General features: G+C 72.1%; 86 protein-coding genes and 2 pseudogenes (2 of these 88 cut by a window edge). 31 read left to right on the forward strand and 57 right to left on the reverse strand.

The window, feature by feature from the left end; all coding sequences use genetic code 11:
- Both OG928_RS28750 and OG928_RS28755 read right to left on the reverse strand, forming a co-directional pair.
- A pseudogene (locus OG928_RS28750) lies at positions 1-675 on the reverse strand (M28 family peptidase) (its annotated part extends 255 nt beyond the left edge of the window); the annotation flags it as partial.
- Between the two features lie 227 nt (positions 676-902).
- On the reverse strand, positions 903-2309 hold the full coding sequence (locus OG928_RS28755) for a helix-turn-helix domain-containing protein (protein ID WP_406289014.1): 1407 nt from the start codon (positions 2307-2309) through the stop codon (positions 903-905).
- Positions 2310-2572: 263 nt separating this feature from the next.
- Between OG928_RS28755 and OG928_RS28760 the strand changes: the two genes are divergently transcribed.
- Positions 2573-2830 carry an SCO5918 family protein gene (locus OG928_RS28760; protein ID WP_406289016.1) on the forward strand — a complete coding sequence of 86 codons (258 nt, stop codon included), beginning with the start codon at positions 2573-2575 and terminating at the stop codon, positions 2828-2830.
- A 141-nt stretch (positions 2831-2971) separates the two neighbouring features.
- Here the strand turns inward: OG928_RS28760 and OG928_RS28765 are convergent, their stop codons facing one another.
- On the reverse strand, positions 2972-3466 hold the full coding sequence (locus tag OG928_RS28765) for a winged helix-turn-helix transcriptional regulator (protein WP_406289018.1): 495 nt from the start codon (positions 3464-3466) through the stop codon (positions 2972-2974).
- 83 nt (positions 3467-3549) lie between these two features.
- On the opposite strand from OG928_RS28765, the gene OG928_RS28770 reads away from it, so the two are divergent.
- Positions 3550-4959 (forward strand): MFS transporter, encoded by a 1410-nt coding sequence (locus tag OG928_RS28770; protein WP_406289020.1) that lies wholly within the window; start codon positions 3550-3552, stop codon positions 4957-4959.
- 6 nt (positions 4960-4965) lie between these two features.
- Here OG928_RS28770 and OG928_RS28775 read toward each other — a convergent pair whose 3' ends face one another.
- From OG928_RS28775 to OG928_RS28785, 3 genes are all read right to left on the reverse strand, one after another.
- Positions 4966-5595, reverse strand: coding sequence for an HhH-GPD-type base excision DNA repair protein (locus OG928_RS28775; protein WP_406289022.1), 630 nt, complete (start codon positions 5593-5595; stop codon positions 4966-4968).
- A gap of 143 nt (positions 5596-5738) precedes the next feature.
- The gene (locus tag OG928_RS28780) at positions 5739-6422 is read right to left on the reverse strand and encodes a response regulator (protein ID WP_406289024.1); all 684 of its coding nucleotides are present in this window, start codon (positions 6420-6422) and stop codon (positions 5739-5741) included.
- A complete protein-coding gene (locus tag OG928_RS28785) occupies positions 6419-7474 on the reverse strand; it encodes a sensor histidine kinase (RefSeq protein ID WP_406289026.1) in 1056 nt (351 codons plus the stop codon). The genes OG928_RS28780 and OG928_RS28785 overlap by 4 nt, the downstream gene beginning before the upstream one ends.
- A 165-nt stretch (positions 7475-7639) precedes the next feature.
- Here OG928_RS28785 and OG928_RS28790 point away from each other — a divergent pair, with 165 nt between their 5' ends.
- The 5 genes from OG928_RS28790 (at position 7640) to OG928_RS28810 (ending at position 13027) form a co-directional block, all read left to right on the forward strand.
- Entirely contained in the window at positions 7640-8572 is a 933-nt protein-coding gene (locus OG928_RS28790) for an ABC transporter ATP-binding protein (RefSeq protein ID WP_406289027.1), read from the forward strand.
- On the forward strand, positions 8569-10008 hold the full coding sequence (locus OG928_RS28795; RefSeq protein WP_406289029.1) for an ABC transporter permease subunit: 1440 nt from the start codon (positions 8569-8571) through the stop codon (positions 10006-10008). The genes OG928_RS28790 and OG928_RS28795 overlap by 4 nt, the downstream gene beginning before the upstream one ends.
- Positions 10005-10793, forward strand: coding sequence for an ABC transporter permease (locus OG928_RS28800; RefSeq protein WP_406289032.1), 789 nt, complete (start codon positions 10005-10007; stop codon positions 10791-10793). The genes OG928_RS28795 and OG928_RS28800 overlap by 4 nt, the downstream gene beginning before the upstream one ends.
- A 273-nt stretch (positions 10794-11066) precedes the next feature.
- The gene (locus OG928_RS28805; protein WP_406289034.1) at positions 11067-12272 is read left to right on the forward strand and encodes an amidohydrolase family protein; all 1206 of its coding nucleotides are present in this window, start codon (positions 11067-11069) and stop codon (positions 12270-12272) included.
- Between the two features lie 14 nt (positions 12273-12286).
- Positions 12287-13027, forward strand: coding sequence for a class II aldolase/adducin family protein (locus tag OG928_RS28810; protein WP_406289035.1), 741 nt, complete (start codon positions 12287-12289; stop codon positions 13025-13027).
- A gap of 12 nt (positions 13028-13039) precedes the next feature.
- Here the strand turns inward: OG928_RS28810 and OG928_RS28815 are convergent, their stop codons facing one another.
- The 4 genes from OG928_RS28815 to OG928_RS28830 form a co-directional block, all read right to left on the reverse strand.
- The gene (locus tag OG928_RS28815; protein ID WP_406289037.1) at positions 13040-13405 is read right to left on the reverse strand and encodes a hypothetical protein; all 366 of its coding nucleotides are present in this window, start codon (positions 13403-13405) and stop codon (positions 13040-13042) included.
- A 136-nt stretch (positions 13406-13541) separates the two neighbouring features.
- Entirely contained in the window at positions 13542-13682 is a 141-nt protein-coding gene (locus tag OG928_RS28820) for a hypothetical protein (protein ID WP_406289038.1), read from the reverse strand.
- A gap of 334 nt (positions 13683-14016) precedes the next feature.
- Entirely contained in the window at positions 14017-15477 is a 1461-nt protein-coding gene (locus OG928_RS28825; RefSeq protein ID WP_406289040.1) for a recombinase family protein, read from the reverse strand.
- 30 nt (positions 15478-15507) lie between these two features.
- Complete coding sequence (locus OG928_RS28830) at positions 15508-16254, reverse strand: AMP-binding protein (protein ID WP_406289043.1); 747 nt, start codon at positions 16252-16254, stop codon at positions 15508-15510.
- Positions 16255-16402: 148 nt separating this feature from the next.
- On the opposite strand from OG928_RS28830, the gene OG928_RS28835 reads away from it, so the two are divergent.
- On the forward strand, positions 16403-16867 hold the full coding sequence (locus OG928_RS28835; protein WP_406289045.1) for a response regulator transcription factor: 465 nt from the start codon (positions 16403-16405) through the stop codon (positions 16865-16867).
- A gap of 45 nt (positions 16868-16912) precedes the next feature.
- On the opposite strand, the gene ehuA is transcribed toward OG928_RS28835, so the two are convergent.
- The 4 genes from ehuA to ehuB form a co-directional block, all read right to left on the reverse strand.
- On the reverse strand, positions 16913-17692 hold the full coding sequence (gene ehuA / locus OG928_RS28840) for an ectoine/hydroxyectoine ABC transporter ATP-binding protein EhuA (RefSeq protein ID WP_406291278.1): 780 nt from the start codon (positions 17690-17692) through the stop codon (positions 16913-16915).
- A gap of 199 nt (positions 17693-17891) precedes the next feature.
- The gene (gene ehuD / locus OG928_RS28845; RefSeq protein WP_406289048.1) at positions 17892-18554 is read right to left on the reverse strand and encodes an ectoine/hydroxyectoine ABC transporter permease subunit EhuD; all 663 of its coding nucleotides are present in this window, start codon (positions 18552-18554) and stop codon (positions 17892-17894) included.
- A complete protein-coding gene (gene ehuC / locus OG928_RS28850; RefSeq protein ID WP_406289050.1) occupies positions 18551-19249 on the reverse strand; it encodes an ectoine/hydroxyectoine ABC transporter permease subunit EhuC in 699 nt (232 codons plus the stop codon). Before ehuC ends, ehuD begins: the two co-directional genes overlap by 4 nt.
- Before the next feature lie 61 nt (positions 19250-19310).
- Positions 19311-20258, reverse strand: coding sequence for an ectoine/hydroxyectoine ABC transporter substrate-binding protein EhuB (gene ehuB / locus OG928_RS28855; protein WP_406289052.1), 948 nt, complete (start codon positions 20256-20258; stop codon positions 19311-19313).
- Between the two features lie 424 nt (positions 20259-20682).
- Between ehuB and OG928_RS28860 the strand changes: the two genes are divergently transcribed.
- Together OG928_RS28860 and mtnC are read left to right on the forward strand one after the other, a co-directional pair.
- On the forward strand, positions 20683-21264 hold the full coding sequence (locus OG928_RS28860) for a 1,2-dihydroxy-3-keto-5-methylthiopentene dioxygenase (protein WP_406289054.1): 582 nt from the start codon (positions 20683-20685) through the stop codon (positions 21262-21264).
- Positions 21261-22061 carry an acireductone synthase gene (gene mtnC / locus OG928_RS28865; protein ID WP_406289057.1) on the forward strand — a complete coding sequence of 267 codons (801 nt, stop codon included), beginning with the start codon at positions 21261-21263 and terminating at the stop codon, positions 22059-22061. The genes OG928_RS28860 and mtnC overlap by 4 nt, the downstream gene beginning before the upstream one ends.
- Before the next feature lie 141 nt (positions 22062-22202).
- Here mtnC and OG928_RS28870 read toward each other — a convergent pair whose 3' ends face one another.
- The 8 genes from OG928_RS28870 to OG928_RS28905 all read right to left on the reverse strand — a co-directional run bounded on the left by OG928_RS28870 (position 22203) and on the right by OG928_RS28905 (position 30807).
- Positions 22203-22985: a ferredoxin reductase gene (locus tag OG928_RS28870; RefSeq protein ID WP_406289060.1), complete on the reverse strand. Its 783-nt coding sequence runs from the start codon at positions 22983-22985 to the stop codon at positions 22203-22205.
- Positions 22978-23592 (reverse strand): sulfite oxidase-like oxidoreductase, encoded by a 615-nt coding sequence (locus tag OG928_RS28875; protein ID WP_406289063.1) that lies wholly within the window; start codon positions 23590-23592, stop codon positions 22978-22980. The genes OG928_RS28870 and OG928_RS28875 overlap by 8 nt, the downstream gene beginning before the upstream one ends.
- Positions 23589-24917 (reverse strand): amidohydrolase family protein, encoded by a 1329-nt coding sequence (locus OG928_RS28880; RefSeq protein ID WP_406289065.1) that lies wholly within the window; start codon positions 24915-24917, stop codon positions 23589-23591. Before OG928_RS28880 ends, OG928_RS28875 begins: the two co-directional genes overlap by 4 nt.
- Positions 24914-25705, reverse strand: a complete 792-nt coding sequence (locus tag OG928_RS28885; protein WP_406289068.1) for a nucleoside phosphorylase — start codon at positions 25703-25705, stop codon at positions 24914-24916. The genes OG928_RS28880 and OG928_RS28885 overlap by 4 nt, the downstream gene beginning before the upstream one ends.
- Entirely contained in the window at positions 25702-26670 is a 969-nt protein-coding gene (locus OG928_RS28890) for an ABC transporter permease (protein ID WP_406289071.1), read from the reverse strand. Before OG928_RS28890 ends, OG928_RS28885 begins: the two co-directional genes overlap by 4 nt.
- Positions 26671-26672: 2 nt before the next feature.
- Entirely contained in the window at positions 26673-27884 is a 1212-nt protein-coding gene (locus OG928_RS28895; RefSeq protein WP_406289074.1) for an ABC transporter permease, read from the reverse strand.
- Between the two features lie 13 nt (positions 27885-27897).
- On the reverse strand, positions 27898-29589 hold the full coding sequence (locus OG928_RS28900) for an ABC transporter ATP-binding protein (protein ID WP_406289076.1): 1692 nt from the start codon (positions 29587-29589) through the stop codon (positions 27898-27900).
- Between the two features lie 147 nt (positions 29590-29736).
- A complete protein-coding gene (locus tag OG928_RS28905) occupies positions 29737-30807 on the reverse strand; it encodes a BMP family ABC transporter substrate-binding protein (RefSeq protein WP_406289079.1) in 1071 nt (356 codons plus the stop codon).
- Positions 30808-31513: 706 nt separating this feature from the next.
- Here OG928_RS28905 and mtnA point away from each other — a divergent pair.
- Positions 31514-32509 (forward strand): S-methyl-5-thioribose-1-phosphate isomerase, encoded by a 996-nt coding sequence (gene mtnA / locus OG928_RS28910; RefSeq protein WP_406289082.1) that lies wholly within the window; start codon positions 31514-31516, stop codon positions 32507-32509.
- Between the two features lie 52 nt (positions 32510-32561).
- Here mtnA and mtnB read toward each other — a convergent pair whose 3' ends face one another.
- Together mtnB and OG928_RS28920 are read right to left on the reverse strand one after the other, a co-directional pair.
- Entirely contained in the window at positions 32562-33209 is a 648-nt protein-coding gene (mtnB, locus tag OG928_RS28915) for a methylthioribulose 1-phosphate dehydratase (protein WP_406289085.1), read from the reverse strand.
- A 469-nt stretch (positions 33210-33678) separates the two neighbouring features.
- Positions 33679-34635, reverse strand: coding sequence for a LysR family transcriptional regulator (locus OG928_RS28920; RefSeq protein WP_406289088.1), 957 nt, complete (start codon positions 34633-34635; stop codon positions 33679-33681).
- Between the two features lie 228 nt (positions 34636-34863).
- Between OG928_RS28920 and snpA the strand changes: the two genes are divergently transcribed.
- The 3 genes from snpA (at position 34864) to OG928_RS28935 (ending at position 36691) form a co-directional block, all read left to right on the forward strand.
- A complete protein-coding gene (gene snpA / locus OG928_RS28925; protein WP_406289090.1) occupies positions 34864-35529 on the forward strand; it encodes a snapalysin in 666 nt (221 codons plus the stop codon).
- A gap of 129 nt (positions 35530-35658) precedes the next feature.
- On the forward strand, positions 35659-36102 hold the full coding sequence (locus OG928_RS28930) for an NTP pyrophosphohydrolase (RefSeq protein ID WP_406289092.1): 444 nt from the start codon (positions 35659-35661) through the stop codon (positions 36100-36102).
- Positions 36103-36235: 133 nt separating this feature from the next.
- Positions 36236-36691 (forward strand): hypothetical protein, encoded by a 456-nt coding sequence (locus tag OG928_RS28935; RefSeq protein ID WP_406289094.1) that lies wholly within the window; start codon positions 36236-36238, stop codon positions 36689-36691.
- 260 nt (positions 36692-36951) lie between these two features.
- Here the strand turns inward: OG928_RS28935 and OG928_RS28940 are convergent, their stop codons facing one another.
- Positions 36952-38433, reverse strand: coding sequence for a carboxylesterase/lipase family protein (locus OG928_RS28940; RefSeq protein ID WP_406289095.1), 1482 nt, complete (start codon positions 38431-38433; stop codon positions 36952-36954).
- Between the two features lie 147 nt (positions 38434-38580).
- Between OG928_RS28940 and OG928_RS28945 the strand changes: the two genes are divergently transcribed.
- Positions 38581-39924 carry an ROK family protein gene (locus tag OG928_RS28945; protein ID WP_406289097.1) on the forward strand — a complete coding sequence of 448 codons (1344 nt, stop codon included), beginning with the start codon at positions 38581-38583 and terminating at the stop codon, positions 39922-39924.
- 560 nt (positions 39925-40484) lie between these two features.
- On the opposite strand, the pseudogene OG928_RS28950 reads toward OG928_RS28945, so the two are convergent.
- The 13 genes and pseudogenes from OG928_RS28950 to OG928_RS29010 all read right to left on the reverse strand — a co-directional run.
- A pseudogene (locus OG928_RS28950) lies at positions 40485-42363 on the reverse strand (M4 family metallopeptidase); the annotation flags it as partial.
- A gap of 229 nt (positions 42364-42592) precedes the next feature.
- A complete protein-coding gene (locus OG928_RS28955) occupies positions 42593-43183 on the reverse strand; it encodes a PadR family transcriptional regulator (protein ID WP_406289098.1) in 591 nt (196 codons plus the stop codon).
- Positions 43184-43308: 125 nt separating this feature from the next.
- The gene (locus OG928_RS28960) at positions 43309-43629 is read right to left on the reverse strand and encodes a hypothetical protein (RefSeq protein WP_406289100.1); all 321 of its coding nucleotides are present in this window, start codon (positions 43627-43629) and stop codon (positions 43309-43311) included.
- A 290-nt stretch (positions 43630-43919) separates the two neighbouring features.
- A complete protein-coding gene (locus OG928_RS28965) occupies positions 43920-45527 on the reverse strand; it encodes a PucR family transcriptional regulator (RefSeq protein ID WP_406289102.1) in 1608 nt (535 codons plus the stop codon).
- Positions 45528-45558: 31 nt separating this feature from the next.
- A complete protein-coding gene (gene menC, locus OG928_RS28970) occupies positions 45559-46629 on the reverse strand; it encodes an o-succinylbenzoate synthase (protein WP_406291279.1) in 1071 nt (356 codons plus the stop codon).
- Positions 46630-46667: 38 nt separating this feature from the next.
- Complete coding sequence (locus OG928_RS28975) at positions 46668-47501, reverse strand: GNAT family N-acetyltransferase (RefSeq protein WP_406289103.1); 834 nt, start codon at positions 47499-47501, stop codon at positions 46668-46670.
- Between the two features lie 241 nt (positions 47502-47742).
- Complete coding sequence (locus OG928_RS28980) at positions 47743-48927, reverse strand: M20/M25/M40 family metallo-hydrolase (protein WP_406289106.1); 1185 nt, start codon at positions 48925-48927, stop codon at positions 47743-47745.
- Between the two features lies 1 nt (position 48928).
- Positions 48929-50893, reverse strand: a complete 1965-nt coding sequence (locus OG928_RS28985) for a S9 family peptidase (RefSeq protein ID WP_406289108.1) — start codon at positions 50891-50893, stop codon at positions 48929-48931.
- Positions 50890-51726 (reverse strand): ATP-binding cassette domain-containing protein, encoded by an 837-nt coding sequence (locus OG928_RS28990; RefSeq protein WP_406289110.1) that lies wholly within the window; start codon positions 51724-51726, stop codon positions 50890-50892. The genes OG928_RS28985 and OG928_RS28990 overlap by 4 nt, the downstream gene beginning before the upstream one ends.
- Positions 51723-53600, reverse strand: coding sequence for a dipeptide/oligopeptide/nickel ABC transporter permease/ATP-binding protein (locus tag OG928_RS28995; protein ID WP_406289112.1), 1878 nt, complete (start codon positions 53598-53600; stop codon positions 51723-51725). The genes OG928_RS28990 and OG928_RS28995 overlap by 4 nt, the downstream gene beginning before the upstream one ends.
- A gap of 2 nt (positions 53601-53602) precedes the next feature.
- Positions 53603-54592 carry an ABC transporter permease gene (locus OG928_RS29000; RefSeq protein ID WP_406289115.1) on the reverse strand — a complete coding sequence of 330 codons (990 nt, stop codon included), beginning with the start codon at positions 54590-54592 and terminating at the stop codon, positions 53603-53605.
- Positions 54589-56160, reverse strand: a complete 1572-nt coding sequence (locus tag OG928_RS29005; RefSeq protein ID WP_406289116.1) for an ABC transporter substrate-binding protein — start codon at positions 56158-56160, stop codon at positions 54589-54591. The genes OG928_RS29000 and OG928_RS29005 overlap by 4 nt, the downstream gene beginning before the upstream one ends.
- Positions 56157-57653: a serine hydrolase domain-containing protein gene (locus OG928_RS29010; RefSeq protein WP_406289119.1), complete on the reverse strand. Its 1497-nt coding sequence runs from the start codon at positions 57651-57653 to the stop codon at positions 56157-56159. The genes OG928_RS29005 and OG928_RS29010 overlap by 4 nt, the downstream gene beginning before the upstream one ends.
- A gap of 576 nt (positions 57654-58229) precedes the next feature.
- Here OG928_RS29010 and OG928_RS29015 point away from each other — a divergent pair.
- From OG928_RS29015 to OG928_RS29030, 4 genes are all read left to right on the forward strand, one after another.
- Positions 58230-59501: a beta-ketoacyl-[acyl-carrier-protein] synthase family protein gene (locus OG928_RS29015; protein WP_406289121.1), complete on the forward strand. Its 1272-nt coding sequence runs from the start codon at positions 58230-58232 to the stop codon at positions 59499-59501.
- Positions 59498-60718: a ketosynthase chain-length factor gene (locus tag OG928_RS29020; protein ID WP_406289122.1), complete on the forward strand. Its 1221-nt coding sequence runs from the start codon at positions 59498-59500 to the stop codon at positions 60716-60718. Before OG928_RS29015 ends, OG928_RS29020 begins: the two co-directional genes overlap by 4 nt.
- Before the next feature lie 106 nt (positions 60719-60824).
- Positions 60825-61091, forward strand: coding sequence for an acyl carrier protein (locus OG928_RS29025; RefSeq protein WP_406289123.1), 267 nt, complete (start codon positions 60825-60827; stop codon positions 61089-61091).
- A 98-nt stretch (positions 61092-61189) separates the two neighbouring features.
- Positions 61190-62125: an aromatase/cyclase gene (locus OG928_RS29030; protein ID WP_406291280.1), complete on the forward strand. Its 936-nt coding sequence runs from the start codon at positions 61190-61192 to the stop codon at positions 62123-62125.
- A gap of 101 nt (positions 62126-62226) precedes the next feature.
- Here OG928_RS29030 and OG928_RS29035 read toward each other — a convergent pair whose 3' ends face one another.
- The 3 genes from OG928_RS29035 to OG928_RS29045 form a co-directional block, all read right to left on the reverse strand.
- A complete protein-coding gene (locus OG928_RS29035) occupies positions 62227-63384 on the reverse strand; it encodes an acyl-CoA dehydrogenase family protein (protein WP_406289124.1) in 1158 nt (385 codons plus the stop codon).
- A gap of 2 nt (positions 63385-63386) precedes the next feature.
- Positions 63387-63809 (reverse strand): DoxX family protein, encoded by a 423-nt coding sequence (locus tag OG928_RS29040; RefSeq protein ID WP_406289127.1) that lies wholly within the window; start codon positions 63807-63809, stop codon positions 63387-63389.
- A gap of 98 nt (positions 63810-63907) precedes the next feature.
- Positions 63908-64891, reverse strand: coding sequence for a DUF6081 family protein (locus OG928_RS29045; RefSeq protein WP_406289128.1), 984 nt, complete (start codon positions 64889-64891; stop codon positions 63908-63910).
- Between the two features lie 185 nt (positions 64892-65076).
- On the opposite strand from OG928_RS29045, the gene OG928_RS29050 reads away from it, so the two are divergent.
- Positions 65077-65970, forward strand: coding sequence for an NmrA/HSCARG family protein (locus OG928_RS29050; protein WP_406289130.1), 894 nt, complete (start codon positions 65077-65079; stop codon positions 65968-65970).
- Positions 65967-67169, forward strand: a complete 1203-nt coding sequence (locus tag OG928_RS29055) for an acyltransferase family protein (RefSeq protein ID WP_406289132.1) — start codon at positions 65967-65969, stop codon at positions 67167-67169. Before OG928_RS29050 ends, OG928_RS29055 begins: the two co-directional genes overlap by 4 nt.
- Before the next feature lie 186 nt (positions 67170-67355).
- On the opposite strand, the gene OG928_RS29060 is transcribed toward OG928_RS29055, so the two are convergent.
- Positions 67356-68879 (reverse strand): MDR family MFS transporter, encoded by a 1524-nt coding sequence (locus OG928_RS29060; RefSeq protein WP_406289133.1) that lies wholly within the window; start codon positions 68877-68879, stop codon positions 67356-67358.
- A 66-nt stretch (positions 68880-68945) separates the two neighbouring features.
- Here OG928_RS29060 and OG928_RS29065 point away from each other — a divergent pair, with 66 nt between their 5' ends.
- A complete protein-coding gene (locus OG928_RS29065) occupies positions 68946-69689 on the forward strand; it encodes a TetR/AcrR family transcriptional regulator (RefSeq protein ID WP_406289136.1) in 744 nt (247 codons plus the stop codon).
- Between the two features lie 60 nt (positions 69690-69749).
- On the opposite strand, the gene OG928_RS29070 is transcribed toward OG928_RS29065, so the two are convergent.
- Positions 69750-70709 (reverse strand): TIGR03619 family F420-dependent LLM class oxidoreductase, encoded by a 960-nt coding sequence (locus tag OG928_RS29070; RefSeq protein WP_406289138.1) that lies wholly within the window; start codon positions 70707-70709, stop codon positions 69750-69752.
- Between the two features lie 176 nt (positions 70710-70885).
- Between OG928_RS29070 and OG928_RS29075 the strand changes: the two genes are divergently transcribed.
- On the forward strand, positions 70886-71737 hold the full coding sequence (locus OG928_RS29075) for an SAM-dependent methyltransferase (protein ID WP_406289139.1): 852 nt from the start codon (positions 70886-70888) through the stop codon (positions 71735-71737).
- A 3-nt stretch (positions 71738-71740) separates the two neighbouring features.
- Positions 71741-72313, forward strand: coding sequence for a hypothetical protein (locus OG928_RS29080; protein WP_406289142.1), 573 nt, complete (start codon positions 71741-71743; stop codon positions 72311-72313).
- Between the two features lie 55 nt (positions 72314-72368).
- On the opposite strand, the gene OG928_RS29085 is transcribed toward OG928_RS29080, so the two are convergent.
- Genes OG928_RS29085 through OG928_RS29095 form a run of 3 tightly spaced genes read right to left on the reverse strand, consistent with a single transcriptional unit; the run spans position 72369 to position 74983 of the window.
- The gene (locus tag OG928_RS29085) at positions 72369-73406 is read right to left on the reverse strand and encodes an LLM class flavin-dependent oxidoreductase (RefSeq protein WP_406289145.1); all 1038 of its coding nucleotides are present in this window, start codon (positions 73404-73406) and stop codon (positions 72369-72371) included.
- A 51-nt stretch (positions 73407-73457) separates the two neighbouring features.
- A complete protein-coding gene (locus OG928_RS29090) occupies positions 73458-74198 on the reverse strand; it encodes an SDR family NAD(P)-dependent oxidoreductase (RefSeq protein ID WP_406289148.1) in 741 nt (246 codons plus the stop codon).
- Positions 74198-74983, reverse strand: a complete 786-nt coding sequence (locus OG928_RS29095) for an SDR family NAD(P)-dependent oxidoreductase (protein ID WP_406289151.1) — start codon at positions 74981-74983, stop codon at positions 74198-74200. Before OG928_RS29095 ends, OG928_RS29090 begins: the two co-directional genes overlap by 1 nt.
- A gap of 259 nt (positions 74984-75242) precedes the next feature.
- Between OG928_RS29095 and OG928_RS29100 the strand changes: the two genes are divergently transcribed.
- Positions 75243-75671 (forward strand): nuclear transport factor 2 family protein, encoded by a 429-nt coding sequence (locus OG928_RS29100; protein ID WP_406289152.1) that lies wholly within the window; start codon positions 75243-75245, stop codon positions 75669-75671.
- A gap of 18 nt (positions 75672-75689) precedes the next feature.
- Here OG928_RS29100 and OG928_RS29105 read toward each other — a convergent pair whose 3' ends face one another.
- On the reverse strand, positions 75690-76502 hold the full coding sequence (locus OG928_RS29105) for a BTAD domain-containing putative transcriptional regulator (protein WP_406289154.1): 813 nt from the start codon (positions 76500-76502) through the stop codon (positions 75690-75692).
- A gap of 329 nt (positions 76503-76831) precedes the next feature.
- Here OG928_RS29105 and OG928_RS29110 point away from each other — a divergent pair, with 329 nt between their 5' ends.
- Positions 76832-77989, forward strand: a complete 1158-nt coding sequence (locus OG928_RS29110; protein ID WP_406289157.1) for a sensor histidine kinase — start codon at positions 76832-76834, stop codon at positions 77987-77989.
- Here the strand turns inward: OG928_RS29110 and OG928_RS29115 are convergent.
- A complete protein-coding gene (locus OG928_RS29115) occupies positions 77964-78599 on the reverse strand; it encodes a DNA-binding response regulator (RefSeq protein WP_406289159.1) in 636 nt (211 codons plus the stop codon). The genes OG928_RS29110 and OG928_RS29115 overlap by 26 nt on opposite strands.
- A gap of 249 nt (positions 78600-78848) precedes the next feature.
- Between OG928_RS29115 and OG928_RS29120 the strand changes: the two genes are divergently transcribed.
- Complete coding sequence (locus tag OG928_RS29120) at positions 78849-79772, forward strand: MBL fold metallo-hydrolase (protein WP_406289162.1); 924 nt, start codon at positions 78849-78851, stop codon at positions 79770-79772.
- Positions 79773-79827: 55 nt separating this feature from the next.
- On the opposite strand, the gene OG928_RS29125 is transcribed toward OG928_RS29120, so the two are convergent.
- The 4 genes from OG928_RS29125 to OG928_RS29140 form a co-directional block, all read right to left on the reverse strand.
- Positions 79828-81795 (reverse strand): hypothetical protein, encoded by a 1968-nt coding sequence (locus tag OG928_RS29125; protein ID WP_406289164.1) that lies wholly within the window; start codon positions 81793-81795, stop codon positions 79828-79830.
- 148 nt (positions 81796-81943) lie between these two features.
- Positions 81944-84097, reverse strand: a complete 2154-nt coding sequence (locus OG928_RS29130; protein WP_406289166.1) for a SpoIIE family protein phosphatase — start codon at positions 84095-84097, stop codon at positions 81944-81946.
- 66 nt (positions 84098-84163) lie between these two features.
- Complete coding sequence (locus OG928_RS29135; protein WP_406289168.1) at positions 84164-86698, reverse strand: SpoIIE family protein phosphatase; 2535 nt, start codon at positions 86696-86698, stop codon at positions 84164-84166.
- Positions 86699-87093: 395 nt separating this feature from the next.
- Entirely contained in the window at positions 87094-88053 is a 960-nt protein-coding gene (locus OG928_RS29140) for a LysR family transcriptional regulator (protein ID WP_406289170.1), read from the reverse strand.
- A 722-nt stretch (positions 88054-88775) separates the two neighbouring features.
- Here OG928_RS29140 and OG928_RS29145 point away from each other — a divergent pair.
- Complete coding sequence (locus OG928_RS29145; RefSeq protein WP_406289173.1) at positions 88776-90359, forward strand: MBL fold metallo-hydrolase; 1584 nt, start codon at positions 88776-88778, stop codon at positions 90357-90359.
- 117 nt (positions 90360-90476) lie between these two features.
- On the opposite strand, the gene OG928_RS29150 is transcribed toward OG928_RS29145, so the two are convergent.
- From OG928_RS29150 to OG928_RS29170, 5 genes are all read right to left on the reverse strand, one after another.
- Complete coding sequence (locus tag OG928_RS29150; RefSeq protein ID WP_406289176.1) at positions 90477-91517, reverse strand: ABC transporter permease subunit; 1041 nt, start codon at positions 91515-91517, stop codon at positions 90477-90479.
- A complete protein-coding gene (locus OG928_RS29155) occupies positions 91514-92428 on the reverse strand; it encodes an ABC transporter ATP-binding protein (RefSeq protein ID WP_406289179.1) in 915 nt (304 codons plus the stop codon). The genes OG928_RS29150 and OG928_RS29155 overlap by 4 nt, the downstream gene beginning before the upstream one ends.
- On the reverse strand, positions 92425-92844 hold the full coding sequence (locus OG928_RS29160; protein WP_406289182.1) for a GntR family transcriptional regulator: 420 nt from the start codon (positions 92842-92844) through the stop codon (positions 92425-92427). Before OG928_RS29160 ends, OG928_RS29155 begins: the two co-directional genes overlap by 4 nt.
- Before the next feature lie 164 nt (positions 92845-93008).
- Positions 93009-94952, reverse strand: coding sequence for an ABC transporter ATP-binding protein (locus OG928_RS29165; protein ID WP_406291281.1), 1944 nt, complete (start codon positions 94950-94952; stop codon positions 93009-93011).
- 17 nt (positions 94953-94969) lie between these two features.
- Entirely contained in the window at positions 94970-95770 is an 801-nt protein-coding gene (locus OG928_RS29170) for an alpha/beta fold hydrolase (RefSeq protein WP_406289183.1), read from the reverse strand.
- Positions 95771-96093: 323 nt separating this feature from the next.
- Between OG928_RS29170 and OG928_RS29175 the strand changes: the two genes are divergently transcribed.
- The 3 genes in view from OG928_RS29175 to OG928_RS29185 are tightly spaced (at most 47 nt apart) and all read left to right on the forward strand, a layout consistent with a single transcriptional unit that may run on beyond the window.
- Positions 96094-96306 carry an MbtH family protein gene (locus OG928_RS29175; protein ID WP_406289186.1) on the forward strand — a complete coding sequence of 71 codons (213 nt, stop codon included), beginning with the start codon at positions 96094-96096 and terminating at the stop codon, positions 96304-96306.
- A 47-nt stretch (positions 96307-96353) separates the two neighbouring features.
- Entirely contained in the window at positions 96354-105974 is a 9621-nt protein-coding gene (locus OG928_RS29180) for an amino acid adenylation domain-containing protein (protein WP_406289188.1), read from the forward strand.
- A protein-coding gene (locus OG928_RS29185) for a non-ribosomal peptide synthase/polyketide synthase (RefSeq protein WP_406289191.1) crosses the window boundary here: on the forward strand, positions 105974-115343 show its 5' portion. 16580 nt of this gene lie beyond the right edge of the window; 9370 of the gene's 25950 nt are visible here — the first part of the coding sequence; it begins with the start codon at positions 105974-105976; its stop codon lies beyond the right edge, outside the window. Before OG928_RS29180 ends, OG928_RS29185 begins: the two co-directional genes overlap by 1 nt.

Below are 115343 nucleotides of genomic sequence, written 5' to 3' on the forward strand. Positions count from 1 at the left end.
CATGACGATCTGGTCGGCGGGGCCGCCGGATTGTGTGGTGTCGATCGTCAGCGGACTCGGGCCGTTCCACTGGCTGTTCGCGCTGCCGGCGCGGACGTCGTCGTACTTGTCGAGGACCTTGCCGGTGGTCGCGTCGACGAAGACGTGGAGTCGGCTGGGCGCGGTCGCGGTACGACCCGCCACCACCGTTTCCCAGGCCAGGTTGCTGCGGCCGTCCTTGACCCGGACCACCAGGCGGTGCGACTCGACCTTGTCCACGGTGGGCAGTTGGGCCCGGGACGCGGTCTCGGCGGCGCCGGCGTCGATGGTCGCCTGGGTGGGCACGGATATTCGGGCGTCGGTGGCGGACTGGGCGGCATGTACCCGGCCCTTGCCGTCGGCCATCACCACGGCGTCCCCGCCGACGACCGGGAGGCCGCGGTAGGTGCGCTGGTAGGCGACCGAGTACAGGTCGTCGACCCACGGGGTCACGGCCAGACGTTCGTACTGCTCGTCGGGGCCCTTGGCGAGGGCGTCCAGGCCGCTCGCGGCCGCCCGGTCGGCGGCGGACACGGCAAGTGCCTGCGGATTGGCGGGGGGAGGGGACGGGTCGGCGGCGGATTGTCCGGCCGCGCCGACCACCAAACCGGCGAGCATGGCCAGGACGGTCCCGGCCGTGGTCGTTCTGCGATTCATCGAGGCTCCTTGGGTGGAAGGCAGACCTCGACCACGTCACCGGCTCGTCCCGTGTGCGCCTCGTGAGCGCCGCGGACGACCGCAGCCGCCGGGTTCGTGCCCGAGCGAGCGAAACACTCACACGGGCACGGCCATCGGGTGAAGCGATCGGCAACGGTCGGCAAAATCTGGCAAACGTCGGCCACAGCCCGGGAGTTACGGAATCGCTCCGGGCGACCGGTCGGCCCTCAGGCGGCCGGCCAGTGACCGGGCATCTGCTCCAACAGGTTGCGAACCTCGGGCAGATCGCTCCACTGTCTGGTCAGACGGCGGCGCAGGCCCAGGAGTTCCCGGGTGGCGGCCGCGGTGCCGACGGTGCCGGCCTCGTGGATCACCGGGGTGGCCGCGACGACCGCGGCATCCGGCCGACCCGCGCACGCGAAGGCGTCGGCGAGCCGCACCGTGAGCAGCACGCGCGCGGGCCGCATCGCCATCGGCAACAGGTCGAGCGCGGCCTGGACGGCCCGCACCGCCGAATGCGCCGCGGACAGGTCACCCGTGCGCGCGGCCAGATCGCGCAGCGCGCCGCCGATGTTGGCTTCCATCCGCAGCCGGCCGCTCAGCCCGGTCAGCCACGGCGCCTCGGTCCGGTCGCGTTCGTCGAACCGGGTGACGTGTCGATGCGCGAGCGAGATGTGCCGCCGGCACTCGGCGGGGTCGCCGCCGAGCGCACGGGCCCGGGCCTGGTACAGCTGGGCGAGGGTGGCCACCCAGGCCCGGCCGGTGTCCACGCCCTCCAGGGCATGGGCGTACGCGAGCGCCGCCGTCGCGTCGCCGTCCAGGCGGGCCAGCGTGCACACGTCGGCGAGCAGCGAGGCCCGGGCCCCCGAGCTCTCGCACACGTCGGCCCAGTTGAGGCCGCGGTCGAACCACGCCATGCCGATCACGCTCTGGCCCTGCTGCATCCGGAACCGGCCGGCCAGTTGCGCGTAGTCGGCGGCCAGTCGCAGCTGGGTGTGCGGCGAGCGACCGTGCGCGTTGAGCGCCTCGGCCCAGCCCACGACGCGGCGCAGTACGTACTCGACCGAGCCGATCAAGCCGGTGGAGGCGCCCTCCAAGCCGGCCCGGGTGTACCCACCGAGCAGCGCGGTCAGCACGTGGACGACGTCGGGATCCACGCTGACCGGTTCGCGCCCGCCGATGTCGGCGAGGATCTTGAGCGCGTCGGCGTAGGTGGGCACGTCGCACCCGTCGTTGCCGTGCAGCGGACAGGGCAGCCCGTGATCGGGCAGCCGGGCGGGCCACAGGCGATCCGGCAGCGGCGCGAGACCGGCGGGGGTCTCGCCGCCCGGGATCACCGAGAAGTGCGTGCGGTGCAGGACCGGTGGCGGCGCGCTCCGGCTGGTGAGCAGCGCGGACAGGTCGCCGCCGGTGTCGAGGAGGTCGTCGAGTCGGCGCGGCAGGCCGGCGGGCGGTTCGCGCAGACCGGCTTCCAGCTTGCTGATCAGGCTGTGGTGGTAGCCGACCCGTAGACCGAGCTGCTGTTGAGTCATTCCGGCGAGGCGCCGCCGGGTCCGGAGCGTGCGGCCGAACTCCGCCCACAACGGGGCCGGTGCGACCTTTGCGATGACGGTGGCGTTCGGGAGCCTGTTCACGTTCGTCCTCCCCGAGGAAACTCCGGATGGTCGACGGTTCGTCACTGCCCGGAGCAGGGTGACAGACGGCGGTGCGGGTTGTCTGCGCTGGAACGTCGGATTCCGCTTTTGCCCGACGGACGATCACACCCCTACACAGTGTGACATTTCACCCCGCAATGCACGCCTCGACCCCGGACGGCGGTCGTGGACTGTGCTTGCGGCCGGGTCTGCGCAAGACTTGCCATACCGGTAGCACTCACACCTTCCTTTGCTGAGGCAATATGCGCTGCACGATCGCTGGTCAGTCCTTCCACCTGCAGATGAACGAGGTGGAGCGCGCCATGAGCGGGGTGAAGCCCGACCCGATCACCGGCGAATCGGTTCGTATCGGGCGTCGTACCTATCCGGTCAAGCAGGTGGGCTCGGTCATCACCGGGCAGCTTCCCCGCGACTTCAGCGCGGCGGAGGTTACGCGGGCGTTGACGAAGCTCGGGTTCACATGTATTCCGGCGGCGGGTCAGGGCGAGCCGACGCTCTGATCGTTGGGTCGGTTGGTTGGCCTCAAGCGCCGGCCGGGCTGCTTGGCCTCAAGCGCCGGCCGGGCTGGGTTGGCCTCAAGCGCCGGCCGGGCTGAAGGGTGGCCTCAAGCGCCGGCCGGGCTGTTCGTAGCCCGGCCGGCGTTATGCGCTTGGGGTGTGGTTCGGGGGGAGGCCGTCGAGTAGGCCGTCTCGGGCGCCCGGGCCCGGCTTTGCGCGTAGTTCGTGCGAGGTGAGTTGTTCGCCGCATTCCGAACAGATGTGTAGGGCCGTGGTCGGCCGGCCGCATGTCGTGTGGGTGACGATCAGTGGTGGTCCGTCCGGTGCGGCCCAGGTGTCGCCCCACTGGCGCATCGCGTTGAGCACCGGCCACAGAGCGCGACCCTTTTCGGTGAGCCGGTAGTCGTAGCGCACCGGCTTGTCCTGGTACGCCTGCCGCTCCAGCACGCCGTGCTCGATCAGGTGCTCCAGGCGCTGGGTGAGCACGTTGCGCGAGATGCCGAGCCGCTCGTGGAAGTCGTCGAAGCGGGTCACGCCCAGGAAGGCGTCCCGCACGATCAGCATCGTCCACCACTCGCCGCCCACTTCCAGGAACTGGGCGACCGAGCAGTGCATCTCCTCGAAACTCTTGCGACGCATGCCCCCATCCTAGTGGGTTGCGTCATGGAACTCGCTGCCCCTAGTTTGAGTTGCGTCATAGAACTCACTGGTGGGAGATCGTCATGGGCAGTACCGATCCGGATCATCCGCCGCGCGCCCTCGCCGCGGTCCTCGTCAGCGCGGGCGTCGTCCTCGTCAACCTGGACCTGTTCATCGTCAACGTCGCGATGCCCTCGTTCGGCGAAACGTGGCGGGACGCCTCGCTCGCCGACCTGTCCTGGGTGCTGAACGCCTACACCGTCGTGTTCGCCGCGCTGCTGGTCCCCGCGGGCCGACTGTCCGACCGGATCGGGCACCGCCGGGCCTTCGTCGGCGGTATCGCCCTGTTCACGCTCGCCTCCGCGCTGTGCGCCGCCGCGCCGACCCTGGCCGTGCTCGTGGTCGCCAGGCTCGTCCAGGCCGCCGGCGCGGCGGTGCTGATGCCCGCGTCCCTCGGCCTGCTGCTCACCTCGTATCCGCCCGAGCGCCGCGGCACGGTCATCCGCGCCTGGGCCGCGATCGGCGGCGTCGCCGCGGCGCTGGGACCCGTGCTCGGCGGCCTCCTGCTCGAACCGGGGTGGCGCTGGGTCTTCCTGATCAACCTGCCGATCGGCCTGCTGACCGTCGCGTTCGGCCCGCGCCTGCTGCCCGACCCCACGCCCACCGATCGCGGTCCGCTGCCCGACCTGCTCGGCGCCGCGCTGCTGAGCCTCGCGATCGGCGCGCTGTCCCTGGGCGTGGTCCAGGCCCCGGACTGGGGATGGGTGTCCGGCCGGTCGTCGATCGTGTGGGCCGTGACGCTCGTGTTCGGCGCCGGGTTCCTGGTCCGCAACGCGCGGCACCCGCGTCCGGTCGTCGAGGGCGCGCTGCTGCGCAACCGCACCTACGCCGTCTCGGGGATCGCCAACACCCTCTTCGGCATCGCGTTCGCGGGGATGCTGATCTCCGCCACGATGTGGATGCAGACGGTCTGGGGCTGGTCCGCGCTGCGCACCGGCTTCGGCACCGTGCCCGGGCCGCTCTGTGTGCCGTTCGTGGCGATCCTGGCCGGCCGGTACGCGGTCCGCTTCGGGCCCGGCCCGCTGGTCGTGTTCGGCGGGCTGTCGTTCAGCACCGGCCTCGGGTGGTGGATCGTCCGGCTCGAACCGCACGCCGACTACGTGGTCGACTATCTGCCCGGCGCGATCCTCGGCGGCGTCGGTGTCGGCCTGATCCTGCCGACCCTGATCGCCACCGCGACCGGCGCGCTGACCCCGGACCGGTTCGCGACCGGCTCGGGGGTGATCACGATGCTGCGCCAGGTCGGTTCGGCGCTCGGCGTCGCGGTGTTCGTCGCGGCCGTGGGCGCGCCGGCGACCCTCGCGGGCTACGACCGGTCCTGGTACATCCTCGGCTCCGCGACGCTGCTGACCGCGGTGGCGGCGCTGTTCCTGCCGCGCCCGGCCCGGACCGCGCCGGCGGCGGCGCCGGTCGCGTCGGCGGTCGTGGGCTGAGTCGCCTCAGGACGCCTTCGGCTTCGCGGCCTTCGTGGGCTTCGCGGTCGTCGTGCCCTTCGCGGCCTTCGCGGCGCGCTTGGCCTCCTGCTTGTGGGCGCGGACCTTGTCCAGCGACTCGGGCCCGGTGATGTCCGCGACCGACCGGTAGGACCCGACGTCGCCGTAGGCGCCGGCGGCCTCGCGCCACCCCTTCGGGGTCACGCCGTACTGCTTGCCGAGCAGGGCGAGGAAGATCTGCGCCTTCTGCTTCCCGAACCCGGGCAGCGTGTTCAGCCGCGCCAGCAGTTCCGCGCCGGTCTCCACGTCGGCCCACACCGCGCTCGCGACGCCGTCGTAGTGCTCGACGAGGAATAGGCACAGCTGCTGGACGCGGTTGGCCATCGAGCCGGGATAGCGGTGCACGGCGGGCTTCCGCGAGAACAGCTCGGCGAAGGCCTCCGGGTCGTACGCGGCGATCTCGTGCGTGTCGAGGTCGTCGTGGCCCATCCGCTGCGCGATCGTGTACGGGCCCGCGAAGGCCCACTCCATCGGGATCTGCTGGTCGAGCAGCATCCCGACCAGCGCCGCCAACGCACTGCGCCCGAGCAACTCGTCCGCCTCGGTCTGTTGCGCGAGATGCACTGTCGTCTTCATTCCTCGATGATCCCCCGGCGGGCCCCGGACTCGCACCCGGACTCGCCGACCCGCGCCCGGACCCGGACATCCCCGGTCCGGGTCGCGGATCGGTGATTCGGCCGCGTCCGGGTCCGCGACGGCGACGCGCCTCGGCCACGGGGTCACCGGACGTCCGAGCGTGGCACGACCAGCCCCGACTCGTACGCCACAACGACCGCCTGCACGCGATCACGCAGCCCGAGTCGGCGCAGCACTCGGCTGACATGGGTCTTGACCGTCTCCTCGCCGACCACCAGGCGCGCGGCGATCTCCGCGTTCGAGAGCCCCTCGGCGACGAGCCGCAGCACGTCGGTCTCACGCGGCGTCAGCTCGGCGAGTTCGGGCGCGGGCGGGCGCGGGCGCAGCCGGGTGAACTCGCCGATCAGCCGCCGGGTGACGCTCGGCGCCAGCAGCGCCTCGCCGGCGGCGACCACGCGCACCGCGTCGAACAGCCGCTCCGCCGTCACGTCCTTGATCAGGAAGCCGCCCGCGCCCGCGACCAGCGCGTCGTAGACGTGCTCGTCGAGGTCGAACGTGGTCAGCATCAGGATCCGCGGCGCCGCGTCGGCGTCGGCACCGGCGCGGATCCGCCGGGTCGCCTCGATGCCGTCCATGGTCGGCATCCGGACGTCCATCAGGACCACGTCGGGATGCTGCTCACGGCACCGCAGCACCGCCTCGCCGCCATCCGCCGCGGTGCCCACGACGGTGAAGTCGGGTTGGGTGTCCAGAAGCGCGGCGAACCCGGCCCTGACCACCTCCTGGTCGTCGACCACCACGATCCGCACCGCCGGCCGCGCGCTCACGCGACCATCCCCGTGCCAGCGAGCCGGGTCGCGGGCAGGGCGGCCTCGACGAGGAAGCCGCCGGCCGGGGTCGCGCCGGTACGCAGCTCGCCGCCGACGCTCGCGGCCCGCTCCCGCATGCCGAGCAGGCCGTGCCCGGCCGAACCGGTGCCGGCGGTCGGCCCCGGCCCGTTGTCGCGTATGCGCAGGTGCAGGACCTCGTCGGAATAGTCCAACTCCACGTCGACGGCGGCGCCGGGGGCGTGTCGGCGGGCGTTGGTCAACGACTCCTGGACGATGCGGTAGGCCGCGAGTTCGACGCCCGGGTCGAGCACCGCGATCCGGCCGTGCACGATCAGCCGCGTACTCGCCCCCGCGAAGTCTCGCGACTCGTCGATCAGTTCGAGCAGTTGCTGGAGGCCGGGCTGTGGTTTGCGGGTGGGCTCGGCGCCGGCGTCCTCACGCAGCACGCCGAGCAGCCGGCGCATCTCGGTCAACGCCGTCCTGGCCGTGTCGCCGATCGCGCGCAGCCGCTCGGCGCCCTCCTTCGGCATCCCGGGCGTGGTCAGGCGCGCGGTCTCCGCCTGGACCGAGATCATCGAGATGTGGTGCGCCACGACGTCGTGCAACTCCCGGGCGATCCTGGCCCGTTCGCCGCGCGCGGTGAACTCCAGGAGAGTGCTCTCGATCGCGTGCCGGGAGGCGTTCCGCTCGGCCGTGCGCGCCCGCGTGCTCCGGACCCGATCGATCACCAGCGTCGACCAGACCACGACCACGCAGATCGACCCGGCGATCGGCGGCCCGTGGTAGAGCACACCGGTCGCGGTCGCCGCCGCCGCGACCGTCGCCGCGACCGCGCCGGCGTGGCCGCGCACGAACACCGCCGGCAGTGTGGCGCACAGGCCCAGCAGCATCGCCACCGGCAGCACGCCGACGTCGTCGGTCCGCAGCGCCGTCTCCACCAGCGAGATCAGGCCCGCCACGACGCCCGCCCCGAGTGGCCACCGGGATCGGTCCAACCACACTCGGCCGGTTTCGATGCCGCGGCCGGGCACCGCGTCGCTGCGCTTCATGCCGTCATTGTCGCGGGCCGGCCGCGCACTCGGCTTCCCCCGTGGCGGGGAACGTCCCTCCCCCACGCCGGGGACCCCGCCGCCGGCGTTCCCCCCGCCCGGGGAATCGAAGTTGGCTCGCCCGCGTGACGACCCGGACCCGGTCGGATTCGTAGCCTCCTCGGCATGGAAGCAACCATCGAAGTTCGGGACCTGCGCAAGCGGTACGGACCCCACACCGCCGTCGACGGACTCTCCTTCACGGTCGAACCGGGACGGATCACCGGCTTCGTCGGCCCCAACGGCTCCGGCAAGTCCACCACCATGCGGGTCATCCTGGGCCTGGACCGGCCCGACGAGGGCACCGCGCTGGTCGGCGGCCGGCACTACCGCACGCTGCGTACCCCGCTGTGCGAGGTGGGCTCGCTGCTGGACGCGGCGGCCGTACACCCCGCCCGGTCCGCGCGCGACCACCTGCTGTGGATGGCGCACTCCAACGGCCTGCCGGCCCGCCGGGTCGACGCGGTGCTCGACCTGGTCGGGCTGGCGACGGTGGCCCGGCGCTCCGCGGGCGCCTTCTCGCTGGGCATGCGTCAGCGCCTGGGCATCGCCGGCGCGCTGCTCGGGGATCCGCCGATGTTGTTGCTCGACGAACCGGTCAACGGGCTCGACCCCGAGGGCGTGATGTGGATTCGCGGGCTGCTGCGCTCGCTGGCCGCCGAGGGCCGCGCGGTGCTGGTCTCCAGCCACCTGATGAGCGAACTCGAGGACAGCGCAGACCACCTCGTGGTGATCGGCCGGGGCCGGCTGATCGCCGACACGAGCATCGCCGAGCTGCTCGCCGCCGCGTCCGGCGACCGGATCGAACTGCGGACCGCGCAGCGGCGCGAGGCGATGACCGTGCTCACCCGAGACGGCGCCACCGTGGCGGCGACCGAACGCGACTCGGTGACCGTCTCCGGGTTGCCCGCCGAGCGGATCATCGCCCTGCTCACCGAGCACGGCGTGCCGTTCTCCGGGATCGCCGAGCATCGGGCGTCGCTGGAGGAGGCCTACATGGAACTCACTCGGGACGCGGTGGACTTCCGCGCCACGGCCGGGGCGGAGGAGGGGCGATGAGCACCACGAGGACGCCCTACCGCAGCACCGTCACCGGCGGCCGGGACACGTTCCGCGGGCTCTTGCGCGCCGAGTGGACCAAACTGCGCTCGGTACCGCGTTGGCTGCTCACGCTCACCGCAGCCGTCCTGCTCATCGTGCTGGTCGGCCTGTTGCTCGCGGCGGGCTCCCGCTCCGTCGCGCACGTCGGCGGGGGCACCGGCGAACGCCCCAAGATCAAGTCGGCCGAGCACTTCGACGACGGGGGCCACTTCGTCCGGCGTGAGCTGGCGGGGGACGGCGAACTGGTCGCGCGCGTGGTGGCCCAGGAGCGCGGCGGCGGGTGGGCCAAGGCGGGCCTGATGATCCGCGCGGGCGACGGGTGGGGCGCGGCGTTCGCGGCGATCATGATCACCCCCGACCACGGCGTCCGGCTGCAGAGCGGCTACGACTCGGACACGATCGGCCGCCGCGGCACCGTGCCGCGCTGGCTGAAGCTGGTCCGCGCGGGGCATGGCGTCACCACGTACGAATCCGCCGACGGCGTGGCTTGGAATCGGGTGGGCAAGGTCGACCTCGGTGCGCTGCCCGAGGTGGCCCAGGTCGGTCTGTTCGTCGCGGTGCCCGACAAGGTCGAGGTCGAGCGCCAGTTCGGCGGCGAGGGCATCTCGGGGCAAACCGCCGACACACAGGCCACGTTCGACCACGTGAGCCTGACCCCCGCCCGCCCGCAACCGGCCGCGCCGTGGAAGGACCGACCCCGATCGAGCCCACCCGGCACCTCCACCGAGACGGCCGGCACCTTCACGCTGACCGGATCCGGCGAGATCGGGCCGTCCCGGTACGGCGACGACGACATCCGCACCATCCTCAGCGGCGTGCTGGTCGGCCTGATGGCGATCGTCGCGCTCGCCGTCCTGTCCGTCACCTCCGAGTTCCACCGGGGCATGATCCGCACGACGTTCGCCACGAGTCCGCGACGCGGACGAGTGTTGGCCGCCAAGACGGTCGTGATCGGTTCGGTCACCTTCGTCGCCGGGCTGATCGCCGCCTTCGGCGCCTTCCTGGCGACTCGGCCGCTGTTGCGCTCGGGCAACCGCATACCGGCCGGCCTCTCCGATCCGAACGTGCTGCGCGCGGTCGTCGGCACGGCCGCGCTGCTCGCGCTCATCGCGGTGTTCGCGCTGGCCGTCGGTACGATCCTGCGCCGCGGCGCCCCGGCGATCACCATCGTGCTCGTGCTGCTGCTCGCCCCGCGGATCATCGCCACGGGCCTGCCGGTGTCCACCGCGGTCTGGCTGGAGCGACTCACTCCCGCCGCCGGGTTCGCCATCCAACAGACCTTCCGGCGCTACGACACCGCGATCGGCGCCTGGCCCGGTCTCGCGGTGCTGGCCGGCTACACCGCGCTCGCGCTGGCCGTTGCGCTGTGGCGGCTGCGGAGGCGGGACGCATGAGGCACGCCGCGCACGCCGAATGGACCAAGCTGCGCACCGTGCGCTCGACCGGATGGCTGCTGCTCGCGCTGATCGCGGCCACGGTGGTGGTGGGCGCACTGACCACGTCGGCGGTGGACACCGCGCACTGCCCGACGCCGGCGGAGTGCTTCGAGGACACCACCAAACTCAGCCTGACCGGGGTTCGGGTGGGCCAGATCGCGGTGGTCCTGCTCGCGGTGCTTGCGATCGGCAACGAATACGGCACGGGCATGGTCCGCACGACGCTGACCGCGTATCCGCGCCGGGCCGAGGTCCTGGGCGCCAAGGCGGCCGTCCTCGTGGCGCTCGTGGCCGTGGCCGGCACGGTCGGCGTGCTCGGCTCGCTGTACGCCGGCCGGGTCATCCTGCCGGGCAACGGGTTCACGGCCGCCAACGGCTATCCGGAGCTGTCCCTCACGGACGGGCCGACGCTGCGGGCGGCGGTGGGCACGGTGCTCTACCTCGTGCTGATCGCGCTGCTCGCGTTCGGCGTCGGCGTCGCCGTCCGGGACACGGCCGGCTCGGTCACCACGCTGCTGACGCTGTTGTACATCGTCCCGGTGATCACCCCGCTGGTCGGCGACACCGATTGGAGCGAGCGCCTGGAGAAGCTCGCGCCCATGTCGGCGGGGTTGGCCATCCAGGCCACGAGCCGGCTCGACAGCCTCCCGATCGGGCCCTGGGCCGGGCTCGGCGTGCTGGCCTGCTACGCGGTGGTTGCGCTGCTGCTCGGCGGTGCGCGCTTCGTGGGTCGGGACGTGTAGGTCGTCTTCGGGGCTGGGCGGGCCGGGCGGGTGACCCGCGGCCGGGAGTTCGCGGCGCAGTGCGCGAACCTGCGGCGCGCCGAGGGTGTGTCCCCGAGCCGGGGATACATGACTCGGACAAGGGTCTGGAGATTTGCGGCGTTGTGGCGCATGGTGCGGTCATCGGAATCGGTGTCGGAATCGGCGCCGAAACCGGAGTCGGAGTCGGCGTCGGCATCGACACCGACACCGGCATCGACCCCGCCACCGCCGCGATCGCAGAGGAAGTGCGCCATGACCGAGCTCGACGCGCGGTTGTTCCTCCCCGAGCCCACCCCAGCCGAGGTCCGCTACACGATCATCTCCGTGGACGATCACGTCGTCGAGCCGCCGCACCTGTTCGAGACCTACCTGCCGGCCGCCCTGCGCGAGCGTGGGCCGCGGATCGTCGAGGCCGCGAACGGCGCGCAGGTCTGGGAGTTCGACGGGACCGTGTACTCCCAGGTTGGGATGAACGCGGTGGCGGGTCGGCGCCCCGAGACCGCGTCGCTGGAGCCGGCCAGGTTCGAGGACATGCGCCCGGGCTGCTACGACGTGCACGCGCGCGTTCGGGACATGGACCTCGGCGGGATCCGGGCGATGCTCAACTTCCCGTCCCAGATCACCGGATTCTGCGGTCGGGTCTTCGCGTTCGCGAGCGACCCCGAGGTCGGCAAGGCGGCCGTGCGGGCCTGGAACGACTGGCTGTACGACGAGTGGTACCTGGCCTACCCCGAGCGGATCATCCCGTGCGGCATCGTCTACCTCGCCGACCCCGTGGAGGCCGTCCGCGAGATCGAGCGCAACGCCGCACGCGGCTTCACCTCGGTCACCCTGCCCGAACGCCCGCACGCGATCGGCCTGCCCTCGCTGTGGGACCGCGACCACTGGGACCCGATCATCCGCGCCTGCGTGGCGACCGGCACGGTGATCTCGCTGCACGTGGGCAGTTCGGGCCTGCACCCCACCCCGCCGGGCGGGCCCGCGCTGCAACTGGGCGCCACGATGTTCGGCCAACTCTCGCTCGGCGCGTGCAGCGAGTGGCTGTGGTCCGGCTACCCGCTCCAGTACCCCGACCTGAAGATCGCGATGAGCGAGGGCGGGATCGGCTGGGTGCCGATGCTGATCGACCGGCTGGACAACATCGTGGACCGCTCCGGGTACGGCCTCGGCTGGTCCGAGCGCCCCGCCGACGTGCTGCGCCGCAACTTCTGGTTCTGCACGCTCGACGACCCCTCGACCATCGCGCTGCGGCACGTGATCGGCGTCGACCACATCATGCTGGAGACCGACTACCCGCACGGCGACGGCACCTGGCCGCACACCCAGGACGTGATCGCGAAGCATTGGGGCGACATCCCGCCGGCCGAACTCCGGCGGATGTGCAGCGAGAACGCCGCCGAGCTGTACCGGCACCCGCTGCCCGCCGTGGTGCTGCCCCTCGACCGCCCACACGCGTGAGGACCCTACGCACGATGGACTTCGTACCGACGCCCGACAAGCTGATCCCCGATCTGACGCCCGCTCAGGAGATCGTGCTGCTCGCCCGCACGCTGTGGCGCGAGGGCTACCGCGACCACCTCGCCGGCCACATCACGTACAACCTCGGCGACGGCACCCTGCTGTGCAACCCGTGGTTGCTGACCTGGCGCGAGATCCGCCCGCGCGACATCCTGCGGATCACCCTGGACGGCGAGGTGGTCGAGGGGCAATGGCCGGTCCCGCTGGGCATCCCGCTGCACCTGGAGCTGCACCGGGCCCGCCCCGATGTGCGGGTCGCGGTGCACAATCACCCGGATTTCGGCACCATTTGGGCCGACATGCGGGAGATGCCCCCGGTCTACGACCAGAGTTCGAGCCTGGGTGGTGGCGGGGACCTGGTGCTGATCGACGAGTACGACGGCGCCGTCAACAACACCGAATCGGCGCGCAAGGCGGTCGAAGCGCTCGGGGCCGGGGAACTGGCGCTGCTCGCCGGGCACGGCGTGTTCATCCTGGGCACGACCATACGCGCCGCCCACCAACGGGCCGTCGCGCTCGAACAGCGTTGCCGCAACGCGTGGATGGTCCGGGCGGCCGGCGGGCGGCCCGATTCGGCGCTGCCGCAGTGGTGGCTGGAGCGGATGGCGCGCAGCGACGGCAACGGGTTCCACGGCTTCTGGGAGGCCGGCGTACGGGCCGAACTCGCCGCCGAACCAGACCTGTTGGACGACTGACCGGTCCGGCGGTCAGTTCAGGGCGTTCGTCACGGCCGGGGTGATTGTTTCGACGACGGACTCCAGTTGGGCCACGCCGGTGGGCATGGACCGCTGGTTGTCGGAGAGGATCGCGATCAGCAACGGGTGGCCGGCGTGGGTGATGCGGCCGATGCTGTTGATCACCCACAGGCCGGTGGCGTCGCGGGGGAGCCAGCCGTTCTTCAGGGCCGGGTTCGTGTCGGGGTCGGCGGCGGCCGATACACCCCAGGACTGGTCGCCGGCCACGGAGGTCATCAGGGTCGTGATGTAGGCACGCGCGGGGGCGTCGAGGGGTGAGGCGTCGGTGGTCAGCGCGGTCAACAGGCGGACCTGGTCGGCGGCGGTGGTCTCGGTCAAGCCCCAGGACGCGCCGGTGGGTTCGGTCTCTTCGACAGCTTGGCCGTAGACATGACTGAGCTACGGGCCACAGTCTTGGCTTCCATTCCGGACGCCTGCCGCAGCGCCCGCAACGCAGCGCCCAGCTTTGTCTTGTTCACTCGCCGTACTTCGCCCACCAATCGGGGAACGGCTCAGCCTGCTCTAGTGCCTTATCCCGCAACGCGACGAACTCCGCCCCTCGAAAATCCGGAAGCGTCTCCCGATTCACAACGGCACCCGCATCGTCGTAGCGCATCACGACAGCCGTAGCCTCATCAAAAGCCAGAAGTCTGACACTCCCTCAAGGGGATTCGGCCGGCCGGTGATATCGAGAATATGGAACTCCTCGCCACGTAGATCGTCGGGCAGTCCTTAACGTCGCACGTGCCCACAAGCTTGGTGACCTTCACGGCCTTGCCCCCTCCTCCGGTCTGCGTTCCGCTCTATGCTCCCGACTTGGCCGTCGGCACGGCACGGACTTGCGGTTTCCGTAACGGGAAACCTTCCCCAAGCGGCGCACGCTAGCAAGCCGGGAACGACAGAACCCGGGCGTCCAATGCGGATCACCAGGGCTCTGCCTTACGTTGGCCCTACTGCTCGTTGCGAGCCTCCTCGTCGGCGGCACGGTAGTCCTCAAGGACTATCTCCGAGTGCTTCCATTCGTAGGACACGTGGTCGTCCGGGGTCATGTTCCGCGCGTGTTTTCCGTTGGCTGGCAGCAGCGTTACGACGTTGCAGAAGTTCACCCACCCACGCCGGACCGACAGGGGAGTGGTCCCCCACCCCTCGATGAGCGCCGTGATCCCGCCTTCATAGTCGAGGGGCGGGAGGCCGGTGACCCCCGTCAGCTTGGACTCGACATCCTCCACCTTCGCCCGCAGTGCTTCGCTCCCTGCCGTCATTTGCGACAGGCTGATAGCCCCGTCGGCGTAGGCGAGGGCAAGACCATCGAGCCGTTCCCGAAGGCCCTTGGCCTCGGCGTGAAGGCGTGCGGCGTCGGTGTTGCCGCTCGTTGCATTCAGGGCGAGGACGCCCGGCAGGAAGTCGGGCATCGCCATGCGGACGAGGGTCGCACTCTCTGCCCTCTTATCGGCGATGTCCCGAGGCGTACGTGTGTGGCTGTGACGACATCCGTAGACCTTCGTTCCCCGGTATCCACGGGCGCTCACGGTCTCGCCGCACACGCCGCACACAGCAATGCCAGTGAGGAGCGTCGTCGCCGTCCTGCCAGTTCTCGGACCGCCGCTGAACCTGTCGGGGTTCGACAGGATGGAGACCACTCCGTAGTGAGTTGCTTCGTCGAGGATGGCGGGCCACTCGGCATCGCCCATGACCTCACCCCGGTAGGTGCGTTGGCCGATGTACCTCGGCGAGGTCAGGACGTTCTTCACCCCGCGCAGGGTCCAGCCCTTCGCTCCCGCCGCGAGCGATCGCGGCGACAGACGACCAGCCTCATTCCACTTCCGGGCAACCGCCGACAGGGATTCGCCCGCGAGGATCATCGAGGCGCCTTCGCGTATGGCCTCGGCCTCGGCCGGAATGATCGTCACGTGATCGTCGCCGTACCCGAACGGGCGGATGCCTGCCGTGTAGGGCTTGCCCGCCTTCGCCGCTTGCACGTTGGCGAGGGCCTGGCGCTCCGCCTTCTGTTCGCCTTCGTACGTCGCCCATGCTGTGACCGTGCGGGCGACAGCTCGACCGGCCGGAGTCGACAGGTCCAGGTGTCCGGCGCGCACTGCGTGCACGTTCACACCGAGCGCGATCACGCGCTCAAGATCCTTGGTCACCCTGACGAGTCGGTCTGTGTGCCAGCAGACGATCGCCTCCGGCTGGCTGGCCAACAAAGCTTCGAACCCGGGGCGGACCTTCGCCTTCGTGGCGCTGATGTCGTTGTCTGAGAACACCTCCGCTACCTCGAACCCGAGACGTGCGCAGAGTTCCCGACACTCCTCCTCTTGCCTTGCTACGCCGAGCTCTTCGCCCGTGAGGTCCTTGGATATGCGGACGTAGATGCAGGCCCGTACCGGGCTGCCCCCCTTGAGTTTCGCCATGGAGAGGAGGTTACTCCAAATGAGTACCACTCAGAGCAGTGGTAGAAGGGCACCAGCAGAGACCCGGTCGGCCGCCGTCCAGCCCTGCGTCTCGGCGACCAGGAAGCCGTTCCCGAGGATGTTGCGGTGCGAGAGCGTCGCGCCCTTCGGGAAGCCCGTCGTGCCGGACGTGTACTGGATGTTGACCGGATCCTCGGGGGACAGCGCCGCCTCGCGGGCGCGCAGCTCCGCGACGGTCACCGCGTCGCCCTCGCCGACCAGCGCCTGCCAGTCGCCGGTGCCGATGCGCACGACGCGTTCGAGGCTCGGGCAGGCCGCGCGCACCTCGTCGACCATGGCCGGATAGTCGCTGGTCTTCATGCGCGACGCGGTGACGAGCAGCTTGGTGCCGGACCGGGTCAGCGCGTACTCGATCTCGTGCACGCGATACGCCGGATTGAGGTTGACCAGGATCGCGCCGACCCGGGCGGCGGCGTACTGGACGAGCACCCACTCGGCGCAGTTCGGCGACCAGACGCCGACCCGGTCGCCCGCCTCGATCCCGACCCCGATCAGCGCGCGGGCCAGCTCGTCGACGGCGGCGTCGAACCCGGCGTAGGTCCAGCGCCGGCCGCTCGCGCACTCGACCAGGGCATCGCGGTCCGGGTGCTCGGCGGCGATCCGGGCGAGGTTCGCGCCGATCGTCTCCACGGGCAGCGGCGGCGTGGTCTCGCCGCGCCGATACGACCGCCCGTCCGGGGTCGAGGATCGGGACGGGTTCGATGCGGGTGCGGTCATCGCGGTCACCTGCCTGGTCGGGTCCGGCCCGAGCGTGCGGGACGCGGGCTTCGATGTGGTCGCGACCGTAGGCGTGCCGCCCCGACGCGGCCAATCGAGTACCCCCGAATGGGGGTGCTGCGGTGCGGCCCGCCGCAGTACGTTGCCGGTGCCGAACCGCGGCGGGTGCGGCCGGAGGCCGGAGGACGGAGGAGCCCGGGACGCCGGACACGAGATCGCCGTCGCCCGCGAGGTCGAGCGCCGCCTCGCGCAGGCCGCCGAACTGCCGGGCTGGGCGGCCCTGGAGATCCGCCGGGCGCACGCCGACCTGCTCGCCCTGGCCACCACCGCGACCGACCCGGCGCTGGGCGAGCGGCTGCGCGACGTCTGCGCCCGCCTGGCCCACACGGCCGCGACCTCGGCCGGCGGCGGACCGACCCCGCACCTGACCCGCCGCGAGACGGACGTCCTGGCCCACGTCGCCGTCGGCCGCACCAACGCGGAGGCCGGTCAGGCGCTGGGTCTCGGCCCCGAGACGGTCAAGAGCTACCTGCGCTCGGCGATGCGCAAACTGGGCGCCCACAACCGCGTCGAAGCCGCGGTCGCCGCCCGGGCGGCGGGCCTGCTGCCCTGAGCCGGCGGACGGGCCCAGGCCCCCGGACAGGGCGTCCCGCCGCGCTTACGCCTCGTCGAGCACGGACTTCAGGAACCGGCGGGTGCGGTCGTGTTGCGGGTCGCCGAAGAGTTGCTCCGGCGGGCCCGATTCGACGATGCCGCCGTCGCAGAACATCAGGACCCGGTCGGACACGTCCCGGGCGAAGCGCATCGCGTGCGTGACACACAGCATCGTCACGTCGGTACCGCGCGCGATCTCCCGCAGCACGTCCAGCACTTCCGCGGCGATCTCCGGGTCGAGCGCCGAAGTCACCTCGTCCAGCAGCAGGATGTCCGGCTCGACCGCCAACGCCCGGGCGATCGCCACCCGTTGCTGCTGGCCACCGGACAGCTGCGAGGGGTAGGCGTCCAGCTTGTCGCGCAGCCCGACCAGGTCGAGCAGGGTCGCGGCACGCTCCTCTGCCTCGTCCTTCGCGACGCCGTGCACCCGGATCGGTGCCTCGGTGACATTGCGCAGCACCCGCATGTTCGGGAACAGGTTGAACTGCTGGAACACCATGGTGATCCGGCCGCGCATGGCGCGGATGTGCCGTTCCGACGCCGGCACCAGCCGGTCGCCGCGCCGCTCGTGGAACAGCGGCTCCCCGCCCACGCTGATCACGCCGGTGTCCGGTCGGGCCAACGTCATCAGCATCCGCAGAATGGTGGTCTTGCCGGAACCGCTGGGTCCGATCAGGGTGACCCGCTCGCCGGCGGACACGCCGAAGGACAGGTCGTCCAGCACGACGTTGGCGCCGAACCGCTTGCCGACCTTGTCGAAGCCGACGAAGTCGGCCGGCGGCACGTTGTCGCCGGGACCGCGCGCCGAGGGCGCGTCGAGCTGCGTCACGGGGTCTCCTCCTGTATCGCTGTAGCGCTGTATCGCTTGTCGCTCCGGATCACTCGGATTACTTGGATCACTTGGATCACTCGAATCATTCGGAGCCCTCGGATCGCCGCCGGTCCGGTCCCACTGCCGCACCCGCCGGTCCCACTCCCGCCGCTCACATCGACCGCACCCGCCCGAACCGGCGCTCGACCAGGCGCAGCAGCCCGGACATCACGAGCGCGACCACGAGGTAGAAGACCCCGGCGACGGTGAACGGCTCCAGCGTGCGGAACGTCTCCGAGTTGAGCTCGCGGGCGGTGGAGAACACCTCCACGACGGTGATCGCGATCAACTGCGGGGTGTCCTTGAACATCGCCAACAGGTAGTTGCCGAGCGCGGGGATCACGCGCGGTACTGCCTGCGGCAGGATCAGCGACGTCCACACCCGCCGGCGCGGCAGATTGAGCGCCGTCGCCGCCTCCCACTGCCCGACCGGCACGCCGTCGATCCCCGAGCGGTACACCTCGGAGACGTACGTCGCGTAGTGGATGCCCAGGGTCAACGCGCCGACGGTCAGCGGTTCCCAGCTGATCCCGATGCTCGGCAGCAGGTAGAACATGACGAAGAGCTGGACCAACAGCGGAGTACAGCGGATCAGTTCGGAGACCAGCGTGACCGGCACGGTGACCCAGCGGGTGGGGCTGCGCCGCAGCAGCGCCAGGCCCAGGCCGAGCACCAGCGCCAGCACGTAGCCGTACAGGGTCGCCTGGAGCGCGACGAGCATCCCGTCCCACAGGTCCGGGACGATGTCCCACGCGTAGTCCCAGTCCCAGTTCACGAGCCCGCCTCCGCCCGGCGCAGGACCCGGCGCAGTGGCCCCGGGTCGGGAGTTCGGCCCAGCGACCGCGCGGCGTGCCGCTCCAGCGCGCGCATCAGCGTGGTCAGGACCAGTGCGATCAGGGCGTAGCCGAACAGCAGGCCGGTGAACACCAGGGTGGTCTCGCCCGAGGACATCCGGATCAGTTGGCCGTTGAAGGTCAGGTCGGGGATCGACACGATCGACACCACGGCGGACATCTTGAGCAACTCGATCAGGTTGTTGCCCAGCGGCGGCAGCATCGCGACGTACGCCTGCGGCAGCACCACCCGCCGGATCCGTTGCCCGCGGGTGAAGTCGAGTGCGATCGCGGCCTCGATCTGGGCGCGCGGAACGGCCTTGATCGCACCGCGCACGACCTCCGCGGCGTAGGCGCCGATGTTCAGCCCCAGGGCCAGCATGCCGGCCCACATCTGGTGCAACTGCCAACCCAGCGGCGGGAGTACGAACACGAACCAGAACGCGAGGACCAGCGTCGGCAGGCCGCGGAAGATCTCGACGTAGCACGCCCCGACGACGCGGAGCACCCGGCTGCCGGCGGTCCGCGCCAATCCGGCGGCCAGCGCGAAGGCCAGGCCGAGGGCGCCGCCGCCGAGGGTGAGGTAGACGGTGTTGAGCGCACCGTGCAGGAGGAGGTCGAACTGCCCGGAGGTCATCCGGTCACCTCCGCTCGTGCGCGCAACGGTCGGCGGGTCGTGGGGGTGCGGGGCGGTGGCGTCATGCCGCACACACCTTTCGCGCGGTCAGGTCGGGCGCGGGTACATCCGTCTCGGAGAAGCCGAAGGGCCTTTGGATTCGCAACAGTTCGCCGCTGTCGCGGAGCTTGTGCAGCTCGCGGTTGAAAGCCGCGACGAAGTCGGTCTGATCCGGCGTCACGGCGAACCCGCCTGCGGCGGAGGTGAATTCCTTGCCGTCGATCACCGGCCGGTACGGCGCGGTGACCTCGAGATTCGCGTGCGAACGCTGCTTCAGTCCCCAGCGCAGCGAGATCGAGGTGAGCGCGACGGCGTCCACGCGACCGCCGATCATTCCGTCGAAGGCGCTCGGCTGGTCGGCGAACCGGGTGATCCGCGAGTCGGCGACACCGCTCTTGGTGGCGACCTCCAGCTCGACCGCGCCCAGGAGTACGCCCAGGCGCAGGTCCGGCGCGGCGGCGACGTCGGCCATCGTGGCCAGCTTCCGGGGATTGCCCTTCGGTACCAGGAACGCCTCGGAGGCGTCGAACTCGGGGTCGCTGAAGAGCACTTGCTCGCAGCGTCGCGGCGTGATGGACATCCCCGCGCCCACGATGTCGAAGAGCCCCGAGCGCAGGCCCGGGATCAGCGCGCCGAAGTCGGAGGGGACGGGCTCGACCTTGCGCACGCCCAGCCGCTCGAAGACGACCTTGGCGAGCTCGGCGGCCTCGCCGGTGAGATCGGCGTTCTTGTCCAGGAAGCTGTACGGCGCCTCGTTGGCGAAGCCGATTCGCACCGAGCCGCGTTCGCGCAGCCGGTGCAGCAGGGTCCCGCCGTCGGGCTCGTCGTTCAGGTCCACCCGACTGCATCCGCTCGCGGCGGCGACGCCGCCCGCGAGGGCCACCGCCAGTCCGACACCACCGGCGCCGCGCAGGAGGCCGCGCCGGGATATTCCGGCCCCGGATGGGGGTCTCTCGTCGGCGGCACGCAAACGCGGTCAGCTCCTTCCGTCGGGGACAGGACCCGCTCCGCCCACCTCGGCGGCACGAGGTGGCGACCCTAGGCCGATCAAGCGGAAGGCCACAAAGAATCGGACAAACCCTGAAAACGGGATTCGTGACCTCCCCGTTGTGGAACGGCCGAATGATCACGCATCGGTAACGCCCGGTGTCCCGAGTTGTCGGAATCGCGAGGTGGGATCCGGGCTCGCGACGCTCAGGAGCCGCTCCGGTTCGTTATTCGGACGTGACGGCCGGCCGCCGCGCCGGGCCCGCGCGCCGGCCGATCGACACCGGCTCGCCGAGTGACCCGCGCCCTCGATCGGATCGGGGCAGGACGGTAGTTTTGGGGGTGGTCCGCAACAAGACCCACCGCACGGGGCGCCCACCCCGATTCAGTACACATGGAGGGACGCCATGTCCTTGCTGACCGTCTGGCCCGAGACCGACGCCGCCGAGCCGATCCTGCGCACCCCGGACCCGGCCGCCATCGCGAGCGCCCTGGAGCCGATCGGCGTGCGCTTCGAGCGCTGGACCGCCGACGCCGTCCTGCCCACCGGCGCCACGCAGGACGAGGTCATCGCGGCCTACCGGACCGAGGTGGACCGGATCACCGCCGCCGAGGGCTACATCCTGGTCGACGTGATCCGGCTACAGCCCTCCGACGACCCCGAGTGGCCGGCGAAGGCCGCGGGCGCGCGGGCGAAGTTCCTGACCGAGCACACCCACGACGACGACGAGGTCCGCTTCTTCGTCGAGGGCGCGGGCATCTTCTACCTGCACATCGCGGGCCGCGTGCACGCGGTGCTGTGCGAGGCGGGCGACCTGCTCTCGGTCCCGAAGGGCATCACGCACTGGTTCGACATGGGCGTCGAGCCGTCGGTCGCGGCGATCCGGTTCTTCCACGACGAGGACGGCTGGGTCGGCGACTTCACCGGCGACCCGATCGCCTCCCGCTTCCCGGACTTCGACGAGATCTGGGCCGGGTACGCCGCGTGAGCCCAAGCACCGACCCGAGCATCGACCCGAGCACAGACCCCAGCACCGAGCACGGCACCACCACCGACGACGCCGCCGACGCGCCGCTCACGGTCGTCGTCGACATCGAGGGCACCACCAGCGCGACCGGCTTCATCACCGAACAGCTCTACCCCTACTCCCGCGAGCACTTCGCGCGATGGCTCGACGAGCACGGCGACCACCCGGACGTCGCCCGCGCGGCCGCCGGAGTGCGCGAGCTGATCGGCGAGCCCGACGCGGACACCAAGCGGATCGTCGAGGCGCTGAACGGCTGGCTCGACCGGGACGAGAAGGCCACCCCGCTCAAGGCCCTCCAGGGCCTGATCTGGGCCGAGGGCTTCGCGTCCGGCGAGCTGACCTCGCACTTCTACCCGGACGCGATCCCGGCCCTGCGGGCCTGGCACGCGGCGGGCCACACGCTGTACGTCTTCTCGTCGGGCTCGGTCGCCGCGCAGCGCGCGTGGTTCGGCAGCTCGCCCGAGGGTTCGCTGCTGCCGCTGTTCTCCGGTCACTTCGACACCGAGAACGCCGGCCCCAAGAAGGTCGCCGACTCCTACCGCTCGATCGCCGCGCAGATCGGCGAGCCCCGCCCCGAGCGGCTGGTCTTCCTCTCCGACCTGGTCGAGGAACTGGACGCGGCCCGCGCGGCCGGGTGGTGGACGATCGGGGTGCGCAGGCCCGGTGAGCCGTACTACGACCGCGGCGTGGGCGACCACCCGGAGACGGCCACGTTCGAGCGGCTGGACCTGACGGGCGATCGGCCGGTCCTGGACTGAGCGCGATGATCGCGAGGACACACGCGAGGACAGGCGAGGACACGCGAGCCATCGCGAGGGATCGCGAGGACACGCGAAAAGCGGCCGACGGCACGGATCTCCGTGCCGCCGGCCGCTTTTCGTCTCGCCGGACACTCGGCCTCAGCCGAAGCGCTCCACCCGGATTCGCGAGGTCGGTACACCCGCCGCGGTCAGCAACCGCCCCGCGTGTTCCGCGAATCCGGTCGAGCCGCACACGAACACCTCGTACGCCTCGTCCGCGACCGCCGCGGCCGCGTGCGGCGCGATCGTGTCCGCGCTCAGCCGCCCGACCGGATGCGGATACCCGCTCGGCGCCGACCGGCTGTACAAGACCGTGTGGCTCTCGCCTGGCAACGGCGCCAACTCCCGTGCGTACAAAAGGTCTTCGGGCGTCCGCGCGCACGCGACGAGCCGCAGCGGCACCGCCAGGCCGCGCCGCCGCCGGTGGCGCACCATCGCCATCAACGGGACCAGACCCGACCCGCCGGCGACCAACAGCACCGGCCGATCGCCGGGCCACGCGAAGAATCCGCCGAGCGGGCCGCGTACCTCCAGCACGTCACCGGGTCGGGCCACGTTGTGCAGGAATCCCGACACCTCGCCGCCCGGCATCCGGTCGACGGTGAACTCGATGTGCCCCTCGTCGTCCGGCGCCGACCCGACCGAGTAGTGCCGCTGCGCGGTGTACCCGTCGGCCGCGGTCAGCCGCAACATGTAGTGCTGGCCCGCGACATGCGCGTTCCACACCGGCAGCGCGAGCCGTACGGTCACCGCGTTCGGGGTCTCGCGCCGGACCTCGACCACCGTCCCGCGCTGCCAGTCGACCCGGCCGCGCAGGCTCGGCGCGGCCCGCCCCGGAGCCGCGAACGCGGGCAGCGCGGGGTCGTTCGTCGGATCAGTCACCGGAGTAGCGCTCCTCTGCCCACGGGTCGCCGCGATGGTGGTAGCCGTTGACCTCCCAGAAGCCCGGCTCGTCGTGGTCGAGCAGGCGCAGGCCCGCGATCCACTTGACGCTCTTCCAGAAGTACAGGTGCGGCACGAGCAGCCGGGCCGGCCCGCCGTGCGCGGGGGTCAGCGGCGCGCCCTCGAAGTCGAACGCGATCCAGGCCCGGCCGTCGGTCAGGTCGGCGAGCGCGAGGTTGGTGGTGTAGCCGGTGTGCGAGTAGGCCACCGCGTGGGTGGCGGCCGGCGACGGGCCGGCGGCGGACAGCAGCGCGTCCAGGCCGATGCCGGTGAAGTCGGTGCGCAGCTTCGACCACGACGTGACGCAGTGGATCGGCCCGTCGTACCGCTCGCGGGGGAGTTCGCGGGCCTGCTCCCAGGTCCACGTCCGCGGCCGGTCGACCAGGCCGTCGATCCGGAACGACCAGTCGGCGGCCGCCAGTTCGGGGGTGACCTCGGCGGACAGCACGGGGAAGTCGTCGCGCGCGTCGTACTGGCCGGGGGGCAACCGGGGGTCGCGCTCGGCGGCGGTGTGGCGGCCGACGAAGCCGCGGGTGGGTGAGTTCATGTCGGGACACCGATTCGGCCGGACGGTTCGGGCAGCGTGGCGGCGAGGGCGGTCAGCTCCTCGATCGCCGCGCTTTCGTCGATCGTAAGCAGCCGGCGGTCGCGCATGACGACCCGGCCGCCGATAACGGTGTCGCGGACGTCGGCGGGGCCGGCGGCGTACGCGAGCATCGACCACGGGTCGTGCCGCGGCGTCAGGTGCGGCCGGTTCAGGTCGAGCACGACGAGGTCGGCCGCCTTGCCGACTTCGAGCGAGCCGGTCAGCGCGCCGATGCCGATCGCGCGGGCACCCTCGGCGGTGGCCATCCGGACGGCGGTGCGCGCCCCGATCGCCGTGGGGTCGGTCGCGCCGCCGGGCGTGGCCCGGTGCAGAACCGCGGCGGCCCGGATCGGCGCGAACAGGTCCAGGGCGTTGGAGCTGACCGCGCCATCGGTGCCCAGGCCCACCGGCACGCCGGCGGCGAGCAGTTCGGGCAGTCGGGCCACTCCCGAGGCGAGCTTGAGGTTCGAGACCGGACAGTGCGCGACCCCCGCGCCCGACGCCGCGATCAGCGCGATCTCCGCGTCGGTCAGGCAGACCGCGTGTGCGAGCAGCGTGCCGGGGCCGAGCAGGCCCAGGTGGTGCAGGAGTTCCACCGGTCGACAACCGTAGCGGCCGCGCACCGTCTCCACCTCGACGGCGTTCTCGGCCGCGTGGATGTGCAGCAACGCGCCGTGCTCGCGCGCGAGTTCGGCGACCGCGAGCAACTGCTCGGGGTCCAGGGTGTACGCGCTGTGCGGCGTCACGCAGCGCGTCGCCGAACCGCGCAGCAGCTCGGGCGCCCGGCGCAACCGCTCGGCGAAGTCGAGCCCGTCCGGTGGCCCCGGCACGTCCATGAAGGTCGGCCCGGTCACCAGGCGGAAGCCGGCCTGGTCGGCGGCGGCGAGTCCCGCCTCCGGGAACCAGTACATGTCCATCGCCGTGGTCACGCCGGCCCGGATCGACTCGGCGAGCGCGAGCCGCACCGCCGTCTCGACCGCCTCGGCGGTCAGCACCGCGCTCTCGGCGGCGACCAGCCGGGCCAGGAACACCTGGAGGTCGACGTCGTCGGCGCGGCCCCGGAAGAGCGTCATCGCCGAGTGCGCGTGCGCGTTGACCAGACCGGGCAGGACCAGGCAGCCGCGCGCGTCCACCGTGTCCCTCGCGGGATGGCTCGCGCCCAGCTCGGCCGCCGTCCCCACCGCCACGATCCGTCCGTCGTGCACCGCCACGGCGCCGTCCGGCACGTACGTGTCCTCGGCGTCGGCGGTCAGCACGGCGCCGCCGGTGACGAGCAGGTCGATCACGCGCGGCCCGCCGCCTCGGCCGCCTCGTCCGTCGCCAGCCGGTACAGCGCGTCCAGCGCCACCACCACGCCGCGCTCGACGCCGTCGGCGACGACCCGACGGTGCGGGTCGTACGTCGAGGCGCCGGCCTCGTCCACCAGGTCGTCCGCCGCGATGCCGTCCACGACCAGCACGCCGCCGGCCCGGTACCCGCCGAGCGCCGCGAAGACCAGCAGCGCGGACAGTTCCATCTCGATCGCGAGCACACCGGCCGCCTGGTAGGGCCGCATCGGCAGTTCGAGCACGCCCGGCATGAACGCCGCGCGGGTCCACACGGTGCCGCGGTGGTGCGGCGCCGCGTGCGCGCGGGCCGCGCCCTGGAGGGCGAGCACCACCTCGGGCGTGGAGAACGCCGGGAACTCGGCCGGCACGAGCTGCTGGGTCACGCCGTCGTCGCGCACCGCCCCGGTCGCCACGACCAGGTCGCCGTCGGCGATCCCGCGCGCCATCGCGCCCGCGGTGCCGAGCCGGACGAAGGTCCGCACGCCCGCCTCGGCCAGCTCGCCGAACAGGCAGGCCGCGCCCGGGCCGCCCACGCCGTGCGAGGACACCACGACCGGTACGCCGCGCCACGTGCCCGCGTAGCTCACGTACTCGCGGTTGGCGCCGATCCGCCGCGCGTCGTCCAGGCGTTCCGCGACCAGCGCCGCCCGCGCGGGATCGCCGACGACCAGGGCGTGCGCCGGGAGGCCGCTGCTGGGGATCTTGGTGATCGGCAACACGGCGGGACAGGTGGTGGGCGTGCTCATGACTGCGACTCCGAGGTGGTGCGGGTGAGGCGGCGGGGACGGGGGATGCGGCCGGTGAGGCGGCCCGGGGGCGCGCTGCCGCGACGTGCGCGGGACCGGGTGGAGAGGAAGAGCGCGACCAGGGTCATCACGTACGGCGCCGCGTCCGCGGCCTGCTGCGGCATGCCCTCGCCCTGGAGCCGGAAGCCGACCGCCTCGACCAGACCGAACAGGATCCCGGCGAGCAGTACCCCGATCGGCAGCGCGCGCCCGAGCATCACCGCGACGACCGCGATCCAGCCGCGGCCCGCGGTCATGTTCTCGGAGAACAGCGTGACATTGCCGAGCGCGAGTTGCGCGCCGGCCAGGCCGCACAGCGCGCCCGAGGTCAGGATCGCCGCGTAGCGGTAGCGGGCGACGCTGACGCCGAGCGACTGGGCCGCCTCGGGCGCCTCGCCGACGCCGCGCAGGCGAACGCCCCACGGGTGCCGGGCGAGCAGGACCGCGATCACGACCACGGCCACCCAGGACAGGTACACCAGCGGCGAGTGTCCGGACAGCGCGCGACCGAGGAACGGCACCGATTCCAGGCCGGGGATGTCCACCGGCTGTAGGCCCTTGAGGTCCGGGTCGCCGAACGTGCCCTGCTTGCCGAAGATCGTCCGCAGCAGGAAGCCGGTCAGCCCGACGGCGAGCAGGTTCAGCGCGATGCACAGCACCACGGCGTCCGCGCCCAGGGTGACCGCGCCGATCGCAAGCAGCAGCGAGAAGACCATCGCGGCGAGCACGGCGGAGATCACGCCGACCCAGACGCTGCCGCCGAACCAGCTGCCGGTGACGGCCGCGAAGCAGCCGATCAGCATGGTGCCTTCGAGCGACACGTTGAACACGCCGGCGCGCTCGCACAGGGCCCCGCCCAGCGCGGCGAACAGGATCGGAGTGAGCGCGCGGAGCGCGGAGAAGATCAGTTCCGCGTCGAAGGACATGGTCAGTTACCTCCGTCGCTGCTCGCGGGGGCGAGCGGTCCGGTCACGCCGGTTTCGAGGTGCGGCGGTGGATGGGGCGGTGGATGCGAGCCGGCGTCGGGCGACCTGCCGAGTCGGCGCAACCACCCGCCCTTGCGGAACACGCCACCGCGGACCGCCAGGAACAGGATCACCACGGCCTGGAGCACGGCGGTGAGCTGCTGCGGCACCGCGGTCTCCTGCTCCATGCCGAAGCCGCCGATGGTCAGCGCGCCGAAGAAGAACCCGGCGGCCACGGTGCCGATCGGCGACGCGGCGGCGAGCAGCGCGGCCAGCAGGCCGGTCCAGGTGTAGCCGGGGGAGGTCAGCGCGCCGTCGACCAGGCGGTACGGGAAGCCGAGCACGCCGATCGCGCCGACCAGGCCGGCCAGCGAGCCGGACGCGAACATCAGCCGCAGGGTCAGCCGCGACCGGTCCACCCCGGCGTACGCCGCGAAGCGCGCGCCCAGGCCGGTCATCCGCACCTCGTAGCCGGCCGCCGTGCGGTGGTCGACCACGAAGTAGATCACCGCGGCGAGCACGACCAACACGATCCCGACGCTGACCCCGGTGCCCGCGCCCGATCCGGCGGCGAACTCGGGCAGCTTGACGCCCTCGGGCAGCCGCTCGGTCTGCGGGATCCCGGACCCGTTCTGGAGCAGCGGGAAGCGCACCATGTAGGACACGAACGACATCGCCGGGTAGCTCAGCAGCAGGCTGCTGACCAGCAGCGGAACCCCGCAGCGGGTCTCCAGGAGGGCGGCCAGGCCGGCCCACAGGCCGCCCGCGAGCATGCCCGCGAGCAGCGCGAGGACGACGGTGATCGCGCTGGGGAACGGCGAGTACAGGCCGACCGCCGCGGCCGCGAGCGCGCCGAGCACGAGCTGGCCGTCACCGCCGAGGTTGACCAGACCCGCGCGCAGCGGGATGGCGAGCGCCAACGCCAGGCCCACGATGGGGATGCACTCGCCGAGCGTGTCGCCGAAGCCCTCGGAGCCGAAGGCACTGGTCAGCACCGAGGTGTACGCGGTGAGCGGGTCGGCGCCGGTCGCGGCGAGGATGATCGCGCCGAGCACGAGCGCGGCCACGATCGACACGGTGACCGGCGACAGCACGACGCCGCGCACGCGCAGGGCGACGCGGCGGGCCGGGCCCGGTGGGTTCGCGGTGGCCGTACCGGCCTTGATGGCAGTCATATCTGATAACCCGTCAGGCCTGGTGGGCGGTGGTCGTTTCGGCGGGGGGCTCGGGGTCGGCGCTGTCGAGCGGGTCGCCCGGGCCGCCGGAGTCGTCGGAGTCGCCCGAGCCGCCGGAGCGGCCGGAGTCGTCCGAGCCGCCGGAGTCGTCGGCGCGTGGGCTCGGCGTGCCGCCCGCCATCGCGAGCCCGATGCCGTACGCGTCGGCGTCGGCGCGGGGGATCTCGGCGACGATCCGGCCCTCGTACATGACCAGGACCCGGTCGGCCAGGGCGAGGATCTCGCTCAGCTCGGCGGACACGAGCAGCACGCCGTGGCCGGCGTCGCGGTATTCGACCAGCCGGGCGTGGATGTTCTCGATCGAGCCGATGTCCACGCCGCGGGTGGGCTGCTCGACCAGCAGCAGTGGCGCGTCATGGGTGATCTCGCGGCCGAGGATCGCCTTCTGCTGGTTGCCGCCGGACAGCGTGCCGATGGTCACCGCGGTCGACGCGGCCTTGACGCCGAAGCGCTCGATGACGCGCGTCGCGTGCTCGCGGATGGCAGCGCGGCGCAGGAACCCGCCCCGCCCGGCGAGCGGCGGCGCGCGGTGGAAGCCCATCGCGAGGTTGTCGGCGAGCGACGCGTCGCGGGCGGCGCCGACCGTGCCGCGGTCCTCGGGCACGTAGGCCAGGCCCGCGTGCCGGCGGCGGTCCACCGGGGCGCCGCTGACGTCGTGGCCGGCCACGACGACCCGCCCGGCGGTCGCGGGGCGCAACCCGGCGAGCGCCTCGACGAGTTCGCTCTGGCCGTTGCCCGCGACCCCGGCCACGCCGACGATCTCGCCCGCGCGCACGGTCAGTGAGACGTCGTCCACGAGCGGCTTGGCGTCGCGCCCCGCGGACACCGTCAGGCCGTGCACGGCCAGGACCTCGGCGGCGGGGGAGCCCGCGGGGTGGGTGCGTTCGAGGTCGATCCGGCGGCCGGTCATCGCCAGCGCGATCTCGGCCGGGCTGGTCTCCGCGGTGGCGAGTCGGGCGGTGACCCGGCCGTCGCGCAGCACGGTGACCCGGTCGCTGACCGCCATCACCTCGCCCAGCTTGTGGGTGACCAGCAGGACCGTGCGCCCGGATCGGGCCAGGCCGCGGATCACGTCGAGGAGTCGGCCGGCCTCGGCGGGCGTGAGCACGGCGGTGGGCTCGTCGAGGATCAGCACGCGGGCGTCGCGGTAGAGCAGCTTGAGGATCTCCACGCGCTGCTGCACGCCGACCGGCAGGTCCTCCACGCGCGCGTCGGGCGGCACGTGCAGGCCGTGCGTGTCGACCAGTTCGGCCACGCGCGCGCGAGCGCTCGTGCGATCGACCAGGCCGCGCCGGGTGGGTTCGCTGCCGTACACGACGTTCTCGGTGACGGTCAGCGAGGGGAACAGCTTGAAGCCCTGGTGGACCATGCCCAGTCCGGCGCCGATGGCCTGCACGGGGGACGCGAAGGAGTGTTCGCGGCCGCGCAGCAGGATGTGGCCGGCGTCGGGGCGCTGGAGGCCGTACAGGATCGACATGAGCGTCGACTTGCCCGCGCCGTTCTCGCCCATGACCGCGTGGATCTCGCCGGTGGCGACGGTCAGGTCCACGTGGTCGTTGGCGAGGACACCCGGGAACCGCCTGACGATGCCGCGCATCTCGACCTCGGCGAAGTCACCGGGAGCGGCGGCGTGCTGATCGGTCATCGGGCGACTCTCTGTGCGGCGGTCGGGAGCGGTGCGGGTGGGGCGGCGGTCGGTGCTGCGGCTACGCGGTTCGCCGGCGCCGGGTCCGTGGACCCGGCGCCGGCGTTGGTTCCGGCTACCGCGCCGTGGCCGCCACGGCTGCGGCGACTACTTCGCGGTGGCCGGGTCGGCGACCGTGATGCCGCCGGAGACGATCTGGTCCCGCAGGCCCAGGACCGTCTTGATCACGTCGGGGTGCTGGGCGATCAGGCACTGCGAGGTCTCCACGCCGGTCTCCAGGCCGGTGAGCGTGATGCCACCCTCCTTGAGGCCGTACGAGGTCACGCCGCCGGCCTTGCCCGCGGCGATCTGCTCGATGCCCTTCTCGACCGCGATGTCGGTGCGCTTGATCACGTTGTCGACGACGGTGCCGGGCGCGGCCGAGCACTGGTTGACATCGACGCCGAACGCTTGCACGCCGGCCGCCTTCGCGGCGTTGAAGACGCCGAGGTTGCCCGCGGCGGAGGCGGCGCCCATGATCTGGTCGACGTCCTTGGCCTTGAGCGACGCGGTCTGCTCGCCGGCGCGGGCCGGGTCGTTGAACGGCTTCTGGCCGCCGACGAACAGCTGGGTGAAGGCGCTCGCCGGGTTGGTCTGCTTGGCGCCCGCGCCGAACGGGTCGGAGAACCGGCGGATCTGCGGGCTGTCCAGCGCGACGACCGCGCCGACCTTGGCGGTCTTGGTCAACAGGCCCGCCTCGGCACCGGCGAGGAAGGTGCCCTCGTGCTCGCGGAACGTCGCGCAGGTGATGTTCGGGTACGGCTTGGCGGTGCACGAGTCCACGAAGAGGAACTGCTGCTTCGGGTTGGCCTCGGCCTGCTGGGCCAGCACGTCGGAGAACTCGAAGCCGACGGCCACCACGACCGACGGCTTCTGCCGCACGGCGGCCTCGACGTTCTGCTGGATCGCGCTGGTGTCCTTGCTCTCCAGGACCGTCGCGGCGCCACCCTGCTTCTTGGCGGCGTTCTGCGCGCCCGTGGCGGCGAGCTTGAGGAAGTCGTTGACCCCGATCGGCTCGGGCGTGACGAGCACGATGTTCTTCGCGGGGTCCGCGCCCCCGCCTCCGGCGGCGGGGGTCTTGTCCTTGTCGGCGGAGGCGTTGCATGCCGTCGCGGCGAGCGCGGTGCCGACGACGACGGCGGCCACGGCGAGGCGGTGGCGGGCGGTGATGCGGTACATGAGCGTCCTTGGGAGGAGTGTCGACACCGGCGGGCGACGCGGTGTCGGCGGCTTGGGGACGGGAGCCTCGCGGTCCCGGGCTTCTCGGCGCCCGACGGCGCCTCGGTCATGGGCGGCGGTGCTGCGCGGGTCTCGATCGGTGCGGGCCGAAACGGCCCCGGTTCGATCGGGTCAGTGCCGGCGACAGCGACAGCGGCCGTTGCGGCGGACGGATACGCCGCGTTTGTCGATCGGAAGCGGCGGACGTCCACACGCCATGGAGCAGCCGCAGCACTCGATACGTACGTCACAACGCCACGTGTCGGCCACAGCCACTCCTTTCGGATCGGACCAGTCCGGTGCCGATGCGAGGATCACATTCGAGTTTCGAGTGATGATCACATCCAACTGGTTGCGGGGGAGATTAGCACCCCCACCAGGCACTTCCCGTGCTTGTTCACGATGTGGACAGTTTGTCCACGATGTGAACATTCGGTTACCGCGGCAACACGCAGCCGTCCCGGATGCGGTCGCGGCCGGGGTCGCGGCTGGGGGTCGGTACGGGCGGCGACGTAGCATCCGTAGTGCCGTGACCGGGAAGGACGTCGGTCGCGGCAGTACGCCGGGCCGGTGTTTCCGCACGCTTTCGCTTGTCTCCACACGCTTTCGCTTGTTTCCGCTCCAGCGCCCGTCGCTCGACCATCCGCCCGGAAAGGTAGGACCTCCGATGGCCACCGACATACGCTCGCTCGCCTGGCACGAGGGCGGCCTGCGCCTGCTCGACCAGACCGCGCTGCCGCAGCGGATCGTGTACCTCGACATCACCGAGGTGGACGCGTTGATCGACGCGATCCGCCGGCTCGCGGTGCGCGGCGCCCCGGCGCTCGGCGCGGCCGGCGCGTATGGCGTCGCGGTGGCGCTGCTGCAGGGCGAGCGCGAGGGCTGGGACGCGGCCCGGTTGGCCGGCGAGGTCAAGCGGATCCGGGACGCCCGGCCGACCGCGGTCAACCTGGCCGGCGGCGTGGACCGGGTGCTCCCGCTGGTGCCCGCCGGGGTCGACGCCGTACTCGCCGAGGCCGCGGCCGTCGTGCGCGAGGACGTCGAGGCCAATCACGCGATCGGCCGCAACGGCGCCGACTGGATCATGTCCCGGGTCGAGCGCCGCCCGTTGCGCGTGCTGACCCACTGCAACACCGGCTCGCTGGCCACGGCGGGGTGGGGCACCGCGCTCGGGATCATCCGCGAACTGCACGCGCGCGGCGTCCTGGAGCTCGTGTACGTCGACGAGACCCGCCCGCTTCTCCAGGGATCGCGCCTGACCGCCTGGGAGTTGGAGCAGGAGGGCATCGTGCACCTGGTCCAGCCGGACGGCGCCGCGGCGAGCACGATCCTGCGCGGCCTGGCGGACGTCGCGGTGATCGGCGCGGACCGGATAGCCGTCAACGGCGACACCGCCAACAAGATCGGCTCGGTGGGCGTCGCGCTCGCGTGCGCCGACGCCGGCATCCCGTTCGTGGTCGCGGCCCCGCTGACCACGTTCGACGACGCGACGGCGCACGGTGACGACATCACCATCGAGGAGCGCCCCGAGTCCGAGGTCCTGGAGTGGGGCGGCGTCCGGGTCGCGCCCGCCGGCTCGCGCGCGTTCAACCCGGCGTTCGACGTCACGCCGGTGCGGCTGATCAGCGCGATCGTCAACGAGACGGGCGTGCGCGAGTACTGACCCGCCGGCGGCGCGGACCCGGCTCGCCACGTGAGGGCCCGCGCCGCCCGGCTCAGCCCTCGGCGATGCGGTACTCCAGGAGCCACTCGACGATCTCGACGTGGTGGCGCGCCTGTAGCGGGTCCGCGCCCCAGACGTACAGGCCGTGCGAGGCGACCACCACGGCTGGCACGCCCGGCACCAGGGCGGCCGCCAGGCGGTCGCCGAGCTCGGTCATGTCCTGGCTGTTGGCGATCACCGGGATGGTGACCGTCTCGTCGTGCGCGGACCGGCCGATGCCCTTGAGCATCTCCAGGTCGCGCAGCTCGATCCCGCCGGGCCAGCGCTTGCCCGCGCGTACGGCCGCCAGGGTGTGCACGTGGAAGACCGCGCCCGCACCGGTCAGCGCCACCACGCGCGCGTGCAGCCCGGCCTCGGCCGACGGCCTGCGCGGGGGCGTGCTCGCCTCCTCGGGCACCGGCACGCCTGCTGCGTCGACCACGACGAGGTCGTCGTGCGCCAACTCGCCCTTGTCCAGCCCCGAGGCCGTGACCGCGAGCCGCAGCGGCTCCCGGGACAACACGACGGACAGGTTCCCGGACGTACCGCGCATCCAGCCGAGCCCCGCGAATCGCGCGGCCTCCGCCGAGAGCGTGGCCCCGGCGGCATCACGCACGGAGCCCGGAACCACGGCAGGGGTACCGGCGTCGGGGGTGCTCATGAGAATTCCTCGCTGTCTGGTCGAACCAAAGGACAGCCATCATTCCACCCCCCGACCACCCCCTCGGGATCAGGCACCGACCCCCCACCCGCAACCCCGGTCGCCCCATTCACACCCGCCCGACATTCGACCCCACCCAGCCGCACCGCCCTTCGCCCCCAAAGAGCCCGTCGGACGCTCAACCCCAAACAGCCCACCCGGCACCCAAGCCCAAACAGCCCACCCGGCACCCAACCCCAAGCAGCCCGTCGGGCGCTCAACCCCAAGCAGTCCGCCCGACGCCCAAGCCCAAGCAGTCCGTTCGGCGTTTGAGCCCAAGCAGCCCGGCCGGCGTTTGAGGCCAATGAGCCGGGCCGGCGTTTGAGGCCAGACAGCCCGGCCGGCGTTTGAGGCCAAGCCTTTCAGCCCGTCCGGCGCTTGAGGACGTCCCGGCAACCGGACGGACCCGGCCCACCACCACCGCAAACCCCTACCGCAACAACGGGCTGTCCTCCCGCAACAGCCGCTGCCGATAGCCAACCGCAAGCCAGGCCGCCTCCCGATACGCGGCCTCCAACTCCCGATAGACCGCGTCGATGAGCCCGGGCGCCGGCCCGTTCTCGGTACGGAAGGCCAAGAACAACCGCACCGCGAGCGGGTCGTCGGACAACGGCCGCACCGCCATGTCCGGCCGCGGCCGGGAAGTCGGCTGGCACGGCGTCACCACTTCGCCGATCGCGACCAGGGACGCGGCGGTGAGGTAATCCCCGTGCAGGATCCGGGGGTTGATGCCGGCATCGGACAACACCTTGCGCAGGCCCTCCCATTCGCCGTCCACGCTCGGGTCGACCATCCACTGGTCCTCGGCCAGTTCGGCGAGCTTTATTTCGGGCTCGGCGGCGGCCGGATGGTCCGGGGGCAGCGCGATGAACTGCGGTTCCCGGTCCACCAGCACGCGCCGACGGACCCCGTCCGGAACACGCAGCGGGAAGCCCTCGACCTCGTGCACGAACGCGACGTCGAGCTGCCCCGCCGCGACCATGCCGAGGAGGCTGTTGGCGGAGACGTCCACGCGTAGATAGGTGTCGGTGCCGGGGAGCCGGACGCGCAGCCGGCGCAGCCAGTCGGCTATCACCCGATTGGCGGTACCGCCGATTCGCAACTGTGGCCCGGCGGTTCGGACCGCCTCGGCCTGGGTGTCGGTGACCAGTGCGCTCATCTCGGCCATGATGGGTCGGGCCCGGTGCAGCATCGTGAGCCCGAGCGGGGTGGGTCGACTGCCGGTCCGATCGCGGACGAACAGGGGTGCGCCCAAAGCGTTTTCGATCCGTCTGAGCTGCGCGGTCAGGGACGGCTGGGTCATGCCCAACAGGCGGGCGGCGGCGTGCAGGCTGCCGGTGTCGCCGATGGCACACAGTGCGCGGAGGTGCCTCACCTCGAGCTCCATGAGCGGAGGATAGGACGCTCCACCAAGGTCCTACCAGACACCTGCGCGCGCGAGATCCGGGCACGGTGTGTGAAATTGTCGTAACACTACGCGTGAATGGAGGGTTACGGGGCTCGAAAGGGGGTGATACGACCGTGCTATCGCCGGTTGTCATCATCCGGGGCGGACCGGGCTCCCGTGAGACTCATTGCGCACCGAACAGGTTCTCCGCCCCCCAAGGAGCCCTTCATGTCCCCTGCGCGTCCCCGCGTATCCCGTAAGACCCTGCTCTCGACCGCCCTCGGCCTCGGTCTCGCCGCCGGACTCGTCGCCGCCCCCGCCGCCGCGGCCGCCCCCGCCTCGGTCGCGGCCCCGACCCGCGTCACCGCCGCGTACTCCGGCCAGGAGGACCAGGCGCAGAACCAGGCGTTCCTCGACGCCGTGATGAAGTCCGTGGCGACCAAGCGCGCCGCCGCGCCCGACTCGACCGCGGCCGTCACCGTCGTGTACTCCACGGCCAACGCGCCCAGCTTCCGCACCCAGATAGCCCGTTCCACGCAGATCTGGAACAGCTCGGTCACCAACGTGCGCCTCCAGGAAGGCAGCAACGCCGACTTCTCCTACTACGAGGGCAACTCCTCGCGGGGCTCGTACGCGAGCACCGACGGCCACGGAAACGGCTACATCTTCCTCGACTACCGGCAGAACCAGCAGTACAACTCCACTCGTGTCACCGCCCACGAGACCGGCCACGTCCTCGGCCTGCCGGACCACTACTCGGGCCCGTGCAGCGAACTGATGTCCGGCGGCGGTCCGGGCACGTCCTGCCAGAACGCGAACCCGAACGCGGCCGAGCGCAGCCGCGTGAACACCCTGTGGCGCAACGGTCTCGCGGCCATCCCGTCGGCCTCCTGACCCCGGTACGCCGTCATGCCCGGCACCCGGTCGCCGCCCACCCGGCGGCCGGGTGCCGACAGGACCCCCGAACAGGGCTGGAAAACCCACCCGCCGGCCCGACGGGTGGGTTTTCGAGACGATGGCGACATGTCCGAGCACACGCGGCAGCACGACGGGGACGAGCCGCCCCCCTTGGTGATCGTGGACGCGGCCAACGTCGTCGGGTCGGTACCCGACGGTTGGTGGAAGGACCGCAAGGCGGCGACCGAACGGCTGCGCGACGCGCTCCTGCCCCTGGCCGCACACGGCCTGCCGGCCACGAGCGACGCGCCGGCCTGGGCCCGCCGCGGCCCGCTCGACCTGGTCCTGGTCGTGGAGGGCGCGGCAGGCGGCGTCGCCGAGTCGGCCGGTCTCCGAGTGGCGCGGGCCCCGGGCAGCGGCGACGACCTGATGGTGGAGCTGGTGCGGGCCGAACACGACGGCGGCTCCCGGCGGCCCTGCCTGGTGGTGACCGCCGACCGCGAACTGCGCTCGCGCGTGAGTGCCCTCGGCGCCGAGGTGGCCGGGCCCCGAACGGTGCGCCCGCGCTGAATTCACGCCGAATTACGGCCCACCGACGACTGCGGATATCGTGAACCGTGACGGCCGGCCCACGCGGGTCCCGAACCCGAGGACCCGTTCGCGCCGTCACCGCACCCGATCGTGGGCAACCGTCGGAGGAAGCATGACCACCAACCGAGTCCGCAAGGGCGTGATCCGCGGCCGCATGGCCGCCTCGGGCGAGTCGTACGTCGTCGCCGCCCGTCGCATGATCGTCCCACCGCTCGCCAAGGCACCGGGCACCAAGACCGCCGCGGCCCTGCGCACCCGCTACTGGGAGCCCGCCGCGAGCTTCGACGAGCCCTGCCCCTGCGGCAGCACCTGCGAGCCCGGCGAGCGCTGCGATCGTTGCCACGCCACCTACCGCCACGCGGCCCGCACCCCCGGCAACCCCACCGACGTCCACGAGTGGCACGACCGCTACGACTGCACCGGCTGCGCCAACACGTACGTCCTCACGGTCACCCTGGCCGACCGCCCCTGGGGCACCACCAAGACCATTCCCCAGCGCGCCGGCAAGCCCCCCATCGTCCGCGTCACCCCCTTCGAGGGCATCGACCACCCGGACCTCCGCCGCTGACCCATCCGGACCCGGCCCGATCACGGACCAGTCCGCAGGTCGCGTGACGGCCGGCGAACTCCCCGGCCCACACCGGGAGTTCCTCGCCGCGTGACGCTCCACCCCGCTCGGGACCGTGGCGGGCCGGTGCGCCCGCGCCGCGATCCCGAACCCATTCGGTCGATTGCCCGGCCGCGCCTCGCCACACCACCGCACGACGCCGGCCCGTCACCCACGTGGGTGACGGGCCGGCGTCGTGCGGTGGTGTGGCGGGGGCCGGGTCAGGCCGTCGGGGTCCGGTGGGTGCTCCAGATCTCGCGTTCCGCGGCCAGGGGGTCGGTCGCGGTGTGGGGGGTGGTGTCCCAGATCATCGTGTCGCGGTGTTCGCGGGTGTAGCGGGGCCACTGGGCGCCCGGGTCGAGGTCGCGGATGAAGGCGACCCAGGCGCCGTGCATGGCGTCGGCGAGCTTTTGCGGGGCCCCGGGTCCGGTGGCGGTCTCCGCGCCCTCGGCGGCGAGCAGGTCGAACGCGAAGGGCAGGTCGACGCAGTGGAAGGCCTTGCCGCCGAACATCGGGGAGGCCGAGAGCCACTCGAAGGCGTACAGCCAGGTGGGCAGGCCCCGGGCCGCGCGGGCCTCGGCGATGGCCACCGACGAGGCGCGGAAGAGGGAGTCGGTGAGCGCCTGGCCCATCACCTGGGCGGGGGTCGCGCCCTCGTGCAGGGCGAGGTACGCGTCGATGCCCTCGGGGGCCAGGCCGAGCGCGCCGAGCATGCCGCGGGCGGCCTCGATCGGGGCGTCCGGCATGGTGAACTCGGCGGCGGCGTTGAACTCGTGGTGGGTCGCGCCGAGCATCAGCGGGGCGGCGGTGGCGGAGCCGTTTCGGAACGCGGCGGGGACCTGCTCGGGGATCAGCCCGCCGTCCGCGAACGGGGCGAGCAGCAGCCCCGGGAGCGCCGCAGCGCCCGGCTCGGGGGCCATCACCAGGTCCTGGAGGCGCAGGATCTCGTCGTCCGGCAGGTCGCGCAGCGCCGCAGTGGTGGCGGGGACGCCGGTACGCGCGGTGAAGAGCTCGGCCACGGCGACGCCGTCCGCGCGGCTCTGCGGTTCCATGACCGCGCCGGATACCGAGATCGCGCCGCGGAACAGGTCGTGCGCGGACGGGGTGGCCATCAGGGTCTGCACCGCGCCGCCGCCCGCCGACTGGCCGGCGATGGTGACCTTGGCCGGGTCGCCGCCGAAGGCCGCGATGTTGTCCCGGACCCAGCGCAGCGCGGCGATCCAGTCGAGGACGCCGCGGTTGTCCGGGGCGCCGTCGAGGTGCAGGAAGCCCTCGATGCCGATCCGGTAGCCGAGCGAGACCACCACGACTCCGTCGCGGTTGAACGCGGTGCCGTCGTACCAGGGGCTGGCCGCGGAGCCGGCGATGAAGCCGCCGCCGTGGATCCAGACCAGGACCGGGAGCGCGGCGTCCGGGGTCGGGTTCGGGGTGAACACGTTGACGTTGAGCACGCCCTCGCCGGGGATCGACGGCTCGGGGATGATCGTCGGCCCGTCGCCGAACGTGCGGCGCTGGGCGGTGGGGCCGTACGCGCCGGCGTCCAGCGGCTCGATCCAGGACTCGGGGGCCTCGGGGGCGGCGAAGCGCAGGTCGCCGACCGGGGGCTTGGCGTACGGGATGCCCAGGAAGCGGGCGGAGTGGTCCTGCCACGTGCCCAGGACGGGGCCGAGGGTGGTGGTGACGAGGGGCTGCTGCTGGGGCACGGGGTGGTCCTTTGCGGGGTTGCCGAGGTCCTTCTACCGGCGAGTATCCGCCCCGGTCCGTAAATATTGCAAGAGTTGAAAAAATACTATGGCCGAGGTCTCCCACGTCTCCGGGGCCCGCCTCCTCGCCAGGGCAGAATTGATCTCGTGAAGAGCCCCGCAGGCAGCCCCACCCGCAGCTCCACCGGCGGTCTCGTCGGCGATGCCGCCGGCAGCCCCGCCGGCAGCCCGTCCGGCGGTTCGACCGACCGCCACGACGGCCGGCCGACCGACACCGCCGCCGTCCGCCGCCACAACATCGCGCTCGTGCTCCGGCACATCGCCGCGCACGGGCCCTGCGCGCGCACCGAGGTCGCGGCGGCCACCGGCCTGGTGCACGCCTCGGTCACCGCCCTGGCCGCCGACCTGATCGGGCGCGGCCTGGTGCACGAGGTCGGCTCGGCGTCGTCGGGCGGGCGGGGCCGGCCGCGCCGGCTGCTGCGCCTGGTACCGGGTCGCGTGGTCGCGATCGCGGTGCAGGTGAAACTGGAGCGCGTCGAGGTGTTGGCCGCGGACCTCGCCGGCACGGTCGTGCACCGGGCCTCGGTGGTGCATCACGCGCCCTTCGGCGATCCCGCGCCGCTGGTCGCGGTGATCGCGAGCGAGATCGCCCGGGCCGCGGCGGTCGTCCGCGAGGCGCCCGCCGTCCACCTCGCGCGGGTGGTGATCGCGATGGCCGGCCCGGTGACCGGCCCCGGGCACACCGTCGCCGCCGCGATCGACTTCGGCTGGCAACGCACCGACCTGCGCGCGCTGGTGCTGGCCCACCTGCCGCACCTCGGCTGCCCGGTCGACGTGGTCAACGACGCGAACGCCGCGGCCCTCGCCGAGTACCATGCGCGGGCCGCCGCGCTCGGCGGCGAACTGCCGTACGCCGTCGCCTACATCAAGGCCGACACCGGTGTCGGCGGCGGCCTGGTGATCGACGGCCGCATCCACACCGGTACGCACGGCATGGCCGGCGAGGTGGGCCACATCCCGCTCGCCCTCGACGGCCCCGACTGCCCGTGCGGCGCCCGCGGCTGCCTGGCGATGTACGTCGGCCCCGAACCGCTGACCGCCGCCGCCGGCCTCGCCGACCCGGCCACGACCACCGGCGTCGACGCCGCCCTCGCCGAACTCGACCACCGCCTGCGGGCCGGCGACCCCCGCGCGGCCACCGCCCTCGCCGACGCGGGCCGCGCGCTCGGTGCCGCCGTCCTGGCCATCTCGGGCCTGGTCGACGTCGGCGAGGTGATCCTGGGCGGCTACCTGGCCACGTGGCACCGGTGGCTGACGCCCGGCATCGACGCCGCCCTGTCCGGCCGCCGGCTGGCCACACCACACCTCGAACCCGCCATCGTGACCGGCGTGTTGGCCCAGGAGGCCACCTTGCGTGGCGCCCTTCGAGCCGGCCGGGAAGCCACCCTCGACGACCCGACCACCGTGCCGCCCCTCACCCCGGCGACCTGACCGCCCGCCCCGGCGCCGTGACCGCCGGATCCGCCCTGCGTCGTCCTGTGCCGAATCGCACGGGCGCCCCGCTCCCGGCGTGGGGTGCCGGGAGCGGGGCGGTCATCGGGTGTGCTGGGTCAGGGGATCACGAGGTCACGAGATGCTGATGTCGTCGACCAGGAAGGTGGTCCTGAGTGACGAGTCCTCGGCTCCGGCGAATTGCACGGTGACCGTTTGTCCCTTGTAGGCGGTGAGGTCGATGGTCTTCTCCACGTAGGTGCCGGTGGCGCCGACGTTGGAGTAGGTGGCCAGGGCGGTGTTGCCGATCTTGACCTTGAGGGTGTCGTAGACCGTGGAGCCGGTCTCCTGGGTGGTGGTCTTGATCCAGACGCGGAGTTTCGGTGCGGCCGTGTTCGGGATCGTGACGGCGGTCTGGGTCAGGGTTTCGGTGGCGGTCCTGCCGTAGCCCATCATCCAGGCGTACCAGGAGCCGCCGTGCGGGGTGTTCGTGGTGCTGTTGGAGATGATGTTGGCGTTCTGCGTCCAGTTGGCGGTGCCCTGTTCGAAGCCGCCGTTCCGGAGCGCGTTGCCCCCGGGTCCACCGGTGACGGTCAAGGTGTATTGGGCGGTGTGCGTGGTGGTGCCGGTTCCGGTCACCGTGATCACGTAGGTGCCGGGTGCGGCGGTCGCCGCCGCCGTCGCGGTCAGCGTCGAGGACGCCCCCGCCTGGACGGACGTGGGGTTGAAGGTCACCGCGACGCCGGTCGGCTGACCCGAGGCGGTCAGGTTCACGGTCTGCGCGGTACCCGAGGTCACGGCGGTGCCGACGGTCGACGTGGTCGTCCCGCCCGGCGCCACGCTGCCCGAGGTCGGGCTGACGCTGATCGAGAAGTCGGGGTCGCCGGGGCCGCCGACGCAGGTCGGGTCACCCGTCTGGGCCGGCACACTGATCGCGTCCCAGGCCGCCTTGGTCTTGTTGAACAGCACACAGCTCGCGTCGAGCGCCTTGGCCGAGTTCAGGGTCGCCGTCCGGTACTTCTTGTAGGTCATGCCGCTCGTCTTGAGCAGCATGCCGCCGTAGAAGACCTTGCCCGCGCTCTGGATGCCGACGCCGGTGAGGGAAGTGTTGTTGCAGGTGGGGCTGTTGGGCTTGCCGCCACCGGGGGCGGTGCCCTCGGCGAGGAGGTAGAACCAGTGGTTCATCGGTCCCGCAGCGGCGTGTTCCTCGGTGCCGGGGATCGCCGAGCTGTAGCAGTTCGGGTCGCCGTTGGTCGAGGGGTTGTACATGTAGCGGATCGGGCCCTGGCCGACCAGGTTCACGACCTCGCCCACCGTGTAGTCCGGAGTGTCGTACGGCGACGGCTCGTTCACGTACGCCTCGGTCAGCGCGCCCATGATGTCACCGGTGGACTCGCCCAGACCCGGCTCCGTGCCGGCGCCGCCGGGGGTGAACTGGTCGATGCCGTGCCCGAATTCGTGGCCCACGACGTCCATCGACGCGATCCACTGGTTCGCCTGGTTGTGGCCGATCGCGACGGACGAGCCGTCCCAGTAGGCGTTGATGTCGTTGAGGCCGACCTTGACCGGCCAGCTGCCGCCGTTGCCGTTGTGGCCGTTGCGACCGAGCCAGTCGCGGAGCATGTTCCATTGCTTCTGCGCGGCCCACATGACGTCGACGCAGCCGGTCTCCTTGCTGGACGCCTGGCCGTTGCCCCACGAGTCGGTGGACTTGGCGAAGACCTGGCCGTTGCTGTAGTCCGCGCAGCTCAGGCCGGAACGACCGGGGTCGCGCAGCGTGTACGTGCTGCCCGACTGCGTGGTGTCGATGGTGAGCGGATTCGGGCCGTTCCACTGGCTGTTGCCGGTGCCCGCCTTCACGTCGTCGACGGTGTCGAGCACCGTGCCCGTGCTCGCGTCGACGAAGACGTGGAGTCGGCTGGGCGCGGTCGCGGTACGACCCGCCAGCACGGTCTCCCACGCGAGCGCGCTGTTGCCGTCCTTGACCCGGACGACGAGGCGATGGGACTCGACCTTGTCGACCGACGCCAACTTGGCGCGCGAAGTGCTTTCCGCCGCCGCCGCGTCCACGGTCGGCTGGGTGGTCACCGATATTCGCGCGTCGGTGGCGGCCTGGGTCGCGCGCACGCGGCCCTTGCCGTCGGCCAGGACGACGGCGTCGCCGCCGACGACCGGGAGGCCGCGGTAGGTGCGCTCATAGGCGACGGAGTACAGATCGTCGACCCACGGCGTCACCGCCTGCCGCTGGTACTGCTCGTCAGGCCCCTTCGCGAGGCTGTCGAAGCCACTTGAGACGGCTCGGTCGGCGGCGGCTACCGCCAGTGCCTGCGAGCCGGGTGTGGGCGGCGGGTCGGCCGACGCCGACTGGGCGGTCGTGGAGACCGCCAAGCCGGCGAGCACGGCCAGGACAGTACCCGCCGTCACGGTTCTGCGATTCATCGAGGCTCCTTGGGTGGAAGGTAGACCTCGACCACGAATTCGGCTTTCGCGACGAGCCCGCATGGTGAGCGAACCGCCGGCGAGCGTGGCAGCCGAGTTCGTGCCCGATCGAGAAACGCTCACACGAGGGCATGGTCCCGTCCAACCCGGCCCGAGAGACCGGCAAATATTGTCAAACTCCGCGCCCCGTCCCGCTGATGGGGTCGGCCGACACCTGATAAGGCGCGGCTCAGCGGTCGGGGTGTGCCGGCTCGTCGGTCCCGGCCTCGCTCCCGGCCTCGCTCCCGGGCCCGGTGCCCTCCAGTTGCGCCAGGCTCCGGGTGATCCACTCGATCCAGAAGGTCTCCAGGCCGATTCCCGCACGCAGCACGATCTGCCGAAGCCGGTCCGCGTCCTCGACCTGTCCCTCGGGGAAGTCGCGTGCCTCGATCTCCACGTATTCGGCCAACTGGTCCCGATGGAGTCCGAGGTGGCGTCGCAACTCGTCCACCACATCGACCGACCCCAACACCGCCGCCGCGCGCAGCCGCAGCAGCAGCGGATCGCGCACCGGCCTCGGGTCCTGGGTCTCGGCGACCCAGCCGGTCAGTTCGGCCCGGCCCGCGGGCAGCACCTCGTACTCCTTGCGCTGCCCGCGAGACGGCTGTTGCGGAACCTCGCCGATGAGGCCGACCTGGGTCAGCTTGCCCAGTTCGCGATAGATCTGCTGGTGCGTGGCGGACCAGAAGTACCCGATCGATCGGTCGAACCTCCGGGTCAGCTCAAGGCCCGACGAGGGCTTCTCGAGCAGCGCGGTGAGGATGGCGTGCGGGAGCGACATGCGGGAACGGAGCCTCTCGGGTGGGGCGTCGACGGGGGCGCGTCGCACGCATCCTACGGAGGGGTTCGGCGCCCGGGGCCGAGCCGCGCGACCCGCGATCGACGCGGGCCGCGCGGCGGTGGGGCTCAGGCCGGGGCCACCTCGACCACCTCGACCATCCGGCGGAGTCGGGCCTCCACGCGGGCCGCGTCTCGCGCGAGTACCTCCACCTCGACCGTGGCCGTGCCGAACTCGGTGGACGTGTAGGTCAGTTGCCGCACGCCGTGGTTGTTCAAGGTGGTGGCGATCCGGGCCAGCAGCCCCCGGCCGTGTCGCATACTCGCCACCAGTCGGCACGTCTCGAACTCCTGGCGGCGGGCCGGGACGGGCCCGCCCGGGTCGCCGATCGTCGGTGCGGGGCCGTCGCGTCGCGGGGCTTCGAGGACCTGGGTGCCGTCGTCGACCATGGGTCGCTGTGCTCCTGTCGGGGGGTGGGGGCGAAAGAGGCGGGGGAGCGGCGGGTGCCGAGGGGGAGGGCCAAACAAAAAGACCCCTCGCGAAGTGCGAGAGGTCTGCGTGCGGATGGTGGGCCGCAGGGAAAGTGGTCGTCCTGGTCAGCCCGGTATCGGCACGCGGTCGGTAATAATCAGCCGACGCCGCATGACATCGAAACTCCCATACCCGGCACCGGCAGTCCACTCCGTCTCATCATGCGGATGCCGATTCGAGACACGCGTGGTGGACCCGACCCGCGGCATCAGCCGGTCGGCCCGTCGACGTCGTGCAGGCGCAACTGGAACATCGCGTCGAAGCGCGCGCTCGGATCGCCCAGGTCGATCCCGCCCACCTCGGAGAGCCTGCGGAGGCGGTAGCGAAAGGTGTTCGGGTGGACGTGGACGGTCGCCGCGGCGGCGTTGACGTCGCCGAAGGTGTCCAGCCACGCGGCCAGCGTCTCGGTGAAATGGGTGTCGTGTCGGTCGTCGTAGGCGCGGAGCCGGGCGACCGGGCCCACCGGTACGTCGTCGGCCGCCGCGACCCGGTCGGCCACGTCGACGAGCAACGACGACACGTACACGTCGGACAACCGCGCGACGGTGAGCGACGAGTGCCCGCCGCGCAGGACCCGCAGGGCGCGGTCCGCGTCGGCCCGGGACAGCGGCAGGTCGACGGCCCGGGCCGCCACCCGGCCGATCCCCACGACCGCGTCGACGCGGCCACCGATCCGGCCGAGGAACTCCTCGGCGAGCCGCACCGCCCGCGCGTCGGACTCGGTGGGCAGGATCGCGTAGGTGAAGCCACCGAGCCGCGCGGTCGCCGTCCTGGGATGTACCGCGGCCAGGTGCAGGGCCAGCGCGTCGACGATCCGGTGTTCCTCGGCGCTTCGTTCGGCCGCCGCCGACCCGCCGACGACCGCGAGCGCGAGGACGCACGCGGGCTGGTGGGCGAGACCGAGTCGGGCGGCCGCGTCGACGGCCGCGGGGCCGCCTTCCAGGACGGTCGCGAGCAGGTCGGTGCGCAGTCGGCGCTCCACGTCCGCGCCGGCCCGGCGCCGCAGCAGGTGCAGCGCGACGACCTTGGCCGCCTCGACGAGCGAGCGCTCGCGCCCGGGCGAGAGCGGCTCGCGCACCACGACCCAGATTGAGCCGAGGATCTCGTCGCCCGCGCGCACCGCGATGGCCATCCGCGGGAGCGACGACTCCGAGACGGCGGCCAGGAACAGCGGCCCCTCGCTGCGGTAGAGCTGGTGGAAGGTGCCGCGTTCCTCCAGGATCCGCAGCATCGCCGCGGGCACCTGGCGATCCAGGATGGTCGCGATCCGGGGCCCGTCCGCCTCGTCCTGACGGCTGGAGAAGGCCAGCACGCGCCCGCTGCGGTCCTCGACCGTGACCGGGCCGTCCATCAGCGCGGCGATCGCGTTGACCAGCGCGAACAGGTCTCCGGCCGGGGCGCCCGCGAGCGTTTCGCCCATCTGCGAGGGGCCGACCTCGTCGACCGCGAGCAGCGCTCGGAGCAGCGTGGCGACCTGGGACCAGGAGGCGCCCGGGGTGAGGCTCAGGAGCACGACGCCGGTCTCCGCGACCGCCGCCTCGACCTCCGCGTCCACCACGACGGGGCCGCGCACCACGACGGCCGGCGCGCCCAGCCCGGCGGCGCGATGCACCAGGGACGCGATCTGCGCCGTCCCGTAGACCGCCACGCCGAGCACCATCGCGCCCGGCTGATGGGCCGGTTCGTCGTGCGGGTCGTGGATGAGGACGCCGGTGACCTCGCGATCGGGATCGGGCTTGCCGGCGGCGACCTCGAACAGGGTCGAACCGAGGTCGTCGATGATGCGTCCCAGGACGCCGTGCGGCCGTGATGTCACCGGATGTCCGCCGGCATTCGATCGAGGTCGCTCACGCGGGGATCCATTCGGTCGACACCGTCACCTCGTCGAGCGCCTCGGGGATGGGCGCGATCCCGATGCCCGGCCCCCGGGGCACCGTGAGCCGGCCGTCGGTCAGCACGAACGGTTCGGTGAGGTCGGTGCGGTAGTAGCGTCCCGAGGCCGAGGTGTCGCCGGGAAGGACGAAGCCGGGCATGGCCGCCAGCGCGACGTTGGCGGCGCGGCCGAGGCCGCTTTCCAACATGCCGCCGCACCACACCGGCACGTCGTTCGCGACGCATACGTCGTGGATCCGCCGCGACTCCAGGTAGCCGCCGACCCGGCCGGGCTTGATGTTCACGATCGAGCAGGCGCCCAGCGCGATCGCGTCGGCCGCGGCGCGTGCCGACGTGATGGACTCGTCGAGGCAGATGGGGGTACGGATGAGCCGGGCGAGGCGGGCGTGGCCACGGATGTCCTCCTCCTCCAACGGCTGCTCGATCAACAACAGACCGAAGCGGTCAAGACGCGCCAAAATCGGTGCGTCCGCGAGAGTGTATGCGGTATTGGCATCCACTTGGAGAGGTATGTCGTCGCCGAACCGTTCCCGGACCGCGCGCACGGGCTCGAGATCCCACCCCGGTCGGATCTTGAGCTTGATCCGCTGATAGCCCTCGTCCAGGTATCCCTCGACCGCGTCGAGCAGTTCGGCGATCGAGTCCATGATCCCGACGGACACCCCGGCCGGGACCCGGTCGTGGACGGCCCCGAGCCAGCCCCCGAGGGAGAGGTCGCGCTCGCGCAGCCACGCGTCGAGGACGGCGGTCTCCAGCGCCGACTTGGCCATCCGATGTCCGCGCATCGGGGCCAGCGCGGGTGCGATCAGCCACGGATCGGGGACGGGCATGGCCAGCGCGGCGGGCACCAGGAAGCGCCGCAGGACCTCGATCGCGCCGTCGGTGTACTCCGAGGAGTAGAGCGGGGCGGGTATCGTGCCGCACTCGCCGTACCCCTCGGTCTCGGTGGTCTCGGCCCGCACCAGCAGGAGGTCGCGGGTCGTTTGGACCCCGAACGAGGTCCGGAAGGGCGAGACCAGGGGCATGGCGACCCGGCGCAGTTCGAAGCCGGTCAGTTTGGTGCTCACAGCGATTCCGTTCCTCGGTCGAGTACATACCAGCCGCGCCGGCTGAAGCCGCGCACGACGCGGCCCCGTGCCATCAGTCCGCCCAGTACCTCGCGCACCGCGAGGCGCCACGCGTGCGCCGACTCCGGGTCGCTTCGGCGCAGTGCCGCGATGTCGTGCGGCACCCGGACGAGCACGACGTCGCCGTCGAAGCGGCCGACGACCGGACGACCGTCGGGCCCCGCGTCGAGTCCCACGACCACGTCGCCGGTCGCGTCCTCGCCGTCGACCCGGTGCGGCACGCCCGCGCAGGCGAGCGCGACGCGTTCGGTGGCGAGGTCCCAGCGGATCAGCAGCCGGTCGGTGGCGCCGACGTTGTGCTCGTCGGACCTCGGCCCGTAGAAGTCCGGCAGGTATTCGGGGGCGGCGGCCGCGAGTTTGGACAGGTTGAAGTAGGCGTTGCGGCTGATCAGCGGGTCGAACGTCCAGGTGACCTCGGTGATCCCGCGGGCCAGGCACCACGCGCGCTGGTGCGCCTTGAGGGCGTAGCCCACGTCGCGCTCGCGCGCGTGTGCGTCCAGGCCCACGATGTGCGAGTGCAGGCCGCTCGTGGCGAGCAGACCCACACCCGCCCCGGTCAGCCGGCCGTCCTCGTAGGAGCCGGCCACGTAGCCGCCGGCGTGGGCCAGGACGACCATCAGCTCGGACGTCATCAAGGGGGTGGTCGGGTCCGGTGCCCACACGCGCTGGATCAGTCGGCACGCTTCGACCATCTCGTCCAGGCCGTGCAGTTCGCGGATCTGCACGCCCGCCGTCGCGGCGGCGCGGTCGGCCGCGGCCGCGGCCCGCACGCGGGGGTCACCCGGATCGGCGCCGGTCGCGGCTCCGGGCCGGGCGGTCGGCCGGTTCCTCGGTCGGCTCCTCGACCGGGACTCGGCCGGCGATCTCGGTTCGGTCCCGGGCTCGGATCCGGATCCGGTCCCGGCCCGGTGACCGGTCGTCTGCGGTCGGGCACCGTCGGGGCTCATCGCGGGCACGTCCTTTCTCGGGAGGGGCGCGCGGGCCCCCGGGCGGGTGTCGGCTCGGCGGTCGTCACGGCACGAGCGCCGATTCGGTCGAGCCGGCCGCCGCGGCGCCCGTCGCGGCCGAGGGCTCCGCCCGCAGTTCCGCCACGAGCGCGGCGAGGAGGGCGGTGCGCGCCGGGATCTCCTCGACCGACACGTGCTCGTGGTCGGCGTGCGCGCCGCCGCCCACCGCGCCGAGCCCGTCGAGGGTGGGGGTGCCGACCCCGGCGGTGATGTTCCCGTCCGAACCGCCGCCGACCGCGACTCCGCGCAACTCGCCGTCGTCGAGCCCGAGTTCCGCGTACAGCCGGCGGGCCCGGGCGAACAGCGCGGCGGAGGAGTGCTCTTCCAGCGGCGGCCGGTCCAGGCCGCCGTCGATCTCGAGCACCGCGCCGGGCAGCAGCGGGACGAAGGCGCGCAGGGCGGTGTCCACGCGCTGTTGCTCGGCGAGGGTGCGCGCCCGCACGTCCACCCGGACGCTCGCCGTCGCGGGCACGGTGTTGCGGGTGCTGCCCGACGTGGCCGTGGTGGGCGTGACGGTGGTGCCCAGAACCGGGTCGGCGAGCCGCACGAGCGCGCCGATCTGGTGGGCGAGTTCGACGGTGGCGTTGATGCCGCGCTCGGGTTCGAGGCCGGCGTGCGCCGCGCGGCCCGAGACCCGCAGCTCGTAGGCCGACACACCCTTGCGCGCGGTCTTGAGGGCGCCCCCCTCGCTCGCCTCCAGGACCAGGACGGCGGCGCAGCGGCGCGCCTCCGCCTCGATCAGGGCGCGCGAGGTGGGCGAGCCGATCTCCTCGTCGCAGGTGAGCAGGACGCTCACCCCGTCCAGGTCGTCCTGGGCGGCGAGGGCGTGGAAGAGCTGGACCACCCCGACCTTCATGTCGAAGCAGCCGGGGCCGGTGAGCCGGCCCGCCGTGATGCCGAACGGGTGGGTGGCGAGCGAGCCCAGCGGCCACACCGTGTCGTAGTGGCCGACCAGAAGCACCCGATCGCCGGCACCGAATCGCCAGCGCAGATGCGGGTGTTCGGGCACACCGGCCGGGTCCTCGGGGGCGATCCCGGTGAGTCGGACGCCGAGTTCGGTGACCAGCCGGGCACAGGTCGCGATCGCGGCGGCATCCCCGGTCGGCGACTCGGTGGTCACCAGCGCCTCGATGTCGGTGAGCATCTGCGGCAGGCGCGCGCGCATCGCGGCCACGGTGTGCGGGTGCATGTCATGCCTCCAGGGATGCGGCGGCCGCGGCGCGGGCGGGGTCGGTGTACCGCTCGACCCACTCGACGAGGCGATGCGCGTAATCGGCGCGGTGCGAGGGGAGCCCGTTGAGGATGAACAGGTGGGACTCGCCCGGGTAGAGCACCATCCGCACCGGGAGTCCCCGCTCGCGCAGGGCGTGGAACCACCCCTCGGCCTGGGACGCGGGGCAGGTGTGGTCACTCGCGCCGTGCAGGATCAGGGTGGGCGCGCGGACGCCGGCCACGTGGGTGATCGGGGACAGCGGGACGAGCCGGTCGCCGCCGATGAGTTCGGAGTCGACCATGATGTGGCCGGAGTCGGAGGTGCCGGGCATCGTACGCAGGTCGGTGACGACGCCGCCGGGTACCACCGCGGCGAAGACGTCGCTGCGCGCGGAGAGCCAGGTGCTGAGGTAGCCGCCGTAGCTGTACCCGGTGAGCGCGATCCGGGCCGGGTCGGCGAGCCCCTCGGCGACCAGGGTGGCGACCGGTTCGAGCACGTCGTGCTCGTCGGCCAGGCCCCACGCGCCGAGCGCGGCGTTGTGGAACTCCTCGCCGTACCCGTCGCTGCCGCGGATGTTGAGGGTCAGGATCGTCCAGCCGCGGGCGGCGAGTTCCTGGTGGTAGGGGTGGAACGGGTCGGCGTGCGGGGACCACGCGTTGTGCGGGCCGCCGTGCAGGTCGACCAGGAGCGGGCCGCCCACCGGCGCGTCGGGGTCGCGCAGCACGAATCCGTGCACGCGGGTCCCGTCGGAGATGGTGAACTCCCTTTCCTGCGCCACCTTCAGGCGCACGTCGGGCAGCGCGTCGACGGTGTGCGTGGTGCGCCCGGAGAGGGAGTCGTCGGCGAGGTCGACGATCGCGATCTCGCCGAAGGTCTCCGTCTCGGCGAGCACGATCGCGGCCCGACCCGTGCGCGCCGAGACCGAGCAGCCCGCGACCCCGGCGCGGGGCGGAAGCGGCAACTCCCGTGCCGTGCCGCCCGGTTGGATCCGGTACAGCCGGGAGGCACCGCGATCGCGGGCGCAGAACAGGATGTCGTCGCCGACGAAGACCGGGAGGGCTCCCGGGTATCCGCTCCCGCCGGGAATCACGCCGCGGTCGAGGTCGGCGGCGAGGTCGACGGTGGCGCCGTCGCCGAGCGGGATCCGCAGCAGGCGCAGCAGCCCCGCGCGCAGCGTCACGGTGCCCACCGCCAGCAGCGCGGTGCCGTCCGGGTACCAGCCGAGCGGCCCGATGCGACCGGTGTCCGACCCCACCAGGCGCGGCTCCCCGGGGGCGTCGCCCACACGCACGACGTAGGCGGCGGAGGCGGCGGACAGGTCGGCGTCGGGGCCGATCGCGGCGGGGAAGGCGATTTCGGTGCCGTCCGGCGACCACGCGGGTGGCCCGGCGTCGAACTCGCCGTGCGTGAGCCTGGTGACGGCGCCCGTGGTGACGTCGACGACGTGCAGGTGGACCCGGATGTCGCCGCGCGGTCCCAGACCGTCGATGGTGTGGTCCGCCCGGTCGATCACGCGCGGGGCGGTGGGGTCCGGGCGACCGTTGGGCGAGACCGGCGCGGCGAACGCGATCCGGGTGCCGTCCGGGCTCCAGACCGGGACGCCCGCGCCCAGCGGCAGGTCGGTCAGCGGCTTGGCCTCCGGGTCGCCGGGGTGCGCGAGGTGGATCTGCGCGGGGCCGTCGCCGCCGCGCAGGAAGGCCAGCACACTCCCGTGGGGCGACCAGCGCGGGGCGCTGTCGGCGGGGCCCTCGGTCAGGCGGCGGGGCTCGCCCGAGGCCACGCCCACCTCCCACAGGGCGTGCGTGGCCCGGTCGTTGTCGGCGTCCTGCGTGACGAGCGTGTACACGACGCGGTCGCCGTCGGGGTGCAGTGCCGGGTCGGCCGGGAGCGCCAGGCGGTACAGGTCGTCGATGGCCAACGAGCGGGTGGGAATGTACGTCATGCGGTCGGGGTCTCCGTCTCGGGCAGCGGTTCACCTATGCGGGGCACGCCGGAGAGCAGGGTGCGCGTGTAGGCGTGAGCGGGTTGTTCCAGGACCTGTGCGGCCGGGCCGTCCTCGACGATCACGCCGCGTTCCATCACGGCGATCCGGTCGGCCAGGTAGCGCACGACGGCGAGGTTGTGCGAGATGAACAGCAGCGCGAAGCCGAGTTCGCGGTGCAGTTCGCGGACCAGGTTCAAGACCGCGCCCTGCACGGAGACGTCGAGCGCGGAGGTGATCTCGTCGGCGACCAGGACCGCGGGCCGGGCGGCCAGCGCCCGGGCCAGGGCCACCCGCTGGCGCTGACCGCCGGAGAGCGCGCGCGGCAGGCGGGTGCGCATGCCGGGGTCGATGCCGACGAGGTCGAGGTAGCGGGCCACCTCCTCGTCCCGCTGCGCCCGATGGCTGCGGGGCACGGCCTCGGCGACCGAGGCGCCGATGCTCATCCGCGGATCCAGCGACGCGAAGGGGTCCTGGAACACCATCTGGACCGGCCCGCGTCGGGGCCGTCGGCCCATGTCGACGCCGTCCACGAGCACCTGCCCGGCGGTGATCGGCACCAGGCCGACCGCGGCCCGGCCCAGCGTGGACTTGCCCGACCCGGACCCGCCGACCAGTCCGACGATGGTGCCGGCGGGCACCTCAAGGCGGGCGTCGTCGACGGCGGTCACGGCGGAGCGGCCGTGGCCGTAACGCACGGTGATGTCGCGCAGTTCGAGGGATCCGGACGTCGGAGCCGACGCGGAACGCTCGGCGGCGGGTCGCAGCGCGTCCGCGGGGTGCACGGTTGTCATCGGGCCTCCTCCAGGTCGTGGGCGGGTGCGGTGACCGGGTCCCAGCACGCGACGCGGCGGCCGGGAGCGATGAGTTCGAGGACGGGTTCCTCGGTCCGACACCGGTCGGTGGCCCGGGCGCAGCGCGGCGCGAACGGACAACCGGGGCGGTCCTCCCCGGGCTCGGGCGGGCGGCCGGGAATGGTCGCCAGCGGAGCGTCCCGATCGGTGGTCATGTCGGGGACCGCGCCCATCAGCGCGACCGTGTACGGGTGTGCGACGCCCGCGCCGAGGTCGGCCACGGGGAGCTCCTCGACGACGCGTCCGGCGTACATCACCACGACCCGGTCGCAGACCTGGGAGACCACCGCGATGTCGTGCGAGATGAACAGCAGCGCGGCGCCCGATTCGGCCCGCACGTCCCGCAGCAGGCGCAGGACCTGGCTCTGCACGGTCACGTCCAGGGCGGTGGTCGGCTCGTCGGCGATGATCAGCCGGGGCTCGCCCATGAGTCCCATGGCGATCATCACGCGCTGGCGCATGCCGCCGGAGAACTCGTGCGGGCGCTTGCCGGCCCGCTGTTCGGGGTCGGGGATGTGTACGGCGGCCAACCGCTCGACGGCGCGTGCGGCGGCCGCGGAGCGTGAGGCACGGTGGTGCACCTCGGCGACCTCGGCGAGTTGCCGGCCCACGGCCAGCGCGGGGTTGAGCGAGGACATCGGGTCCTGGAACACCATGGCGAGCGAGGTGCCCTGCGGTGCCTGGGTGCGCAGGTCCCGGTCGGCGAAGCGCAGCGTGTGCGCGCTGACCCGGCCGGGGTGCGGGACGAGTCCGGCGGTGGCGAGCGCGGTCAGGCTCTTGCCGGAGCCGGACTCGCCGACGATGCCGACCGCTTCCCCGTCGGCGATGGTCAGGCTCACGTCGCGCACGGCGGTGTAGCCGGGGAAGCGCACCCGCAGCCGCTCCACGTGGAGCAGGCCATTGTCGGCGGCTTCGTCGGCGGACTCGCCGGCGGGGGAGTCGGCCGCGAGCGGTGCGACCGGCTTCGGCTCGACCTCGGCCCGCGGGGCGGTGCGGCCGCCGGCCTTGGCGACGAGTTCGCCGATCAGGCCGAAGGTGATGCCGGTCAGCACGATGGCGGCGCCGGGGCCCACGGCGGACATCGGGTCCACCATGACGCGGTCGAGCTGCTCGTTGAGCAGGCGCCCCCAGTCGTAGTCGGGCGGCTGTACACCCAGGCCCAGGAAGGACAGGCCGGCGAAGGCGACCAGCGCGCTCGCCGCGGTCTGCGCGACGAACAGCGAGACCGGTTCGGCGATGTTGGGCAGGACGTGCCGGAGGATGATCCGGGTCCGGCCGACGCCGAGGATGCGGGCCGCGGCCACGTAGTCGGTGCCGGCGACGGACGCGGTCAGGTTCTGCACGAGTCGGGCGGTGGAGGGAGCGATGCCCAGTCCGATGGCGAAGGCCGCGGAGTAGGTGCCCACGCCGAAGATGACCGCGAGGAAGAGCACGAACAGCACACCGGGGAAGGCGACGAGCAGGTTGACGGTGCCGGTGACCAGACGCCCGGCGCGCTTGCCCAGGACGGTGGGCAGCACGCCGAGGAGCAGGCCGCTGGTGGCGCCGATGAGGGTGGCGAGCAGGGTCAGTTCGAGGGTGAGCCGGGTGGCCACCACGACCCGGGACGCGATGTCGCGGCCGAGGGCGTCGGTGCCGAACCAGTGCTCGGCGCCGCTGTGTTGTCCGATCGCGTCGGTGTCGACCCGGTCGGCGGTGTCGCCGAGCAGCATCGGCCCGAAGACGGCCGTCAGGGCCAGCAGGAGGACGGCGATCGCGGTGGTCGCCCCGAGCGGGGTGCGCAGGACGCGGAGGTATCTGTGTGTCTGGGGCATCGTCAGCTCCCGCGGATCGTGGACTTGGGATCGGCGAGGGCCACGGCGCAGTCGACGGCGAAGTTGATCAGGAGCGCGGCGGCTCCGTAGACCAGCACGACGCCCTGGACGAGCGGGTAGTCCTTCTGGATGATCGCCTGGACGATGGTCATGCCCAGGCCGGGCCAGGCGAAGACGTTCTCGACCAGGACGGTCCCGGCGAGCAGGCCGCCGAGCAGCAGGCCGCCGAGGGTGAGCGAGGAGGTCAGCAGGTTCGGCAGGGCGTGTCGCAGGTAGACCAGGCGGGCCGGCAGCCGTTTGGCACGGGCGGTACGCATGTAGTCGGCCTCGAACACGCGCAGCGCCTCGACCCGGACGATCCGCGCCAGCGAGGCGATCGGGGCGATGGAGAGCGCGAGCACGGGCAGTACGTAGGAGTCGGGTCCGTCGCGCAGGGCCACGGGGAACCAGCCCAGGGACACGGCGAACACCGACGTCAGCCCGACGGCGAGGAGGAACTCGGGGATGGCCGAGATCGCCCCGGTGGTGCCGATGAAGGCGAGTTCGCCGCGCCGGCGCCGGCCGTTGCGGGTGTACACGGCCGCGGCCATGCCCAGCGGGATGGCGACCAGCATGACCAGGACGAACGCGGCCAGGGCGATCTCCATGGTGGCCGGCAGCCGTTCGCCGATCAGGTCGGACACGGGCATCCGGGTGGTGATCGACTCGCCTAGGTCGCCGTGGAACAGGCCGGTCACGAAGTGCCGGTACTGGGACGGCAGCGAGCGGTCCAGGCCGAGCGCGTGTTCGCGGGTGGCGACCGCCTCGGGGGTGGCGGCGATGCCGAGGGCGCCGCGGACGGGGTCGCCGGGCACGAAGTGGATCATCGCGAAGGACGCGGTGACCAGGGCGGCCAGGGACACCCCGAGTCGGCCGGTGCGGCGGAGCAGGAAGGCGGTCCAGGGACCGGGGCGGGCGCCCGCGATCCGGGCGGTGAGAGTGCTCGTGCTCATCGGCCACCGGTCCGGTGCAGTGAGGAGGGCCTGACGCCGTTGCCGTCGAGCTCGAACGAGTAGCCCTTGGTGTAGTAGGTGGTGGGGATGTTCACGAAGCTGATCACGTCGACCCGCTTGATCAACTCGGCCTCCGCAGCCGTCCATTCGGCGCAGCCGGCGGTGTCGGGCTTGGCCCGCGCGAGATCCAGGAGTCGTCGGTACTCGGGGTTGTCGGTGCTGCCGAAATTGAGCCCCTTCGGGAGCGCGGGCCCGTCGAAGAAGGGGACGTTCTGGTCGGGCAGTGCGACCGAGATCGGCAACCACGCGATGTCCCATTCGCCGGAGCCCAGGGTCGGGACCACCGTGGTCGGGGTCATCGGCTTGCGGGTGACCTTGACGCCGAACGAGCTCAGCTGCTTGGCCGCCAGTTCCACGGCTGCGGTGACCTGGGCGCCCGCGGTGCTCTGGTAGGGCAGAGTGATGGACAGCCGGTGGCCGTCCTTGGACCACTTTCCGCCGGACTTCGTCCAGCCGGCCGCCTTGAGCGTCTCGGCGGCGCGATCGAGGTCGTGCGGCGGCGTGTTGCCGGTGATCGAGTCGCCGGGGCAGGGCTTCACGGACGCTATGCCCAGGGTGGTCGACGGGATGCCTCGGCCGCCGGTGGCCACCGCCCCGATCTGCCGCAGGTCGAGTGCGGCGGTCAGGGCCCAACGCACGCGCGGGTCGGCGGTGGCGTGTCCGGGCGCCTCGTTGAACAGGAGTTGGCCGTGGGGGTCGTTCTGGGTGCGGTTCTTGATTCCCGCGGCCTCGAGCCGGCCGCGGTCGGAGCCGTTGACCCTCGCGATGTCGACCTGGCCGCCCAGGAGCAGGTTGGCGGCGGTGGTCTCGTTGGGGATGATCTTGAAGGTCACCTTGTCGGGGCCGTCCTCCACGCCGTCGCCGTTCGGGCCCCACGTATAGGCGGTGCGCTTCTTGGTGTACGTGTAGTGGTCGTTCGGGACGATGTCGGTGAGCTCGTACGGGCCGGAACCCTGGGACGAACGGTCCATCGAATCGGGCGACTTGAGGCCCTTGGCGCAGGTGAGCGGGAGCATGGAGGCCATCCGCAGCAGGAACGGGGTGGGCTCGCTCGTCTTGAGCGTCACCACCTCGGTGGTGTCGTCGCCGGTGGCGGTGAGACCCTCGGGCACGCTCAGACCCAGCAGCGGCGACTGGTTGGCCGGGTCGGAGATCCAGTTGTACTGGGCCGCGACATCGGACGCGTGCAGCGGGACGCCGTCCCCGCACAGCACGCCCGGCTTGAGGGTGAAGGTGGTGGAGTCGGCGTCGGTGGTCCACGTCTGCGCGACACCGGAGACCAGTTTGCCGTCGACCGTGGTGTGCACCAGCTGGTCGTAGGCGAACCTGTTCATCATGCCCGCGCTGCTGGTCAGGCCCGTGAGTGGGTTCATGTCCCCGGGGTCGGCCGTCAGGGCGATGGTGACGGTGTCGCCGCTTCCCCCGGCGCTGTCGCCCGTGCCGGCGCAGCCGGCGGCGAGCAGTCCGAATACCAGGACGGGCGCGGCCCCGCGTGCGCCCCGTCTCATCGAGCCGGTCCGGTCTCGACGAGATCCGCGGCGGCCTGCTCGGTCCCCGTGGGCGCGCTGCGGCGGGTCGCACGCCCCGCGTGCACGTAGCGGGCCCGGTCCTGGTCGCCGATGAAGGCGTAGACCGTGTGCACCCCGCCCTGCGGGGTGGTGGCGATCAGCGTGCGCTCGTCCAGGGCCACCACCGCGGTGGTGACGGCCGTGTCGTTTCCGACCATCGCGGCCACCGCGCCCCGGGGACGCGTGGTGATGGTGAACCCGTTCTCGGTCTCGGTCTCGACGATGTCGATCATCGCCGCCTCCGAGGAGTAGCGGCCGGTGAAGAAGCGCGGGTCGACCGCCGCGGGGTCGGCGGGCGGGGTGGGCGGTCGCGGCACCTCGATGTCGGCGAGGTCGGCGAACACCTCCCGGACCAGCGCTTGCAGGGCGTACAGGTCGCCGCCGTTGGTGAGGATCGCGATGGAGAGGCCGTGCTCGGGGGCGATCCGCAACATCGCGCGCTGGCCGATGGTGCCGCCGTCGTGGCCGATGACGGGGCCGCCGGGCCAGTCGTACAGGATCCAGCCCAGTCCCCACGACTTGCCCAGGAGGCCCCGGCCGGGCACCGGGATCTGCGGCTCGCACATCGCGCGGGCGGAGGCCTCCGAGAGCAGGCGGGTGCCGTCGGGGAGCAGCCCGAGGGCGGCATGTGCGGCGGCGAACGCGAGCAGCTCCGCGGCGGTGGTGGCCAGGGTCGAGCCGGCCGGCGCGTTGGAGCGGGGCATGGCCCAGGGAGTCTTGACGTGGCCCCCCTCGGGGTCGGGCGCGTGCCCCATCGCCACGCGGTGCAGGATCGCCTCGTCGGGGCTGGTGGCGACCTGTCCGAGGTCGAGCGCCGCGACGACGCGTTCGCGCAGCGCGGCCTCCCAGGTCTGGCCGGTCAAGACCTCGACGACGCGGCCGAGTACGACGTATCCGCTGTTGGCGTAGGAGAACATCTCGCCGGGCGCGTGGATCTGGGGCGCCACGGTGGCCAGGGCGGCGACCAATCGCTCCACGGCGTCGTCGCCGGGGCCGTGGTCCTCGAACACGTCCCCCTCGAAGCCCCCGGTGTGGCACAGCAGTTGACGGATCGTCACGCTCTTCGTGGCGGCCTCGTCGACGACCCGGAACTCGGGCAGGTAGGTGCGCACCGGAGCGTCGAGCTCGATCACGCCCTCGTCGACCAGCTGCATGATCAGGGTCGCGGTCCACACCTTGGTGATGGAGCCGATCTGGAAGATCGAGTCGGTGGTCGCCGGGTACCCGGTCACCGCGTCGAGCACGCCCGTCGCGGCCGTGACGGTCTTGTCCCCCAACCGCACGGCGATGCTCGCGCCGGGGATGTTCGCCTGAGCGGCCAGCTCACCAAGCCGGGCGGTGAGGTGCTCGGAGGTCGGCAGGACGCGGGGCGGGGTCGTTGCGCGCGGGCCGGAACCGGATGGTGCGGCCGTGGTCACATTGGGTAGTCCCATGTGGCACCTCCTCGAAGGGGCGGCGGGGTGTGCCGCAGTGATCGATCACGGTAGGCAGGGCCCGACCGGCCCGAATCGTCGTCGCCGACGAAGAACCGCCACCGAAGCTGTCGGATTCACCGACGCCGTGTCGGGGCGCAGCGGGCGATGCTCTGCGGGTGCTGCGGCCGGGGAGAAGCCCCCGAGTCCTCGGCCGCAGCACCGGGGTCGCCGCGGGCCTCGTCCGGTGGCACCGCGCGGCCCCGGCACGCGAGGGCCGACGCCGACGGCGGACCGTGGGCCGATCCGGCGGCCGGGGCCCTCGCCGCCGATCCCGGCACCCCGATTCCCGCACCTGTACCCGCACTTGTACCTGCGCCCGCGCCCGCGCCTGTTTGTGCCTGGGTCCGCACCTGTTTGTGCCTGCGCCGGCACCTGTACCCGCGCCCGTATCCCGGCGCGGCCGGGGCGAGCCCCACCCGAGCGTGGCTCCAGAGCCGGTCGAGCCGGCACGTCGACTCTGTTGACGGTCCCGGGGACCGGCTCGGCCGGGAAACCCGGTCACGCCCGGGCTTGGCACAGGCGAAGGGAATCACCGTGGGAAAGCGGCGCGTAGTGATCACCGGCATCGGGGTGCGCGCCCCGGGCGGAAACGGCACGAAGGACTTCTGGGAGCTGTTGACCAACGGCCGAACGGCCACGCGCGGAATCTCGTTCTTCGACGCGTCGCCCTTTCGCTCGCGCGTGGCCGGCGAGGTCGACTTCGACGCGCGGGCCGAGGGCTTCGGTCCGCGCGAGATCCGGCGGATGGACCGGGCCACGCAGTTCGCCGTCGCCTGCGCCCGGGACGCGCTCGCCGACAGCGGCCTGCCCCGGGAAGCCCTGCCTCCGGAGCGCGTCGCGGTCGTGCTGGGCTCCGCGGTCGCCTCGGCGACCAGCCTCGAACGCGAATACCTCGTGATGTCGGACAGCGGGCGGGAGTGGCTGGTCGACCACGACCACCTGTCCCCGTACATGTTCGACTACCTCAGCCCCGGGGCGATGCCCGCCGAGGTCGCCTGGGCGGTCGGGGCGGAGGGGCCGGTCACGATGGTGTCCGACGGCTGCACCTCCGGCCTGGACGCGGTCGGGCACGCGGTCCGACTCATCCGCGAGGGCACCGTCGACGCGGCCGTCGCCGGGGCCACCGACACCCCCATCACGCCGATCGTCGTCGCGTGCTTCGACGCCATCAAGGCGACCACCCCGCGCGACGACGACCCGGCCGGGGCGTCCCGGCCCTTCGACGGATCCCGCAACGGCTTCGTGATCGCCGAGGGCGCCGCCATGTTCGTCCTGGAGGAGTACGAGGCGGCACGGGCCCGTCGGGCGCCGATCTACGCGGAGGTCGGCGGGTACGCCTCCCGCTGCAACGCCTACCACATGACCGGACTCAAGACCGACGGCCGCGAGATGGCCGAGGCGATCCGGGTCGCCCTCGACGAGGCCCGCCTGGACCGCACCGCCGTGGACTACGTCAACGCGCACGGCTCCGGCACCAAACAGAACGACCGGCACGAGACGGCCGCGTACAAGCTCAGCCTCGGCGAGCACGCGTACCGGGTCCCGGTCAGTTCGATCAAGTCGATGGTCGGGCACTCGCTCGGCGCGATCGGCTCCATCGAGATCGCGGCCTGCGCCCTGGCGATCAGGCACGGCGTCGTACCCCCCACGGCGAACCTGCACACGCCCGACCCCGAGTGCGACCTCGACTATGTGCCGTTGACCGCCCGGGAGCAGCGGGTGGACACCGTGCTGTCGGTGGGCAGCGGGTTCGGCGGCTTCCAGACCGCGATGGTCCTGCACGAGGCGGAGGTGCGCACCGGATGACCGGGACGGTGATCACCGGCATGTCGGTGGCCGCGCCCATCGGGCTCGGCACGGAGGGCTTCTGGCGGTCCGTCGTCGCCGGCCGCGCCGGCATCGACGCCTTGGACCGCTTCGACGCCTCCGGTTATCCGGCCCGCTTCGCCGGCCAGATCCGCGACTTCGACGCGGCGGAGCACCTCTCCGGCCGGTTGCTGCCGCAGACCGACGTGTCCACGCGGTACGCCCTGGCCGTGGCCGAGTGGGCCCTGGCGGACGCCGAGGTGGGCCCGGACACCCTGCCCGACTACGACATGGGCGTGGTGGTCTCCAGCGCCCAGGGCGGCTTCGACTTCACCCACCGGGAGTTCCACAAGCTCTGGAGCCAGGGCCCCGAGTACGTGAGCGTCTACGAGTCCTTCGCCTGGTTCTACGCCGTCAACACCGGCCAGATCTCGATCCGACACAAGATGCGCGGGCCCAGCGCCGCCCTGGTGGCCGAACAGGCGGGCGGCCTGGACGCGATCGGGCACGCCCGCCGGACCGTGCGCCTGGGCACCAAGCTGGTGCTCGGCGGCGGCGTCGACTCGGCGTTCGACCCGTGGGGCTGGGCCGCGCAACTGGCGGGCGGACGGGTCAGCACCGTGGCCGACCCGGCCCGCGCGTATCTGCCCTTCGACCGGGACGCCTCCGGCCATGTGCCCGGCGAGGGCGGCGCGTTGCTGGTGATCGAGGACGCCGACTCGGCGCGCGAGCGCGGTGCGCGGCGGGTGTACGGCAGCGTCGCCGGCTACGCCTCGACCTTCGACCCCAAGCCGGGCTCGGATCGGCCCGCCGGGCTGCGCCGGGCCGCCGAACTGGCGCTCGCCGACGCCGGATTGGCCGCCTCGGACATCGACGTGGTGTTCGCCGACGGCGCCGGGATCGCGGACCTCGACCGGGTCGAGGCCGAGGCCCTCCGGGACCTGTTCGGCGCCTACGGCGTACCGGTCACCGCGCCGAAGTCGCTCACCGGCCGGATGGCCGCCGGGGGTGGTCCGGTGGATCTCGTCGCCGCGTTGCTGTCCATGCGGGACGGGCTCGTTCCGCACACCGCGCACACCAGGCACGTGCCCGAGGACTACGGCCTCGACCTCGTCCTGGACGAGCCGCGCGTCGCACAGGTGCGCTCGGCGTTGGTCCTCGCGCGCGGCCGCCGCGGTTTCAACTCGGCCGTCGTGCTGACCCATCCGGACTTCTGAGATCCGGTGCGGGCCGCCGCCCGGAACCCCCGGTCTTCCGAGACGCACCCTCTCACCGACCACCCACCCACCCACCCATCGGCAACAGCAGGAGGCACGGCACACCATGGCAGCAGTGATGGACATCGACGCACTCCGCGAGATCCTCGTGGCCTGTGCGGGTGAAGACGAAGCGGTCGACCTCGACGGCGATGTGCTCGACCGCTCCTTCGAGGAGTTGGCCTACGACTCGCTCGCGCTGATCGAGTGCGCGGCCAGGATCAAGCAGCTCTACGGCGTGGAGATTCCCGACGACGCGCTGGTGGACCTCAGGACCCCGCGAGCGCTGCTCGACCTCGTCAACGGGGCGGCGGCGGCCGGCCGGCAGTCATGAGCGGACGGGAGGGCACGAGCCCCGTGAAATCAGCCCGGAAATCACCGCGAACGGCACCCCTGACAGCACCCCCGGAAGCACCCTCGGCAGCACCTCGAATACATCGCACGGAACACTCGCTCGTCGTCGCGGCGCCCGCGAGGGCCGTCTACGACCTGATCGCGAACGTGGCGGCGTGGCCGGCCGTCTTCGGCCCGTGCGTCCATGTGCGACACCTCGACCGCAACCCGCGCGCCGAGCGCTTCGAGATTTGGGCGGATGTGAACGGCCGTGTGGCGCGGTGGACTTCGCGTCGCACCCTGGACCCCGAGCGGCGCTACGTCGCCTTTCGGCAGGAGCACGGCAGCCCGCCGATCGCCTCGATGGGCGGCGGCTGGCTGCTGCGCGAGCTGCCGGGCGGGCACACCGAGGTGGTGCTGCGGCACCGCTTCACCATCGTCGACGACGAACCGGCCGCGTCGGCCGAGGTGTCGCGGGCGCTCGACCGCAACAGCGCGGCCGAACTGGGCGCCCTGGCCCGGATCGCCGAAGCCGGGCCGGCGACCGGGGGGCTGGTCCTCACCTTCAGCGACACGATCGCGCTGGCCTGCTCGGCCGAGGACGCGTACGACTTCGTGAACCGAGCGGACCTGTGGGCCGAGCGCCTGCCGCACGTGGCCAGGACCGAGCTGACCGAGACCGTCCCCGGCATCCAGGAACTGGAGATGGACACCGTCACCGCCGACGGGTCCGCGCACACCACCCGCTCGGTCCGGGTGTGCTCGCGGCCCGGGTGGATCGCGTACAAGCAGCGGACACCCCCGAAGCTGCTGCTCGGCCACAGCGGCCTGTGGACGTTCGACGACGCCGACACCGGGGCCGTGGCCTCGGCCCGGCACACCGTCGTGATCGACCCCGCGGCGGTGCCCGCGGTGCTCGGCGCCGGGGCCGGCCTCGCCGACGCGCGGACCTACATCCGCACGGCGCTCGGGGACAACAGCCGGGCCACGCTGGCCCTGGCGGCCGGCCGACGGCCCGGGACGGTACCGCGCTGAGTCCGGACGAGGACGCGCGAAAGAGGCCCGCCGGGCGGAAACCCGGCGGGCCTCGCACGTGCCCGGCCGCGACGGCGGCACGGCCGGGCCCGTCGGGCGGCTCAGCCGCCGGCCAGTACCTGCCGCGCGTAGGACTCCGCGGCGGTGTCGAAACGCAGCACGATGTGACTGGTCGCCGAGTTGACGTCCCGCCAGTAGCGCTCGAACGGGCTGCCCGAGGTCTGACCGGAGGTCCCCATCGTGCGGAACATCCGGTTGACGGCGGTCGACAGCGTCTCGGACGCCAACGAGCAGTCCCGCGCGCCGCGTGCCGTCAACAGGTCGGTGAAAACACCCTCGTCGGCCACTGCGGCGGCGCGCCGCAGCAGCAGCTCCGCCGCGTCCACCTCGCCCGCGGTCCGGGCGAGCACGTCCCGGAAGGCGACGTCGTCCGCGGCCGAACCGCGGGCGCCCGTACCGGCCTTGGCCGCGTTCCACCGGGTCCACTCGGTGAGCATGCCGCGCGCCGCCCCCAGGACGGGGGTCACGAACGACAGGCCGTTGACCGCCCGCAGCGGCACCCGATGACAGGTCGCCGGCGAGGTGGACCCGGCGCCGTCGAGGACCTGTGCACGTGCGAACGACAGGTGTTCGGGCACGTACGCCCCGTCCAGCACGAGCGTGTTGCTGCCGGTCCCGCGCATCCCCACCGAGAACCAGGTGTCCAGCACGGTGTACGTGGCACGGGGGACCGCGAAGTACCGGGCCTGGGGGGATCCGTCGCCGTTGTGCTCGTCCGCCGGAGCCATCGCGCACAGCAGCGCCCACTGGGAGAAGTCCACCGCGCTGATGTACGACCACTTCCCGGACAACCGCCACCCGCCGGACACCTTCTCGGCCCGGCCGACCGGCATCAACGCCCCGACCAGCAGGGTGTCGGGGCCGTCCGCCCACAGTTCGCGCTGCCCCTCCTCGGGCAGGTGGGCCGCCATCCGGGCCACGGTGGCGCCGAGCGAGGCCACCCAGGCGGTGGCGGTGCACGCTCGGCCGACGGTCGCGACGGCGTCGAGGAGTTCGGTGAAGCCGGCGGCGGCTCCGCCGTAGCGGGTGGGGACGAAGTGGCGGGCGAATCCCGCGTCGACGACCTCGCGTACGACGTCGGGACGCAACCGCCGCTCCCGATCGGCGTCGACGGCGTGCCGGGCCGCCGTCCGCGCGACGTCCCGGGCCCGGGCGAGCAACGGGGTGACACTGTCGAGTTCTTCCACCGTCCGCGTCATGGCTACTCCCCACCGGCCCGCGTCGCGGCCCGGCCGGACGCACCGGTGGCGAACGCGTCGGCCGCGGCGATCGCCAACCCGCCGAGCAGGCTGAGGTTCTTGAAGAACTCGTTGCGCTGGGTGATCCGGCGCGCCGGATCCTGCTGGCGCCAGAAGTCGTGCACGGTCACGGTCGTCGGCACCAGGCACACCGCCAACAGGCCGATGCTGAGCGAGGGCCGAAACCCGGCACCCAGCGCGACGCCGCCGATGAGCATGCCCGCCGCCGTACCGCGGGTCGCCACCCGCGGCAGCGGAACCCCGTGCCGCTCGGCCAACGCGGGCAGCGGCCCGGGGTCGCGCAGCACGCTGTAGCCACCGGTGACGAACCCGGTGGCCAGCAGCGGCCTGGCCAGCCTCCGTAGGGTCTTGTGCGCGGTCTCCATGGATGTCCCATCTCCTGCCCATGCCTCGATGACGGATGCTTGCTCGGTCGCGGTCGCGGTCGCGGTTGCGGTCGCGGTCCCGGTGGGAGGGCGAGGAACTAGGGCGAACCGGGCGCCGGCGCCGTCGTGACGGTGACCCGGCGGACGGTCAGTCGCACGCCCTGGCCCCACAAGCGATGTGCGCGCAGCCCGAGTTCGTCGCGGAACCGCTGCGGCGTGGGGGCTCCGCGCGCGGGATCGAAATATCGCTCGGCGGAGAGCCGGACCAGACCGCGGCCGTCCGGCCCGGCGGCGTCCAGCAGGGTGAACAGGCCGAGACCGAAGGCGAGTTGCCTCGGAACGGCCGACTGCTCGGTGCCACCGTGGTCGATCACCAGGTGTTTCCGAGGGAGCGACAGGTGTCCCAACCGGCCGACGGAGAGCACCTGTTCGCCGTCCACGCTCCAGCGGACCGTGCCCGCGTCGCGATCGAGGCCGATCTCCAGCCGCCGAACCCGGTCGGGGGTGCGGTCGGCGACCGGCACCAGGTAGGAGAACGCGGCCCACCCGGTTCCCGGCCGGGGCAGCCGCTCGTACACCGCGTGGATCCGCCGATTGCTGACGAAGAAGTCGAAGACCAGGCCGGTTTCGCGGTCCAGCGCGAGCAGCGCGCCGGCGCCGAGTCGCGGGTCGGCCTGTGGCTCGGCGACCGCGTCGCCGAAGGGATGGCGCTCCGTGCCGAACACGCGCACGGCCAGTTCCGCCGCGCCCACCAGTTCCCCGCCGCGCGGCGCGTCGAAGCCCGGCAGGCCGGACGAGGCCGTGTGCGCCACCAGGGCACACCACTTCAGGTGGTCGTCCGCGCCGCCGGGCCCGGTCGCGTAGCCGAACGCCGGCGCACCGCCGGCGGTCGTGTCCGGGGGTTCGACCACCAACCCGGAGTCGGTGGCGCGGACCGTCGCATCGCCCAGCGGCAGCGTCCCGACCGGTCTGACCTGCCAATCGGGGCGGGGCCCGGTGGTGCGGAGACCGGCGGATCCGAGCCGGTCGAACAGCGGCCGGCGGACGGCCGTGCCCTGCTCCGTGCGGTGGCTGTCGGGCATGACGGCCGAGCTCCCTTCACCGTGACGGCTGCGGGAACCGAGCGTTTCGGCCCGGGCTCGAACGCGACTCGACACCGGCTAGTGCGTGACCGGGCGTGTCTCCCGGCTTGAGCCCGGTTCCAGCGGGATTCCAGCCGGGGCCGCGACTGTGATCCGCCGGACGACCGATTCGGGAGGGACAGTCCATGACAGGCGGAGAGAACGACGCCGAGCGCTGGGTGCTGGTCATCGGAGCCACCGGCAGGCAGGGCGGTACGGCCGCCCGGCACCTGCTCGATCGCGGCTGGGCGGTGCACGCGTTCGTCCGGGACCCGGACCATCCGCAGGCTCGCGAACTGGCGGCCGAGGGCGCCGAGTTGGTCCAGGGATCGCTCGACGACGCGGACTCCGTGTACGCCGCGACGGCCGGTGCGTACGGGGTCTTCAGCGTCTTCACACCGACGCACGGCAACGGCCTCGACGGCGAGGAACGGCACGCGGCCCTGATCGCCGAGGCGGTCCGCAAGGCCGGCGTGGCGCACGTGGTGCACAGCTCGGTCGGCGGGGTGGAGAATCCCGGCGGCGTCGGCTGGCGGGAGACCAAACTGCGGGTCGAACAGACCATGCGCACGTCCGGGCGGCCGACGACCTTCCTGCGCGCGGTCTACTACATGGAGAACTTCCTTGACCTGCCGCCGGTATCGGATGGCAACGGCGGCTTGGTGCTCAGCCGCGGTCTGCTGCCCGAGACCACCCTCCAGATGATCGCGTCACAGGACATCGGCTGGTTCGTCGCCGACGCCTTCGACGACCCGGAGCACTTCATCGGCCGCGACGTGGAGATCGCCGGCGAGGAGCTGACCGGACCGGAGATCGCCGCGGCCTTCGAACGGCACACCGGGGTGCCGACCCGATTCGAGTCGGTGCCCATCGAGGAGATCGCCCGACAGAACGAGTGGATGGCCAAGACCTTCGTGTGGTTCAACGAGGTCGGCTACACCGCGGACATTCCCGCGCATCGATCCACGCACCCGGAACTGCGCACCTTCGAGGCGTTCCTGCGCGATTCGGGATGGGTTCCGCCGCAGGGTCCCGGATGAGCCCGGACGATCCGGCCGGCCGCCGGAGGGCGCTGCCCTCGCTCACCGGCATGCGCTTCCTGGCCGCCGCCATGGTGTTCTTCTCGCACGCCTTCTTCCAGTTCGTGCCCACCAGTTGGGGATCCGCGGACAAGGGCGTCTCGTTCCTGTGGAGCAAGGCCGGCTCCACCGGGGTGTCGTTCTTCTTCATCCTGAGCGGTTTCGTGCTGACCTGGTCGGCCCGACCGGGTGAGCGCGCCCGGTCCTTCTGGCGCGCCCGAGCCTGCAAGATCTACCCGAACCACCTGGTCACCGCGGCCGCAGCGATCCTGCTCGCGCTGTCCCTGAACGAGACGATGACGACTCGTCAGGTGCTGCCGAACCTCGCGCTCGCGCACACCTGGCTGCCGCGCCTGGACATCCTGAACAGCGTCAACACGGTGAGCTGGTCGCTGGGTTGCGAGGCGTTCTTCTACCTGTCGTTCCCGTTCCTGCTGCGGCTGGTGCTGCGCGTCCCCGGGCGATGGTTGTGGTGGTGGGGTGTGGGCGTCGCGGCCGCCGTGTGGTGCGTGCCGCTGGTGTCCCACGTGTTCCTGGACTCGGGCACGCCGCTCTCCACGCGGATGCCCTATTCGGTGACCCAGCTGTGGTTCGTGTACTTCTTCCCGGTGACCCGGGCGCTGGAGTTCGTCCTGGGCATGTTCGTGGCGCAGTTGGTCGCCCAGGGCAGGTGGCCGCGGATCGGCCTGCTGCCGGCGGGGGCGCTGGTGGTGGGCGCGTACTTCGGGGCGCTGTACATCCCCGGGCAGTACGGCACGGTCGCGGTGACCGTGGTCCCGCTGGCCCTGCTGATCGGGGCCGGTGCCCGGGCCGACCTCGACCGGCGGCCGTCCGCGCTGCGCGGCCCGACGATGTTGTGGCTCGGCGAGGTCTCGTTCGCGCTGTACATGGTGCACGAACTGTTCATCGACCGAGTCGCGTACGAGCTGGACATCACCGCCGCGGACAGCCTGACCCCCTGGCAGGCCGCCGGCCTGGCGCTGCCCGTCCTGGGCGGCGCGCTCGTGTTGGCCTGGCTGCTGAACTCGCTCGTCGAGCGGCCGGTCATGCGCCGGTGGAGCCGCGCCCGCAGGCCGGTACCCGCCGGCCCGCCCGATCCCGGCGTGGTGCCGGGCAAGGGCGCCGCGGTGGCCGAGGACCCGCGGCGACCGGTGCACTGACCGGCGAGCACCCGAACACCCGGCACTGCCAACACCGAACCCCCGACACCGAACCCCCAACACCGAACACCCAACACCGAACACCCGGTACCGAACACCCGGTACCGAAAACCGAGCACAGGGGAGCCGACTGCCGTCGCATGGCGGTCGGCTCCCTCTCCCGTTCGCGGCGCTCCCGCCGGTCTCCTACACGGCGGGAGCGCCGCGGCTGTGCGTATCGGGGCCCGGTGCCGGATCCGCGTCCGCCGACTCGTCGGGGGCCGGCTTCGCCCCGCGCTCCATGGCGGTCATCAACACGGCGGGCAGGATGGCAAGCGCCGATGCCGCCAGCACCCACACGAAGGTCACGCCGAAGCCGGATGCCTGCTCGGAGGCCCGCCCGCCGGCGTCGTCGAGGTGCTGTTGGAGCACCACGACGAACAGGGCCGTCCCCATCGAACCGCCGATCCGTTGCAGCATGTTGAGCTGCGGGGTGGCGTCGTTGACCTGGGATGGGGCCAACGCCCGGAACGCCGCCGTCATGGCGGGCATGCCGGCCATCCCGATCCCGAATCCGCGGGCGACCATCGCCACTCCCAGCAGCCAGTAGGAACTCCCGGCCGAGATGAGCACGAACGGCAGGGTGGCCGCGACGCAGACGACCCCGCCGATGACGGCGGTCAGGCTGCCGATCCGCTCGAAGAGGCGCCCGGCCAGGAACATGCCCACCGCGGCACCGAGCCCCTGCGGAGCCAGCAGCATGCCGGTACGGACCGCGTCCTCGTGCCGGACCACCTGGAAGTACAGCGGCATCAGGATCATGCCGCCGAAGATGGCGGTGCCCATGACGAACGTCGCGAAGGACGCCGCGCCGAACATCCGGTTCCGGTACAGCCGCAGGTCCAGCAGCGGGTGTTCGACCCGCAGCGACCGCAGTACGAACACGGTGGTCAGGGCCAGACCCACCAGGAACGGCAGCAGCACCTCGGCGGAGATCAAGGTGCCCTCCATCCCGGCCCGGGCCAGACCGTAAGTGACGCCCACCACGCCCACCGAGACCAGGAGCAGCCCGGGCACATCGAGCGGCCCGGCCGCCTCGCCCGCGTCGTCACGTGGCAGCAGCCGCACGGCGAGGTACAGCGCCAGGACGCCCACCGGCACATTGATCCAGAAGATCCACTCCCAGCCCGCGTGGTCCAGGAGCAGCCCGCCGACGGTGGGGCCGAACACCGGGGTGAGCACCATCGGTACCCCGATCGCGCTCATCACCCGGGCCAGGCCCTGCGGTCCGGCCGCCCGCACCAGGATCATCTGGCCGACGGGCATCATCAGCCCGCCGCCCACGCCCTGGAGCGTGCGGAAGAGGATCAGCGTTTCGGCCGACGACGCGAACCCGCACAGCGCCGAGGCCACCGTGAAGATCGCGAGCGCCCACGCGTACAGCCGGCGCGGGCCGAAGCGTCGGGCGGCCCACGCGGACACCGGGGTCACCGCGGCGAGGGCCAGCAGGTAGCTCGTCACCACCCACTGGACGGTGTCGAGGGACGCGTCGAAGTCCACCGAGAGATGCCGCAGGGCGACGTTGACGACGGTCGAATCCAGGAAGGCGAGGATCGCGCCCATCAGCACGACCAGCACGGCTCGCCGCGCTTCGCGGGTGAGACCGGGGCGCTGCGGCGCGGCCGGCGCGGCCTCGGCCGGCGGGTCCGCGCGGTCATCGTGTGAAGTCATGCCTTCAGCTTCTCATCCAAAGGGATGGCACTGTCAAACAACTGGATGACTAGTTAGAATGACCGGATGACGGTCAACAAGATCAACCCCGGCGCGGGCACCGGTGCCGACGACCGCGGAGCCGATGCGACGCAGGCCGGCGACGGCCACGATCGCCCGCGGCCCCGGCGGGCGCCCAGGGCCGAGGAGCGCCAACGCGACGCGGAGCGCTCCCGGCGGCTGTTGTTGGACGCGGCGCTCGACGAGTTCGCGTCCCGCGGCCCGGCCGGCGCCCGAGTGCAGGAGATCGCCGAACGGGCGGGCGTCAACAAGCAGTTGATCAACTACTACTTCGGCGGGAAGGACGGCCTCTACCGCGAACTGCACCGCGGTTGGGCGGAGAGCGAGGCGCTCTTCGCGCAGGAGGACACACCCTTGGCCGAGGTCGCGGTCCGCTACCTGGAGCGGGGGCTCGCCGACCCGAGGCCCGCCCGGCTGATGCTCTGGCGCGGGCTCTCGGACGAGGTCCCGGAGGTTCCGGAGGTGGAGGCGGCGGCGATCGACGAGGACGTGGCCGGCCTGCGACGAGCCCGCGAGCGGGGCGAGATCGCCGACGACCTGGACCCGGCCTTCCTGCGGCTGGCCGTGATGGGGATGATCATGGCGCCGATCGTGATGCCGCAGATCGCCGGGCAGGCATCGGGGCTCGATCCGCGATCCGCCGAGTTCCGGGAACGGTACGGCGAGCAGATCCGCCGGCTGGTCCGGCATCTGGGCGGGCCGGTGCCGGAGCAGGATCCCCCGGACCGGGCCGAACCCTCGGCGACGTGAACCGGTCGGCGCGGCGCGGGCGCGGCGGACCCTCGACGGGTGCCGCCCCGCCCGCCCCGACTACCAGAGCCCGTCGGTCAACTCGCGGAAGCGGGCGAGGCGGGCGATCTCGGCGTCCGCGCCACCGGCCCCCCGCCGGTTGGAGAGGGTGAGATGCGTGGCGCCCGCCTGTCGCCAGGTATCCAGGCTCGTCACCCACGCGTCCTCCGGCAGCAGTTGGAGCGCGATCCGCGCCTCCACGCCGAAGGCGTCCACGTCCCGACCGTGCTCGACCACGAGCTCGCGCAACCGTCGAACGACGTCCACTCCCGCCCGCACGTCGCGCATCAGCGGGCCGAACATCTTGTAGCCGTCGGCGATCCGGGCCATCCGGTCCAGCACCACGGGCTTCGGCACACCGCCGCCCGCGAAGTCGCCGCCGCCCATCCACACCGGCACCCGCCGCTCCGGGCGCGGGTTCAGGGCCACGTCGACCAGTTGGATCAGCTTGCCTCGATAGGTGACCGACGGCTCGGTCCACAACAGGCGCAGCACCTCGACCTGCTCCTCGACGAGTTGCCCGCGAGTGGTCGGGTCGACACCGAACGCCTGTACCTCCTCCCGGTTCCAGCCCACGCTCACGCAGAGCCGAAGCCGCCCCTCCGAGAACAGATCGATCTCGGCCGCCTGCTTGGCCGCGAGGCCGGCGGAGCGCAGCGGGAGCAGAACCGAGGGGGCGATCTCGACCCGCGAGGTGAGCGCCGCGACGAACGCGGCCTGGGTGAACGCCTCGTGCCACGGCTCACACGGGGACATGCTCGACGGCCAGTTCGGCGCCCGGGCCGGCAGCACGTGCTCGCCGAAGCCCAGATGGTCGTAGCCGAGATCCTCGAACGCCTGGACGTAGTCCCGGAGTTCGTGCCGGGTGGCGAAGTAGGGCAGGTCGCCGCCGATCCGCAACCGGCGACGCGACCCGAGCCCGGAGACATCCGGTTCGGCGAACCCGACCGGACCGACCGGGCGTTCCTGAGAGCTGGTCACGCGCGAAACCTCCGTGAGTGTGCCGACCCGATTACGCACCGTCCACCCTGGCACCACTGCCTGGAGCCCGGCTACCGCATCCCTCGAACGCCGCCCGGATTCCCGCGTTCCAGCCGGCTTCGAGCCCCCCTCCACCCCCACCCACAACCCTGATCCGCGCCACGAAAGGAGCACGAATGAGCGAGCACGAGGCCCGGACACCCGCATCGGGCGAGGGACCGCTATTGCCTTCGGGCGTCAGCCTGACGGCGGTGGGCATCGCCGCCGGGCGGGCCGCGGAGAGCGAGCGCGAGGAGCGGCTGTTCCACGACCCGTACGCACGGGCCTTCGTCGAGGCGGTCGGCGCGAGCGCGGTGGACGGGATGCGGGACTTCGCGGGTTACGTCGCCGTGCGCACCCGCTTCTTCGACGACTGCCTGGGCGGCGCGGCGGACCGCGGCTGCCGCCAGGTGGTGATCCTGGCCGCGGGCCTGGACACCAGGGCGTTCCGCCTCGACTGGCCCGCCGGGACGAGGGTGTTCGAGCTGGACCTGCCGGACCTGCTGGCCTTCAAGGAGCGCGTGCTGGCCGACCGACAGGCGGTTCCCGCGTGCGCGCGCACGGTGCTGCCGGTCGACCTGCGGGACGACTGGCCCGCGGCGCTGCTGTCCGCCGGATTCGAGCCGGGGGAGCCGACCGCCTGGCTGGTCGAGGGACTGCTGCCCTACCTGGACCGAGCCGGCAACGACGAACTGCTCGACACCGTCGGGCGGTTGTCCGCGCCCGGCAGCGCGTTCGCGATGGACCACATCGACTCGGCCACCAAGCGGCACCGGCTGGCCCGGGTCTCCGACACCCTCGACGACCTGGGGGCGACCTGGAAGTCCACCCTCGACGACCCGGCGGGGTGGCTGAGCGGCCACGGCTGGCAGGTGGCGGACGCGCCCACCGTCGCCGGCCTGGCCGGCCGCTACGGGCGGGGTGCCGCGCTTGCCGCCGAAGCCGGGGGTCGGCCCAGCGGGCTGGCCGCCGCGGTCCGGAAGGGCTGAACCGTGGGCATCCGCACCTCGACGGTCGACCGTGCGCTGGCCTTGACCTGCCGGGTGCACACCGAGCCGCACGGCGACGACCACACCATCGCCTACACCCTGCACTTCGCCGTGTCCGCGCCCCGGACGGCTCGGGTGGGACGGGAGTTCGAGATCGTCCTCGCGCCCGCGCCGATCACCTTCTCCGCCAAGCTCAGCAGCGGCATCGACGACATCGCCCTGTGCTTCCGGATCCCCACGCACGCGCGGGTCGTGCGGCACACACTGACCGGCGGCGAGGCGCTCGGCGAAGCGCCCCCGTACACCGAAGTACTCCCCGGGGGCCGTCTGGTCCTGCGTGCCCCGGGCCCGTTCCGGCCCGAAGTGCAGTTCACGCTCCCGGCCTTGAGCTGGCGCGTGCGCGCCGGCGGGAGCGGCCCGGTGGAGACCGGCCTGGCCGGGACCGACTTCGCCGACCCGGCCTGGAGCTACCGCTGGGCCCGCGCCGCCGACGCGGTGGGCGGCGACGTCACGGGCTTCCCGGACCCCGTCGTGGATCCGTCCGGCACACTCGTCCGGACGGTCCCGACGCTGTGACCGCACCTGCGCTGTGAGACCGCCCCCGGGCCGTGACCGCACCGGGCCGTGACCGTCAGCGCGCGCCGGCGGCCAGGTCGCGGGCCCGGGCCGCGGCGCGCAGGATCCGTACCCGTCCCTCCAGGTCGGTGGCCGCCGCCGAGACCATCACGCCGAGCGTGGTGACGCCCGCGTCGGCGTACGCGCGCATCCGCTCGGCGAGCCGGGGCACGGGGCCCACCAGGGCGGTGCGGTCGATGAAGTCCACCGGGAGCGCGGCCGCCGCGCCGGCCCGATCGCCCGCCGCCAACCGCCGCCGCAGCAGCGCGACCTCGCGTTCGTAGCCCAGCTCCCGGGCCATCGAGCAGTAGAAGTTCCGGGCCGGGTCGCCGATGCCGAGCAGGTACACGTACTGCTCGCGCAGCGCGTCCGCCGCGGTCGGCACGTCGTCGGCCACCGACGTGGGCAGGCTCGGCAGCACCTCGAACCCGTCCATGCCGAGCCCCGCCCGGGTCCGACCCGCCCGGATCTCGACGACGGCCTTCGCGACCGACTCCGGCGAGGTGAAGACCCCGAGCCAGCCGTCGGCGATCTCCCCGGCCAGCCGCAGCGCGTGCGGGCCGACCGCCGCCAGATACACCGGCAGGCGGGTGCGCGGCCGTTCGGTGGTCAACCGCAGCGGCGCGTCGCCGCCGGCGCCGGGAGCGGGCAGCCGAAAGTGCTCGCCCGCGTACGTGACCGACTCCCCGGCCAACGCCCGCCGAACGATGTCCACGTACTCGCGGGTGCGGCCCAGCGGCCGGTCGAACGGCACGCCGTACCAGCCCCGCGACACATCGGGATTGGACACCCCCAGGCCGAGCCGGAACCGGCCGCCGCTGAGCGCGTCCAGCGTCGCCGCGGTGAGTGCGGCCGTGCCCGGCGGCCGGGCCGGGATCTGCATCACCGCCGAGACCAGGCCGATCCGCTCGGTCGCGCCGGCCACCAGGCCGAGCACGCTCGCCGCGTCCGACCGATATCCCTCGGGCGCCAACACCACGTCGTAGTCCAGCAGTTCCGCCGCACGGGCCAACTCGCCGGCCCCCTGGTACACCAGATTCGCGCCGAGTCGCACGGCCGTCTCCTCAGGTCGGTCGAAGGATCGGTCAGGTCAGGTCAGGTCAGCTCAGATCAGGTGGGCGCCGCCGTCCACGGACAGCACGTGGCCGGTCGTGTACGCCGCATTGGCCAGGCCGAGCACCGCCTCGGCGACGTCCTCCGGCAGGCCGACCCGGCGCAGCGGCGTGCTCTGGCGGACCTTCTCGGCGATCGGCGCGAAGAAGTCGCTGTCCTGCGTCCAGGGCGTGGCGATCAGCCCGGGAGCCACCGCGTTCACGCGCACGTGCGGGCCGACCGCGCCGGCGAGCAGCACGGTCATGTGCTCGATCGCCGCCTTGCTCACCGCGTACGGGATCGAACTGCCCACCGCCCGGCGGCCGGCGACGGAGGAGATGTTGATCACCGCCCCGTCGCCCGACGCGGTGAGGTGCGGCACGGCGGCCACGGTGGTCTGCCAGGTGCCGAGCACGTTGAGCCCGAGGATCTCGTGCCACACCTCGGGGGTCACCGCCGCCAGGTCGGCGTGCGGGATCACCCGGGTGACCCCGGCGTTGTTGACCAGCAGGTCGAGTCGGCCGAAGTGCGCCACCGACGCCTCCACCAACTCCCGGGCCTGCGCCGGGACGGACACGTCCGCCCGGATGTACACCGCGTCCGGCAGGGCGGCCGCGACCTTCTCGCCGGCCTCCACCGAACGCGCGGAGTTGACCACGACCCGGAAGCCCTCGGCGCCCAGCCGGAGCGCGATCGCCGCCCCGATCCCGGAGGAGGAACCCGTCACCAGCGCCACTCGCTTCTCGGCGGACATCAGTAGTTGCCCAACCCGCCGCAGACGTTCAGCGCCTGCGCGGTCACCGCGGCGGCGTCGTCGCCGACCAGGTACTCGACCATCGCGGCCACCTCGCGGGTCTCCACGTAGCGACCCATCGGCACCCGGGTGGTGATCCGGTCGTGCGCCTCCTGCTCGGTGACGCCCCAGATGGCCGCGTAGTGCTCGCGGACGCCCTGGGCCATCGGCGTCTCGACGAAGCCGGGGCACACCGCGTTGACCGTGATCCCGGACCGGGCGAGCTCCAGGCCCAGCGCCTTGGTGAAGCCCACCACGCCGTGCTTGGACGCGGAGTACGGCGCGGCGTGCACTACGCCCTGCTTGCCGCCGGTCGAGGCGATGTTGACGATCCGGCCGCGGTCCTTGGCCAGCATCCCGCCGGTGGTCAGCACCTCCTTGGTCATCAGGAAGACGCTGTTGAGGTTGGTGTCGATGACGTCGAACCACAACTCGTCCGGGATCTCCGCGGTGGCGCCGCCGCCGCTTCGGCCCGCGTTGTTGACCAGGATGTCGACCGGGCCGAAGCGCTCGACGGCCGCGCGCACGTACTCCCTGATCTGCACCGGCCGCGCGACGTCGCACACCGAGCCGTCCGCCTCGAAGCCCGCGCTCCGCAACTCCTCCAGCGTGGCGTCCAGTTCGTCCTTGCCCCGGGCGCAGAGGTAGACCCGCGCGCCGAGCGCGGCCAGCCGGTGCGCGACCTCCTTGCCGATTCCGCTCGTGGCGCCGGTCACCAGGGCCACGGGGCTGCCTGTCTCGCTCATGGGTCTCCGTTCCCGCTGTCGTAGGGGGACACGGCGCGTCCCGCCGTCGTGGGGAGAGCGTGGGACGGGCGACTTGAGGCGAGGTGGAAGCCGGCTGGAGCGCGGGACGGCCCGCTTTCCAGCCGATTTCGAGGCGGGCCGGTCAGGCTGGCCCGCGCCGGCCGTCGGCACCGCCCGGGACACCCTCGACGCACCGAAGACACCGAAGACATCGAAGACACACCCAAGACACACCCAAGACACGCCAAAGGAGAGCCCGATGACCCAAACCCCCGTCCGCACCGACCTCTACGCGCGGGTCCAGCACTTCTACGCGCATCAGATGCAGGCCCTCGACGCCGGCCGGTTCGAGGACTACGCCGCGACCTTCACCCCGGACGGCACCTTCCAGCACTCGCCGGCCGCCGAGCCGGCCCGCACGCGGGCCGGGATCGTCGCCGAACTGGTGGAATTCCACAAGCGGTTCGACGGCGACCCGGTGCAGCGCAGGCACTGGTTCAACCACATCGCGCTGGTCCCGCGGGCCGACGGCGGCATCGCCGCCACGGTGTACGCCCTGGTGGTCACCGTCCGCCCGGGCGGCAAGCCGGAGATCGCGCCGAGCTGCGTGGTGCACGACGTTTTGGAGGTGGGGGAGGACGGGGTGTACACCCGCTCCCGTCGGATCACCCACGACCAGCTCGGCTGATCCCGCGACGGCGAACCGTCAGTACACCGGTCGCAGGGCCGGCACGGCCGCCTCCCAGCGGTCGAGTTCGGGCGCGCCGGACAGCACGGCCTGGTGCAGCCGCTGGAGCCGTGCCGACGGCTCCACGCCGAGTTCCCGATACAGGCGTTCGCGGAGTTCGCGGAACTCCTGGAGCGCGCGCCAGGGACTCCCCGAACGGCAGAGCGCGATCATCAGTTGGGCGCACATGTTCTCGTTCAGCGGATACCGGACGATGAGCGTGCGCAACTCGCCGAGAAGGGCCGCGTGGTAGCCGAGTTGCATATCGGCCTCGATGCGTTCCTCCAGCACCTGCGTACGCGTTTCCTCCATGTGGATGATCTCCAGACCCAGCACCCGCCCCACCGGGACGTCGATCAGAGCCGGCCCCCGCCACAGTGCGAGGGCCTCGGTGAGAAGCGTCGACGCCGAGCGGGGATCACCGGCCGCCAACGCGATACCGCCCTCGGCCGCGGCGCGTCGGAATTTCGACCAGTCGCAGTTTTCCGCGGGCACCGTGATTCGGTAGCCGCCGAAGGAAGTCGCCAGGAAATCCTTCGGGGAGCGTTCGGGAAAAGTTTGTAACGCCTTTGAAATTCGGCGGCGCAGTTGCATGATGTACGTCTGCAGTGTCGTGGCCGAACTGCGCGGTACGGCATCTCCCCATAATTCCTCCATCAGTGTTGCCACGGGTACGATCCGACCCGCGTGCAATGCGAGCAGTGCGAGGATCTGTCGGGGTTTTCCCGCGCTCGGCACGATGGATTGCCCGTGCTCGCGGACCAGCAGTTCTCCCAACACCTCGACATCCATGGGCGTCCTCCGATCGGGTGGCTCGGCAACGTCGATCCGACCCTCGCATCGACCGGCGTCCGCCGCCCAGTGATGTGGTCACGTGCCCGGGGGTGAATTCGACACGGACCCGTGAGGAATTCACGCTTCCATTTCCGGAGGCCATCCGCGGAACCCGCCGGGCCTGCGCGATCGCGGCACCGTCGGCTTCCTCGGGGCCGGTCGCCCGTCGATTCGATCATGGCCCGATATCGGCGGACGCGCTGTGACCTGTACGACAACCGCATTCGACGTGATCGGTTTCCTGATTGACTGCGCCCCTCGGATCCATATTCGATCGGGCGGACGGTATGGTCGACTTACCGAAGGGTGAGCCACCCCCTTGGCTCGCGGCGTGCATCGTCCTGGCCGTGCAGTCCGCGGTCGGCCTCCTCGGCTTCCTGAACCTCCTCGCCGGACATCCGACGTCCGGCCGGATCGCGCTGTACGTCACCGCCTTCGTCGTGGTGTTCGCCCTGCAAAGCCTGCACTGCGCCCTGTGGGGCTCCCGACTCCGCGCCCGGTACGGCAGGTGGACCCTCGCCGCCCAGGCCCTGCTCACCTACGGCCCGCTGTGCGCGCTCGGACTCGCCTGGGCGGGCATGTCGGGCTTCCTCGCCGGCGCCGCGCTGCTCGTGCTCAATCCACCGTGGTCGATCACGGCCTTCGGCGGCGCCACCGCGCTCACCGGGGGCTGGGTGATGATGATCGACCACCGGCCGCTCGGGGTCTGCATCGGCGTGCTCTCGTGCGCCGTGAACGCGCTGATGGTGTACGGGGTCACCCGCATCGCCGCCTGGAGCGTGATGGTCCGGCGTGCCCGGGAGGAGTGCTCGCGGCTGGCCGTGGAGGGCGAACGACTACGGGTGGCACGGGACTTGCACGATCTGCTCGGCTACAACCTGGCCGCCATCACGCTCAAGTGCGAGTTGGTGACCCGGCTCGTCGACGACGAGGCCGAACGCGCGCAGGCGGAACTCCAGGAGGTGTTGGTGATCTCCCGCCAGGCCTTCGCCGACCTGCGCTGTGTCGCGCACGGCTATCGACAGTTGTCCCTGGCGGTGGAACTGTCCGCCGCCCGGCGGGTGTTGAGCGCCGCCGGCATCGATCTGGCCATCCACGACGAGCGCGTACCCCTGCACGAGGACACCGGCACCGTCCTGGCCACGGTGGTCCGCGAGGGGGTCACCAACGTGCTGCGGCACAGCCTGGCCCGGAGTTGCCGGATCACCATCTCCCGGACGGAGGGTCGGCTCGTGCTGGAGATGGCCAACGACGGCGTCCCCACGAACGGGGACGCCAGGGCGCCGCATCGCATAGGTGGCGGGTTGGACAATCTGGGCCGCCGGCTCGAGGAGGTCGGCGGCACGTTCCGCGCGGGCGCCGACGGCGACGGCTGGTTCCGACTCACCGCCGAACACCCGGTCGGGCCGCTGCGGGGCCTCAGCTTATCCAAGCCCGCGCTCTAGCGATCCGCACGGCGTCCACCCGATTGCGGGCGTTGAGCTTGGTGACGGTGGCGGTCAGATAGTTGCGTACGGTCCCCGTCGACAGGTGCATCGCACCCGCGATCTCCGTCGCGTTCATGCCCTCCGCGGCCATCTGCAGCACGTCGCTCTCCCGTGGGGTCAGCGGGCTGCCCCCGCCGCGCCGGCCGGCCGGGCGCTCCTCCGCCTCCCACGCGCCGGGCGGGATCCGGGAGTCGATCACCCGTTGTCCCGGGGCCACCAGGCGGATGGCGGCGGCGAGTTCGGTGGGTGGGGCGATCTTGGGAAGGAAGCCCCAGACGTGCGCGTCGATCGCCCTGCGCACGGTGCCCGGCTGGTCCAGCGCGGTCAGCACGATGGCCCGACAGGTCGGCACCATCTCGTGCAGCAGGCTCGCGGCGTCCAGTCCGTTGGCGCCGGGAAGGTTGATGTCGATGACCGCGACATCGGGTCGCAACTCGATCGCCGCCGGCAGAATCGCCCGACCGTCCGCGATCTCCGCGACGACGGACAGATCCGGCTCCAGCCCGAGCAGCGCCACCAACGCTCCTCGGATCATGTGCATGTCCTCGGCCAGTAAGATCCGGATCACCGGTCTCCCCCGTGTCGGCTCCTGCTCGATCTGCCGTGCCCCAACAGTTGGCACTATTACAGATCTGCTCCGCCGCCCATCCTTCGACACCTCCCGCGATCGCCGCCGCCCCGGCCGGTTTCGGCACGCTTTCGGCGCGCGTTTCTCCTGCATTCGGCCGCAGTCGGCCGCCGCTCCAGCAATCCTCGATCACCGGGCGCGAGCATGGCCGCCGTTCCCACCATCGGTCCAGGACCGCCAGGAGGCACGGTGTCCGAGACGACCCGGCAACAGCCGTCGACAGCCCGACTCACCGAGGTCGCCGACGGCGTCTTCGCCTATGTACAACCCCACGGCGGGTGGTGCGTCAACAACGCGGCCCTGGTGGTGTCCCGCGACGGGTCGGCGCTCGTGGACACCGCGGCCACCGAGGCCAGGGCCCGGCGGCTGCGGGCCGCGATCCTCGAAGTGGCCTCCACCGCGCCGCGGATCCTGGTGAACACGCACTTCCACGGCGACCACACGTTCGGCAACTTCGTGTTCCCCGAGGCCGTGGTCGTCGGGCACGCGGACGCCCGGACCGAGATGGCGGCGGCCGGCCTGCACCTGACCGGGCTGTGGCCCGACGTCGAATGGGGCGACCTCGACCTCGCGCTTCCGGTGATCACCTACCGGGACCGGATCACCCTGCATGTGGGCGACATCCGGGCCGAGTTGATCCACCTCGGCCCGGCGCACACCACGAACGACACCGTCGTGTGGCTGCCCGAGCGCGAGGTGCTGATCACCGGCGACCTGGTGATGTCCGGCGTAACGCCCTTCGTGCCGATGGGGTCGGTGTCCGGAACGCTGGCGGCCCTCGACCGGATGCGCGCCCTGGGCGCCCGGACGATCATCACCGGCCACGGTCCGCCGGCCGGCCCCGAAGTGTTCGACGTCACAGCGAACTACCTGCACTGGGTGCGGGATCTGGCGCGCGCGGGAATCGCCGCGGGACTCACCCCCCTCCAGGTCGCCCGGGAGAGCGACCGCACCGCCTTCGCGCACCTGCTCGACTCCGAACGGCTCGTCCCCAACCTGCATCGGGCCTTCGCCGAGGAGCGCGGCGCGGCCCCGGGCGCCGCACTCGACATCGGCGCGGTGTTCGCGGAGATGGTGGAATTCCACGGCCGGCTGCCCGCCTGCGACGCCTGAACGCGGCCCCCGTTCGGCGAGTTCGCGCCCCGGGCGCGGATCCGGCCCCGGTCGCTCAGTCGAATACGGCCGCCGCGGTCGCCGCCAACTCGGGCAGTGTGCCGGGGAAGTCGGGGGCCAGACGGACGGCCACCGCCCACGCGTCGGGATTGTCGCCGAGGGTGCGCGAGGTGTGCTCGGCGATCACGCGCCGGGCCTCGGCGTGCCCTTCCGGGAAGAACGGGGCGAGGCTCCGCACGGCTTGCAGCAGGTGCGGCGCGGGGTGGGCGAGTTCGACGAACTCCCGGATCGACAACAGCTCGTGGGCCAGGGCGTGCACGTACCAGCCGACGGGGAACACGGTCTGCCCCGCAGGGCCGGGCAGAGGCGGCACGGGCAGTGGATGGCGCAGCGTGGCCGACGCGTGCGCGGGCGAGCGATCGGCCAGGAAGGGCGCCAGAGTCGGATCCGTTCGGCACGCGGTCAGGCTCAGTTCGACCGGGCAGTCCCAGTGCAGCGCCAGCCTGGACAGCGCGGCGGCCGGCAGCGGGTCCCGCGCGTGCGCCAGGACCGCCGCGGGCCAAAACGCCCGAGGCAGCGGCTGCCCGGCCCGGCCGGGATCGGCGCGGATCGCCGCGATCAACGCGGCCGGACTCTCGTGCTGGGCCACCGCGGCGCGCAGCCGCTCCAGGCCGCGGGATCCGTGGCCGGCGAAGCGTAGGATCTCGGCCGAGGCCCGGTCCAGCCGGCGCCGCAGCTTCGGGTCGTACAGCGCGGCGCGTCCTCGGCATTCCCACAGGCCGAGCAGCCCGCGCAGTGTCCTCGCGGTGCCGAGGGAGTTCTTGCCCGTCTCCAAGGCGATCCGGATGAGATCCGGATGGTGGCCGTAGACCGCCTGGGCGCCCTGATACCGGTGTGGGTTCCCGTCGTAGCGCAGCCTGCGGCGGACCGCCGCGGACAGCGGCACCCGACGCGGCGCGTCCTGCCGGGTGGCGAGGTGGACCGCGTGGCCGATGTCGGCATGGGACGGCTCCAGGAACAGCAGCGCGCCGTTGACCTCCGGGTCGTGCAGCGCGAGCAACGCGCGCACGGACTCGCGGGTGCGGGGCGCGATGTGCACGAGCGACGTGGTGAGTTCCGGCGCACGGCGGATCGCGGGTACCACCACGCGCACGGCCACCTCCGCGGCGTCCAGGAACCCGCGGATCGCGTTCACCGGCAGCGCCGCGACCACCCGCGCGGCGATCGCGGGGTCGACCCGACCCAGCATGCCCGCCGGGGACAGCGCGGCCCAGGCGAGCTGCGTGGACCCGGAGACCACCGGCATCGCGGACTCGTCCCAACGGGTGGCCTGAGCCGCTTCGCGCAACCCCGGGGCATCCGTCCGGGCGGCCCGCACCGCGTCGGCGCACAGCTCGGGGAACGTCCCCGGGTGGGTCGGCGTGCGCCCGATCAACCACAACCACGCGAGCAGGTCGTCCCCGGGGAGCAGCGCGGCCGCTTCGTCGAGCAGTCTTTCGATCGGGGCGAGCCGCCTGCCGCCGACCGACCGCGAGTAGTGCTCCAGCGTGCGAATCGCCGACCAGCCCGGCGCCGCCTCCAGCGCGACCCGGCGCGGGGTGACCACGCCCCGGCGCAGCGCCGCGTCCAGCGCCCGGGTGTCGTGGACGGGCCGCCCGGCCGACAACGCGACGACGAGCGCGAGCACGACCTCGGCGGGACAGTCGTCGCGCGCCCCCAGGCGCGCGCGGACCGCACCGGAGAAGGGCGTACGACGGTGCTCGCGCACCACGAGGGGCCAGTCGATTCCCCCGGCGCCGTCGAGCACATCGCGAGCGTCCTCGACGTCGTCCGCCCGCAGCCGGGCGATCAGCGCGGCGCCGTCGAGCCCCGCCACGCGGGTCGGCGCCGCGGTCGCAGGAGTCGCCACACCGGGTGCGTCGCCGCCCTCGGCCGCCGTGCCGAGCCGCCCGCGAACCCGCGCGGCGACGGCCGCGTCCGCGTGCCCGAGCAGCAGCTCCGCCTCGAACACCCCAGCGCCCATGCCACCCCGCACTCTCGCCGGCACTCCTCACACACCCGCCACCGTGCCACCGCGCGACCGACCGCCACCCGCACGGCGACGAAAACGCCCGTTCACCATAACCACTCACGCCCACGCCGCAGCCGACCCCGCCGCGCGTGCGGCGCGCTCAGCGGGAGGCCGGCAGCGGCTGTTCCGCCCAGATCGTCTTGCCCTCCGCGGTGTAGCGCGTGCCCCAGCGCTGGGCGAACTGCGCGACCAGGAACAGGCCGCGTCCGCCCTCGTCGGAGGTCCGCGCGTGGCGCATCCGCGGGGTCGTGCTGGTGGCGTCGGACACCTCGCAGATCAGCGTGTCGTCTCGGATCAGCCGCAGCCGGATCGGCCCCGCGGCGTAGCGGATCGCGTTGGTGACCAGTTCGCTGACCACGAGTTCGGTGGTGAACGCGACGTCCTCCAGCCCCCACTCCGTGAGCTGCCGGCCGGTCAGGGCGCGGGCCTCGCCGACGAAGGCGGGGTCGGCGGGGAGATCCCACGACACCACCTGCGACGAGTCGAGCGTGCGGGTGCGGGCGACCAGGAGGGCGACGTCGTCCTCCGGGGGATCGTGGACCAGGGCGTCCAGGATCGACCGGCAGATGGCGTCCAACGGCCGGTCGGGGTCGGCGAGCGACGCGCACAGCCGGTCCATCCCGGAGTCGACGTCGTGGTCCCGGGCTCCGAGCAGGCCGTCGGTGTACAGGGCCAGCAGACTGCCCTCGGGCAGTTCGAACTCCGCCGCCTCGAACGGGAGACCGCCCAGCCCCAGCGGCGGCCCGGCGGGCAGGTCGAGGAACTCCACCACTCCGTCGGGTCGGACCACGGCCGGCGGCGGGTGCCCGGCACGCGCGACCGTGCACAGCCGGCTGACCGGGTCGTACACCGCGTACAGGCAGCTGGCGCCCAGCGCGGTGGTGTCGACGCCGCCCTCTCCGGCACCCTCCTCGTCGACGAACCGGATGACCAGGTCGTCGAGATGGGCCAGCAGCTCGTCGGGCGGCATGTCGAGATCGGCCAGCGTGTGCACCGACGCGCGCAGCCGGCCCATCGTCGCCGCGGCGTGCGTGCCGTGGCCCGCCACGTCGCCGACGACCAAGGCGACGCGCGCCCCGGACAGCGGGATCACGTCGAACCAGTCGCCGCCCACCCCGGTCCGGTCGTCGGCGGGCAGGTAGCGGCTGGCCACCTCGACGGCGGTCTGCCGGGGCAGTCCGTGCGGCAACAGGCTGCGCTGCAGGGCCAGCGCGGCGGCGTGCTCGTGGGTGAAGCGGCGCGCGTTGTCGATGCACACGGCGGCCCGGGACACGAACTCCTCGGCCAGGATCAGGTCGTCGCCCTCGAACGGGTCGGGGGTGCCGCGGCGGAAGAAGTGCGCCACGCCCAGGATCGTGCCGCGGGCCCGGATCGGGACGACCATCATCGAGTGCAGGCCGACCGTGCGGGCGCGATCCGTGGACACCGTGTCCTCGGCCAGCCACGGCAGGATCGCCGGGTCGAGGATGGGTTCCAGGACCGCCTTGCCGTCGATCAGGCAGCGCGCGCCGGGTGAACTGCGCACCACAGGGGCGCGCTCCCCGGTCTTGGCGATCGATTCGCGCAGCTCGCTGCGGTCGTCGCCGTGCAGGCCCTCCTGGACCGAGCGCTGCCCGACGCGGATCAGCACCGGGTTGTCCCGGACCGGGCCCGGCGCGGGCTCGACGCCGATCAGGACCGGATCCAACAGGTCGACCGCGACGAAGTCGGCCAGGTCGGGGACCGCGACGTCGGCGAGTTCCTGGGCGGTCCGCGCGACGTCCAGGGTGGTCCCGATCCGCGCCCCGATGTCGCTCAGCAACGCGAGTCGTTGGCGCGCCCGCCACCGGTCGGTGACGTCGATCACGATGTAGCACACCCCCGCGGCCATCCCGTCGTTGTCCTCGAGCCGGAAGAACGACGTCGAGTAGGCGTGCACATGCTCCGGGTCGCTCGCGGTGCGGCCCTGGTACTCGTGGTCGATCAGCGGCGTCCCGGTCTCCAGGACCTGCCGCATGCGCGCCTCGATGGACTCGGCCGGCAGCCCGGGCAACACCTCGCTGAGCCGGCGACCGATCCGCCGGGCACGCGGTATCCCGCCGGTGCGCTCCAGGTGGTCGTTGATCCACACACAGCGCATCTCGGTGTCGACCACGGCCATGCCGATGGGTGCCCGGTTGAGCATGTGGTCGAGCAGCGCCCGATCGGCGCCCCACGGCACGCCCGACGCCGCCTCGCGCGCGTCGTCGGCACCTGAGGTGTCCGGTGTGGCCATCGAGCCCTCCTGCCTTCTCCTTCTCCATGGTCGCGCGTCCACCGTCGGCGGGCGCGTGCCCGCCGGTCAGTGCGGACCGGTGGATGGTTCCGTCCCGGTCCAGCGGGTCAGCAGTACGGCGACGTCGTCGGCGCGTTCGTTCAGCCGACCCGCGTCGCGCAACATGCGGTGGGCGAGTTCGGCGACGGACGCGTCGCGGGTGTGGGACAGTGCCGCGCGCATCCGCTCGATGCCCAGGTCGATGTCCGCGCCGACGTCCTCCACCAGACCGTCGGTGTACAGCGCGAGCACCGATCCCGGCTCCAGGGACAGGCGCGTCACCGGGTATTCGGCGTTCCGGTCCACGCCGAGCAGGGTGCCGCCGGTGACCTCGACCACCCGCGCCTGCCGGTCGGCACCGCACATCAGCGGCGGCGGGTGGCCCGCGCGCACCACGTCGGCCACCCCGGTCAGCGGGTCCAGCTCGATGTAGCAGCAACTGGCGAACAGCTCGGAGTCCAGATCCGCGAGCAGCTGGTTCGTACACCGCACGACCCAGTCGGGCCCGTGCCCACCGGTGGCGAACGCCCGTACCGCGCTGCGTAGTTGTCCCATCGTGCCGGCCGCCGCGACGCTGTGTCCCTCGACGTCCCCGATGACCAGGGCCACCGCGCGCCCGGTGTCGATGACGTCGTACCAGTCACCGCCGATCTCCATGCCCTGGGTGCCCGGCAGGTACCGCGCCGCGACCTCCAGGTGCGGCAGGCTCGGCAGCCGGTGCGGAAGCAGCGCGTGCTGGAGGCCGCGCGCGAGGGTGAACTCCGCGTCGTACAGCCGCGCGCGCTCCAGGGCCTGCGCGATCAGGCCGCTCAGCGCGGTGAGCACCGAGCGCTCCTCGGGGGTGAACACGTGCCGCCGGTCGAAGCCGAGAATGCAACTGCCCACCGGCCGGTCGGAGGCGATCAGCGGCAGGAACCCCCACGCGCACATCTCGTCGATCGGGATCCCCGGGTACGCCGCGGCCAGCTCGGCCGCCGACTCGAAGAAGATCGGCGCCCCCTGCGTGAGCGCCTCGACGCCCGGCAGCGAGGCGTCCAACGGGACCCCCTCGAACCGGTCGAGGAACCCCTCGCGGTAACCGGTCTGCCGAGCCAGGAAGAAGCGCTTGTCGCGGACGATGTAGATGGCGATCTCCTGGCCGCCGAAGGCCGGCAGGATCTGGTCGGAGACGGCCTGGCACACCTCGTCGACCGACACCGCCTCGGTGAGCGCGCCGGCCATCTGGAGGACGTGGTAGATCGCGCCCAGGCGCGGCGGAGCGACCTCGGACTCGGGCTCGGCGAAGGTCCCCGCCTCGGTATCCGGCTGGTCCGCCCGGTCGGCGGCGCTCGGCGGCGCCTCCACCCGTACGACCTTGCCGGTCAGCCCGTACGGGTCCGGGTACAGCGCGAACGCCAGCCACCGGTCACGCGGGGTGCGGGCCAGGAACGAGCCGGGCTGCTGCGAGAGCATCGCCGCCCGATAGCGGTCCTCGTAGGACGGGTCGGCGAGCCACGGCATCGCCTCCCACGGGGTCTTGCCCAGGACGTCGTCGAGGCGGACCCCGAGCAGGCCCTCCAGGTTGCGGTTGGCGTAGGTGATCCGGCCCTCGGGGTCGAGCGAGAAGACGCCGTGGGGCAGCCGCTCCGCCGCTTCGGCGGCCGCGGCTCCGGTGCCCAGGTCCAGCACTGCGCCGACCAGGTGACGCGAACGGCCGCCGTAGTCGTTGTCGGCGACCCGGCCCCACACCTCCAGCGGCCGCCGAACCCCGTCCGCCCCCTGCACCTGGAGCCGCCAGGCCAGCACCCGGCCGGTCTCGACCGCGCTGTGCGCGGCGTCGCGGAACGCCCGCCCGCCGCCGGAGACCACCCGGGCGGCCAGCGTCGCCGGGCGCCGGTCGAAGTCGGCCGGATCGACGCCGAACAGAAGGCACATCTCGTCGTCCGCGTCGAACTCGTCGGTGGCCACGTTCCAGTCGAAGAGCCCCACCCGGATCAGCGGGAACGCCGAGGTGGGCAGCGGTGTCAGCGTCGGCGGGCCGTCGTACTCGATACCCGCACCGCGTTGCAGCCGCTCGGCGAGGACGGTCCCCAGGCGCTTGGCCGCCGCCCGCAGGCCGCGCCGCCGGGAGGACGGCAGCCCGTGCCCGGGCGAGACGGGCCACATCACGCAGACCACGCCGAAGGTCTCGGCCCCCGCGCGCACCGGCGCCGAGGCCGACGCGAACGCGTACGGCATGCCCAGCGCCAACTGGGGGAAGCGCCGCATGGTGTCGCCGTCGTCGGCCAGGAACACCGTCCGTCCGGTGCGGAACGCCTCCGGCGCGGGCAGCGCCCCGTTCACCGAGACCCGGCTCCACTGGTCCACCAGGGACAGCGCGAGCCCCGCGACCTTCGCCAGGACCAGCGAGCGCCGGTCCGGCGAGCGCAGGTAGACCACACCGGCGTACGCGCCCGTGGCCTGTACGGCGTCGCCGAGGCATTCGGAAAGGACCGCGTCGAACTCCTCGTCGAGTTCGACCGCGGTCTGCGCCTCACGAGGGCGCCCGTGCGCAGTTCCGGACCCGGGCGCGATCCCCGTCATGGGGGACACCCGCGTCCTCGTACCGTGCGGCACGGCGGCTGCTCCGCGGCTTGCTCGCACATAGTCTCAGAGGACGCCCGCGCGGAGCCGATGTCAAGCGGACGGCATTCCGGTTGTGGCTCCTCGGACCGGTCGGGCGGGCCGCGCCGCGACGGCATCCGCAGAGCCATTGGATATCCGATGTCCGACAGGGGTGAAGGTATTGGATGCGCCCGGGGGCCGGCGGCCTGTGTTCGACGGCGGTCGGGAGGGGCCGGAAGGTCGCGTGGGCCCTCGCGGGGATGGTTCGAACTGCTGCACCCGATCACGTTGACGGAGGTGGACCCCGCCGACTACGCGGCCCGTCTACCCCGGTGGGCACGGTCCGACGGCGGGTGTCTCGGGGGCGCGGGCGCTCACCAGGTGGGCGCGGCGCGCAGGAGCCGGTCGCGGACGGCCGTGACGTGCGGGTTGCCGGGCGTGCCCGGGCGTTGGACCAGGTAGCCGGTGTTGATCGGCGGGTCCTCGGGGTCCTGGAGGGCCACCAGTTCGCCGGAGGCGAGTTCGTCCAGGCACAGGTAGCGGGGCAGCACCGAGAAACCCGCGCCCGCGAGCACGGCGGCGAGCACCCCGCGCAGGTCCGGGACCGTGACCGCGGCCCGGCAGTTGAGCCGCCTGCCGAAGACGTGCCGCCAGTAGCGGCGGGCGATCGGCAGGTCCTGGGCGTACGTGATCAGGGGTACGCCGTGCAGCACACCGGGGCCCTCGGCGTCGATCCGCGCCGGGCCACCGATCCGCTCGGCCCACGCCGGGGCGGCGACGAGGACGAACTCCTCGTCGACCAGCGGCACCGCGATCAGGGTCCGGCCCGGCGGACGGACGGTGGCGACGACCAGGTCGTGGCGGCCGGAGCGCAGTTCGTTCAGCAGCGGATCGGTCGGCCCGGTGGTCACCGCCAGGCGTACGCCGCCGGCCACCAGGGGCGCGAGGGCCGGCAACACCCGGGCGCACAGGAACTCGGCGGGGCCCGCCAGGTGGACGGGCGCGGCGGGGGCGTCCTCCTGGGGCTCGCCGCGGCCGGTGACGTACGCCAGGGCGTCGAGGGGCCCGGCCACCCGCGCCGCGAGCTCGTCGGCGAACGGCACGGGAGCGACACCGCGCGGCAGCCGCTCGAACAGCTCGCGCCCGAGCCGGCGCTCCAGTGCACGGATCTGTGTGGTCACCGTCGGCTGCGACAACCCCACCAGGTGCGCGGCCGCGGTGAACGAACCGGACCGGTGCACGGCGAGGAAGGTGCGCAACAGGTTCAGGTCCGCGGGCCCGGCGTCGGGCAACGCCGCCGGCCCGGCCGACCCATTGGAATCCTTATTTCCCACGGCGGCAATCCTATTGGATTCCCGGGGGCAACGGGCGGACGGGCCGGCTGCCCGACCGGGCCGCTCCCTCGTCCCGGATCGCGTGTACGCCGAATTCGGCGGCGAAGTCGTCGGCGAAGTGGGGATGAAGTCGGGGAAGAAGTCCGGGGTGCGGGAGTCGTCGCCGTCGGCCGTCGCCGGGAAAGTCGGATCGTGGTTTCGTGGTCCGCGTCGGGCACACTGCGACGACGAGGAAATGCGTCGCCTTCTCGTCGCCGCGGGCAAAGGCGATCGATATTCGGTGCGAGTATTTCGACGATGCGTTCCGACGGACGGTCGAGGCAAGTATGCGCTCGAACCCGCAGGGTCGACGACCGACCGTCGGGCGCGGCCCGGATCGCGGTGGTGTGCCCGCCGGACCGGGTGCTCGGGGGCGTCGGGGCCGGTGATCGGGCCGGAGTACGGGCCGGACTCCGGGGGTGCGGGCGAGCGTTCGGCGAGGTTCAACCGACGCGGTGCCGCAGTTGAACACCCGCGCCCGGCGCCCCCGAAGGGAAGCCGGCGAGCGGGCATCCGGAATTGCGGCCCGAGCGCCACGCCTTTCGGCCAAGGCGCGTCGGCCGCGCGTTATCCGCGCGACGGGAGAGCATTGAACGCCGGCATCGGCACCCCCCATAGTTGTGCCCAGTCTGCCCACCGAGGGTTGTCGAATCTCCCGGATCTGCAAGGAGGGGAGTGCGCGGATGACGGATACTCCGGTATTTCTGCGATCGAAAGTCATAGTCGAACCACTGGTGGACAGGTTCTATGCCTGGCTGCACACGGTGGCGCCGATACAGGCGGCAATGAACCTGGCGTACCTTCAGGTGCCGATGCTCGAGTCCTATGTGCAGTCGCCGCAGGTACACATCGCGGCCAGTCACAACCCGGAGCTCCGGGGCGGCTACTTCGTCAACGTCGGCGCGGATCGCTCCGCCGAAGTGCGGGACCTGCTGGAGACGATCAAGCGGGACCGGGCCGACATGCTGCGGCTGGCCGCCGCCGTGGCCGAGGCGCAGGAGCTGGTGCGGGCGAACGCGACCGGCTTCGATCTCACGCCCCTGTACCCGAAGCTTCCGCCCGAGCTGGGCGGGCTCGTCGAGCTGGCCTACGACACCGACAACCAGGCGTCGATCCGCTTCATCGAGCCGTTGGCGTACGAGAGCCGGGCCTACGTCGAAGGCCGGCAGTCGGTCCAGCTGTCCCTGGAGCCGGGGACGGAGCGCCCGTTCATCCTGAGCACGCCCCGACTGCCCTCGCCGGATGTGCTCGAACTGCCGATCCCGTTCCGCCACGCGGGCCTGGAGGAGCTGTTCAAGGCCCGGGTGCAGCCGACCACGCTGAGCAGGCTGCGCGAGGCGCTCGAACTCGGCGACGCCGAAGCCGGACAACTCGCCGGGCTGCTGAGCGAGCGGCCGAGTGCGGCCGAGGACCGGCATATCGAGGCCGGCGGTCGGATCCGCTACTTCGGACACGCGTGTCTGGTCCTGCAGACGCCGGAAGCCGCCATCGTGACCGACCCGTTCATCAGCGCGGACAGCTCCGCCGGGGACCGGTACACCCTCGACGACCTCCCCGACCACATCGACCTGGTGGTGATCACGCACGGCCACCAGGACCACATCGTGCTCGAGACGTTGCTGCAACTGCGCGGACGGGTCGACGCGATCGTGGTCCCGCGCCCCTCGCGCGGCAACCTCGAGGACCCGTCGATGGCGCTGATGCTGCGGCACATGGGCTTCCCGGTGGTGGAGGTGGACGACTTCGACGAGGTGCCCTTCCCGGGCGGGAAGGTGGTCGCCACGCCGTTCCTGGGCGAGCACTGCGACCTCGACATCCGCGGCAAGTCGACCTACTGGGTCGAGCTCGCCGGGCGCACGGCGTTCGTGGGCGCGGACTCCTCCGGCATCGACCCGCAGCTCTACCGCCACGTCCGCAACCACCTGGGCACGGCGCACTACGCGTTCCTGGGCATGGAGTGCGACGGTGCCCCGCTCACCTGGCTCTATCAGGCGCTGTTCACCAAGCCGGTGACCCGGAAGATGAGCAAGTCCCGCAAGCTCTCGGGGTCGAACGCGGAGCAGGCCGCCGCGATCATGACCGAACTGGGCGCGGAGGAGGCGTACGTGTACGCCATGGGTGAGGAGAGCTGGCTCGGCCACGTCATGGCCACCACGTACAACGAGGACACCTACCAGCTCAAGCAGGTGGAGGAGTTCCTGACCTGGTGCGCCGACCACGGCATCAAGGCCGGGCACCTGTTCGGCCAACAGGAATGGCGCTGGTGACACCCGCCGGTGCCGTCCCGGGTCCGCGAGGTCTCGGAGCGGCACCGCGTTGATCGTCCGATCGGCCGGCCGCGTACGACGCGGCCGGCCGATCGTTCGTCGTCCCCGGGTCGGGGGTCAGGCCAGGCCGCGGGGGATCCGCCAGAGCGAGAAGCCCGTCAGCAACAGGGCGAGGCCGAGGAAGAGCCCGGTCTCGGTCGACTGGAAGGTCCAGTAGCGGTTGGCCGGTTGGTAGGTCACGTCGAAGTGGAGATTCTGCTTCGCCAGGCAGGCGCCGGACGAGGCGAGGTCGGGCTGGGCCGGCTCCAGGCAGCTCTGCACGGCCGCGTCGGTGCGGACCGGCTTGCCCTCGGCGGTGAGGATCCTGCTGCTCGACGTCAGCACCAGGGCGCCGGGCATGCCGTAGCTCTCGACGCGGATGGTCGACGAGGTCGGAATGGCGTCACCCGACTCGTCGCCGCCGCCTTCGAGGATGAAGCTGCTGACGCGCGGCAGCGAGGTCGCGTCGACCGCGATCGACGTCTCCTTGGGCGGGAGCAGGTACGGGCGGACGTACGGCATCACGACCTGGACGACCGCGAAGACCACCAGGGTGACCGCCATGGCCGGAACGGTGCGGCGAATCAGCAGCCCGACGGTGGTGCCCAGGGCGAAGGCGAAGACGGCGTAACCGAGCGGGGCGAGGTTGCGCGAGCCGAAGACGAGCGCGTCGAACCGGTTGCCCACGACCTGGTCGTAGGGGCGGGCCGCCCAGGTCAGCAGGGCGCTGAACAGCCCGGCGACGATTACGGTGGCCAGGGCGATGATCGCGACCTTGATCGCGAGCCAGCGCACGCGGGTGATGCTCTGGTTCCAGACCAGCCGATGCGTTCCGGTCTCCAGCTCGCGGGTGATCAGGGGCGCGCCCCAGAACGTCCCGATGATCGCGGGGACGATCAGGAGCAGGCCGCCGATCAGGGCCAGTTGCGCCTTGTAATCGGATTCGAACCGGTTCTCCGCGGCGGCGCAGGTCTTGCCCGGCACGCAGTCGGCGATCCGGGAGTCGTAGCCGTCGCGGATCGTCATCCCGAGGAAGACCAGATAGATCGCCAGCACGACCAGCGCGCCGAGCGTGACGAGCGCTTGGGTACGGAACTGTCGCCAGGTCAGCCAGATCATCGCTGTGCCTCCGAGGATCGCTCCGACGTACGGCTTCCGGGCACGCCCGCCGCCGCTCCGGCGGCCTGGGTCATGTAGGCGAGGACCATGTCCTCGAGGTCGACGTGCTCCGCGGCACTGACGCTGTGCGGCACGGACCCGGCGGTCTGCACCACCAGGGTGCTCTGGCGGGCGGTGTGCTCGGCGGTGACGACGTTGATGTTCGCCGGTAAGGAATCCAATTCGCCGCGAACCCCGGTCAGCCGGTAGTGCGTTGCCAGCAGGTCGTCGACCTCGCCGGCGAGCTGCACGCGACCCGCGGCCAGCACGATCAGGTAGTCGCTGACGCGCTCCAGATCGGAGAGCAGGTGGGAGGAGAGAATGATGCTGACATCGATCTCGACGACGACTTCCATCAGGTTCTGCAGGAACGCGCGCCGGGCCAGCGGGTCCAGCGCGGCGACCGGCTCGTCGAAGATCAGCAGTTCGGGCCGCTTGGCCGCGGCGATGGTCAGCGCCAGCTGGGCGCGCTGGCCGCCGGAGAGCCGGCCGGCCTTCTGCGCGGGGTCCAGGCCGAGCTGGCGGATCCGTCCCTCCGCCAACTGCCGGTCCCAGCGGGGGTTCAGCCGGGCGCCCAGCCGCAGATGATCGGCGACGGACAGGCCCGGGTAGATCGGGGTGTCCTGGGCGACGAAGCCCACCTTGGCCAACTGGGCCGCGCTCGCGGCGGGCCGGTTGTCGAGCACCTTGATGGTCCCCGATGTCGGCGCGATCAACCCGCACGTCAGGCCTAACAGGGTCGACTTGCCGGCCCCGTTCGGGCCGACCAGGCCGATGATCCGTCCGGACGGCACGTTCAGGGTGCAATCGGCCAGGGCCTCGTGGTGGCCGTATCGCTTGCCCAGGCCCTCGGTTTGTAGAACCGACGTCATTTCCTCACCTCTTCGGTCTTCTGCGCTTCTGCGGTGGTCCGCAATGTGCTCCGGAACGTGGTCGTGAAGAGAGCCTCGATGCTGTCCGCGTCCAACCCGGCGCGCCGGGCGTTCGCGAGCCACGTCTGCAATTCCCGGCGCAGTGGCTCATGCGCGGCGAGCGACCCGTCGGTGAGCGTGCGGGTCACGAAGGTGCCCACGCCCGGCCGGGCCGTGACGAGACCTTCGTGCTCCAGTTCCCGGTAGGCCTTGAGCACGGTGTTCGGGTTGATCGCGAGCTTGGAGACGACCTCCTTCACAGTCGGCAGTTGGTCGTCCTTGGAAAGCATTCCGAGACGCAGGGCCTGGCGGACCTGCTGGACCAGCTGCTGGTAGGGGGAGACGCCGGAGCGGGTGTCCAAGTGGAAATCGATCATCGTCGCTTCACTTTAACTAGGAGACTAGCACTTTAGCGTAATGGGTGCCTGACACTTCGTGTCGTACACCACCATCGCCGTAGGGCGGCACAGCGAAACGGCCGGGGTGCACCGCGTGGTCGCGGTGCGCCCCGGCCGTTTCGGCAGCCGGCGGATCGTCGGGATCAGGGCAGACTCGGTGAGGAGACCTCCGAGGTCAGGTCGACGTCGGGTCCGTCCCGGTCGGCGAACTGGGTGCGGTGGAGGTCGGCGTAGAGCCCACCGGCCGCCAACAGGCTCTGATGGGTGCCGCGTTCTCGGACGCGACCCTCGTCGACGACCAGGATCTGGTCGGCGTCGCGGATGGTGGACAACCGATGGGCGATCACCAGCGAGGTCCGCCCCGCGAGCGCGGTCTTGAGGGCCTGCTGGATCGCCGCCTCGGACTCCGAGTCCAGGTGCGCCGTCGCCTCGTCCAGCACGACGATCGGCGGCGACTTGAGCAACAGCCGTGCCAGGGCCACGCGTTGCTTCTCCCCGCCGGAGAACCGGTGGCCGCGGTCGCCGACCATGGTGTCGAGGCCGTCGGGGAGGGACGCGATCATCTCCCAGATCCGCGCCGCCTCGCACGCCTGGACCAACTCGGCCTCGGTGGCGTCCGGACGGGCGTACAGCAGGTTGGCCCGGATGGTGTCGTGGAACAGGTGCGCGTCCTGGGTGACCACACCGACCGTGTCGTGCAGCGATTCCAGGGTCAGCTCCCGAAGGTCCTGACCGCCCACGCGCACGGCGCCGCGGACGGGGTCGTAGAGCCGGGGCACCAGGTTCGTGATCGTGGTCTTGCCCGCACCCGACGGGCCGACCAGCGCCGTCATGCTCCCCTGCGGCACGCTGAAGCTCAACTGCCGTAACGTCCACGCGTCTTCGCCGCCCGATCGGTTGCGGGCGGCGGTCGACTCCAGCGAGGCCAGCGAGACCTCCTCGGCGCTCGGGTAGCGGAACCAGACCTCGTCGAACTCGATGTCGAACTCGATCTCGGTCGTGCTCTCCCCGTCGCCGGAGGCGGCGGCCAGGTCGTGCGCCCCGGGGCGTTCCACGATCAGCGGCTTGAGGTCCAGGATCTCGAAGACCCGGTCGAAACTCACCAGCGCGGTGATGAAACTGGACTGGATGCTGGAGAGCTGATTGATCGGCCCGTACAGCCGCAGCAGCAGCGCGACCATGGCGACCAGGGCCCCGAGTTCGAGGGCGCCGTCGATGGCGAGCTTGCCGCCCAGGCCGTACACCAGCGCGGTGGTCAGCGCGGTGAGCAGGGTGGCCAGAATGAAGAACAGCCGCCCGTAGACGGCCGAGAGCACCCCGACGTCGCGGACCCGGGCGGCCCGCCGGGCGAACACGTCCGACTCCTCGCGCGGGCGTCCGTACAGCTTGACGAGCATCGCCCCGGACACGTTGAACCGCTCGTTCATCATCGACCCCATCTCGGCGTCGAGTTGCATCTCCTCCCGGGCCAGGCGCTGCATCGCCCGCCCGAAGTACTTCGCGGGCAGCAGGAAGAGCGGAATCAGCACCAGCGCGGCCAGCGTGACCTGCCAGGAGAGGTAGAACATCGCGGCGAGTACGAGACCGACGGTCAGGAAGGTGGAGACCGCCTGGGTCAGCAGGGTCGTGACCGCCTGCTGCGCGCCGATGATGTCGGTGTTGAGCCGGCTGACCAGTGACCCGGTCTGCGCGCGGGTGAAGAAGGCGAGCGGTTGCCGCTGGACGTGCTCGAACACCTCGGTGCGCAGTTCGTAGACGAGCCCCTCGCCGACCCGCCCGGAGAACCACGCCTGTAGATAGATCGCCGCCGCGTCCACCACGGCCAGCGCTGCGATGGTGGCCGAGAGCGCCACCACGACGGAGAACTTCCCGGGACGGATGCCGTCGTCGATGACCATCTTCAGGATCAGCGGGCTCGCCGCCATGATGACGGCGTCGACGACCGTCGCCAACAGCGCCAGCGCCACCCACAGGCGGTGGCGGCCGGCATACGGGAGAAGGCGCCGAACCGTGCCTGGCGAGACCTTTTGCCGAGTGATCGAGTCGTCCAGGCGGAGAGTCGGCCCCATGCCCGGGGCGGACATCATGGTCACGGAACTTCCTCTCAGTACTTGTCGAGGAACTCGATGATCGCCGAGTTGACCTCTTCGGGCCGTTCCAGATGGCCGAGATGGCCCGCCGCGGGAATCTCGACGAGGTCGCAGTTCGGAATGCATTCCGCGAGCTCGGCGGCCAGATGCGGAGGGGCGATCAGATCGTCGGCGAACGAGACGACCCGGCACGGCGCGACGATCTTCCGCAACTCCGCGCGACGGTCTCCGGCGAGATCGACCCAGGCCTGACCGTCGGCCGTGTCGACGTCGCCGGACAGTTCCAGGATCTCCAGCCACATCGCGGCCGCGTCGTCGTCGTTCAGGGTGGTCGGCGACAACATCTGAATCGCGGTGTTGAGCGCGCGATAGGCGGGCGGCGACGAGCCGGCGCTTTCCTGCATCGCCCGGTCGGCTTCCGTTTGGGCACGCCGAATGGCATCCGATCGGGCCCGCGAGGCGATCAGGACCGCGCTGCGGACCATATGCGGATGGTGGGCCGCGATCTCCTGCGCGATCAGCGCACCCAGTGAGAGTCCGACGATTCGGCAGGGCCCCAGGTCCAGCGCCTCGATCAATCCCGTGGTATCGGCGACCATGTCTTCGAGCGAGTATTTCCCGGCCGGCGCGTCGGAAGGCGCAATGCCCCGGTTGTCGAAGGTGACCGTCTCGTATCCGGCCTGATTCAGTGCGGGTGTCTGGTGGAGGGTCCAGACCCGGCCGGCGGCCCCCGAACCCATGATGAGAAGAACGCTTTCTCCGCGACCGGTGCGCTCGTAGGAAAGTCGGATGCCGTTGGCGTGCAGGTAAGGCATGGCAGTTGAGTTCCATTCGCCGTGGGGAATGGGGCGCCCGCTGGTGCACTATGTCACCGGCCCGCCTTGTCGATCAATGCGACGACGTCGGCCGGCGTGTATGGCCGCGCCAAGGGTGTTCAACCGGGGCGCCGCCGCAGTTGAACGAGTGTGAATGAAGCACATCGGGGCCGCCGCCGGCCATGATCGAGACGACCGATGGTCCGGTTGACATCCCCCAGTGGCTGATTGAGGATGACGGCCGAGTGGGACAGAAGATCCGAAAAAGCTGCTGAATTGCTTTCCAATTCAGGTCTATTTCGCTCCACCGAGAGGGCGGCATCGTGACGAATCCGTTCGAGGATCCCGACGGCAGATTTCTGGTACTGGTAAACGACGAGGGTCAACATTCGCTCTGGCCGGTCTTTATCGAGGTGCCGGAGGGCTGGACGAGCGTCTTCGGGGAATCCGGGCGCCAGGAATGCCTGGACTACATCGACGAGTCCTGGACCGACCTGCGACCCAAGAGTCTGATCGAGGCCATGGAGAAGAACTGACCTTCTCCGGTCCGCGGCCGAAACCGATACGAATTGGGGGACGGCCGATGGCCGCAGCCGAGGCTGTGCTTTGGGAACTGACGGCCGGTCAGCTGGGCGTGTGGTACGCCCACGAGGTCGCACCCGAGAACGTGGTCTACAACGTCGGCGAGTACCTCGAACTCCACGGCGAGATCGACGTGGACCTCTTCGTCCGGGCCCTGCGGCACGTGCTCGCCGAGGCCGAGACCTACAGCCTGCGCTTCGTCAGCGTCGACGGGGCTCCCCGGCAGTACGTCGACGCCGCGGCCGACCACCTCGTCCGGGTGGTCGACCTCGGCGGCGAGGCGGATCCGCGCGCGGCCGCAGAACGGTGGATGCGACAGGACATCCGGCAGCGGGTGGATCCCGCCGACGGCCGGCTGTTCGCGTTCGTGGTGCTGACGTTGGGACCGGGCCGGCTGCTGTGGTACCAACGGGTCCACCACCTCGTCATGGACGGCCACGGTGGTTCGGTGGTCGCCGCCCGGGTGGCCCGGGTCTACACGGCGCTCGTGGAAGGCCGCGATCCGGCCGAGGGCGCGCTGGAGTCGGTCTCCGTCCTGGTCGAGGCGGACCGCTCCTACCGCGAGTCGGCCGACTTCGACACCGACCGCGACTTCTGGCTCGACGCCCTGTCGGGCCTGGCGGAATCCACCGAACGCGGCGGCCGATACGTGCGGCGACTGCCGAGCGCGCAGGCCCGACACACCGACGAACTCGGGATCGAGCACACCGCCGAGCTCAAGGCGGCCGCGCGCCGGCTCAAGACGAGCCTCGCCGGGTTGGCGATCGCGGCGGCGGCCGTCCACCAACACCGGGTCACCGGGGCGCGGGACGTCGTCCTGGGCGTCCCCGTCCTCGGCCGGATCGGGCGGCGCGAACTCGGGGTTCCCGGGATGACCGCCAACGTCATGCCGCTGCGATTTCGGATCGGCCCCCGGACGTCCGTCGCCGATCTCCTCCGACAGACCTCCACCGCGATCAGGTCCGGCCTGCGGCATCAGCGCTACCGCTACGAGGACATGCTCCGCGATCTGCGACTCGTCGACGGCGCATCGCTGTGCGGCCTGGTCGTCAACGTCATGAGCTTCGACTACTCGATGCGCTTCGGCGACTGCACCGCCACCGCCCGCAACGTCTCCTACGGGCCGATCGAGGATCAACAGATCAACGTCTACGACCGGTCGGGCGCGACCGGCGTCCAGATCGACGTCGACGTCAACTGTGACCTGCACGAACCGGCGGCGGCGGAAGACCTCTCGCGGCGCTTCCTCCGGGTGCTGCGGTGGATCGCGAGCGCCTCGACGACCGACCCGATCAGCCGGGCCGAACTCCTCGACGCGGACGAGCGCACCCGGCTGCTGACGCACTGGAACGACACCGCGGTCGAGGTACCGGCCCTGACCGCGGCGGAACTGTTCCAGCGGCAGGCCACGCGCACGCCGGAGGCGCCGGCCGTGCTGTTCGCCGACGGACAGCTGTCCTACGCGGACCTGGACGCGCGGGCGAACCGGTTGGCGCACCACCTGACCGGCCTCGGAGTGGGCCCGGAATCGGTGGTCGCGGTCGTCCTGGACCGCGGCGTCGACCTGGTCGCGGCCCTGCTGGCGGTGCTCAAGGCCGGCGCGGCCTACCTGCCCATCGATCCGCGACAACCCCTGGAACGCGTCGCGTTCATGCTCGCCGACAGCCGGGCCGCGGTGCTGCTCGGCGCCGACGACGTGCTCGACGAGCTGCCCGTGCGCGGCGTGCTGCCCGTGGCCCTGGACGACCCCCGGGTCCGGGCGACGATCGCCGCCCACCCCGCCACCTTGCCCGACCGCCACCCCGCCCTCGCGGGACTGGCGTATGTGATCTACACGTCCGGCTCGACCGGCCGACCCAAGGGCGTCGCCCTCACCCACGCCGGGGTGGCCGGCCTGGTGGCCACGCAGGCCGACCGGCTGGGCGTCGACGAGGGCAGCCGGGTACTGCAGTTCGCCTCGATCGGGTTCGACGCGGCGACCTGGGAAGTGGTGATGGCACTGTGCACCGGCGCCGCGCTGGTGGTGGCCCCGGCGAAGGAGCTGCTGCCGGGCACGGGCCTGGCCGACGTGGTCGCCCGGCACGCCGTGACCCATGCGACGCTGCCGCCGGCGGTCCTGGCCGTACTCGACCCCCACGACCTCGCGTCGGTACGCACCCTGGTCTCCGCGGGCGAGGCCCTCGGCCGCGAACTCGCGAGCCGGTGGGCGCCGCTGCGACACCTGATCAACGCCTACGGGCCGACCGAGACCACCGTCTGCGCCACCATGTCCGAGCCGCTGCGCGCCGGTGCGGATCCCGGCATCGGTACCCCCATCGCCAACACCCGCGTGTACGTCCTCGACGACTGCCTGGCCCCGGTGCCCGTCGGAACGACCGGTGAACTCTACGTCGCCGGCCCGAGTCTGGCGCGCGGATACGTGGGACGCGCCGCCTTGACCGCCGAACGATTCGTCGCCGATCCCTTCCGGGCCGGCGGCCGGATGTACCGCACCGGGGACCGGGTGCGATGGACACCGGACGGGGAACTGGCCTTCGCCGGCCGGGTCGACGAGCAGATCAAGATCCGCGGCTTCCGGATCGAGCCCGCCGAGATCGAGACCACGCTGCGCGCGCACCCCGCGGTCGCGCAGGCCGTCGTCATCGCCCGCGACACCGCCTCCGGCGACAAGCGCCTGCTCGCCTACATCGTCCCGACCGAGGCCGGCGACGACCGCGCCGACACCGGCGACGCCGCCGTCACCGGCGCCCGGTTCGCCGACACGGTGCCCGAGTTGCTGCGGGGGTTCCTCGCGCAGCGACTGCCGGAGTACATGGTGCCCTCGGCGATCCTCGCGCTGCCGGAGTTCCCGCTGACGGTCAGCGGCAAGATCGACCGCAGAGCCCTCCCCACGCCCGAACACACCGCCGGCACCGGCCGATCGACCACGCCGGAAGAGGAGATCCTGTGCGGGATCTTCGCCGAGGTGCTGGACCTGGACGCGGTGGGCGCCGACGCCAACTTCTTCGAACTCGGCGGGCACTCCCTCCTGGCCACCCGGCTGATCTCGCGCATCCGCGCGGTGCTCGGCGCCGACCTGGAGATCCGGGAACTGTTTCGCACCCCCACCCCGACCGGCCTGGCCGCCCACCTGGCCCGGCCCGCCTCCGGCGCCGCCCGCACCCGGACGCCGCTCACCGTGCGGGACCGCCCGGAACACGTCCCGCTGTCCTTCGCGCAACAGCGGCTCTGGTTCCTGGAACAGCTCGAAGGCCGCAGCACCACCTACAACGCGCCGATCATCCTGCGCCTGTCCGGCGAGCTGGATCCGCAGGCCCTCTCCCGCGCGCTGCGCGACGTGCTGGAGCGCCACGAGGCGCTGCGCACCGTGCTCCCCGCCGAGGACGGCCGGCCGCACCAGCGGATCCTGGACGTCGACGAACTGGGCCGGGAACTCCAGGTGGAGCACGTCTCCGGCGCGGAGCTGGCGGGTGCGGTGGACCGGGCCGCCGGTTACGCGTTCGACCTGGGGACGGAAGCGCCGCTCCGCGCCTGGCTGTTCGCGGCCGGCGCCGAGGAACACGTCCTGGTCGTGGTGGTGCACCACATCGCCGGCGACGGCTGGTCGATGGGCCCGCTCGGACGCGACCTCTCGACCGCGTACGCCGCCCGGGCCCGGGGACGGGCGCCGCGGTGGACGCCGTTGCCGGTCCAGTACGCGGACTACGCGCTGTGGCAACGCGAACTCCTGGGCGCCGAGGACGATCCGGACAGCCTGATGTCGGCCCAGGTCCGCTACTGGCGCGACGCCCTGGCCGGTGCCCCCGAGGAATTGGCCCTCCCGGCCGATCGCGCCCGACCGGCGGTCGCCGGGCACCGCGGACACAGCGTCCCGTTCGAACTCCCCGCCGACCTGCATCGGGCCGTCGTGGAGCTGGCCCGAGCCGGGGGCGTGACCGTGTACATGGTCCTCCAGGCGGCCCTCGCGGTGCTGCTGTCCCGGCTGGGAGCGGGCCCGGACATCCCGATCGGCTCGGCCGTGGCCGGCCGTACCGACGAGAGCCTCGACGAGCTGGTCGGATGCTTCGTCAACACGCTCGTCGTGCGCACCGACCTCACCGGCGACCCCGCGTTCACCGAACTGCTCGCCCGAGTCCGGGACACCAGCCTGGGCGCCTTCGCGCATCAGGACGTGCCCTTCGAGCGGCTGGTCGAAGAACTCGCCCCCACCCGCTCCCTGGCCCGCCACCCGCTGTTCCAGGTGGTCCTGACCATGCAGAACACCGTCGACACCGTGTTGGAACTGCCGGGCCTGGACGTCGAGTTGATGTCCGAGGCCCGGCCGGGCGTGAAGTTCGACCTCGACGTCATGGTCGCCGAGGTCTTCGACGACCAGGCCCGCCCGGCCGGACTGCGCGGTTCGGTCACCGCGGCGGCGGACCTGTTCGACCCCGAATCGGCGCGGGCGATCGCCGAGCGCTGGGTCCGGGTCCTGCGGACCGTCACCGCGACCCCCCACATCCGGCCGAGCGCGGTGGATCTCCTCGACGAGGCCGAGCGGGCCCTGGTACTCGCGCGATGGAACGACACCGCCGCCGACGTGCCGGACCCGACGGTCCCGGAGCTGTTCCGGGCCCAGGTCGCGCGGACCCCGGACGCCGTGGCGGTGGCCTGCGCCGGAACTCGGACCTCGTACGCGCACCTGCGGGAGCGGGCCGACCGACTGACCCGGTACCTGATCGGATCGGGGGTGGGCCCGGAGTCGGTGGTCGGGTTGTGCCTGCCCCAGGGCGTGGACATGATCGCGGCGATCCTGGGCGTGTGGCAGGCCGGCGCCGCGTACCTGCCGATCGACGCCCGGCAACCGGTGGAGCGGATCGCGTTCATGCTCGCCGACAGCCGGGCGGTGCTGCTGATCGCCACCGACGAGGTCGCCGACGACCTGCCGGCCGGCGGGGTGCGGGTGGTGTCGATCGACGACGTGCCGACCGCCGCCGGGCCGGCCACGGGCACGGACCCCGGCCCGCGACCGGCGGTCGGTCCCGCCGGGCTGGCCTACGTCATCTATACCTCGGGTTCGACCGGGCTGCCCAAGGGCGTCGCGGTCACCCACGGTTCGCTGACGAACTACGTGACGACGGTGCCCCGGCGGATCGGTCTCGGCACGCCGGGAGCGCGCTACGCACTGCTCCAACCCCAGGTGACGGACCTCGGCAACACGATGGTGTTCTGCAGTCTGGCCACCGGTGGGGAACTGCACATCCTGGACGCCGACACCGTCCTCGACCCGGCAGCCGTGGCCGGCTACCTGGCCGAGCAACGCATCGACCACGTCAAGGCCGTGCCCTCGCACCTGGCCGCCCTCGCCGGTCGGTCCGGCATGGCCGGTGTACTGCCGGCGGGATCACTGATCCTCGGCGGCGAGGCGGCGTCTCCCGCCTGGGCCCGTGACCTCGTGCACGCGGCCGGGGACCGAGGGGTGTTCAACCACTACGGCCCGACCGAGACCACCATCGGGGTCACCACCACCCGGCTGACCCCCCGGCTCCTCGCGAACGGCGCCGTCCCGATCGGCACCCCCATCGGGAACACCCGAACGTACGTGCTCGACGAGTCGCTGCGCCCGGTACCGATCGGAGTGGTCGGCGAGCTCTACATAGCCGGCGCGGGCCTGGCCCGCGGCTACGTCGGCCGGCCCGCCCTCACGGGCGAGCGGTTCGTGGCGTGCCCGTTCGGGTCCGGTGCGCGGATGTACCGCACCGGCGACCGCGCCCGGTGGACGGCGGAGGGACAACTCGTCTTCGCCGGCCGGGTCGACGACCAGGTCAAGATCCGCGGTCACCGGATCGAACCCGCCGAGATCCAGACCACGCTCGCCGGCCACCCCCTGGTCGCCCGGGCCGCCGTCATCGCCCGCGAGGACGTCCCGAACGACCCGCGCCTCACCGCGTACGTCGTCCCCACCGATCGCACGGACGACGACGGGCTGCCGGAACGGATCCGGACGTTCCTGGCCCAGCGGTTGCCCGAGCACATGGTCCCCTCCGCCGTCGTCGTCCTGGACACCCTGCCGCTCACCGGCAACGGCAAGCTCGACCGCAACGCCCTGCCGGCCCCGGAACACCTCGGCGCCGCGGACACCGGCCGAGGACCCGCCGGCCTGCCGGAGGAGATCCTCTGCGGGGTCTTCGCCGACGTCCTGGGCCTGGCGTCGGTGGGCGTGGACGACAACTTCTTCGAGCTGGGCGGCCACTCGCTGCTGGCGACGCGCCTGGTGTCCCGGGTGCGGTCGGTGCTGGGCGTGGAGTTGGAGGTCCGGGCCCTGTTCGAGACGCCGACGGTCGCGGGGCTCGCGGCCACGCTCGCCGGCGCCGATCGGGCCCGGACGGTGTTGGCGGTCCGCGAGCGCCCCGAGCGGGTGCCGCTGTCGTTCGCCCAGCAGCGGCTCTGGTTCCTCGGGCAACTGGACGGCCCGAACCCGACCTACAACATCCCGGTGGTGGCCCGACTGACGGGAGACCTGGACCGGGCCGCGCTGGGGGCGGCGCTGCGCGACGTCGTCGGCCGACACGAGGTGCTGCGCACGGTGTTCGCGGTCGCGGACGGCGAGCCGTACCAGGAGATCCTCGGCCCCGAGGAGCCGACCTGGGAACTGGAGGCGGTGGACCTGGCCGACCTCGCGGACCTGCCCGGAGCGGTGACACGGGCGGCCGAGCACGCCTTCGACCTGTCGTACGAACTGCCGATCAGGGCGTCGCTGCTCTCGACCGGACCCGGCGAACACGTCCTGGTCGTGGTGCTGCACCACATCGCCGGGGACGGTTGGTCGTGGGGGCCGCTGGGCCGGGACATCGCGCGGGCGTACGCGGCCCGGTGTCAGGGGCGGGCGCCGGAGTGGGAACCGTTGCCGGTGCAGTACGCGGACTACGCGTTGTGGCAGCGCGAACTGCTCGGCGGTGACGAGGATCCCGACAGCGTGTTGTCGACGCAGGTGGCCTATTGGCGCGACGCGCTGGCCGGTGCGCCGGAGGAGCTCGCCCTTCCCGTCGACCACCCGCGCCCGGTGGCGAGCGGCTATCGCGGACACAGCGTCCCCCTGGAGATCTCGGCCGAACTCCACACCCGGCTCGTGCAGTTGGCGCGGGCCGAGGGCGTGACCGTGTTCATGGTGTTGCAGGCCGGTCTCGCCGTGCTGTTGTCGAAGCTGGGCGCGGGTACGGATATTCCGGTCGGTGCCGCGGTGGCCGGTCGAACCGATGAGGGTCTGGACGAACTAGTCGGGTGTTTCGTCAACAGTCTGGTGATGCGCACGGACCTGTCCGGCGATCCGACGTTCGTGGAGGTGCTGGGCCGGGTCCGCGAGGCGGGCTTGAGTGCGTTCGGGCATCAGGACGTGCCGTTCGAGCGGTTGGTGGAGGAGCTCGCGCCCACTCGGTCCCTGGCGCGTCACCCGTTGTTCCAGGTGATGTTGACCCTGCGGAACACCGCTCGGGCTGAATTGGAACTCGCGGGGCTGGACGTCGAGTTGGTCTCCGGGATGAAGCCGGCGTCGAAGTTCGACCTGGAGATGTCGCTCGCGGAGGGCATCGACGAGCATGGCCGACCGGCCGGTCTGAGCGGTGGCCTGACCGGGTCGGCCGACCTGTTCGACGTCGAGTCGATCGAGGTGCTGGCCGGTCGTTGGCTGCGGACCTTGCGGGCGGTGGTCGACGACCCGACGTCCCGGCTCGGTGCGGTGGATGTGTTGGACGCCGATGAGCGGTCGCGGGTGTTGGTGGGGTGGAACGACACGGCTGTCGATGTGGCGGCGGTGACGGTGCCGGGGTTGTTCGAGGCTCGGGTGGTGGAAGCGCCGGATGCGGTGGCGGTTGTGTTCGAGGGTGTCGAGCTGACGTACGCGGAGTTGGATGCGCGGGCGAATCGGTTGGCTCGGTGTCTGGTGGGTGTGGGGGTGGGTCCGGAGTCGGTCGTCGCGGTGGTGATGGATCGTGGGATCGATCTGGTTGTTGCGTTGTTGGGTGTGTTGAAGGCCGGTGGGGCGTACTTGCCGATCGACCCGCAGTACCCGGCGGAGCGGATCGCGTTCATGCTCGCGGACGCCGGCGCGACGTGTGTGCTGGTCTCGGCGGCGTCGGCGGCCTCGATGCCGGATGCGTCGGGCGCGGTGCCGGTGATCGTGGTCGATGAACCGGGCACGGTCGCGGAGCTGGGTCGCCTCGACGGCGGGACGCCGAGTGATGCCGAACGCCGCGGTGGGCCGACGGGTTCGAGCCCGGCGTATGTGATCTACACCTCCGGTTCCACGGGGTTGCCGAAGGGCGTGCTGGTTTCGCACGCCGGGGTTGTGAACCGGTTGGTGTGGATGCGGGAGCAGCACCGGATCGGTGTCGGCGATCGGGTGATGCAGAAGACGCCGTTCGTGTTCGACGTGTCGGTGTGGGAGTTCTTCTGCACCCTGGCGGCGGGTGCGACATTGGTCGTGGCTCGTCCCGACGGACACCGGGATCCCCGCTATATCGCCGCCTTGGCGCGGGAACAGCGGGTGAGCGTCATGCACTTCGTACCGTCGATGCTGGCCGCGTTCCTGGACGAGCCGACCGTCACCGGGTGCACGGACCTGCGGCAGGTGATCTGTAGCGGTGAAGTGTTGCCGATCGAGACCCAGGCCCGGTTCTTCACCGTCTTCGACGGTGTCGAGCTGCACAACCTCTACGGTCCCACCGAAGCTTCAGTGGACGTCACGGCCTGGCTGTGCCGTCCGGGCAGGGGCGAGGGTGGCTCGGTGCCGATCGGTGCGCCGGTCCACAACACCCGTGTGTTCGTTCTGGACGAGCGTTTGGCTCCGGTGCCGCCGGGGGTCACGGGTGAGTTGTATCTGGCCGGGGTGCAGTTGGCCCGTGGCTACATCGGCCGGCCGGGGTTGACGGGTGAGCGGTTCGTGGCGTGCCCGTTCGGTTCCGGTGAGCGGATGTACCGGACCGGGGACCGGGCCCGGTGGACGGTCGATGGTCAGGTCGTGTTCGCGGGCCGGGTCGACGATCAGGTCAAGATCCGCGGGTTCCGGATCGAACCGGCCGAGATCGAGACCGCGCTCACCGCCCACCCCGACGTGGCTCGGGCGGTCGTGGTCGCACGTCGGGACGAGACCGAGGACACCCGGCTGATCGCCTACGTCGTCGGCACCGGCGGCGCCGATGCGGGGACCCGCGAACTGCCGGACGTGCTGAGGCAGTTCATTGGACAACGGTTGCCCGATTACATGATTCCGGCGGCCTTCGTCGTGCTGGACGCCCTCCCGCTGAGCACCAATGGCAAGCTCGACCGCAAGGCCCTTCCCGCGCCGCACTACGCCGCGACCACACATCGAGGACCCGCCACGGCGCAGGAGGAGATCCTCTGCACCGTGTTCGCGCAGATCCTCGGGCGCGACAGCGTCGGCGTCGACGACAACTTCTTCGAACTCGGTGGCCACTCGCTGCTCGCCACCCGACTCATCTCGCGGATCCGCACGGCGCTCGGCGTCGAACTCGAGATCCGCGCCCTCTTCCAAGCCCCCACGGTTGCCGGGCTCGCGAGTCGGATCGGCAATCAGACGTCAGTCCGGCCGGTCCTGCGGCCGATGCGTAGACCAGAGGAGTCCTGATGATTCCGTTGTCATTCGCGCAGCGCCGGTTGTGGTTCCTGGGGCAGCTGGATGGGCCGAACCCGGCACACAACATCCCCGCGGTGCTGCGGTTGACCGGAAAACCGGACACCCACGCGCTCTCGGCGGCGCTGCGGGACGTCATCGCCCGACACGAGGTGCTGCGCACCGTGTTCGCGGTCGCGGACGGCGAGCCGTATCAGAGGATCCTGGGCCCCGAGGAACCGGCCTGGGAGCTGGAGGTCGTGGACCTCGCCGACACCGAGGACCTGTCCGACGCGGTGACGCGGGCGACCGAATACGCCTTCGACCTCTCGTCCGAGATTCCGATCAGGGCCTGGCTGTTCGGATCGACCGCTGCCGTCGCGTCCGGCGAGCACGTGCTGGTCGTGGTGGTGCATCACATCGCGGGGGACGGTTGGTCGTGGGGCCCGCTGGGCCGGGACATCTCGACCGCCTACGCGGCGCGATGCGCGCAACGGGCCCCCGAGTGGCCGCCGTTGCCGGTGCAGTACGCGGACTACGCGCTGTGGCAGCGCGAACTCCTGGGCAGCGACGAGGATCCGGGCAGCGTGCTGTCGACCCAGGTCGCCTATTGGCGGGACGCCCTGGCCGGCGTTCCCGAGGAGCTGGAGCTGCCGGTCGATCGAACGCGTCCGGTGGTCGCGGGCCACCGCGGGCACCACGTCCCCGTGGAGATTCCCGCCGAACTCCATGCTCGACTGGAGGAGTTGGCGCGGGCCGAGAGCGTGACGTTGTTCATGGTCCTGCAGGCCGGTCTGGCGGTGATGTTGTCCCGCCTCGGCGCCGGTACGGATATTCCGGTCGGTGCCGCGGTGGCCGGTCGTACCGATGAGGGTCTGGACGACCTGGTCGGGTGCTTCGTCAACAGTCTGGTGATGCGTACGGACCTGTCCGGCGATCCGACGTTCCGGGAGCTGCTGGGTCGGGTTCGCGCCGCCGGGATCGGCGCCTTCGGGCATCAGGATGTGCCGTTCGAGCGGTTGGTCGAGGAGCTCGCGCCCGCCCGCTCCTTGGCGCGTCACCCGTTGTTCCAGGTGATGCTGACCCTGCAGAACACCGCCCGGGCGAGTCTGGAGCTGGTCGGGCTGGACGTCGAGCTGGTCTCCGAGATGAGGCCCGCGTCGAAGTTCGACCTGGAGCTGATTCTCGCGGAGGTCGTGGACGAGGATGGCCGCTCCATCGGTCTGCGCGGTGGCCTGAACGGGTCGGCCGACCTGTTCGACGTGGATTCGGTCACGGTCCTGGCCGACCGCTGGCTGCGGACCTTGCGGGCGGTGGTCGACGACCCGCGGACCCGCGTCGGCGCCATCGATGTGCTCGGCGAGGACGAGCGGTCGCGGGTGCTCGTCGAGTGGAACGACACCGCCGCCGAGGTGGCGGCGACGACCGTGCCGGAGTTGTTCGAGGCTCGGGTGGTGGAAGCGCCGGATGCGGTGGCGGTTGTGTTCGAGGGTGTCGAGCTGACGTACGCGGAGTTGGATGCGCGGGCGAATCGGTTGGCTCGGTGTCTGGTGGGTGTGGGGGTGGGTCCGGAGTCGGTTGTCGCGGTGGTGATGGATCGTGGGATCGATCTGGTTGTTGCGTTGTTGGGTGTGTTGAAGGCCGGTGGGGCGTATTTGCCGATCGACCCGCAGTACCCGGCGGAGCGAATCGCGTTCATGCTGCGTGACGCGGCTCCGGTGCAGGTCCTCACCGATGTCGGGTCGGCGTCGAGTGTGTCGGCGTCGAGTGAGTCGGTGTCGGCGCCGGTGCTGGTGGTCGACGAACCGGCCACGGCAGCGCGGCTGGGTCGTCTCGACGGCGGAGCCCTGAGCGATGCCGAGCGGTCCGGTCCGCCGACGGGCGCGAGTCCGGCGTATGTCATCTACACCTCGGGCTCGACCGGGGTACCGAAGGGCGTCGTCGTCCCGCACGCCGGCGTCGTGAACCGCTTGGTGTGGATGCGGGATCACCATCGGATCGGTGTCGGCGATCGGGTGATGCAGAAGACCCCGTTCGTCTTCGACGTGTCGGTCTGGGAGTTCTTCTGCACGCTCCTGTCCGGTGCGACCCTGGTCGTGGCCCGGCCCGACGGGCACAGGGATCCCCGCTACATCGCCTCCCTGGCGCGGGAACAGCGCGTGAGTGTGCTGCACTTCGTGCCCTCGATGCTGGACGCGTTCCTGCGGGAGCCGACCGCGGCCGGGTGCGCGAGCCTGCGGCAGGTGATCTGTAGCGGTGAAGCGTTGCCGGTCGAGACCCAGGCCCGGTTCTTCTCCGTCTTCGACGGTGTCGAGCTGCACAACCTCTACGGTCCCACCGAAGCGTCCGTGGACGTGACCGCCTGGCAATGCCGTCCCGGGGAGGCCGACGGTGGCTCGGTGTCGATCGGCGTGCCGGTCCACAACACTCGGACGTACGTCCTCGACGACCGGTTGATGCCGGTGCCTCCGGGCGTCACCGGCGAGTTGTATCTGGCCGGTGTACAGCTCGCCCGTGGCTACATCGGTCGGCCGGCGTTGACGGGCGACCGCTTCGTGGCCTGCCCGTTCGGTTCCGGTGAGCGGATGTACCGCACCGGCGACCGCGCCCGGTGGACGTCCGAGGGGCGACTCGTCTTCGCGGGCCGGGTCGACGACCAGGTCAAGATCCGCGGGTTCCGGATCGAACCGGCCGAGATCGAGACCGCGCTCACCGCCCACCCCGACGTGGCTCGGGCGGTCGTGGTCGCGCGCCGCGACGAGGCCACGGACACCCACCTGGTCGCGTATGTGGTCGCGGCCCGGAACGTCGGGTCCCGCGACGTCGGGACCCACGACGGCGGCCTGCCCGAGGCGCTGCGGCAGTTCATCGGACAGCGGCTGCCGGAGTACATGATCCCGACGGCCGTCGTGGTCCTCGACGTCCTCCCGCTGAGCACCAACGGCAAGCTCGACCGCAAAGCCCTTCCCGCCCCCGACTACACCACCGGCGCGGGGCGGGGACCGGTCACGGCGCGGGAGGAGATCCTCTGCGCCCTGTTCGCGCAGGTCCTCGGGTGCGACCGGGTCGGCGTCGACGACAACTTCTTCGAGCTCGGTGGCCACTCGCTGCTCGCCACCCGACTCATCTCGCGGATCCGCACGGCCCTCGGCGTCGAAGTCGAGATCCGCGCACTCTTCCAGGCACCCACGGTCGCAAGGCTGTCGGCGGTGCTGGGCGGCGCGGGTTCCGCGCAGGCGGCGTTGACGGCTCGCGAGCGACCGGAGCGGATTCCGCTGTCGTTCGCCCAGCACCGGCTCTGGTTCCTGGAGCAGCTCGAAGGCCGCAGCGCCACCTACAACGCCCCGAATGTGCTGCGGCTGAACGGAAGACTGGACACCGAGGCGCTCTCGGCGGCGCTGCGCGATGTCGTCGGTCGACACGAGGTGCTCCGCACGGTGTTCGCGGTCGCGGACGGCGAGCCGTACCAGGAGATCCTCCACCCCGAGGAACTCGCCTGGGACCTCCAGGTGTTGGGCCCGATCGACGCCGAGGAGCTGCCGGGCGCCGTGACGCGGGCGGCCGAGTACGCCTTCGACCTGTCGGTCGAGCTGCCGATCCGGGTCTCGTTGCTCTCGACCGGGCCCGAGCGGCACGTCCTGGTCGTGGTCGTGCACCACATCGCCGGGGACGGCTGGTCGATGGGCCCGCTGGCGCGGGACATCTCCACCGCGTACGCGGCCCGGTGCCGAGAACAAGCCCCGGAGTGGGAGCCGTTGCCGGTGCAGTACGCGGACTACGCGCTGTGGCAACGCGAACTCCTCGGCGGCGACGACGACCCGGACAGCGTGCTGCGCACCCAGTTGGCCTATTGGCGGGAAGCGCTGGCCGGCGTCCCGGAGGAACTCGGCCTTCCCCTCGACCGTCCGCGCCCTGCGGTCGCGAGCCACCGCGGCCACACCGTGCCGTTGGAGCTGTCGGCCGAACTGCACGCCCGGCTGGTGGAGTTGGCCAGGGACGAGGGCGTGACCGTCTTCATGGTCCTACAGGCCGGCCTCGCCGTGCTGCTGTCCAAGCTGGGCGCCGGCACGGACATCCCGATCGGGTCGGCCGTCGCCGGGCGGACGGACGAGAGCCTCGACGGCCAGATCGGCTGCTTCGTCAACACGCTCGTGATCCGCACCGACCTGTCCGCCGATCCGACCTTCACCGGGATTCTCGCCCGTGTTCGCGAGGCGGGGTTGGGCGCGCTGGGCCACCAGGACGTTCCGTTCGAGCGACTGGTGGAGGAACTCGCTCCGACCCGGTCCCTCGCCCGTCACCCGCTGTTCCAGGTCGTCCTGACCATGCAGAACACCGTGGACGCGGTCCTGGACCTGCCGGGTCTGGACGTCGAGTTGGTGCCCGGAACACGACCCGGCGTGAAGTTCGACCTCGACGTCATGGTCGCCCAGGTATTCGACGACCTCGGCCGGCCCGCCGGGTTGCGGGGTGGATTCACCGCCTCGGCCGACCTGTTCGACCGGGGTTCGGTCGAGGCGATGGCCGGGCGCTGGGCGCCCCTGCTGGAGGCGTTGATCGCCGATCCGGACGTCCGACTCGGTGCGGTGGACGTACTGGGCGCGGACGAGCGCGCGCGGGTGTTGGTGGAGTGGAACGACACCGCGCTCGACGACGCATCGGTGTCGATGGTGCCGGACTCGGTGGCCGCCCAGGTGGCGAGGACCCCGGACGCGGTCGCGGTGGTGTGCGCGGGCGAGCGGGTCTCCTACGCGGCCTTGGACGCGCGAGCCGCGGCGCTGGCACGGGAGTTGCGGGGGCGCGGGGTCGGACCCGGCTCGGTGGTCGGGCTGTGCCTGCCTCGCGGGGTGGACACCATCGCGGCGATCCTGGGTGTGTGGAAGGCGGGGGCCGCCTATCTGCCGATCGATCCGGAGTACCCGTCCGAGCGGATCGCCTTCATGCTCGCGGACAGCCGGGCCGTCACGCTGGTCGGCACCGAGGAGTTGCTCGAGGAGTTGCCCGCCGGTCGCCTGCCCACCGTCGCGATCGACGACCTCGTGTCCGCCACCGAACGTCCGGGACCCGCCGACGGTGCCGGGCCGATGTCGGTGAACCCGGCGGAACTCGCCTACGTGATCTACACATCCGGTTCTACGGGAAAGCCGAAGGGTGTCGCCGTCACCCACGGCGGACTCGCGAACTACGTGGCCTCGGCGCCCGCCCGGGTCGGCCTGGGCGCCGCGGGAGCCCGGTACGCGCTGCTCCAATCCCAGGTGACCGACCTGGGCAACACGCTGGTGTTCGCCAGTCTGGCCACCGGCGGGCAGCTGCACATCCTGGACGCCGACACCGTGATCGACCCCGCGGCCGTCGCGGAATACCTGTCCGAGCACCGGATCGACCACGTCAAGGCGGTGCCCTCCCACCTGGCCGCGCTGACCGGCGTGATCGGCGTGGGAGGCGTGCTGCCGGCCGGCTCGCTGGTGCTCGGCGGTGAGGCCGCGTCGCCCGGTTGGGTGCGCGACCTGCTGCGCGCCGCCGGGAACCGGGGCGTCTTCAACCACTACGGCCCGACCGAGACCACGATCGGCGTCACCACCACCCGCCTCACCCCGGACGCGCTCCGCCACGACTCGGTCCCGATCGGCACGCCCATCGGCAACACCCGCGTATACGTGCTGGACGACCACCTGGCCCCCGTGCCGACGGGCGTGACCGGCGAACTCTACATCGCCGGCGCCGGCCTGGCCCGCGGCTATCTCGGTCGACCCGCGCTCACCGGCGAGCGCTTCGTGGCCTGCCCGTTCGCCGCGGGCGTGCGGATGTACCGGACCGGCGACCGGGTCAAGTGGACGCCGGACGGCGCGCTGGTGTTCGCCGGCCGCGTCGACGACCAGATCAAGATCCACGGCTTCCGGATCGAGCCCGCGGAGATCCGAACCGCGCTGCTCGCCCATCCCCAGGTCGCCCAGGCGGCCGTGGTCGGCCGGGAAACCGCTCCCGGCGACACCCGCCTCGTCGGCTACATCGTCCCGACCGATCCGGACGCGGGCGATGACGGGGAACTGGCCGAGCTGGTCCGCAAGTTCATCGCCCAGCGGCTTCCGGAGCACATGGTCCCCGCCGCGATCGTCGTCCTCGACGCGCTGCCGCTGACGGCCAACGGGAAACTCGACCGCAACGCCCTCCCCGCCCCGCACTACACGGGCAGCGCGGGCCGCGGGCCGGCCACCGTGCGCGAAGAGATCCTGTGCGGAGTGTTCGCCGAAGTCCTCGGCCTGGACACGGTGGGAGTGGACGACAACTTCTTCGAGCTGGGCGGACACTCGCTGCTGGCCGTCACGCTGGTGGAACGGCTGCGGGTCCGGGGGGTCTCCGTCGAGATCCGCGCCCTGTTCGAGACGCCGACGGTGGCCGGCCTGGCCGATCTGGCCGGCCCGGAGCCGGTGCCGGTGCCGGCGAACCGGATCTCGGCCGACAGCACGGTGCTCACGGCCGACATGTTGCCGCTGGTGGATCTGTCGGACACCGAGGTCGAGCACATCGCCGCCACCGTCCGAGGCGGGGCCGCGAACATCGCCGACGTCTATCCGCTGGCGCCGCTCCAGGAGGGCATCCTCTTCCACCACCTGATCGCAGGTGAGCACGAACGGGACGTCTACATCACCCCCTTCGTCCTGGAGTTCGACAGCCGAGAGCGCCTGGACGCCTTCCTGCACGCGCTGCAACAGGTCGTCGACCGGCACGACATCTACCGCACCGCCATCGTCTGGGAAGGGGTCCACGACCCGGTCCAGGTCGTCCAGCGGCACGCGCCCCTGACCGTGCGCGAACTTCCGCCCGCCGCGCCCGGCACCGACCCGGCCGACGACCCGGTGGCCCGACTGCTCGCCGCCGGCGGCCCGCGCATGGACATCACGCACGCACCGCTCATCGACGCCCACGTCACCGTCGCGCCCGACGGGGACCGGTGGCTGGGCATGCTGCGGGTGCACCACATGGTGCAGGACCACACCGGCATGGACGTGCTGCTCCAAGAGGTACAGGCGTTCCTCGCCGGACGCGGCGACGACCTCGCCCCGGCCCTGCCGTTCCGCGACTTCGTCGTCCAGGCCCGGGAAAGTCTGCGCCGAGGCGGCCACGAACGATACTTCGCCGACCTGCTCGGCGATGTCACCGAACCCACCACCCCCTTCGGCCTGCTCGATGTACGCGGCGACGGATCCGGGGTCCGACGCGCCGACCTCCCCGTCCGGGAGGAGGTCGGCGGGCGCATCCGCGAGATCGCCCGCGGGCTCGGGGTCAGCCCCGCCACGCTGCTGCACGTGGCCTGGGCGCGGGTGCTGTCCGTGCTGTCCGGACGCGACGACGTGGTCTTCGGCACCGTCCTGTTCGGCCGCATGAACGCCGGCGCCGGCGCCGACCGGGCACTCGGCCTGTTCATGAACACGCTGCCCATCCGGGTCCGCCTCCGGAACACCGGTGCGCGCGCGGCGATCTCCGCCATGCGCACGCAGTTGGCCGCCCTCCTCGAACACGAACACGCCCCGCTCGCCCTGGCCCAGCGGGCCGCCGGCATCACCGGGGACGCGCCCCTGTTCACCGCCCTGTTCAACTACCGCCACAGCGGCGGCCGCCGGCCCGACGCGGCGCCCGACGACGTTCACGGCGGTGGCGGTCTGGCGGGGATTCGGTCCGTGCTGACCCGGGACCGCACCAACTTCCCGTTGGCCGTGTCGGTCGACGACCGGGGGGCGGAAGGCTTCGCGCTGAGCGTGGACGCGTTGGCGCCGGCCGATCCGCACCTGGTCACGCGCCTGATGCACACCACGATCGAGAACCTCCTCGCCGCCCTGGAAGCGACGCCGGCCGACGACCACGACACGGACGTCCCGCTCGACGCGGTGGGGGTGCTGGACGACGCCGAACGGGCGCGCGTGGTGCTGGGATGGAACGACACCTCCGCCGAAGTGACCGCGTCCACCCTGCCGGAGCTGTTCCGGGCGCACGTCCAGGCGACCCCGGACGCGGTCGCGGTGATCGCCGAGGGCGTCGCGTTGTCCTACGCGCAACTGGACACGCGCGTACGCCGATTGGCGGCGCATCTGCGCGGACTGGGCGTGGGCCCGGAGTCGGTGGTCGCGGTCGTGATGGACCGCGGAGTGGACCTGGTCGTGGCCCTGCTCGCGGTACTCGACGCGGGGGCGGCTTATCTGCCGATCGATCCGCAGTATCCGGCCGAGCGGATCGCCTTCATGCTCACCGACAGTCGAGCCGTCGCGCTGCTGGGCGCCGAAGAGGTACTGGACGACCTGCCGCCCGTGCGCGGCGTGCTGACCGTGGCCCTGGACGACGCGCGGGTCGAGGCGGACATCGCGGCCCGACCGAGCACCGCCTCGCCGGTGTCCGCGCCGCCGACCGCGCTGGCGTACGTGATCTACACGTCGGGTTCGACCGGTCGCCCCAAGGGCGTGGCGCTGACCCACGCCGGGGTGGCGAGTCTGGTCCGCACCCAGATCGCCCGGCTCGGCGTGGACCGGGACAGCCGGATCCTGCAATTCGCCTCGGTCGGGTTCGACGCCGCGTCCTGGGAACTGGTGATGGCGCTGGGCAGCGGCGCCGCACTCGTCGTCGCCCCGGCGGAGGAACTGCTCCCCGGGGCCGGACTGACGGAGGTGATCGCGCGCCACGGGGTCACCCACGCCACGCTGCCGCCGGCCGTCCTGCGGGTATTGGACGCCCAGGGCCTGCCTTCGGTGCGGACGCTGGTCTCCGCGGGCGAGGCCCTGAGCGCGGATCTGGCGGGCCGGTGGGCGGCGGGGCGGCGGTTGATCAATGCCTACGGGCCGACCGAGACGACCGTCTGCGCGACCATGTCCGCGCCGTTGGGATCCGGTCGGGAGCCGGATATCGGTGGTCCGATCCTCAACACCAGGGCCTATGTCCTGGACGACCGCCTGAGTCCGGTTCCGCCGGGGGTGACCGGTGAACTCTACGTCGCCGGCGCGAGTCTGGCGCGCGGCTATCTCGGCCGGGCGGCGCTGACCGGTGAGCGGTTCGTGGCCTGCCCGTTCGGTTCCGGTGAGCGGATGTACCGGACCGGGGACCGGGCCCGCTGGGAGTCGAGTGGTGAGCTTGTCTTCGCGGGTCGGGTGGATGATCAGGTCAAGGTTCGCGGCTTCCGGATCGAGCCCGGCGAGGTCGAGGCCGCACTGATCGCCCACCCGCAGGTCGCACAGGTCGCCGTGGTCGCGCGTGCGGACGGCCCCCTGGCCGCCACCGCTGCCACGGGTGCCACGGGTGACACGGCCCCGATGGACCAGGCCGGGGACAAGCGTCTGGTCGCCTACATCGTCCCGCCGGATGGCGGCACCGCCGACGCCGCGAGCCTGCCCGAGCAAC

Source organism: Embleya sp. NBC_00896, assembly GCF_045207785.1.
Lineage (GTDB): Bacteria > Actinomycetota > Actinomycetes > Streptomycetales > Streptomycetaceae > Embleya.

Excerpts from the sequence above, each read along its gene's own strand:
- OG928_RS29000 (WP_406289115.1), bottom strand. The coding sequence starts at position 54,592 with ATGAGCACGAGCACTCTCACCGCCCGGATCGCGGGCGCCCGCCCCGGT.
- OG928_RS29005 (WP_406289116.1), bottom strand. The coding sequence starts at position 56,160 with ATGAGACGGGGCGCACGCGGGGCCGCGCCCGTCCTGGTATTCGGACTG.
- OG928_RS29065 (WP_406289136.1), top strand. The coding sequence starts at position 68,946 with ATGACGGTCAACAAGATCAACCCCGGCGCGGGCACCGGTGCCGACGAC.
- OG928_RS28885 (WP_406289068.1), bottom strand. The coding sequence starts at position 25,705 with ATGAGCACGCCCACCACCTGTCCCGCCGTGTTGCCGATCACCAAGATC.
- OG928_RS28830 (WP_406289043.1), bottom strand. The coding sequence starts at position 16,254 with ATGACCGCACCCGCATCGAACCCGTCCCGATCCTCGACCCCGGACGGG.
- OG928_RS29135 (WP_406289168.1), bottom strand. The coding sequence starts at position 86,698 with ATGACGGGGATCGCGCCCGGGTCCGGAACTGCGCACGGGCGCCCTCGT.
- OG928_RS28795 (WP_406289029.1), top strand. The coding sequence starts at position 8,569 with ATGAGCACCACGAGGACGCCCTACCGCAGCACCGTCACCGGCGGCCGG.
- OG928_RS28990 (WP_406289110.1), bottom strand. The coding sequence starts at position 51,726 with ATGACAACCGTGCACCCCGCGGACGCGCTGCGACCCGCCGCCGAGCGT.
- OG928_RS28955 (WP_406289098.1), bottom strand. The coding sequence starts at position 43,183 with ATGTCGCTCCCGCACGCCATCCTCACCGCGCTGCTCGAGAAGCCCTCG.
- OG928_RS28875 (WP_406289063.1), bottom strand. The coding sequence starts at position 23,592 with ATGAACTCACCCACCCGCGGCTTCGTCGGCCGCCACACCGCCGCCGAG.
- OG928_RS28760 (WP_406289016.1), top strand. The coding sequence starts at position 2,573 with ATGCGCTGCACGATCGCTGGTCAGTCCTTCCACCTGCAGATGAACGAG.
- OG928_RS28825 (WP_406289040.1), bottom strand. The coding sequence starts at position 15,477 with ATGGCGAAACTCAAGGGGGGCAGCCCGGTACGGGCCTGCATCTACGTC.
- OG928_RS29100 (WP_406289152.1), top strand. The coding sequence starts at position 75,243 with ATGACCCAAACCCCCGTCCGCACCGACCTCTACGCGCGGGTCCAGCAC.
- OG928_RS28935 (WP_406289094.1), top strand. The coding sequence starts at position 36,236 with ATGACCACCAACCGAGTCCGCAAGGGCGTGATCCGCGGCCGCATGGCC.
- OG928_RS28790 (WP_406289027.1), top strand. The coding sequence starts at position 7,640 with ATGGAAGCAACCATCGAAGTTCGGGACCTGCGCAAGCGGTACGGACCC.
- OG928_RS29025 (WP_406289123.1), top strand. The coding sequence starts at position 60,825 with ATGGCAGCAGTGATGGACATCGACGCACTCCGCGAGATCCTCGTGGCC.
- mtnB (WP_406289085.1), bottom strand. The coding sequence starts at position 33,209 with ATGAGCACCCCCGACGCCGGTACCCCTGCCGTGGTTCCGGGCTCCGTG.
- OG928_RS29050 (WP_406289130.1), top strand. The coding sequence starts at position 65,077 with ATGACAGGCGGAGAGAACGACGCCGAGCGCTGGGTGCTGGTCATCGGA.
- OG928_RS29010 (WP_406289119.1), bottom strand. The coding sequence starts at position 57,653 with ATGGGACTACCCAATGTGACCACGGCCGCACCATCCGGTTCCGGCCCG.
- OG928_RS28930 (WP_406289092.1), top strand. The coding sequence starts at position 35,659 with ATGTCCGAGCACACGCGGCAGCACGACGGGGACGAGCCGCCCCCCTTG.
- OG928_RS29090 (WP_406289148.1), bottom strand. The coding sequence starts at position 74,198 with ATGTCCGCCGAGAAGCGAGTGGCGCTGGTGACGGGTTCCTCCTCCGGG.
- OG928_RS29180 (WP_406289188.1), top strand. The coding sequence starts at position 96,354 with ATGGCCGCAGCCGAGGCTGTGCTTTGGGAACTGACGGCCGGTCAGCTG.
- OG928_RS28905 (WP_406289079.1), bottom strand. The coding sequence starts at position 30,807 with ATGTACCGCATCACCGCCCGCCACCGCCTCGCCGTGGCCGCCGTCGTC.
- OG928_RS29150 (WP_406289176.1), bottom strand. The coding sequence starts at position 91,517 with ATGATCTGGCTGACCTGGCGACAGTTCCGTACCCAAGCGCTCGTCACG.
- OG928_RS29155 (WP_406289179.1), bottom strand. The coding sequence starts at position 92,428 with ATGACGTCGGTTCTACAAACCGAGGGCCTGGGCAAGCGATACGGCCAC.
- OG928_RS29055 (WP_406289132.1), top strand. The coding sequence starts at position 65,967 with ATGAGCCCGGACGATCCGGCCGGCCGCCGGAGGGCGCTGCCCTCGCTC.
- ehuC (WP_406289050.1), bottom strand. The coding sequence starts at position 19,249 with ATGACCTCCGGGCAGTTCGACCTCCTCCTGCACGGTGCGCTCAACACC.
- OG928_RS28980 (WP_406289106.1), bottom strand. The coding sequence starts at position 48,927 with ATGCACCCGCACACCGTGGCCGCGATGCGCGCGCGCCTGCCGCAGATG.
- OG928_RS29060 (WP_406289133.1), bottom strand. The coding sequence starts at position 68,879 with ATGACTTCACACGATGACCGCGCGGACCCGCCGGCCGAGGCCGCGCCG.
- OG928_RS28765 (WP_406289018.1), bottom strand. The coding sequence starts at position 3,466 with ATGCGTCGCAAGAGTTTCGAGGAGATGCACTGCTCGGTCGCCCAGTTC.
- OG928_RS29145 (WP_406289173.1), top strand. The coding sequence starts at position 88,776 with ATGACGGATACTCCGGTATTTCTGCGATCGAAAGTCATAGTCGAACCA.
- mtnA (WP_406289082.1), top strand. The coding sequence starts at position 31,514 with ATGGCCACCGACATACGCTCGCTCGCCTGGCACGAGGGCGGCCTGCGC.
- OG928_RS28800 (WP_406289032.1), top strand. The coding sequence starts at position 10,005 with ATGAGGCACGCCGCGCACGCCGAATGGACCAAGCTGCGCACCGTGCGC.
- OG928_RS28770 (WP_406289020.1), top strand. The coding sequence starts at position 3,550 with ATGGGCAGTACCGATCCGGATCATCCGCCGCGCGCCCTCGCCGCGGTC.
- OG928_RS28860 (WP_406289054.1), top strand. The coding sequence starts at position 20,683 with ATGTCCTTGCTGACCGTCTGGCCCGAGACCGACGCCGCCGAGCCGATC.
- OG928_RS28810 (WP_406289035.1), top strand. The coding sequence starts at position 12,287 with ATGGACTTCGTACCGACGCCCGACAAGCTGATCCCCGATCTGACGCCC.
- OG928_RS28920 (WP_406289088.1), bottom strand. The coding sequence starts at position 34,635 with ATGGAGCTCGAGGTGAGGCACCTCCGCGCACTGTGTGCCATCGGCGAC.
- OG928_RS29040 (WP_406289127.1), bottom strand. The coding sequence starts at position 63,809 with ATGGAGACCGCGCACAAGACCCTACGGAGGCTGGCCAGGCCGCTGCTG.
- OG928_RS28895 (WP_406289074.1), bottom strand. The coding sequence starts at position 27,884 with ATGACTGCCATCAAGGCCGGTACGGCCACCGCGAACCCACCGGGCCCG.
- OG928_RS28960 (WP_406289100.1), bottom strand. The coding sequence starts at position 43,629 with ATGGTCGACGACGGCACCCAGGTCCTCGAAGCCCCGCGACGCGACGGC.
- OG928_RS28805 (WP_406289034.1), top strand. The coding sequence starts at position 11,067 with ATGACCGAGCTCGACGCGCGGTTGTTCCTCCCCGAGCCCACCCCAGCC.
- OG928_RS28785 (WP_406289026.1), bottom strand. The coding sequence starts at position 7,474 with ATGAAGCGCAGCGACGCGGTGCCCGGCCGCGGCATCGAAACCGGCCGA.
- OG928_RS29105 (WP_406289154.1), bottom strand. The coding sequence starts at position 76,502 with ATGGATGTCGAGGTGTTGGGAGAACTGCTGGTCCGCGAGCACGGGCAA.
- OG928_RS29160 (WP_406289182.1), bottom strand. The coding sequence starts at position 92,844 with ATGATCGATTTCCACTTGGACACCCGCTCCGGCGTCTCCCCCTACCAG.
- OG928_RS29130 (WP_406289166.1), bottom strand. The coding sequence starts at position 84,097 with ATGGCCACACCGGACACCTCAGGTGCCGACGACGCGCGCGAGGCGGCG.
- OG928_RS29045 (WP_406289128.1), bottom strand. The coding sequence starts at position 64,891 with ATGCCCGACAGCCACCGCACGGAGCAGGGCACGGCCGTCCGCCGGCCG.
- OG928_RS29170 (WP_406289183.1), bottom strand. The coding sequence starts at position 95,770 with ATGCCTTACCTGCACGCCAACGGCATCCGACTTTCCTACGAGCGCACC.
- OG928_RS29075 (WP_406289139.1), top strand. The coding sequence starts at position 70,886 with ATGAGCGAGCACGAGGCCCGGACACCCGCATCGGGCGAGGGACCGCTA.
- menC (WP_406291279.1), bottom strand. The coding sequence starts at position 46,629 with ATGCCCCTGGTCTCGCCCTTCCGGACCTCGTTCGGGGTCCAAACGACC.
- OG928_RS29110 (WP_406289157.1), top strand. The coding sequence starts at position 76,832 with ATGGTCGACTTACCGAAGGGTGAGCCACCCCCTTGGCTCGCGGCGTGC.
- OG928_RS29095 (WP_406289151.1), bottom strand. The coding sequence starts at position 74,983 with ATGAGCGAGACAGGCAGCCCCGTGGCCCTGGTGACCGGCGCCACGAGC.
- OG928_RS29020 (WP_406289122.1), top strand. The coding sequence starts at position 59,498 with ATGACCGGGACGGTGATCACCGGCATGTCGGTGGCCGCGCCCATCGGG.
- OG928_RS28985 (WP_406289108.1), bottom strand. The coding sequence starts at position 50,893 with ATGACGTACATTCCCACCCGCTCGTTGGCCATCGACGACCTGTACCGC.
- OG928_RS29125 (WP_406289164.1), bottom strand. The coding sequence starts at position 81,795 with ATGGGCGCTGGGGTGTTCGAGGCGGAGCTGCTGCTCGGGCACGCGGAC.
- OG928_RS29035 (WP_406289124.1), bottom strand. The coding sequence starts at position 63,384 with ATGACGCGGACGGTGGAAGAACTCGACAGTGTCACCCCGTTGCTCGCC.
- snpA (WP_406289090.1), top strand. The coding sequence starts at position 34,864 with ATGTCCCCTGCGCGTCCCCGCGTATCCCGTAAGACCCTGCTCTCGACC.
- OG928_RS29165 (WP_406291281.1), bottom strand. The coding sequence starts at position 94,952 with ATGATGTCCGCCCCGGGCATGGGGCCGACTCTCCGCCTGGACGACTCG.
- OG928_RS28890 (WP_406289071.1), bottom strand. The coding sequence starts at position 26,670 with ATGTCCTTCGACGCGGAACTGATCTTCTCCGCGCTCCGCGCGCTCACT.
- OG928_RS28995 (WP_406289112.1), bottom strand. The coding sequence starts at position 53,600 with ATGCCCCAGACACACAGATACCTCCGCGTCCTGCGCACCCCGCTCGGG.
- OG928_RS28820 (WP_406289038.1), bottom strand. The coding sequence starts at position 13,682 with ATGCGCTACGACGATGCGGGTGCCGTTGTGAATCGGGAGACGCTTCCG.
- OG928_RS28775 (WP_406289022.1), bottom strand. The coding sequence starts at position 5,595 with ATGAAGACGACAGTGCATCTCGCGCAACAGACCGAGGCGGACGAGTTG.
- OG928_RS28900 (WP_406289076.1), bottom strand. The coding sequence starts at position 29,589 with ATGACCGATCAGCACGCCGCCGCTCCCGGTGACTTCGCCGAGGTCGAG.